Origin of the sequence: Caldicoprobacter algeriensis (assembly GCF_023838525.1) — a bacterium.
Taxonomy (GTDB): Bacteria; Bacillota; Clostridia; order Caldicoprobacterales; family Caldicoprobacteraceae; genus Caldicoprobacter; species Caldicoprobacter algeriensis.
Genome location: NZ_JAHUQD010000003.1, coordinates 1 through 115,343 on the forward strand (window position 1 = coordinate 1; position 115,343 = coordinate 115,343).

Sequence of the window (115,343 nt, forward strand, 5' to 3'; positions counted from 1 at the left end):
AAAATGATTCTTAATTCTTATGAACTCGAGAAAAAAATTTGTGTTCTTTTCTGCCTCTCTTTTTTCTTTTCTTGTTGCCAACCCCAATCCCCTCCCAAAAGTGCTATTTTGCTGACTTTTTATAGTATTATTATACCATATTTAGCACTTTTTTGAAAGAGATTGGCGTATTTTACCCTACAATTAGTCCGAAAAATTTTTACTCCTCAGCGCTGTACCTTGCTAAATTATGTCCCTTATGAGCATGGTTTCTTCTGGTGGGGGGGCTATGGAAAAAGTACAGAGCATACTGCCTATCTAAACCTCCGTAACGGTATCATGGCGCCACGCTCAGGATCGGTAGAGCAGAACGGTGCAGCCGTGGCTGAACAGATTGGTGGTCAGATTTTTATTGATGCTTGGGGGTTGGTAGTCCCTGGTAATCCGAAGTTGGCAGCCGAATATGCTAAGAAGGCGGCTAGTGTAACCCATGGAGGAAATGGGGTATATGGCGGAATGTTTATTGCAGCTTGCATTAGTGCTGCCTTCGTAGAACAGGACCTTGAGAAGATTATTGAGGCGGGACTATCCACCATTCCCCAAGATTGTGAATATGCTCGGATGAGTCGGGATGTCATGGCCTTTTACAAAAAACACCCTGACAACTGGAGGGATTGCTTCAAGTTCGTAAAGAGCAATTATGGATATGACCGTTACCCAGGAGTATGCCATATTATTCCTAATTCGGCTGTCATTGTTCTTTCACTGCTATACAGTGAAGGCGATTTCTCCAAAGCCATCAATATCTGCAATATGTGTGGTTGGGATACCGACTGCAATGTAGGCAATGTAGGAACGATTATGGGGGTACGGAATGGTTTGGAGGGAATAGACTATAATAAGTGGATAAAACCCATCAATGATTTTCTGGCCTGCTCCAGTGTTGTGGGTAGCTTAAACATTGTGGATATCCCTGGGGCTGCAGCCTATATCGCCAATTTAGCTTACAAGATTGCGGGGGAAAAATGCCCTGATGAGTGGCGGGATATTCTGGAAGGAAAGGCCGCAAAATTCCATTTTGAGTTTCCTGGTTCTACCCATGCCTTCCGGGTTGATGCAGATATTGATAGAAGTTTGGAATATGATCTGCACCATACTGTAGAAGAGGCTCACAGCGGGAAGGGTGCCCTAAAAGTTATTGCCAAACCTTTATCGGGTGGAAATGAGCTTCGAGTATTTCATAAGACCTATTACAGGCCTAGGGACTTTCATGACAGCCGATACGATCCCAGTTTTTCACCGATCCTGTATCCCGGCCAAACCCTGAAGGGTTGCGTTAAGGTTCCTAGAGAGATCGGGTTTGGGGTTCTGGCCTGCTTGTATGTCAAAGATGGTAATTCCGGACGTTATGTGGAAGGGCCCAAAGTAGAGCTGGTTCCGGGTGAATGGACTGAACTCAATTTTGATATTCCCAAGATGGAAGGGGCTTGTCTGGAAGAGGCGGGGGTTAAGTTGATTCCCAAGGATGGCTGGAATTCCACCCTAGTATTCTATCTGGACGATTTCGATTTTGTCGGTTCTCCGGAATATACGATTGACTTTGCCAAAGAAAGGATGGAGATTTGGAACGGGCTACATCAGGAAGTCAGCCAGTTTACTTATCTCAAGGGAATTTGGAAGCTTGAGGAAGGTGAGTTGAGCGGTAGTTGCTGTGATTTCGGCGAAGCCTATACTGGAGCTCGTGACTGGAAGGATTATACCTATGAGGTTACATTAATTCCTAAAGTAGGGGACTACCATCGGATCAATTTTAGGGTGCAGGGAGCTATTCGATCCTATGCAGTAGGATTGGCGCCTGACAATAAACTTGTTCTCTATAAGAACGAAAATGGATATAGGGTTTTAGTAGAGAAGGATTTCTTATGGGAACATGGAAAGGAATATACTTTGAAAGTGGAAGTGAAAGGCCCTGACATTAGGGTGTTTGTCAATGGAAAAGAGCTGATTGCCTTTACGGATAAAGAATCACCCTATCTGACAGGACAGGTAGGTATGTCTGTCTTCAAGGGTAGTCATTGTCATTTTAAGAATGTCATTATAGGGAGGGTAGTCTAAATTAATAATGGAAGGGCTTTTGAAATCTGTTAACTATTTGACAATATGAGATTTAGCACTATTAGAGGTATTGGTTCTAGGGAAATGGGGGAGTGCGAGGGGGCAGCAATCCCCCTCAATTTGTTGAGGGGAGAATATCACATAAGAGATGTTGAAATTGTTATGCTAAGCAGATTCTGGGCTATTGTATGAAGCATGGTAATTAACTAACTTTACCTACGAATGTAACATTAGGGGGAGATATGATGGATGTAACAAAAAAAGTGTTAATTCAAAACAATTATTTGTGTTTGCCTGTTAAAAATGGGGCACCAAAGCGGTTAGTAAGATGTACTATTGATTACGAAGATTTTAGAGAATTCGAAATAGAGTTGGCTGAAGGAGAACCAGATTTTTGGGTTTTTATTGATGTGAGAAAGTTCATAGGACGACAGCTTAGTATTACTATCTACAATACAGAGAACAAAAATATCCTGGATACTATTGAACATGGGAATGATATTAAGGGAGCGGATAATTTATACCAAGAGAAATATCGCCCTCAGTTCCATTATTCTGCCAAACGGGGATGGATAAATGACCCTAATGGCCTTGTATATTACAAAGGTGAATATCATCTCTTCTATCAACATAACCCATATGGGTGCAAATGGGGGAACATGCATTGGGGGCATGCTGTGAGTAGGGACCTGGTACACTGGAGCGAGCTAGAGGATGCATTGTATCCTGACGAGATGGGTACAATGTTTTCTGGCTCTGGAGTAGTTGATACCAATAATACCTCTGGACTCAAGTGTGGTACAGAAGATCCTATAATACTCTTTTACACAGCTGCCGGGGGAACATCTGTGCAATCAGAAGGACGGTACTTTACACAGTGTATTGCTTACAATAATGACAGGGGACGTACTTGGACTAAATACCAAGGGAATCCGGTTATTGGAACCATAACGAAATATAACCGTGATCCTAAGGTGATTTGGCATGAAGACTCCCAGCAGTGGATCATGGCTTTATACCTTGAAAATCAAGAATATGCATTATTTGCCTCTCGGAATCTTATAAATTGGAGCGAGGTCGGACGTTACCAGATTGAGGGAACGGGAGAGTGTCCTGATTTATTTGAACTGCCGGTGGATGGCAATCCAAAAAATAAAAAGTGGGTTTTTTGGAGTGCTAATGGAAGTTATTTGATTGGAACTTTTGATGGTCGCAATTTTACTGAGGAGTATAGAGTTATTACCGGCAGTTCAATTCAAACAGGATACAGCTATGCTGCTCAGACTTGGAACAACATCCCCAAAGATGATGGCCGAGTCATTCAAATAGCATGGGCTACCATTGATATACCAGATATGCCTTTCAATGGGTGTATGACCTTCCCCTGTGAGTTGACTCTCCGAACCACTGATGAAGGTATACGCCTTTTTACTAATCCTGTACGGGAGATTGAAAAGCTCTATGGGCATAGGTATTCATGGGAGCCTCAAATGCTTAAAGAGGATACCAGCCTATTCATTGATGTTGATAGCGAACTTTTGGATATATGCGGTGAATTTGATTTGGGTTCGGCCAAAAGAATAATCATCGATATACATGGTGTGCAATTGATTTATGACGTGAAAGAACAGAAGCTCTCATGTATGGGTAAATGTGCTTCTTTAAAACCGCAGCAGCGAAAAATTCGTTTACGTGTCTTGGTCGATCGTACAATTATCGAGATCTTTGGAAATGAAGGAATAGTATACATGCCTGTTGGAGCTATTACTCAAGATAAAAATAAACCCTTGGAATTCCTTGCTGAAGGTGGAGAGGCAATGCTTATTTCATTAAATATTTCAACAATAAATAGTATTTGGATATAATATGGTATACGTCATGGTAGGTTTACTAACATATGGTTAATCTCACGGCCAATGTGTCTTCGCTTATTAATTATGTTGCATATACAAATCCAAAATTTATTAAAAACTTAGAGTGGATTGATACGTTTATGACTTTGATTATTCCCTCTATTTTTAGTCTTTACGGAACATTCCTATTTAGATAATTTTTTATGACTATTCCTAGAGATCTAGAAAAGTCTGTTGAAGATTGATGGAGAGAGCTATTTTACCTATTTTTTATAAGAATCATTATCGCTTTGTGTAAGCCTGCTTTAACTACTCTAGGTACTTTTGTATTTCTATGAATTTAGAATAATTTTCTTTGGCCTTTGGTTGTCACAAATTCTGTAAGTATGAATACCTTGCCATGGGGAATTGCTTTCTTTCAAGGACAGTACACAGTTCAATGGAATTATTTAATGGCAGCAGGTACTATCACACTATTGCCTTTACTCATTGTATTTCTTTTTGCACAGAGGTTCTTCATTGGAGGAATTACGTTAACGGGTCTAAAAGGATAATAATATATTTTGAAAGAGGTGGTTATTATGTCAAAATGGTATCAAAAGAGTTACAGGCGAAGTCTTGTCGACATGCATATTGAGGCTTGGAATGATGAGTTTTTGTCCCAATTTGATCCGGAAACATACGTGGAACTTTTAAAGAAAGCTAATATTCAGTCTGCCATGCTTTATATAAATTCTCATGTTGGCTACTGTTATTGGCCAACTAAAACAGGATGTATGCATCCGGGTTTTAAGGGCGAGGACAAAATGAAAAAGCTCTTTGATTTATGCCATAAGGCGGGTATGGATGTTATTGTTTATTACAGTTTGATCTACAATAATTGGGCATATAATTTGAATCCAAGCTGGCGTATGTTGGACAGGAACGGAAAAGCCTCTCGAGAGAATGGAGGACGCTATGGACTTTGTTGTCCAAACAGTCAGGGATACAGGGAATTTGTTTTTGCTCAAATCAAGGAATTTTGCCAGCATTTTGATTTTGAAGGTGTTTTCTTTGACATGACATTCTGGCCAATGGTGTGTTTTTGTAATTCATGTAAAGAGAGATATGCCAAGGAAGTCGGAGGGGACATACCTACGGTAATAGATTGGAATAATCCAGTGTGGGTTAATTTTCAAAAGAAGAGAGAAGAGTGGATGAGTGAATTTGCTGAGATTACCACTCGAGAAATGAAAAAATATAAACCGTATGCAACGGTAGAACACCAATATTCAACCGCTACTCAGCCATGGATTAGAGGAGTTACAGAAGGAATTTCCCAGGCTAGTGACTATATTGGTGGAGATTTTTATGGGGGATTCATGCAGCAATCCTTTGTCTGTAAACTGTACTATGGGCTAACTCGTAATCAACCTTTTGAATATATGACCTCCAGGTGTTATCCGAATTTAAGAGATCATACCACCATGAAATCAAGAGAAATGATTGCACTTCATAACTATATAACCATGGCCCACCAAGGAGCCTTTCTAATTATCGATGCAATTGATCCGATAGGAACTATGAACCCAAAAGTATATGAGCTGATTGGAGATGTTTTTGAAGAATCTAAGAAGTACGAACCTTATCTTGGCGGTAAATTTTGCAAGGATGTAGGAATTTATTTCAGCTTGCGTGCAAAAATGAATCCTGATGTCAATGGTAATGATGCAATTGATCCTGATTATGGTGTGCCTCACCTGGATGCGGCTTTCGGAGCAGCATGTATCCTAAAGGAAAACCATATACCCTTTGGGGTGGTAAACAATTACAAGCTAGAAGATTTGTCAAAAATTAAAATTTTGATTCTACCTGATGTGGTGGTAATGGATGAAACAGAGAAACAAGCAGTAAAGGATTTTGTACAAAAAGGTGGCAGTTTGTATATTAGTGGTAGAACTGCACCTGATCTGGTGGCGGAGATGCTTGGACTCCAATATGAGGGTAGAACAGAGGAAGATATTACATATATAACATTTAACGATAATGGTAATTTTCTTATATCAAATACCAATGTAAATTATCCACTTACAATATTCGGGTATCAATTAAAAATGAGTGGGGCTTCTAAAGAACAGATATTAGCCACTATTACGCTTCCTTATACTAACCCATCGGAATCTGGGCAATTTGCTTCTATTCATTCCAATCCTCCGGGGATTAATACGGAATATCCTTCTGTAATATATGGTTCATATGGTAGAGGTAAGGTCATATGGGTGGCTGCACCTCTTGAAGCTGCTCAACAGGAGCCTCACCGACAGGTGTTTGTCAATATGATTCGTGAATTAGCTACAGAGCCTTTTGCCTTCCAAGCAGATGGACCGGGGGTTGCTGAAATTACTCTATTTCATAAGGAAGAAGAGAACAGGTTTTTAGTCTCTGTAGTCAATATACAGGAAGGGTTCCATATTCTGCCTGTATATAATATGACTGTAAGGATAAGGCTTGATAATAAAAAACCTGTGAGAGTGGTGATGCTGCCTTCTAAGAAAGAAATCAAATTTGATGTAAAGAATGGATATGTGGAATTTAAAATTGATAAGCTGGATATATTTAAAATGTTTGCAGTGGATTATGAAAATAAATAGATTGGGAAGCGTGAGCATGACAAGCAAAATGATTGCAGTAAAAGCTCTTAAAGAGAGAAAGAACATCCTAAGATTGGCACCTAACCTTAAGGAAAAAGTAACATTGGCGGAAGCTCTCGAACTTCTAGGACCGAACATTATCGGGGAGGCTTTGTGGTCTAAATGTGGGAAATGATCTATGTTTTCGAAATTTTTTGATAACTTAGGACTACTTCATAAGGAAACTCAACTTATAATATTGAAGTCAAGCATACAGAAATAGTTTACTCATTGCAATTACTGGTTGAAAATGTTATACTATCCATAGGGTAATGCCACCTCCCGATTAGTGTTTTGTAGTAAGTATTCGATAGGTATGGGTATGACCCTTTATGTATCTATTGGAATATTAGCTTAAGGAAATTTTATACATTTTTCTTCATTTGTTTGTACAAATGTACGAAATTTAGATAGTCGGTTTTTTGTTTGTACTTTTAATTCTAATCAGAGAACGAAAGGTGTCTTACTTTTTTAAGACCTCCTTTTTATACAGTTATATTGATTTAACTTTCTTTTTATGAAGTAATTATGTGAAAAATGTTTGTTAATATATTTTTCATAAAATTAAATGTATTTAAGCCAGTTTTAGATAAATATTGTATATTCAAAAAGGGGGTCATCATGCTGAGATTTATAAACCGTTTTTCAGTATTCAGGAAAGTATTATTGTTGTTTATATTATTGGTCTTTCCAATGTATATGTCTAGTTTTTATATAATTTTAAAAGGCCAGTCCAGCATTCGAAAGGAGATACTAAAATCCGCGGAAGCAAAGGCTAGTTTTTATATGTCCTATCTGGAAGCACAGCTTTATAATGTGATGCAGCTTCAGCTTGATATTTTGAACGATAAAAATATAAACATGCTACAAAGATCCGATACCGATATAAGTGAAGTTGACACTTATCAAATACTAAACGAAATAAGAAACACCCTGTGGGAAACAGCAAATATGAATCCATATATAAAAGAAATAACTGTATATTTACCAGTTGCGAAAAAAAAGATTACTACTCAATCCATACTTTCAATAGATAGTGAAGAATATTATATTTATCTTAGTCGTTCTAACGTTGAAAACTTGCCTTTCTGTTTAATAGGTGATGACTATTACATGAATATGACTCCTCAATTCTATGGCAAATCAGAACAATTATCAAAAACTGCCCGGGTGTTTGTTGTGAGTATATGCATTTCAAAAGAAGCGGTATTGACTACAATGAAGGACATTCCAGGGATTGAGGGTGGGAATGTACTTCTTATAAGCGATGGGAGAGGATTAGATCTATCTCTTGATAATGCGGAAAAATACAGAATGGGTGTGGAGAAGCTATTGGATGATTTATCATTGCAGGAAAAAATGCATGAAAAGATAAATATAGATGGAACAATATATTACGTATTTTTTAATCCCTCATCCTTTTTGCACAGTGTTTTAGTTGTGTTTATACCCGAAAGTAACTTTCTGAATACGTTAAAGATGTTTAGCTTGTGGATTTGGGCTATGTCGGCATTGGTATTGTTATTGGTGGGCATATTTAGTTTTTGGCTTAAGGGTATTATAGCTCAACCTTTGGAACGGTTGATGGATGCATTGGAGAAAGTGGAAGATGGGACGGTTGATATACAGGTTGAGTACTCAAAAAACGATGAATTTGGGCACATATATCGCCAGTTTAATTATTTGGTAAACAGGTTAAAACAATTAGTTTCAGATGTATACAGGAAGGAGTTGATGCTTAAGGAAGCTGAGTTTAAACAGCTTCAATATCAGATAAATCCTCATTTCCTTTATAACAGTCTTTTAATTGTGAGTGCTTTAGTACAATTGGGAGACACAGACTGTGCTCTCAAGTTGATAAGGCATCTAAGCAGCTATTATCAATATATAACCAAAGAAGTATCGAATGATGTTGAACTCATTAAAGAAATCAGTCATGCCAGGGATTATTGTGAGGTGCAAAATATTAGATTTCAAGGGCGAATAACGGCTGAGTTTGATGAATTGCCGGAGCATATGAGAGAATTTCGTGTTCCCAGGCTTATACTTCAACCCATAATAGAAAATGCATATAAGCATGGTTTAAAAAACAAGCTCAAAGATGGTATTCTAAAGATATCTTATGTTGATGATAGAGAATATTTCAGGATTGTTGTAGAAGATAATGGAGAAGAATTGACTGAAGAGGTGTTAGAAGGTCTACGTAATGTGATAAGTCGGGATGATGATAAAGAGTGGACAGGCACTGGCATAAAAAATGTGCACAACCGGCTTCGCATGAGGTTCAAAGGGAAAAGCGGGGTGCAGGTTGAAAGGAGTCCGATGGGAGGCCTGCGTGTCAGTCTGGTAATACGCAAGGAGATTTAAAAAATCACCTGCACATTAGCTAATAGTCATAAAAGTGAAAGAATCATGTTATAAAAGTTCATGGATTAAATCCTCTTTAAATATTACAATAAGCATAGCTATAAATGGGCAGTTATGGAGATGATGTACTTTTTAAAACCAAAATTCCTGGCACATAAATTTCCATTTTAATTCTATAATTGCCCATAAATTGACAAAAAGGGGGATTAAAAGTATGGTTAAAAGAATAACTTGGTTGGCGTTAAGTATGATACTTCTGGTGAGCTTTATTTTGGCTGGCTGTACTTCAGGAGCGCCTACTGGAGAGCAGACAGAACAGCCGTCTGAACAGAATGAAAACACTCCATCCGAATCTGAAGGTTCAGAGGGGGCTTCAGAGGAGGGCTCAGAGGAAAGTCCCGATCCTTTTGGGAAATATCCAGAACCTGTAGAGATTACCGCATGTCGCGTAAAGACATCATGGATGGGGTTTGATGAGGGTGAAGATGAAAATAACAACTGGTGGTCCAGGACTTATCTTGAACAACTCAATATCAAGTTGAATGTGGTATGGACTGCTCCTAACTGGGGAGAACCTTTGGAGACCAAGATAACCACGTGTATAGCCACTGACGATTTACCCGATCTTATGCCAGTATACGGTTCTATAGCCCAAAGATTGGCTATGGCTGACAAGATCATTGATGTAAAGGATATAATAGATAAGTATGCTTCGCCTAAAGTAAAAGAATATCTTGAGATAGCCGATGGCCGTGCACTGCAGAGTGCTATATATAACGGTAAAATGATTGGAATACCGAATCCAGGTCCCCTAGATCCCACTTACAGCGTGGTGTGGTACAGGAAAGACTGGCTGGATAAGCTTGGACTGCAGCCGCCCAAAACTCTGGAGGATATAGAGAATCTGGCCAGGGCTTTTATGGATAATGGATTAGCTGAATATGGAATAGCGGTCCTTCATAAAAACTTTGGTGGCGAGCTTATCCTTAATATGTTTGGTGCTTATCAAGGCTGGATAGAGAAAGACGGAAAACTAGAATACGGCCTTGTACAGCCGGAAGTCAAAGCAGCCCTTGCAAAATTGCACGAGTGGTATAAAGAGGGACTCTTAGCTAAAGATTTTGCGGTTAAAGACCGGGATAATGAGTTGCAGGCAGATATAGCATCCAATAAGGTAGGGATTATATTTGATGGTACCCATTTCCCAAATGGTGGAGCGGGTAGGGCTCTTAAGAAGAACAATCCAGAGGCTGAGGTGGATTGGGTCTTAATACCAACTCCCAGCGGTGAACCAGCCAAGCTGTATGCTTCCAGTAGGGCCGGTGATTTTAATTGTATTAGCAAGAAGTGTGAGCATCCTGAAGCTATAATGAAGATGATAAATCTTAAGGTTGCAATATTCGATCCAGTTGAGAAGCCTGATTTTCTCAAAGATCTGGAAACTAACGAGTATGACACAACAAAGGGCGGCAATATGAGTTTCTGGAATGCAGTAGTTACTTTTGACAATATAGGTAAAAATTATATAGTCGCTGACATGGTAAATGAGGAGATTAAAAAAGGCGGGGATGGTTCTAACCTTCCACTGGATGCCAGATCAACCTTTGCTATGTTTAATAGTTGGCTCAAAGAGGGGACAAAAGCTCCTAATTATGAAGTGAACTGGGCCATGTATAAGCTGTTTAATGCAGAAAATGGTGCTGACCTTATAACCCATAGGATGATTCAAGCCGAGCCAGATAAATATCTACACTACGATGCTTTTGCCGGTCTGGATACACCCGCTATGGCCAAATACGGGAGCGATATTGCTACAAAATCACACGAATATTTCATAAAAGCTGTCATGGAAGGAAATATAGATCAGGAATTTGAGGCATGGGTAAATTATTTCTATAATAACGGCGGAGACGAGATGACCAAGGAAGCCAATGAATGGTACCAAAGCGTGAAAAATCAATAATGGTTTGTAGGTAAAAAATCCGGATAAGGAAGAAACCCTTCCTTATCCGGGTGTCTTTAATATTTTTATAGGTGGTGAAATAATGGCTGAAGGATTTGCTGTTACTAAAAAACATCGCTACAATAAAGGAAACAGCTTAAGAATGGATACGCGTTCGTTGCATCTCATGCTTGTACCTGCACTTATAATTTTATTTATATACAGTTATCTTCCTATGATAGGAATAGTGATAGCCTTTCAAGACTTTAATGTGGGCTTGGGCATAAGAGCATTTTGGCAATCTGATTGGGTAGGATTAGCCCACTTTAGGAGGTTGTTTTCTAGCCCTGATTTTACCCGGGCTTTTACTAATACTTTAGTGATAGCTGTGGGCAAAATTATATTGAACTTCATAACACCTATAATTGTAGCTTTGCTGGTGAATGAAGTAAGGGTAAATTGGCTAAAACGAGGGATTCAAACGATAATATATTTCCCACATTTTTTATCATGGGTAATAATGGCTGGAGTAATAAAAGAGGTTTTAGCTCCGGATGGAATGCTAAATGGCATGTTAGGAGCTTTATTTGGAATAGAACCCATTTTTTGGCTTGGGGATAAGCGCCTTTTCCCTTGGTTGATGATTGTAACGGAAACCTTAAAAGAATTTGGTTTTGGAACAGTTATATATCTTGCAGCAATAACTGGAATAGACCCAACATTATATGAAGCAGCAATAGTTGATGGAGCTAATAGGTTTAAGCAGACCATTCATGTTACCATACCTGGTATGTTGCCGATAATAGTGTTGTCTTTGGTGTTGTCTTTGGGCAGCATTCTTAATGCAGGCTTTGATCAAATATTCAATTTGTATAGTGTTCCGGTTTATGAGACCGGGGATATAATAGACACGCTGGTATATCGTATAAGTATGCAAGGCGGACAATACGATTTTGGCACAGCCGTAGGCCTCTTTAAATCGGTTATATCAATGTTCCTGATATCGTTATCCTATTGGTTAGCATATAAATTTGCTAATTATGAGGTATTCTAGAAAGGAGTTTAGGAAGTGCAAAACTGGTATTTCAACAGTCGGGGTTATAGAATATTTACCGTTTTCAACTATATAATCCTGTTTATAGCTGCAGCCTTATGCTTAATTCCTCTTATTAATGTTTTTGCTGTGTCACTTAGTTCGCCATCTAGGGCTACCGCGGGAGAGGTTTGGTTATGGCCAAAGGATTTTACTATGGAAGCATACAAGTATGTGATGAGATCATCGGATTTCTGGAGAGCCATGTTTGTATCCATTGAAAGAGTGGTACTGGGTACAGCAATAGGTATGTTAATGACAATTATGTGTGCCTATCCTTTATCTAAGAAAAGCGATGTATTTAGGGCACGTAAAATATATGTGTGGATATTCTTTTTTACCATGTTGTTTAACGGAGGTTTGGTACCCACATTTTTGGTGGTATATTATACTGGGCTTTTAGATAGCATATGGGCTTTGGTTATACCGGGTGCGGTGAATACATGGCATATAATTCTTATGCTTAATTTTTTCCGCAGTATGCCGGTTGAGTTAGAAGAAGCTGCTTTTCTTGATGGAGCAAGCCACTGGAATATATTATGGCGAATTTTTGTTCCACTATCTAAACCGGCTATAGCGACAATTACTTTGTTTACTATAGTGGGACACTGGAATGCCTGGTTTGATGGACTATTGTATATGCGAAAATCATATAATTATCCATTGCAAACATATTTACAATCGTTACTTACTATTGATATATCTAAATTTCTGACACAAGAACAGCAAAATATTGTTGCCAAGCTTTCCCCTAAAACGATACGTTCAGCTCAGGTGTTTATCGCGGCTTTTCCTGTATTGTGTGTATATCCATTTTTGCAGAAGTACTTTACTAAAGGGCTTGTGTTGGGAAGTGTAAAAGGATGAAAAATCTTTTGTTTTAGGTTTGCTTCAAAAGGTTCTATTTTATCTCTTAAAAATGATGATACTCTGAATTATAGCTCATTTTTTAAAGGGTTAATAATGAGCAGGTTTTAGTCCAAAGATTTATACTAAAAGAATGTTATTTTTTTGACGTGTGGAATGTTGGGTATAAAATTTGTTAATAATCTAAATGAAAGAGAGGAAATGTAAAATATATGAAAAATAGCGAAGAAAAGTTGCTTATTATACATATGGATGATATAGGTATGAGTTATGCAGCTAATATGGCTGCTGTTCATCTTTTTGAAAAGGGTATTGTTAGCAGTGCAAGTGTTATGGTTCCTTGCTCATGGGCTTATGACTTTATACAATGGTGGAAAAAACATGATAATTACGATGTGGGCATACATATTACCCATACATGTGAGTGGGATATTTGCAGATGGCGTGGTCTTTTAGCATATCAAGATTATTCAAACGGTTTAAAAGACCCAGATGGTTTTATGTGGAAAAATGCTGGCGAAGTTGCTTTGTATGCTTCTAAAGAAGAAGTAGAAGCAGAAATGGAACTGCAAATAAAACAAGCCATTAGTTGGGGGCTTAAACCTACGCATATAGACAGCCATATGTGCGTAACTTTGTCTAAAGCCGATTTTTTTGAAAGTTACGTTAAAGTTGCACAAAAATATAATTTAATACCAAATATTCCGAGTTTTGTAAGAGATATTAAAGAATTGAATTCTCTAGTTGAGAAGTATAAGCTTAAAGTCATAGATTGGAATGTCAAAAGTGTGGAAGCATTAGATTATGAAACTAAAAAGTCATTGATGATTGAAGAAATAAAAAATGCAAAACCCGGACTTAATCTGTTAACAATCCATCCTGTTATTGATACTCCTGAAATACGAGCCATAATCCCATCTTGGTATAGTCGTTATTTAGAGTACAAATTGTTCATGGACAATGAAATAGGTAAATTTATACAAGATGCTGGCCTCAGGATTGTAACATGGTTTGAAGCCAAACAAATATTTGCAATAAATTAAACAAAGCTTAAAGCAACAGCAAGAAGTCACGGTTCGTGCGTTATAAAAGGGAAAAACGTCATGCGGAAAAGAACTTTTTATGGAATTCATCTTTGTTTTTATATTATTTCGTTGAGAATAAAAAAGTATCCTGATTGAAGATAGTGGTTGAATACAATATAATTTTATTGGGCGGGTATTTAAGCTTTTCAAAAGTCTTGTATATCTCTAATTAGTATGTTAAAAAATAGCAGAGAGTTGAAGCAACAATTTCTTAACATATCGTTTGTTTTTAACAAAGAATTTAGAAAAAATTTTGGCTTAAGAACCCTGAAATTACTGGAAGAAGAACTATATACAGAGGTGGCTAGTCTTGTATAATTTACTGGTAGTTGATGATGAGGTAATTATAGCTAGATATGTGGCTCAATTATTTAAAAATTTAGAAACTATAGACAATTGGCTATTAGATGTTAAGAGTGCTACTTCTGCATTTGAGGCTCTTGATGTATTGCAGAAGGAACATGTGGATATTGTATTGGCTGATGTAAATATGCCTGGAATGAGCGGTATAGCTTTGTTGGAGCAAATAAAAGACAAATGGCCGCATGTAAAAGTTATATTAATGTCAGGTTATGACGAATTTGAATATGTTCAGGCCGCGATACGTAACAAGGGAGTGGATTATGTACTTAAATCTGAAGGCGAAGAGCAGTTAGTTATATCTGTAAAAAAAGCTATTGAAGAGCTTGAACAGGAATTAAGAAGTGAAAAGATAATAAAGAAAGCTACTGAGAGTTTAAAAATGGCTAACGCTATTCTTAGAGAAAAAGCTATAATAGATATTCTAGATGGAGAAAAGTATGATCTTAGTAGCCTTGAACGCTATTTTTCTGAAATAGATATGCCGCTGGAAGTGTCTAAGCCGGTCTTTATGATAATAGGGAAGGTTGTAGTACCGAATACAAACATTGTAACTAATAGTCAGCTCTACAAGGTAAAAGTTTTTGTTGAAGAACATTTAAAGAAAGTCATGAAATGTATATCTGTCGTTTATAAGAAGAGAATATTATGGCTATTGCAAGCTGAAAGTGAAAAAGGTAAAAAGGCTATACTCATGGAGCGTGTTATTAATCAGCTTGATGGAATCCAGAGAATTTGTTATGAAATGTTGAATGTGCATATATCATTTTCTACAGATCGTGAACCTGTTTTATGGGAAAAATTGGACTCAAAGTTTGAATATCTCAACTTTAATCTTGGTTTAATTTCAGCTAGAAATACTAGCGTTATATTAGTAGGCAGTCAGCTACCAGACAGAGATACGGATTATGATTTGTGCGAAGAAGATAGTAATGTTGAAGAAGCCCGTTGTGCTATCAGACGGTTAGGTACACTGGTAAGCTGCTTTAGCGATCTGAGCAAGGAAAAATTCTTTGAAATTTTTGATTCTCTAATGCAAACGTTTAGGAAACTACCACCTCAACATAATGGTTTGCGATACGAAGCAGTATTTGTACTGGCGGCGCATTTTATTTCCATAATAAATAGAATACAAGATGGTAATAAAAAAAGCTTTATGCTTAATGATATAGTTTCAAATATAATGAATTTTAATGATTGGTCTGAAGTAGAGATATATTTTCGTAATATAGCAGATAAAATTTTTGTAGAACGGGATGAGGATGATTCCGCAAATATAAGCAGAATAGTTGATTTTATTAGTAAGTATGCTTCAGAACATCTGGATGAGGATCTGTCTCTCGCTCGATTTGCAAAGCTCTTGCATTATCATCCATCTTATTTATCAAGGGTATTCAAATCTGTAACCGGAGTAACATTCTCGGACTATATAGCAGAAATAAAAATAGCCAAAGCAAAGGAAATGTTGAATGATACAAGTATAAAAATCACTGACATTGCTTATGCGTTAGGTTTTGAAAATGCCTCATACTTTACACGATTTTTTAAAAAACGCACGGGATTATCACCTCAGGAATATAAAAGCAAAAATAGTTCTAGGTATTGCATGCAAAATCAGAATTTAATATTAAGCGATTTTATGCCAGGTGTGGATAATAACTGAACATATATCTTCATAATTATGAAAAGGTAGGAAGGAGTAAAGGTCTTGAATTTTTTAAAAGGATTGTAATTTAATAAACAGTGTGGAGGTGTTGCAAAGGTGAAAAAAGCAAAAATTGGACTTATAGGTTTGGTTGTTGAAGAGATGAAACAGGATGTTTGGGGTACCTGCAAGAAATTGGCGGATATTGGTTATAAGGGAATTGAAAGCACGGGTTTTTTGTTTGAGGGAGACGTAGAAGCAAACTTGGAAAGATTAAAGGCCATAGGTTTACAACCTATCACATATAGCACAACCAAGCAAGAACTTATTAACAATATTGATAAGGTTATTGAAAATGCAAAAAAAATTCAGGTTCCCCATGTATCGGTGTGGTATGGGCCAGTTGAATCAAGGGAACAGCTAATTGAAGATGCTAAAATTTACAACCAAGCAGGTGCCAAACTTTCTTCTGTAGGTTTAAAATTATGCTATCATAATCATGAGCATGAATTCAACACATTTTTTAATGGTGTAAGTGCTATTGACATTTTAGCAGAATATACAGATCCAAATAATCTATATTTTGAACTTGATTGTGCATGGATAACTTTTGCTGGTGCAGACCCTGTATATGTATTAAATAAAATGGCAGGTAGAGTCCCTGCAATTCATATAAAAGATCTTGTAAGCACTAATTATCCTAATAGGGAATCTGTTGTATTTACCTCTGTTGGCACGGGTGTTGTAAAAACCATAGAATCAGTAGAAGCCGCAATTAAAATAGGGGTGGAGTGGGTAGTTGTCGAGCAGGATAGGCTACGTAACCTTACTGCTATGGAAACAGCTTTAGTAAGCTATTTGAATTTAAAAGAGGCCGGTTTGACGTTGTAATCAGAGTTTGACGGTCCGAATGCCGAAAAAAGAGTATGAAAAAAGGAATACCAGTCTTATTTGGTGAGTATAACCATAAAGGTGTGTATAGTTTTATGTCCCTATCGTTCGAGCATGAGAAGAAATGACTGGGTGCTTATACTGGATGACACCTTCAAGGGCTATCAGGCACCGGATGGCGGGAAATTGGTTTAAACAAGCTTTAAATGTGCGAAATCATAGGTTGGGGGGATAACATATGCGTAGAATAAAAGTGGGTGTAATAGGTTGCGGACAGATCAGCAAGAGGGTATATTGACAACCTGGTGAATATGTTCTCATTTATTATTGATGTAAAGGCATGTGCTGATATAGTACCGGAAAATGCAAGAAAGAGAGATGATCAGTTCGGGATACCAAAAGCATGTTCGGTAGAAGAGCTTCTTGCCGACCCTGAAATAGAAATTGTGCTCAATCTAACAAACCCATGGGCTCATTATGAAGTCAATATGGCAGCCTTGAAAGCCGGAAAGCACGTTTATGTGGAAAAACCCCTGGCCATGACCCGGCAAGAGGCAAAAAACATGATTGACTTTGCCAAGTCCAGAGGTTTGCTTATTGGGTGCGCTCCTGATACCTTTCTGGGTGCCGGCCTTCAAACCTGTCGTAAGCTCATAGATGATGGATGGATAGGCAAGCCTATTGCTGCCAATGCCATGATCATGATGGCAGTATCCAGTGAAATATACCATAAAGCTGGTGTAGGCGGGGCACTGTTTGACATGGGGCCATATTTCATTACGGCTTTAGTATCGCTGCTGGGGCCTATGCGTAAAGTTAAGGGTTCTGCACAAATGCCGTTTCCCGAAAAGACGGTTTATGATGTAAATCATGCTGAGTATGGTAAAAAATTTAAGGTAGAAGTTGCTACAACGGTTTCAGGTGTATTGGAGTTTGATGGCAATGTAATTGCTAATTTTACTGCTACATGTGATGGCTTTAGATACTGGCCACGTCTGGAGATTATGGGTACAGAAGGCGTCTTGGTTGCTAATGATCCAAATATGTTTTCAGACCCAGTATATGTGCAAAGGCGTGGCGGTGAAATGAAGGAGATGCCTCTTATCAATAAATATGATAAAGACAGCAGAGGGTTAGGTCTTGTAGATATGGCGTATGCTATATTGAATAATAAGCGACACAGGGCAAATGAACAATTGGCTTATCATGTTCTTGATGTGTTGCATGGTTTATGCGATTCGTCAAGAAGTGAAAGATATTATAGAGTTGAAAGCGATTGTGTTCGCCCTGAGCCTTTTGTTGAAGGAAGCCCATTTTAACTTGACAACTATGTCATGTGGTATAATTGTTTAGCTTTTTTGTTTTTATAACTCTCTTAAAAATATGAGATGAATAGGTATTGTGTTATTATGGTTCCATAAACGTTAAGTTAATATATATGTTACATATACAAATATTAAATAGTAAGAGACAAATAAATCTTTGTTTATGACTTTAAATATGACATATATGTGTATTTTTTTATTAATGTTTTTTTAATAAGAGAAATAGAACTCAAATTTAAAACCGGGAGGTATTGTGCAATGGGTAAAATCATCAAACTTTTGGGACCAAAATCCATAGGCTTTGAAGAATATGAGGAAGAAGAATTGCGACCGGATGAAGTCCGTATAAAGACTCTTTTTTCTGGGATAAGTGCGGGAACTCAGCTAACTCTTTACAGGGGAAAAAATCCGTATCTAAGTGGGAAATGGGATCCTGACTTAAGAATATTTGATCATACAGGTGAAGCATCTGCAAAGTTTCCTGTAAAAGGTATGTGGGCATATGAAGAAGTGGGCATTGTGGTTGAAATTGGCACAGATGTCAGTAAGGCAAGTGTAGGTGATGTTATCTATGGTGCTTGGGGACATAAATCTACACATGTAGTTAAAGAAGAATTTGCGGTAGACCATAAACTGCCAAAGGAATTGGATCCAATATGTGGGATTTTTGCTCAAATGGGCGCAATTGCCCTTAATGCAATACTCGATGCAAATATACATGTAGGTGAAACTGTAGCTATATTTGGACAGGGTGTACCGGGACAAATGGTAACCCAGCTTGCAAAATTGAACGGCGCCAGAGTTATAGCTGTTGACCTAGATGATAGCAGGCTTGAGTATTCAAAAAAGTTTGGTGCTGACATTGTGCTAAATCCTAAAAAATGTGATGCAGCAAAGGAGATAAAGAAACTTACTGATGGCAGAGGAGCAGACGTATCTATTGAAATCTCAGGGTTTGCATCAGCACTTAATGAGGCTATAAGAGCAACTTGTTACAATGGTACTGTTGTTTGTTCAGGTTTTATTACAGGAGAAGCAAAAGGATTGTTTCTTGGAAAGGAGTTTCACCACAACAGGATAAAAATTGTATGCTCACAAATATCAGGTGTTTCATTAGATGTAAGCAACCGATGGGATAGACTGAGAATGGAAAAAACTATTATGCAACTGCAAGCTGAAGGAAAAGTGAATTTTAAAGGTCTTATAACTCATATTATCCCATTCGAAAAAGCACCAGAAGCCTACCGTATGTTAGATGAGGGTACAAAAGATTGTTTGCAGGTTGTATTGAAGTTTGATGAAGAATAAGTTATGTTCGTAATCATAAACAAGTTAAACAAAAGGGAGGACATGTAGAAAATGACAAAGACATTAAAAGCTGCTTTCTTGGGTGCCGGATATATTGCGAAGATACATAGTAAAAATCTTTTAAAACTTACAGGTATTGAAATCTCTTCTGTATGTGATATAGAAAGAGAACGCGCAGAGAATTTGGTTTCTTCAATTGGGTCTAACAGCATAAAAATATATACTGATTTTGAAAAAATGTTGAATGAATGCAATTTTGATATGTTGTTTATATGTTTGCCTCCTTTTGCCCATAGCGGCCAATTAGAAGCTGCTGTAGAAAAAGGTGTTCATGTCTTTATAGAAAAACCTATTGCATTGGATGTAAACAGAGCTAGAAATATGGTTGAGGCTGTTAAAAAGGCGGGTGTAGTTTCTCAGGTAGGTTACCACATGCGTTTTGGTGAAGCCGTAAAAAAGCTTAAAAATCTAATTGATTGCGGCATAGCAGGAATTCCTGTGTTATTTGATGGAAGATATGAATGTAATTCTTTACATTCTTCATGGTGGAGAGATTATACAAAATCTGGAGGACAAGTCTTCGAACAGGCTATACATTTATATGATTTGTCGATGTACTTTCTAAGTGAACCGGAAAGCATATGTGGCTTTACTACAAACTTATGTCATAAGGACGTATCTGACTATACTGTAGAAGATAATAGTGTATCGATAGTCAAATTTAAAACAGGAGCGCTGGGAAATATAGCTGCTACCAATTGCGCTGTTCCCATGGAATGGAATGGCATTTTCACGGTAGTATGCAAAAACATAACTGCACACTTTAAAGATGCCAACAATGCAGAGTTTATTTATACATCAAGGGATGATGTTGAACGAGAGAATGTAACTTCGTCAACAGACATGTATTTCGAAGAAGTAAAAGCTTTTGTTCAAGCTGTAAGAGGAGATGGGCCAGCGTTGTGTACTATTGAAGAAGGATATAAAAGCCTCTGTATGGTAGATGCTGTTGTAAAGTCTTCGGGACAGGGCGGGAAGGTTGTGAAACTCAGTTTTTAACTTTAAACTTTAATGTTTTAGTGCAACATATTTAAAGTAATTCGGTAATATGGCAAAGGGTGATTCAAAAAAGTTGAAAAATTTTTAGCAGTTTAGATCTAAAAAGGGCGTAGCAAATCTAACCATCACCCAGGTGTCATGGTAATAATTAACATAAATGTGAATTAAGAAATTGGTCTTAGTTTATGTTAACTCTTCCTTCCTGGCGGATGGATTGTAAAGTCTTTCATCGCGCAGCAGAGCGAATACTAACTTTACCACATTACGGGCTGTGAGTACCAAAGCCCTCTTGTGATGATGGTTCTTACTTTCCTTATACTTGCGAGAATAATAGTCAGCAAATTCAGGAAGGAACTTTCTGAGCTGATCTGCAGTCTGTATGAAGTAATATATTAGGTAGTGGTTTCCAGTCTTTTTGATGAATGTATCATCAGCTGTAAAGTCTCCAGACTGGTATTCAGACCAATACACACCTGTAAATTTGGCCAGGGCGTTGTCATTGTCAAACCGAGAAATGCCCCCTATTTCAGTTTGTTGAGCAGTCAAGCTACAAGGGGGGCAAAAACCTGTCACAGATATCTTTACAGGATAGTCATGCTATAGGTTATCTCAATTGTAAAGAGTTTTTTGCCGCCTATGGATGATGGCTATGACGCATAATTTTTATTAGTTGGTTCAAGGTTATAAAACTTGATGGTACTGAGCTGAAGAGAAAAAGGGTGGAGACTTTACTAAAGAAATGCTCCCGAATTAGGGGGGGACATTGGAGGGGATACGGATGGTAATTCCTCCGCTTACAAAGCTAGCTAGGTTACTTATAGAAAGCGTTATCAAAGTCAAAGCATGTTCAATTGAGTTTTCTTATTTATTTACCATTTGTTAAGGTTCTGTTTGCAAAAATTTAGGTAGCTAGAAATTTGAATGAAAAATCGAATAAAAAGTAGGGGTGAGACTAAAAAGCTGAGCCTTGAAAAATACAAAAATAAAGCTCTCGTAATTTTCGAGAGCGTACATATTTATGAAAAGGAGAGAGAATTGTGGTGAATCAAGCCCAAAACTTAAGTCCACAGCTTATGATGTACAGAGAATCGCTTAGCAATCTGCCGGATTTAAATATTCCACAGGGGTATGAGCTACGCTCGTTTTGTCCAGGGGATGAAAAGTGGTGGGAAAGGATTATTAATGTAACGTTTCAATATCAAAGTGACTTTAAGAAGGAAATCCTTATGCAACAGCAGTTCAAACCTGAACGTATAAAGTTTATATGCTGCAATAACATTCCTATTGCTACTGCAACAGCGTGGGAAAAAGATGATTATGGTAAAGAAATAGGATACTTACATATGGTAGGGGTCCTTCCTGAACATTCAGGGAAGAAGCTAGGTTATTATGTAAGTCTTGCGGCTTTGTACCAGATGGCAAAGGAAGGTAAAAAATCTGCAGTGCTGCATACTGATGATTTTCGGATACCTGCAATAAAGACCTACTGGAATCTTGGTTTCAAACCTGTATTGGTTCATGAAAATCAGATTGAGCGGTGGAAGAATATATCATTAATTCTAAATATGCCTGAAATATTTGAAAAACTAACAAAGAATATGGTAATGTAAGATAGAGGAGGAAGGTTGTGATGTGCATAAAAATAGGAATTGTGGGAGCCAGCAGAGGGCTAAGCACCATATTGGCTTTTCAGGATATACCTGAAGTAAAAGTGGAGGCTCTTTGTGATTTGAATGAGGACTTACTTAGGGAGCAGGCTAAGAAATATAATATACCCAAGACTTACAGGGTATTTGAGGATATGCTGGAGGCGGATATTGATGCTGTGGTGATTGCAACACCGATGCAATGCCATGTTCTTCAGGCTATACAGGCTTTAGAAGCAGGAAAACATGTATTAAGTGAAGTACCAGCTGGAGTTACTATGGACGAATTGTGGTGGCTTATAGAATGTGTAGAAAAATATAAAAAAGTATATATGATGGCTGAAAATTATTGTTACATACCGGAAAATCAGTTGATTTTAAATATGGTAAAACAGGGTCTTTTTGGGGAGGTATATTTTGGTGAAGGAGAGTATTTGCATGATATAAAAAGCCTGGCGGTATATCCCAATGGTAAAACATCGTGGAGAAGATTTTGGCAGCTTGGTAAGCGGGGGGCTTTTTACCCTACCCATAGTATTGGACCAGTTATGCAGTGGTTTCAGGGGGATAGAATAAAGTGGGTCATAAGTGTGGGTTGTGGTTGGCATACAGCTCCGGAGTTTAGGCAGGAGGATACCTCTATTACTCTTTGTCAGCTAGAGAGCGGTAAGCTTATTAAGATTAGAATAGATTGTTTGTCTGAAAGACCTCATAATATGGCTTATTATTCGCTTCAGGGAACAAAGGGGTGCTACGAAGCTGCACGAGGATTAGGAGATCAGCCTAAAATATGGCTTAAAGGAATGGATGAGAGTACCGATAAGGCAAAGTGGAGGCCTTTGATGAAGGAGTTTTATGATTATTTGCCAGAACGTTATAAAAATGTGACCGAAGCCCAAAAGAGTGCAGGACACTGGGGAGGGGACTACTTTATTGTTCAAGATTTTGTAGATTCGATATTAAATGGCACTAAACCTCCTATAGATGTATATGATGCCTGTGAGTGGACGGCGGTAGGATTGCTTTCTGAACTGTCTATTATGAATCGGGGTAAAGCCATAGAAATGCCGGATTTTCGCAAAAGCAAAAATATGGAAGACAAGATTATAAGAATATAGCTTTTTCATTTAAAGTATATTGGAATTTTGCTTTAAAAAGAGCATAAATACAAGTATAAAGTCGGTTTCATACATAAGCAACAACATTTAGGTTTACTCAGTATTTACGAGCAGGATGTTGATAGACGATGTTAAAATCGCAGGTACAAAAGATAGAGTCCATAACCCCTGAGGTAATGATAGTGTAGGTATTCATGCAGTCAAGAAGAAACACTGGGCACGTATATTTGACTACAGGGGTTTGGAGTTAACCAAAGGGTTCTCTTTCAAGAATAACATAGATGAATTTAATCGTTTAGTAGGGGAAGTAGGGGACAGCTCTGAGGGGGATGTAAAAATATATGAGCATGCGAAATAAATACAGAAGTTAACGGGTTATAATCCGGTTGAGAACAGCTCTGACTAGCACAAAGGGCAAACGATCATAAGTAAGAAATGAAAGACTATTAATGTTAAGAAAAAAGGAGAGGAATAGTATGATTACTCAGAAAGATAAAAAGATATTACGAGACCTTGCTAAACGGGTGGCAGATATAGCTAAGCTTCCAATTATGGAGCAACGCCGGTATATGTGGAAACAGCATAACCAGTTAAAACGTGTGCGTCCAATGATATTGGTGTTCCCTGAAGGTTCATGGCGCGAGCTACTGCCGCAATCTGTTCTTCAATGTGAAGATGAAACTGCTCGGCAGATGGAGTGGGAATTGCGGCGGCGTATATATCATTACGAACATATACATGATGACAGTGTTATAGAGAAAAAATGGGTGGTTCATAAGGCCATTAAAATTACTGATTGGGGATTGCAGCCAAAGCGTAGACCAAGTAGTCAGGAAACTGGTTCCTGGGGGTTTGAGCCAGTTATCAATGATTATAGCGATCTTAAAAAGCTCAGATTTCCTGAAGTGCAATATGACGAAAGAGAAAGTATGCGTAGGTTGGAGGAGGCTCAAGAACTATTTGGTGATATATTAGATGTCGAACTTAAAGGTATAAGCCATATATCATTTCATCTAATGGCTATATACTGCGAATTGCGAGGTTTAGAGCAGGTGATGTGGGATATGTATGATAATCCGAATATGCTACATGAAGCCATGGCTGTTTTAGAGGAAGGGCACCGTCGGCTGGTACAGCAATATGTTGAGCTAAATTTATTAAGTTTAAACAACGATGATACTTATCATTCCTCCGGAGGCGTGGGGTATACCGATGAACTCCCCAAACCTGATTTTAATCCCAAAAGAATCCGTCCTTGTGATATGTGGGCCTCAGCCGAGTCACAGGAAATGGCCCAAGTGTCGCCGGAGCAACATTATGAATTTGTGATGCAATATGAAAAACGTCTTCTGGAGCCTTTTGGTCTTAATGGTTATGGTTGTTGTGAGGATCTTACAAATAAGTTGGACTATGTACTTACTATACCCAATATAAGGCGTATTTCCATTTCGCCTTGGGCAGATGTGGAAAAGTGCGCAGAGAAACTCGGTAATAAATATATATTTTCGTGGAAACCTAATCCTTCCTATCTTGTAGGGAATTTTGATCCTGAATTAATAAGAAACTACATAAAACATACTCTTGAGGTAACTAAAAACTGTATTATAGAGATCATATTGAAGGATACACATACATGTGAAAACCATCCTGAACGTTTTACGCAATGGACTGATATAGCACAAGAATTGGTTAATCAATATTGATTATATAGAAAATGCTCTTTTGTAATTTTAGTTTATCTTCATGTTTGTCACAAAAGAGCATTTTCTTTTTACTTTACTTTTAAACCCCGATTTTGCATGTTAAAACTCGATGCTTACTTGATTGTGGACGATATTGGTCTCTATCCTTCAATGATTTCCGAAGCTGCTATTTTTACTATAATGTTACTTCTTCAATGAACACACCATTTCGTTTTTAAAAATATAGAGAATATTTCAGATTGTTGTAGGGGATAATGGAGAAGAATTAACTGAACAGGTATCAGAGGATCTGCATAATGTGATAGATCGAAATGATGATAAAGAGTGAGCGGGAACTAGCTTAAAAAATGTGTACAAACAACTTTGCATGAGATTTAAGGGGTGCAAGTTGATAGGAGTTCGATGGGGGACTTACGTGTTAATCTTGTAAAATACAAGTAGGTATTTTAAAATAATGTTTTGCTAATTAAATAGTCATAAAATTGAAAGAATGTCATAAAAGTGAAAGAATTAAGTTATAAAAGTTTATGGATTGAATTCTGCGAGAGGATTATACTGAATGTAAACTATAATGGACAGTTTATAGATATATCCTAAAAATGTGTCGTTTATAAAGCAGATTTACTTAAAATATGCATTTTTATACAAAGACGAAAAGCATCGAAAACGAATTATAATTTTATTATTTAAGAATAAACATCTTCAAAGACATAAAAGGCAACAAAAATGAAATTAAACAACACGTCAATCAAGTAAGCAGAGACAAACAGAAAAGTCGCAGTGCCTATCCAACAAGATTCTTATTTCTAGAGCGAATTTTATCTATAGACCCCATACGATGTGCCAGCAAAACAATAATAAGATGAGCAGTACCGGTCATAAAGAAATCTGCCTTGATAGTTTTGTGGTTTCTAGCCTTGATATACCGAGCTGTAGAGGAAATTTGAACCTTGAGATAACCTGCTCAATGATAGAGCAATAATCTCCTATCTTATTCCATAGTTTTGTATTTCTAGAGATGGGAGTATTAGTCCTGTAATTATGGGATATATATAAAACTTTCTCCAGAATAAGAAGATGTACGTTTATCTTTGAAAAAGCAGATGTATTTGCCACCAGGTAACTTTGTGGTTTTAGGGAAAATGAACTTATTTCTGAAAGCCCTGTTCTTACCTTTACAAGAGCCATCCTACTTTGTAGGAAGAAATGGGTCTTTGGGGCAGGTAGGTGTTATTCGGGAGTTTGAGCAATTTCCTGGCAAATAGGTTTAGTGATATAGACTAATTTGTGGAAAGAATTTTTGATATCATTGTGGTAATTCTGTTTAAACCTTGAATAGAAAGAGGCATTAGGGACAGTTTTAAGACCACAGAAGTTGCGAAGTTCTTTAGGAAAGGATGATAAAGGAATAATAAGTAAAGTAGGGGTTGGTAATTTTTGAAGGAGTAAAGTAGAAACGATAGTTGATGTACTATTCAAGAAGTTCAAGCAAGATAGTTTTTTGGATTACGATATATTAAGTTGTTTAGTTATCATGCAGGATTCCCATGTTTTTCTTTGTATTTCATGGGATTTGACAAAAGTGAAGGGAATTCCTGCTTGATATAAAAGTAAAACCCTAAGGAATAAAGGATTTTAGGGTTTTACAAAAGCCTAAAAATTATAATACAAAGGAGGGGGTTATTTTGAGTTCAAATCACAAGAAGTTTTTCAGCTGGATAACTTTGGCGGTATTTGTTTTCACTCTGTTTGTGTCGCACAATGTATCGGCTAATACTTCAACACAACAATCTGAACAAGAAGAATTATTGAATTCTTTAAGTTTTTTTGTAGGAAAGGTTACAAGGAGCTATACTGACCAGCAGGGAAGTATAACATCGACTGATTTTAGCCAGTACATTAATTTTGAGAACAAGACTATTCGTAGTTTCAACGAGCAGGTATACTGGGATTATGAGAGAGGAATTATTACAGTAAATACTACTAAGGCGCAAGGTGCTGTGGGTTTTCTTAATAAAGTTGAAAGAATTGAACTTGATGACGTTATTATAACTTCGAATAACGAGTATGCTACTATACTTATTGTTTCCCTTGATGGAAAGGATATAGCATCGTCAGGCAAGATACTCATTCAGGCTATGACAGAGGAAAAGTTTTATGGTGCCAAGACAGAGAACAATGTTATAACTGATCTTGGAGGGCCTCCTATAAATGTAAAAAATATTGATGCAACAGTGATATTCAAGAAATGGAAAAAACCAAGGAAAGTAATAGTACTTGATGAAAATGGATATGCGATGAAGGAGATACAAGGTACATCTGGACCAGAGGGGTACAGTATAACGTTGGATCCTAATTCATTATATACAGTAATCACTAAAAAAGAAGTAGTAATAAATAATCCATACTCTGATATTGACTATATATGGTGGGAAGCGGAGGACCCTATAGAAACTAATTATCCGCCAAAATCTCATTTTGATATAAGTACAGAAGGTAAGTGGGAGTACTTATCTGGTGGTAATTGGTTAACCAGTGATAATGAAAATGCGCCTCAAAATGAAAGGTTGTATGCTAAATATAGAATAGAAGTATCCGAGAGCGGGCAGTACAATTTGTGGGCAAGGAAATTCTGGTATCACGGACCATTTGAATGGAGATTTGATGAACATGACTGGCGCCTTTGTGGTAGGAATATAGGTCTTGTGGATAAAGTTAGTTTTAGGACATACATAGAAGCAAACTGGGTATATTTAGGAAAAGTTAATTTAAGTGCTGGAGAGCACATATTTGAGTTTAGGTTGCTTGAAGGTGAAAAGACATCTGGAATGGATTGTTTTATGCTTACGCGAGATGATAATTATGTTCCCAGAGGGCATTTAAAGCCAGGAGAGAGGTTAAATCTTGCTGAAGAAGGGTATTGGGCATATGAGCCTTTAATAGATCCGTATGATGAAGCTTTACTAGATTTGAGAGTGTTTAATGAAGCGGTGGCCGGTCAGTCTGGGTATGTAAGAAGAGAAGGAGATAGGTTGGTGTTAGGGGATGGTACGCCTGTTAGATTCTGGGCTGTAAATGCGACGATTGATATGGATAATAAGAAACTTATAGATTACATGGCTCGTAGGCTGGCCAAGTTTGGGGTTAATCTGGTGCGCGTTCATACTGCTTTCTTTGATAGTGACAGCAGTGATTTGTCTGATATTGATCCTGTAAAGCTTGACAGGTTACATTACTTTGTATATGCCATGAAGCAGCAAGGGATATACACGAACATAAGCTTTTATTTTCCGCTGTGGGTAGATATAAAACCGGAGTACGGCATACCTGGATATGATACAATAGAGAACAAGAAGCCTTTTGCACTGTTGCAGTTTGATGAGCAGTTTCAGGAGATATACAAAGAATGGGTAAGGAAAATATTTCTTACAACAAATCCTTATACAGGGGTTCCGCTTGCAAAAGAGCCGGCAGTAGCCATAATAGAGATCCAAAATGAGGACAGCTATTTATTCTGGACTTTTAGCAGAGGCAACATACCTGAAGTGCATATGAATAAGTTGGAGAAGATGTTTGGAGATTGGTTGATTGAGGAGTATGGGTCCCTAGAAGCAGCGCTTAAAGCATGGGGACCAGGCAGCGAGCAACCTCTGGATAACATAGAAGAAGGAAGGATGGAGCTTAAGGACGCATGGTTTATGACGAGGGATGGATGTGGCACTGGGTCGTTCAAGAAGAGGATGAGCGATCAGGTTAGATTCCTGGTAGAGCACCAAAAGAAGTTCTATGAGGATATGGTAGAGTTTTTCAGAAATGAGATAGGTATTTTGAGCTTAATAAGCTGTAGCAACTGGACAACGGCTGATCCACAAGCGTTACAGGCTTTGGAGAGATATACTTACACAGCTGGGGATATAATAGATCGACATGGGTATTTTGAGTGCAATCACAGGGGAGATGGAGCAGAATATTCAGTAAGAGAAGGACATAGCTATATAGATACTTCAGTTCTTACCAATCCGGGGGCTAATATAGCGCAGATGATACAAATAGTTGATTATCCGCACATGATATCCGAGACTGCATGGACAAATCCCAACAAGTATCACGGGGAATCGGTGCCGATGTGGTCGATATTTGGGGCTTTACAAGGCATGGATGCCATACATTTCTTTTCTGTGGGTACGCCACATTTAGAGCAGAGCACAGAAAAATGGCCGGTGATGGTTGCTGGAGTACTGGGTCAGTTCCCTGCCTTCTCTCTGATTTATAGGGAAGGATATGTAGAAGAAACCGAGCCAGTGCTTCACATGGAGGAATCGTTTGAGGATCTGTATTCATTTAAGGGCTCGGCGGTATTTGAGGGGCAGGCGCTGGATTTAATAAGAATAGTTGAGCCACCTAGTGGAGATCCTACTGAGCCCGAGCCGCCGGTGGTAGAAGGACCTGACACAGCGCTGTTTAACTTTGAGGATGGAAACACTCATGGATTTGGAAAGGCATGGGGAGATGGAGAAACGATAGTAGAGGTTGATACGCTGAGGAAGTATGCAGGAGAGAGTTCACTTAAAGTAACATTCAACGGTCCTGTGACAGTAGGGGTAATAGGAGACAGGACGGATATACCGCCTGGAGCCAAGGTTAAGTATAGGGTATACGTTCCCGCTACGCTGGATATAGATCTTCAGTTTGCGGTATTTGGAGCGAATTGGGCTTACAACGGTAATTATAAACCTTCACAGTGGATTGAGAGGAATAGATGGGTAGAGTATGAGGTAGAGTTTAATGAAGGTGGACTGCCGGTTGTAGCAGTGGTAGTAGAGATAATCCCTCAGAGTACACAGAGTGGTACCATATGGATAGACAGCATAACCTATGATGGATATGGTGAACCTGGAGAGCCTGGAGAACCTGGTGAATAACCAGGAGAGGTCTTGGAGAAGATCTGGCTGAAGAAAAGAATTGTAATGGTCTTGTATAAACGGGTTCTTGATTGGATACGAAAGTGGCTCTGATGGCAATTCTGTGGAAAAGATTTAAAGAAAACGTTTAACACATAGTAATAGTAATTAAAGATAACGGGACATTTCTACTGATTTGTAGAATGTCACGTTTCCTATGTGGAGAGGGGACAAATACAACCCCGTCCTGTGACAAATGTTTAGTTATATTCAATGAACACAGGGTTTATGAATGATGGTTAGGTCAGAGTTATAAAGAGATAAGCCCAATATTATATGGGGCTGTATGGTAAATCGCGCGCTAATCATCTCAATGGTCTCAAAATAATAGTTAACAGTGGAATAATATCTGGTAAGAACCAAAGGCCTACTGCTGGGACTTCAGAGATGGAAAAAGCCTTCTCAATTAAGGAGTATGATAATAAAGGGTGTGCATAGTTTTATGTCACCATCAAGCGGAAGGAGGAATTATTGAGTACTTATACTGGATTATGCTCCAAAAACCCTATACAACTACATAGATAGAGGTTTTCTTAAAGTACGCAATATTGATTTATGGCTTAAGTCAGGGTTGAAGCCCAGGAATAAAGCAAAACCCAGGAAGCATAAACGGATTATGGGTAAAAGTATAGATTTAAGGCCAAAAGAGGTAGAGACTCGAGAAGAATTTGGTTACAAGGAGATAGACGCAGTAGTAGGTAAACGTTCTAATGGTTCAGTACTTTTGACATTAACGGAAAAGAAAACCAGGTATGAGCTAATATTTCTGCTAAATTCAAAGGACAACTAATCGGTGAATAATGTACTTAGAGAGCTTAAGAACAGGTATGGAGATTTATTTCCAAAGATATTTTGCAGTATAATAGCTGACAATGGTTCAGAGTTTAGTAAATTGTCAAATATTTTAGAGGAGTATAAGAGTGAAGCATATTTTGCTCATTCTTATTCGTCATGGGAGAGAGCTAGCAACGAAAGACAAAATGGTATTATAAGGCGTTTTATACCTAAAAGTAGAGCAATAAGAGGTATACCGTTGTCAGAAGCTAAAGACATAGAGAAGTGGATGAATGAATACCCGAGGAAGATGTTGGGTTACAAAACTTCAAAGGAATGTTTTTATGAGAAAATATTAAGGATATGCGAGAATAGAGAGACGAAGTAGTAAGAGAATTCATTGTAGATTACGGCTTGATGCAGGAATGTGTTTAATTAGACTGAGTTGGAGTTATCAAAGTAATAAAGTAAAGATAATGATTTCTTATAGTTAAGGCCTTTCGGCTAGGTATGCCAAAAGGCCTGGCCATAATTATTCATATAGGTTATTGTCAAGGTCGGGTAGTATTTTCTCGCTTACGCTCGAAAATCTCCACTCTTCCCTTGGCAATGTAACATTGATACAAATTATAAAAGTAAAAATCTGAATATCTATATCATACTTTTTTCTCAAAAAGTGTTGTATTTAAAATTGCAATTTAGACTATGAAAATTATTATATATATGTAGACCAAGTAAGATGAGCATTAGGAAATTCTTTACTTATATTGTTGATCCACGCAATACCCATTGTCAGTGCCGTTTTGATAACTTTTTCGTTCATAAACACCAAATATATAGGCTATCTTAAAGCAGGCAAGCTGATAGTTAGACTGGATAATAGTTGTTATGATTTTGCTGATAACATTGAGAAACTTAAAAGCATTAAGGGACTTAATTTATAATCAAAGGTTATTCTCCTAAAATTGCTGCTAATATTGCAAAGGCTGTACCCTTTAGTGCTTACACACAAGTTCATGACAGTACCTGGATGTATGAACTTCCTCAACTGGCAAGGGGTCTGCGGGTTATACTGGTATAGATTCTTGGGAAATACTAAGATTTTGTTTGCATAAGTCTAGGTGCTACAATTTAATTTTAGAAAGGAAGTGAAAAACAATGAATGATACTAAACCTTTAAAAACTCTTCTTGTAGGATGCGGAAACATGGGTAGGCATCTTGGTAAGAAGGTATATGAAAATCCCAATTATAATTTAGTAGCGGTTTATGATGTTATACCGGAAAATGCTAAAGAGTTTGCTGAAAAAACAGGTGTAAAAGTGTATACGGACTATGATGAGGCACTGAAAAAGGAAAAACCTGAAGTAGTAGTTATAGCGACTCCCAATAGTGTTCATGCTCAGAATACCATACAAGCTGCTCTGTCAGGGGTAAAGGGGATATACTGTGAAAAGCCTATTGCTGTGAATATGGCTGAAGCGAAAGAGATGGCAAGGGTATGTAGGGATAACCAAGTAAAACTGATAATTGGTCACCAAAGGAGAATGTCTGACAAATATCGTAAGATGAAAGAACTAATTGACAATGGTGCCATAGGAGAGATAAAGCTTTTCAGGGGTAGTTGTGCAGGGGATTTTGTCAGTGATGGTACACATACGGTGGATAGCATTTTATACTTGAATGGAGATGTAGATGCTGAATGGGTTTCGGGACACGTTATTTATGAACGTCCGGGGACGATGCTTTATCCAGGCAAAGAATTTACTGGAGAGCGTTATGGTATGAATGTGGAAAGTGGTGCAATGGCTTTGATTCAGTTTAAAAATGGTGTCAGAGCTGAAATTTTTACAGGAACTCTTAGTCTGAAAACAGAACATATGTCCATACCTTTTAGTATGTTATATCAGAATATAGAAGCGATAGGCACCAAGGGCAGACTTTGGATTCCAGGGGATAGGAACAATCCTAATCTTTTAATTATGGACGAACAAGCAGGGGGTTGGAGAGCTGTAGAGTATAAAGAATATGATGTATGGGAGGTGGTATTCACTGAATTTGCGGCTACGGTTCGTGAAGGACGATACCATCCAATGTGTATTGAAAATGCAATGAGGGGTTTTGAGATTGTTATGGCTGTATATGAATCTGCCAGGTTAAGGGATAGACTGTATATGCCCCTCAAACAAGATAAATATCCCATGGATATAATACTTGAGGAAAACAGGATTCTAAAAAGGGAATGGTAAAAGAATTTACTTGAATCCATAAAAATATGTTATTGGAGGTTGAAATATATGAAAGAGATAAAGTTGTTAAGGAACGATAGAGGGATAACTTGGGGGTATGGTATGCCTTGGTATGAACAATTTATGAGTCTGGATAAAGACGATAGATTGATAGCAAAGCTTAAATTTCTGAAAAAATACGGTTTTAAGACGACAAATTTTATGTTTGGTGAGATTGTTTCGGTTTCACAGGAAAGACTGGATAAAATAGCACAGTATATTCATGATAATGATTTAAGTGTGAATATTCACGTAAGTTTTGATTACGTCCACTCAACTGAGGATGAAATAAAAGCTCATAATGATAAAGCAATAAAGGAGCTTTACAGACTTACACCTTTACTAAGGTCAGAAATAACGCATACAGGAGCGAATGCTGGGCACAGATTTGATGATGAGATGCCGGTAGAAGAGAAAATGCAGAGGCTCAGCAAAGGACTTGCTCCCGTCGCTGTAGAGTGTGCCAAAATGGGTGCTCACCTTTGTATTGAGAATCATGCTGACTTCTATGTTAGTGATTATATTGAACTCATAAAGAGCACTCCGAATCTTTACTTATTTCTGGATACCGGTAATACATATTTTATAGGAGAAAAACCTTTACCGGCTTTTATTGAGGCTGCTCCTTACACAATTGGTGTCCATTTTAAGGATCACAAGGTACGTCCGGTATATGATGCGCGTCCTATCCATTTTGAAATTGATGGGTCTCCTTTAGGGTATGGACATGTGCCTCTAAGGGAATGTTATAAAATTATGCTTCAAAATAGGCCTATGCTCGACAAATTGGTTATACAATTTGAAATGATAGTACCCTATGGGAGCAATGACCCGATTAATTGTCTTGAGAAATCCATAGAGTTTGTAAATTCTTTATAGTTTACTGTTAATTTGTGTAATTTGTTTTTTAAATTAATTTTGTAGTTCCGTAACTTTACCAAAATGCTATAGTAAGAGCACTATTTGTTAATTTATAATGAAAATCTTATGGCTTATAATAAGAGGTGGATTTGATGAGTGTAATATGTTCTACTTCTATTAGGTATAACCAGAGTTTAGAAAACGCATTGTCTATTATTCGCCGCCTAGGATTTAAAGAGGTAGACTTGCTCTTGATTACTGGATGGGCTCATATAGATATACCAGACTTGGTAAATGATTTTGACAGCTGTAATAGGAGAATAGAAGCTCTTTTGACAAAATATGATTTAAAGCCGGTTGCTGTTAATGCAAAATATAGTGTTGATACCTATGACAGGAGTGCGGAAGCTATTAAGCAACGGGAGCGAGAAACGTACAGTCTCATCCGTTTTATGAAGTATTATGGAATAGAGGTAGCTTCTATACAACCTACATTGAAGTTTAATGACGAGTTTTTGTCCGGAAAATTTAAAGATACCGTAGAGACTTTGAAAGAACAAAAAGAGATTGCTTATACTGAAGGAGTAAAAATTGCAATTGAACCCCATATTGGTAGTGGGTTTGATACCATTGAGAAAGTATACAATTTGATGAGAGAGATTCCCGATGTGCCTATTACATATGATCCTTCTCATTTTATTCAAAAAGGAGAGAATCTTTATGAGACTGAGTTTATGCTTAACAATACGGTGCATGTTCATTTGCGAGATGCTTCAAAAACCAGTATAATGAATCTATTTGGACAGGGAATCATTGATTTTGATTGGATAGTTCAAAAGCTTAAAGACAAAAAATATAAAGGGTATATTTCTATTGAGTATCTTCCTCAAAAAGATTTTACGGAGGAAGAACTTTTTGAGGATATAGTAAGGATAAGAGAATATCTTGAAAAGGCATTTTACTCTGAAAAATAATTTTAGTTGGCTGACAAAATTGTAATTTTTTATCGATTAGTTGCTTATTTTTAAAGATTAAATAGATATGAAACCTCTCAAAAAGTAACTGTAGACAGAGAAGTGAGTGTTGCAATGGGATTATATTAGCAAATATGTATAATATACGGAGGCTGGTTATAAGTATAATAAATTTATAGGGCAGCCCCGTATACTGTATTTTTTTATAAAAGAGAATAAAAGAGGAGGAGTAAAAAATGAGTGATTATAATGTTCGCAATTTTGGAGCTGTTGGTGACGGAAAAACGAATGATTCAGTAGCCATACAGAAAGCCATTGATTATTGTAATAAAGCAGGAGGAGGAAGGGTTATAATTCCTGCAGGGATGACCTGTTTATCCGGAACCCTAGTGATGAAATCAAATGTAGAATTCTATATTGAAAGAGGTGCTGTTCTGGTTGCCAGTCCTAATGTACAAGACTATTCCACTGTTCATACAAGCTCCCATATTGCGCTTTTTAAAGCTGATGATAATGTAGAGAATATTTCATTTACAGGTGGTGGAACCATTGATGGCGGAGGTCGATTCTTTATAGAATCTGAGACACCATTTATCTATGTAATGAAAAGCCCTCGACCATTTACTTTTTATTTAATAGGGTGCAAGAATGTTACTTATCGAGATATAACAATACGAGATGGTGCTTTGTGGACCATTAGGCTTACAGGATGCCAAGATGTTGTTATTCATGGTATTCGTATTCTTAACGATCTAAAACTTCCCAATAATGATGGTATTGACCTGGATCATTGTCAAAATGTGCGAATCAGTGATTGTTATATTGAATCGGGAGATGATTGTATATGTTTTAAGACATATAAAGGATATGAACGGTTTGGTCCATGTGAGAATATTACTGTAACGGGATGTACTATGGTATCGGCTTCCTTTGCCATAAATGCCGGTTGTGAAGTAAAAAATCCCATACGTAATATAGTGGTAGATTCTTGCATAATACGTTCGAGCCATAGAGGTGTAGGTGTGCACTTAAGCCAGGAAAGCAATGTAGAAAACATTTTATTTAATAACTTAATTATTGAGACGAGATACTATAATCCTTCTTGGTGGGGTGCTGCTGAGCCTATTTATATATCTGCTGCTCCATGGACTGAAGAAGATAATGTAGGATATGTACGCAATATTCGTTTTTCAAATATAATATGTCGTAGTGAAAATGGTGCCTTTGTTATGGGATGGAAGCAGGGTATTATTGAGGATATTATGTTTGAAAATGTAAAAATTTATTTAGAGAAATGGAGTGATGAGCCTGGAGGGCGACATGATATACGTCCTATTCCTGGAGAAAAGAATGGTTTTGCACAAGGGGTATATAGTTATCCTACTGCAGGATTTTATTTAAAGAATGCAAAGAATGTGACATTGAGGAACTGCGAAGTTGTGTGGGGTAAAACACGGCCTGAGTATTTTCGATATGCATTAGAAAGTCACAATGTTAAAAATTTAAGTCTTGATAATTTTAAAGGAGAAGCAGCACATCCTGACAAAAGTGAGGCAATTTTTATTGAGTAGTATTTCATGAACGTAATTTTAAAGAATATTTTTGATATGGAGTAAGTATTATATAGAACACTCTCGAAAAGTAGCTGTAAATGGTAACAAAAATTTGGGGGAAAGAGGTTAAAAAGTGAAACTGAAATGCAAGGGAAAAGAGGGAAAATGAGTAAAATGCTGGGATAGTAACTGGAAATTTGGATATAGAAATCGTGTAAAAAGTAGAGGTGAAGCTGAAAAGCTGAGTTTTGAAAAATACAGAAATAAAGCTCTCGGATTTTTCAAGAGCGTACGTAATTTAAAAGGAGGTTTTTAAATGAATAGAACTTTTAGGACAGCATTAATAGGTTGCGGACACAGAGGGCGAAAACATGCTGTAGGACTTAAGGAAGAACAACGATGTGAGATTGTAGCTCTTGTAGATGTAAACAGAAATGCTGCAGAAGCCCTGAATTCTGATTTTGGCTTTGGTGCAGCAATTTATGAAGATTATAAGGAAATGCTTTTGAAAGAAAAACCTGAAGTAGTAGTGGTATGTTTATGGACTCGGTTACACTTTCCTGTATTTAAGGATTGTGTAAATTCAGGAGTTAGGGCTGTACATTGTGAAAAACCTATGGCGCATACTTGGGGTGATTGTTTGGAAATGGCGCGTATTGCTGAAGAAAGTGGTTGTCAGTTAACATTTTCTCACCAGCGACGTTTTGCTAAAGGTAATATGCTTGTTAGAGAAATGATAAATAAAGGGCAGTTTGGTGAATTATTAAGAATGGACCTTTATTCGCCGCCCAATTTACTTGATTGTGGTACACACACAATTGACCAAGCGTTTAGTTTTAACAACGAAACACCGGTTAAATGGGTTCTTGGTGCGGTGGATGCCAGCGATACGTTGAATTGGTTTGATGTGAGGTCGGAAATTACAGCTGTAGGAACTTTTGTATTCGAAAACGGAGTACGGGCTAATATACAGGCAGGGGGGCCTGATCAGGATATGTGGGGTGGTGTAAGGGTAATAGGCAAAAAAGGTTTTATTGAGGTATTCTGGGATGGAAATTTTGGTCAGGCTGTAGTTTATGATGACCCTTCCTGGAAACCCGAACAATGTGATGAAAAACCAGATGTACAGACTGTGAGAATGGTTAAGGACATTTTTGATTGTTTGATTTCAGGCAAAGAACCTGAACTGTCATATAAGAAAGCATTACGTACAAGCGAGGTCATTTTTGCATTTTACGAATCAGTACGGCTTAATAAACGTATTGAGCTTCCACTTAAAGGAGTTACAGATAACCCTTTTATTACAATGTATGAAAGTGGAAAATTTACAATTAAAAAGTAAAAAGTTAAATATCTGAGTTTTGTACAAACAGATGAAAGGAAAATATACAGTTAAATCTATAATGTTAAGAGTTGTGGAAGCAGATAAAGATATCTGTGAATTGATAATGAGAGGAGGATATGGAAATGGGAATGGCTATATTTACAAATACAGAAAATTGTGTAGAAAAATCTGAACTCTATGAGGTATTTGTAAACGGGAAGGAATTGCATGTTTATAGAACACCGGTATCGCATTTTGTACTTCTGTCAGTAAATGGAGAGATAGAAATTGAGGTTAAAGTTTTAAAGAAATTTGATAACTTTAAAATTAGGCCATTGTCAGCGGGTATTAAAGGATATAGGAAAAATAATACGGTGAGTTTTAAAGTCAATATGCCTCATAAATTAAGTTTTGAAATTGATAATGATTTACCTAATCCGCTTTTTATTTTAATGAATCCAGTTGAAAATATAAAAGATGTAGATATATATAAAGAGGTAATAAGGTTTGAAGGTGGCAAGGTACACGAAATAGGATTATTGGAATTAAAGTCTGGTCAAATGGTTTACATAGAAGAAGGTGCTGTTGTTAAAGGAATAGTAAAAGCAAAGGAAGCTAATAATATAGCAATTATGGGGAGGGGCATACTTGATGCGATAGGTTGTCATAATTTTGATGAAACTGTTCATAATAAAAGGCGACCAAGAACGGTGGAATTGATTGGTTGTAAAAATGTTTTTCTGGAAGGTATAACTGTTATAAACGGGCCTTCTTGGCATATAGTGCCTGTTGGGTGTGAAGATGTGGTTATAAAGAATGTTAATATTATTACATTTACTGGTACTGGGGATGGGATTGACCTGGTTGGATGTAAGAATGTTTTAATAGAAAATTGTTTTATTAGATCTAAGGATGATTGTATAGCAATAAAAGCTATGGAATATGATGGTAATTATGGGACTCAAATAGTAAAAGATATTTGTGTAAAGGACTGTGTATTTTGGAATGCTGAGTGGGGGAATGCTCTTGAAATTGGATATGAAACTAGAACAGAAGAGATTTATAATATTACCTTTAAAAATTGTGACATAATACATTGCGAATTTGAAGGATATCAATCTGGAGCTACACTTTCAATACACAATGGAGATAGGGCATTTATTCATGATGTTTTATATCAAGACATAAGGGTAGAAGATTCTCAAGAAAAATTAATTGATTTAAAGATTTTGGTGGCACAGTATACAAGAGATCAAGAAAGAGGTCATATAAAAAATATTTATTTTAAAGATATTAATGTTGTTGATGGTAGTTTCCCGGTTTCTATAATAAGAGGATTTGATGCCGAACATATGGTAGAAAATGTAATAATTGATAATTTATGTGCATTTGGCAAAAGAATTAGTAATTCGATTGATGGAAAAATGGTTATAGAATTGTCGCGGAATGTAAAATTTATATAGAAAAATGGACGTTTTTACTAAAAAGTATTTCATTTTATAACCCAGTCTTCGCATGTGAAAAATAGGTAAATCAAATTATATTTATCACCAAAGGAGTTTTTCGATTTATGTCGAATATACACTTGCAAAAGGCATTGTGCAGGAGTGAATCAAAAATGAACATAAACGATGTTAAAAACATTATAGCATATAACGCATAAAGCATACCAGTATTGTTCGAGCTATACAGAATTGGAAAAATCGCTGAAACTATTAATGGCATGGTAAATTGGAAACCCAACAACTCCAAAATTTCATCACGATTTTTGATAGAGATTTTAATTATAACAATTCTCCGCGGGAAACGTCTTCTATGGAAGATAGACGAGTTCTGGAGAAAAGAAAAGAAAAACTAGACCTTATGCTTGAGAAAATGGTTTACGATAGAACAATTAAATGATGACGCATTTGAGCGTGCTCTCGATAAACTACAAACAGTAAACCTGAAGGAAATGGTGAGTAACATATGCATCACTATGTTAAAGGCACATGATATACCAATAGAAAGTTTACATTTTGATACTACCTCTGTTTCTGTAGAAGGTGTATTACAGGGTTAAGAAGGTGCTTAGGGGAAAAGAAAAATATTATATCCAACCTAATGGACAAAAGACACAACGGCCATCGGTAAAGACGATACTTGAAGTTTTAGAAACAGTGTTGGTCATAAGTTTCAATGGTAATTTATATTTGCCTAATGACACTTATCTCAAAGCTTGAAGATGCTAGAGTGGACAGGTTTCAGTACGGAGATTTATCCTAAAAAATAAATGTTATTTTTTGACATGCGGAACTTGGGTTTTAAATTTGCAAAGAATTACAAATAGTGTCAAGGAGGTAAAAAAGATATGCGTAAGATTATTGAAAAAGGGAATATAATCCGAACTATGTGGCCAGGAAAGAAGTCCCTTAAAGATGAGAAATATGTAAACCTGTATTTGGGGAACGGTAGATTTGGGGGATGTTTTGATGCTTGGGGTCTAATGAATCGTAAGTACACAAACTGGTGCCAAAATGAAAGAATGGCCAATACTGTATTTATGCATGCGGATCACTATTCCAGGGGTTCTTATGGTTTAGATTACCAGCTTCCTGTAGCCAGGCTGGCATGGTTAAAAAATTGCCCTGAAAATGTTGATAACTATAGACAAGAGTTGAATATATGTGATGGAAGACTTGAGACCAGCTATTTGCTTCCGGGAGTTTATATCAAAATGATTTCTTATTTTAACCCATATAATAGGGATATCTTTGCTATGGAGTTAGAGTATGAAGCGTATCAAAACTGTACTATGCCTGATATCATTCTACTTCCTCAGACAGAGGTCTGGACACAATACGGAAATCACTTTACAGGAGAATTTGAGTGCGTTAAGTTTGATAGACAAAAAAATTACTGGATAGGTAGGATTCGTATAGGTACTGCTGATTCATATATTTGTTTTAAAATACTGTCAACTCAGGGAATGGCTTGTATGAATCAACATACAGATGGAGTATCGGTCAGGTTTGAAGGAAAAAAAGGGTATCACTTACTTCTTATTGGAGTGGCGGGCTCACAAAGGAAGCATGAGCTTTTAAATGCGGTTGAAAATGTAATGGATGTCGAGACTTATTCCAAAGAGAGCATAGAAGCATGGCATAAGCGCTGGGGTAATTCGTGGATTGACATTCCTGCTAATGAATACCAGGCTTTTTGGTGTCGTTCTTTGTACTATATGCTGTGTAGTTATTCTCCCGATGTAATATGTGTAAGTCCACCTCATGGATGGACTGGGAACGGGTGGAATTTCCATTTTCCTCAAGATTTTTCATATATTGTTCCTGCTTTGTTGAGGCTGGGGCATTTGGATATTGTCAAAGCAAAGGTTGAGTTTTACAGAAGCAGGTTGGATGATACAATAAGAAATACAAAGAGAATTTATGGTGCTGAAGGAGCAATGTGGCCTTGGGAATTTCCTATAGGACCAAATTTTGAACTATTTAAAGAGAGCTTTAAAGATAGTAACCCAGAAGAAGTATGTGAATATCAATCCGATGGCAGCATTAGGTATGCAGCACCAAATTGGTATCAATTTGAAATTCATAATTCTGCCTATCCAGCAAGAATGGCTTATGAAACTTCTTTGTATTTAAATGATGATAAATGGACTAGGGAGGTAGCATGGCCAATTATAAAAGAATCTACTAAATTTTACGTTTCTATAATGCATAAAGAAGCCGATGGAACCTGGGGGATACATATAAAACCTTCTATGGGGCAAGATGAAGCGGGGGGACATAATGAAAAGAATTACCTGTGTGCCTTATTCAGTGCAAAGTACTGTTTAAAAAAAGCTTTGGAAATGGCTGATAAACTAGGGTATTACACTGAAGAAACCGTGACATGGAAGCGCATCTTAGATGAAGGACTCGCATTTAAACGATTATTTAGCAAAAAATATCGGATGTATTATACCTGTGAATCTTTAGTTAAATATGAACCTGAAATGAAGCAGAAACACCCCGTTCAATTAAATCCTTTGACTTTTCTGCCGTTAGAAGAACTTGAGCCACAGACGCTGAAGGCTTACCAAGAGAGATATGAGCTTTGTCCGAGTGTTAAAAAGGGTTTTATTCCAGGCTGGACACTGGGGGCATATTGGCTTGCGGCTTCTCATATGAGAGATGGAGAGGCTATGTTATATGAGTTTTCACAAATGCTTCCCAAAAACTATACGGATGAGGATATGATTCAAATATATGAAAGCTCTTGTTTGTACTGGTCCCAGTATTATACGACTACTCATGGTTTATTTCTTCAGGCCTTGAATGATGCTTTGGTTAGTGATTACTGGGGAGAAGTGGAAATAGGTGCAGCCTGTCCAAATCAATGGGAGGAAGTCCGGTTTAATAACCTTTATACTAAAAACGGCAAAGTGTGGTCAGGAGAGAAGGTCAATCATCGCTGGATAGTGGTACAAAAATAAAGGTTTTTATTGAAATCGGGGAATTTTTATATTTCTAAAGTTGAGGTTATAAAAGGGTCAGGCCCGTAATTAGTGATAATTCCTATGCTTGCAAAGTGACATAGTTCACCAGCCTTTATGAGTAAAAAAATTCCAGGAAAATTATATGATAAAATACGACAATGGATTTGGACTGGCAACCACGGGAGAAAAAGAGAAGCAGAACAACATTTTTAAGTTAAATAAGATACTTAGAAACATAAAAGACCGTAGGATCAGAGCTACATTATCTATGAACTGGATGTTATACTTTTTGTGGTAATACTACTAAAAATAAATAGGCTTTAACATCTATGAGAGAGATAACTGAGAAATTAAAATCAAATAAAATAAAAGAGAATGTATAGAGAATATTAAAAAGTTACTATTGCTTCAGAACTGGAAAGTTGATCATGTTGTACCTTTTTAGCTCCTTTTATGATAAAATGTACTTGTAAAGTTTTGGGATGGCTTTACCAAGCTTAAGGAGCTTGTTTCTTTACGTTTTAAAAGTATGGTAAAAGCCATTGTATAAGTTGTTGGTAATCTGAATGAAGTTGCCAATTTCGTAACATGTAAAAACTCCAAACAAAATAGCATTAATAAAAAACGTAATTCTTTTGAAGAAAGAAGGTAAAATGTTAAGCTTTAATATAGAGTTTAGGTGTGAAATTGAAAAGCTGAACCCTGAAATATACGAAAATAAAGCTCTTGGACCTTTGACAGCGTACTTTTCTAAAATTTATTCCTAAAATATGTGAGGTGTGCTCTAAATATTGTAATGGAGTTTTTGATGAGAACGATAAAGAAAGGATGGTAAAGTATGTTTAAATATGATGTTTTCAAGAACTGTTATGACGAATACCGATCTGCTCCATTCTGGGCATGGAATGACAAATTAGAGAGAGAAGAGCTTATTCATCAAATTCATGAAATGCACAAACAGGGTATAGGCGGTTTTTTTATGCATCCCAGAGGTGGATTGGTGGACAAATATCTTGGTGATAGCTTTATGGAAGCTGTCAAAATCTGTGTGGAGGAAGCCAAAAAATTAAATATGAAGGCATGGCTTTATGATGAGGACAGGTTCCCCAGCGGATTTGGCGGAGGTATGGTAGTTAAGAATAATCCTGAATATGCTGCCAGAGCAATACAGATGGTGAAACTGTCATGTGTTAACCTGGAAAAGGATGAAAATGTAGTAAAAGTATATTTATACCGAGGGGAACATGACATCCAAGATGTCACTGAAATGGATGAAATGGAAGTTCGAAAAGCTGGTGGTGATGTGCTGTTATTTAAGATTATAAAACTGCCCAAACAGCCGCAGTTTGATAACCAGCCCTATACAGATCTCTGCAATAAGGAGGCCGTGGATGCCTTTATACGAATAACCCATGAAGCTTATAAAAAAGCGGTAGTCGAATACTTTGGTGGTGTAATACCCGGCATATTTACAGATGAACCCAATTTCAATCCCAGAGAGCAGGGGAGAATTATCAGTCTGCCCTGGACTCCTGGGTTACCAGATGAATTCAAAAGGCAAAAGGGTTATGACATCATGGATTGCCTTCCTAGCTTATTTTTAAATATAGGTAATTTCAGAAAAGTAAGATTTGATTTCTGGGATGTTCTTTCTGGTATGTTTGTGAAAGCTTTTACTAAGAACATATATGACTGGTGTGAAAAAAACGGTATTAAATTTACTGGTCATTTTTGGGAACATGTTTTTCCCAATCCTTTATATACTGGAAGTGTAATGCCTAACTATGAATTTATGCAGATTCCAGGTATAGATATGTTGTTTAATACCAAGGAAGAAAGGGACCAGTTTGGTAATGTGTTTATAGTGAAGGAGGTTTCTAGTGTAGCCAATCAGTTAGGAAAAGAAAGGGTTTTATCTGAGACATATGGAGCATCAGGCTGGGAGCTCAATTTCGCTGATCAAAAAAGGGTGGCTGACTGGCAATTTGCTTTGGGGATCAATCTGATTTGTCAGCATCTTGTATTGTATTCCCTGAAAGGGTTTAGAAAGAGGGACTTTCCTTTATCTTTTATGTATCACCAACCGTGGTGGAATTATTACAAAATACTAGGTGATTATATTGGTAGGTTGTCTTACATAATGTCTCAGGGAGAGTTTGTCGGAGATGTGCTGGTGCTTCATCCTGCAAGTTCCACCTGGGCCGAATTTAATGCCGATGGGAAAAACGACTTACTTGAAGAAATTGGAAATTCCGTAAAGTCTTTAGTAAAAACATTGTGTGAAATCCAGTGTTCTTTTGATCTTGGTGATGATGTGATTATTGAACGCCATGGTAAAGTGGAAGGTGACCGTTTTATAGTAGGTAAGATGGCTTATCGTACAGTTATTGTACCTTCAATGACTGTTATGAGGATTTCAAACTACAAATTACTGAAGGAGTTTGCCGAGAATGGTGGTAATGTTATTGCCACTGGGATAACACCTTCATATTTGGATGGTCAAGAGAGCGAAGAGCTAAAGAAATTCTTTGAAAGTGACCTAGTAATAAAAGTTAATCCTGACAGGTCGTCACTCAGAGAAATATTAAACAAGCTAGGGAATATTGTTGTTTGCATAGATGAAATAAGTGGGAAGGGCGTTCATGATATATATTGCCATGTCAGAAAATATGGCACCATGAAAGCCGTTTTTCTATGTAATATAAATAAAGAAGAGACTTATAATGTGCGTTTTAAGTTAGATGAACCATATTATATAGAGGAGTGGGATCCTGTAACTGGGGATAAAATTATCCTTACACCTTATGTATATAATGAACAAGTTTATGTTGATCTAGAATTTGAACCAGTAGCTTCTCATTTGCTAATTTTAGATACTAATAAAAAGGTACAGCCTCTTATGTCGAAACGGTTGGACATTAAAAAAAATGTAAGATCTTTAAAACTTTTTGATTGGAAAGGCAAAAGGACTGACTATAATGCACTGACTCTCAACAAATGCAGCATATCTCTTGACGATGGAAACACCTGGGAGCCTGAGAACAATGTGCTGATTATAGATGACGCTTTAAAAGACAGGTTAGGTCTTGAAAGAACCCACATCTTTTCTCGTCAACCGTGGATGTATACCAATGAAGAGAAAAATAGAAGGTATTCGCTAAAGGTTAAGTATGTTTTCTATGTAGGGGAAAAGCTTAAAGGTGATGTCTACGCAGCAGTTGAGTCTCCAGAAGTATTCAATGTTTATGTAAACGGGAAAGCCGTCAGGTGTACAGGGAAGACATATAAGGACCGTGTATTTGTAATGTATGACATAAAGGAGGCTATAGTGCCTGGAAGGAATGAGGTTATTCTAAATACCGATCAATATGGGCAGCTTACTGGTCTTGAGAGTATATACATAGTAGGAGACTTTAAGCTACACAAAAGTACCCAAGGTTTTATTCTAGTAAATGAAGATGAATATATATCGCCGGGAGATTGGACCTTGCAGGGATATCCATATTATTCAGGTTCTGTAAAATATTCTGCTGAGTTTGAAATGAACATTGATAGCGATTGTAGCCAAGTTGAACTTGAGCTAGGAGATTTTTGGGGAGTTGTAGCTAGCGTGACGGTCAACGGATGCCAGGTTGCTATACTGGGATGGAAACCTTACAAAGTTGACATAACTAAATATATAAATAACGGTAAAAATAGCATTATTGTAGAAGTTATAAACTCGCTACAAAACCTTCTGGGGCCCCATCATTATTTGCCTGTGGAAGGTGTGGTAACACCGGGATCCTTTTATTGTAAGGAGGATGTGAAATTTGAAAAGAGTGGATTTAATGGAGAAGCTGTTATTAAAGTGTTTAAGTAACGTATGACTATGATTATAGTCCAAACCAAAATATGGTTCTAAAAGCATGAAAAAGATAGAGAGAAGTAAAAGTCTTCAATTTCCAAGGGGTGTAAATTATTAAAAACAGTGGGGAGGTGTTGTAAAAGGTGAAAAAGCCAAGATTGGGCTTATAGGTTTTTGCTTAAAGATAAGATGAAGCAAGATGTTTGTGATGTTTGTAAGAAATTTAATGAAAATTCATAAATACTTGTGGTAAAAAACAATTGAGAAGGAAAGGTGAGTATTATGGAGAATAAAAATATGCAATACTTAAAAATAAGCCAAAACCGCAGGTTTCTAGTAAAGGAGGACGGCACGCCGTTTTTCTGGCTTGCCGATACAGCATGGGAGCTCTTCCACAGGCTCAGCCGTGAAGACGCGGAATATTATCTATCAATCCGTGCGCAGCAAAAGTTTACAGTCATTCAAGCAGTTGCACTATCGGAGTTTGACGGTCTGACTGTGCCGAATGCTTACGGTAGAGTACCTTTATTGAAGAACAGCCGTGGAGAGTATGACCCTACGCTGCCCGATGTTTCGGCGGGGGATAACAGCTATAGTTATTGGGATCATGTGGATTATATAATTGATAAGGCTGCTTCGCTGGGACTATACATAGCGCTACTCCCTACATGGGGCGATAAGTACAATAAAGCCTGGGGCAAAGGGCCGGTCATATTCAACGAAAATAATGCCAGGGTGTATGGGCGCTGGTTAGGTCAGCGTTATAAGGATAAGCCGAATATTGTATGGGTGTTGGGTGGCGATCGCCCGCTGACCACCGCTAAACATTTTGCTGTTATCAGGGCGATGGCAGAGGGGCTCAAAGAAGGGGATGGTGGAAGCCATATAATGACGTTTCATCCAATGGGAGGCTATTCATCCTCGTATCACGTGCATGACGAGGAGTGGCTGGACTTTAATATGATCCAATCCAGCCATGGCGCACTGAATACTCCCAACTATAAAATGGTAAGCGCTGATTACGACTTGATGCCTGTCAAGCCCACATTGGACGGAGAGCCGTGCTATGAGGATCACCCCATAGGTTTCAAACCCGAGAATGGCTACTTTGATGCCGCTGATGTAAGGAAAGCCGCATACTGGGCTGTTTTTGCCGGGGCAGCAGGCCATACCTATGGACACCATTGTGTTTGGTCGATGTGTACCAATCCCGAACCCTATTTTATTATGCACTGGAAACAGGCTATTATGCGGCCCGGGGCAAGACAGATGCAATACTTGAGGGCGCTGATTGAGTCAAGGCCTTTCTTGGAACGCATTCCCGATCAAAGTCTGATTGCTGAAAACTATGAAGGTGCCAATCATTTAAGGGCAACGCGCGGAAATGACTATGTCTTTGTATACAGCCCAAATGGGCTTGAGATAAAAGTTAATATGGGGAAAATATCCGGCAAAAAGGTAAAGGCTTACTGGTACGACCCCAGAGAAGGAAATACTGCTTTTATTGGAGAATATGATAATGAAGGTGTGCATAGCTTTATACCGCCATCGAGCGGGAGAGGAAATGACTGGGTGCTTATACTGGATGATGCCTCCAAGGGCTATCAAGCGCCGGATGTGGAGAGATTGTCTTAAGCAGGCTTCAATTGCGAAATCATAAGTTGAGACGATAGCACATGCATAGAATAAAATGAAAAATAGCTCAGCCAAAAGCATTGAAGTCATCGGGGTGCGTTTGATTCGCATAATACAGCATATTTTTTCTGCTCTATGGTTGCGAAAGCTAGTGGAAAGTAGCTCTCATCCAATAACATGTCTTCAAGGGATAGTTAAGGCGAGTGAAGTAATAAGACGATTAAAACAAATAAAGAGGAAAGGATGAAATTGCTTATGGATTTTAGAACCGAACTAAAGCGCCGTTTGATTGTGTTTGATGGTGCTATGGGGACTATGATACAACGGTATGGGCTAAAACCCGGGCAGCCCCCTGAAACCTTTAATATCCTCCACCCTGAAATTATTGAAGAGATCCACAGGCAATACATAGAGGCGGGTGCCGATGTCATAACCACCAACACCTTTGGTGCCAACGAGCTCAAGCTTAAAGGCATAGGGTATACGGTGGAGCAGGTGATAACCCAGGCTGCGGCTTTGGCACGGCGCGCTGCAGGAAGCAGATGGGTGGCCCTGGATATGGGGCCTATAGGTCAGCTCATGGAGCCCATGGGGTCGCTATCCTTTGAGCAGGCTTATGAACTATATGCCAGGCAGGTCAAGGCAGGAGTACAGGCGGGGGTTGACCTCATTTTGATTGAGACCCTCGGTGACCTGTATGAGGCCAAAGCAGCTGTTCTGGCTGCTAAGGAGAACAGCTCTTTGCCTGTCATATGCACGCTGACGTTTGATCAAAGCGGGAGGACGCTTACAGGCGCTGACCCGTTAACTGCCGTGGTGGTGCTTGAGGGCCTAGGGGTTGATGCCCTGGGAGTGAACTGCTCATTGGGGCCGGAAGGGCTGTTGCCCATCGTCAAGGAGTTCCTCTCCTATTCAAGCATTCCGGTTTTGGTACAGCCCAATGCGGGACTCCCACAGATGGTGGATGGACGAGCGGTTTATCCCTTGACTCCTGAAGTTTTTCAGCGACACATCCTGACAATGGTACAGATGGGGGTAAGGCTGGTGGGAGGATGCTGTGGAACCACTCCCGATTTCATAAGGGCTATAAGGCAGGCGGTGGATGGCTTGACACCTGCAGCGGTGCCAGCAAAGAAGTTTACGGCCGTGGCTTCGGGTTCAAAGGCCGTCATTCTCGATCAGGGCGTTAAGCTCATCGGCGGCAGGATAAATGCGAGGTTCAATGAAAGCATTGCTAGGGCAATACAAAGCAACAACATGGGAGATGTAGTGTCAGAAGCCATCGCCCAGAGAAGCCAGGGAGCTGATATGTTGGCGATTGATGTGGCCATCCCAGAAATAGATGAGAAGGAAGCAATGCTCAACCTGGTACGCGAGATTCAGGCTGTTGTCAATCTTCCACTGGAGTTGAACAGCATAAGTGCCGACGTTTTGGAGGCTGCTATGAGGCTGTACAACGGTAAGCCGCTGGTGCGGGGGGTAAGCGCTGAGCAGGCCGTCATGGATTCGGTATTTCCAGCTGTTGCAAAGTACGGCGCCTGCGTTGTGGGATATACTAGAGATGAGAAGGGTACTCCAGTTGATGCCAAGGGTAGGTTGAAGATGGCCGAGAGGATTGTGCGCACCGCCGAGTCCTATGGCGTACCGAAAGAGAATGTGATCGTCGATTGTACGGTGGCAGACGTGGTTGCCCGTCCTTCGGAAGCCATGGAGATGCTGAAAGCTATTGAGCTGATTAAGAAAGAGCTGAGGCTTGTTACGACGATGGACATAAAGGGTGTGTGCAGTGTATGGCCTGGCAATGACAGCATCGGGAGCACCTATCTTGCCATGGCGTTGGCCTACGGTCTTGATGCTCCGGTAGTAGACCCGGGAGATGCCCGCACTGTGGAAATCGTTAAGGCGTTCCGTCTTCTGAGCGGACAACGGTAGGATTGAGCATACAGCAGTAGAATTGAACGGACTTAAGTTGTTAACTTTACACTAAAATTGAAATCAAGGTTAAAAAGGAAAAGCGGCTGCTGGTAACAATTTTGCAGCCGCTTTTTTCTATGCGGGAATGCAGGATAAGCGTGTTACCACCAGGTATGACAGGGATATTTTGGGGAAAAATCAAAGATGAGGTGAGGTGCGTTGAAAAAGACGCTTTTTTTACTCATGGCGTTCAGCGTTTTATCATGTTTTGTAGCCTTGAACTCTGGAATTACAGCGCTGGCTAATACCGTAGTATCAATCTGTCAGCTTGGGGCAGATGACGGATCTACTACTAAACCTATGGATGAACAGGCTGAGGAAAATACAGGAACGGCCAGCATTTCAATTGCGGATACTTCAAGTGCAGGTAGTATGTTTCCACCAAGTACCTGTAAGTATGCCGGATTGTTGCCCCAATTAAGTGGCAAGGTTGTGCAGAGCACCGCCTTGCCTGAGGCAGAGAAAGGCAAGGTAGTTCTGGTGGCTCTGGATCGCATAGGATGGAAGGACATAAAAGAGGCTTCGACGCCCAACATAGACAGATTGATGGAGATTGGAGCAATTGGGCTTATGACTACCAACACGGCAGGAAGCCGCTCATGCAACAACCTGTATGTCACCATGGGGGCAGGCGCCAGGATTACCGGCTCCTCTAATTCCCCTCTGGCTTTTTCGGCCGATGATGTATATCAGGGGCAAAAAGTTGCCCACCTCTATTATCAAATAACCGGTCGCAGGTTAGAGGCCGGTTCAATAGCCAGTATAGGAATTGCTGCTGTGTATCGCAACAATGCGAGCAGGCCCTATCCCGTTAAAGTGGGGGCATTGGGTACTGCGCTGGCGCAAAACGGATACAAGGTGGCCGTCATTGGAAACAGCGACACTCCCGAGAAGCAACAGCGGTATCTGGCATCCATGATGATGGATGACAAGGGCGTCGTTCCGCTGGGAGATGTGGGGGAATGGCTCAACGTAAAGGACGGTACCCGGCCTTTTGGGATAAGAGTGGATTTCGGCAGGATGGCTCAGGCGGTTGAAAGGATATGGGATGAGGCCGATGTCATAGCCGTTGAATGGGGTGATACCTACAGGGCAGAAGCCTACAGGCATATGGTGATGGATGATATGCTGGAGGAACACAGGCGTAAGGCGCTGGAGGATGGGGATGCCTTTATAGGATGGCTGATGGAGCGGCTTGATATGAACAGGGACCTTATTATAGTCTTTACAGCTTTGGGTCCGCTGCGTGATTTGCAGGTCAACAACCGCTTAACGCCCGTGATTATGGCAGGCAAAGGCGTGCGCAAGGGATGGCTGACCTCTGCTTCCACCCATCGAATGGGCGTAGTAACCAATCTGGATGTGGGGGTCACTGTACTCGATTTCTTTGGCATACCGCCTCTCCCCGAACAAGGCGGTGCCCCCATGAGGAGCGTCTATAACGATAGCGGCCTGGATGGCATTATGGCCTTTAATCAAAGATTGGTAGAGATTTTCAATCGACGCCCGTTCTTAATACGGGGTTTTGTGTTTTGCATCATAGCGGTAGTCGCAGGTTCTCTTGTGGTGCTGTTCTTTACGAAAAAATACCTGAAATTGATCAAGTTCTGCCTGCTGTTTGTAATGCTGGTACCCTTTACCTACCTCATTCTGCCCCTTGTGCATCAATCTTCTATGGTAGTGGCTGCTTTGATGGCGACGGCTTTTACCTTATTGCTTGCGGCTGGCATTTGGAAGCTTATTCCCAGCATGTTGGACAAGATTATGACGATATGCCTTATGATGACAGGGGCATTGCTGCTTGACCAGTGGACCGGTGCAAGGCTCATACAGGGGTCTCCGCTGGGATACGATGTGATAAGCGGGGCGCGGTTTTACGGAATAGGCAACGAATACATGGGTGCGCTGGTAGGAGCTGCATGCATAGGTACTGCGGCGGCTGTGGAGCGGTTGAGGCTGCAACGCGGCATAATCCTGGGCGGAGCAGCCGTGTTGCTGACCGTGATTCTGGCCGTGCTTGCATTGCCATGGTGGGGCACCAATGTGGGTGGGGCCATAACGGCATTTGTGGCGTTTGGAGTGTTTATCATGCTGATGGCAGGATTGAGGATTACATGGAAACGAATAGCAGTGCTTAGTGTGGCTTTGGTGATTGCGATTGTGGGGCTGTTTATTTTAGATAGCTTTAGGGCGGTTGAAAGCCAGTCGCATATAGGGCAGACGGTGAAGCTGATCAGGGAAAACGGCGTGCAGGAGCTGTTCAATATAGCTTATAGGAAGATATCCATCAACATCCGCCTCTTTAGATATACCATATGGACGCGGGTGTTTTTATCCTCACTGCTTTCCATGGTCATATTGTTTTATCGGCCCAAAGGGATTTTCAAGGACGTAAAGGAGCGGTATCCGTCACTGTATTACGGCTTTATCAGCGGAGTGGTGGGAAGCGCTGTAGCGTTTGCGGTCAACGATTCGGGCATAGTGGCTGCTGCCACCTGCATGATATATGTGGGTCTGTCGTTTATATTTGTAATTGCACAGCAAGTAGAGGATATTGAGGGGTCAAAGGGTATATATCGTGAGATGCAGTTAAAGAGAAGCTGAAGTATAGGCAAGAGGGGGTACGGCATGAGTTTCAATAGAAGGATTAGGGTTTTAGAACTTATACGAACGGCTTCGGGAGGCATGAGGCAACACTATGTTTCCCTGACAAAGGGATTGAAAGGTGCGGGATTTGATGTGTTGGCAGCGTGCAGCTTTGACAAAACCACAATGGAAGAGCTGCGAGATGAGGGTATAGAAGTTTATCCATTTCATCTCCCGGGAGAGGTACAGCCGCATCTGGACGCGATGAAAGCGGTGAAAATTGCGCACATCATAATGAAGCAAGGCGTGGATGTGCTGCACTGCCACGGATTTAAGGCTGGGGTGGTGGGCAGGGTCGGGGCGATTTTGGCCGGGTGCTCTAAAGTTTATACCGTTCACAACTTCGTGTTGCCCTTATCTCATAGGCTCAAGCGTGTAATGCTGTCCAAGACGGAAAAAGTCCTGGCAAAACGTACAGAAGGCATCATTGCTGTATCCCATGCGCTCAAGCTTGAACTGGAACGGGAGTGCGGCATCCCCGGCGACAAGGTCAGCGTTATATATAACGGCATATCATTGCCCCATGCTGGCAAGGGTGAGGATGTAAGATGGCGTCTCGGGATAGGGCTTGATGCAATCGTGATAGGAAGTGTGGCCAGGCTGATACCATCCAAGGGTATTCAACACCTCCTGGATGCCATCCCGCTGGTAAAGAGCTGCTGTGGAGATATTCGCTTTATGATAGTGGGAGATGGCCCGTATGAGGGGGCGCTTAAGATGAGAGCCAAGGACCTTGGCGTTGAAGGTGATGTCATATTCACGGGATACGTAACTACGGTATGGGATTATTTAGATGCCATGGATGTTTTCGTACTGCCCACCTTGTCCGAAGGTCTGGGCGTTTCCGTACTCGAAGCTATGGCCATGGGTAAACCCGTTGTAGCTTCGAATGTTGGCGGAATACCTGAGATAATTGAGCACGGGCAAAACGGGTATTTGGTACCGCCGGGAGATGCAGCAGCTTTGGCATCTGCCATAATTTATTTAATTAAGAATGCTCATCTGCGGAATACTTTTGGCCAGAAAGGGCGTGAGCGTGTGATGACGCACTTCTCGGCTGAAAGGATGGTTCAAACTACGGCCCAGTTGCTGGAAAGGTGTGCACGCGTGAAAACTCATGATTAAAACCTCTTGAAGTTTTGAAACATTAGAGGATATAATAACTTTGAAAGCTTGGCATCGAAGTAAATTTCAGGATAAAAGACTTGATGCTGAGTTTTGCAGCTGTAAAAATTTTAATAAACTGGCTCAAAAGCGGTTTGTAGACAGGCCCTTAAAAGTTGCTGGTGGTTGTAAAGTTTATTTTTGTGATTTTGCTGTTTGCCAATTTGGTGGCTTATTAAGTAAAAGCTAAGTAAAAGCGTTCACGTATTGCAGGGTATGAAAATAGGGTTCCCGTGTGGGGCAGACAATAAATGGCTTGAAAGGAGGGAACGGCGCGTTTCCTCGCTATACGGCGTAACAGGAGGAAAGGTGCCGGTACATAATGAACTGGAAACTGTTCTTATTGTCGTTCTTTATGCTGTTTATAGCCGAGCTGGGCGATAAGACTCAGCTGACTGTCTTTACCCTGGCAACTCAGCATAAAGAGCCTCTCCCGGTGTTTCTCGGTGCTTCTTTAGCTCTAGTTGTGGTTACTCTGCTGGGTTCTTTTTTGGGTGGAGTGGTAACCAGGTATGTTCCCACATCTTATCTGCAGCTTTTAGCTGGCCTCCTGTTTGTAGGAATTGGAATTTTTATTTTAAGAGAAGCTTTGCCCCAAGTATGGAATATGCTTATTATGAAGAAATAGACTTTCCCAGACCTGATTGTGGTCTGGTTTATTAAAAATTTTTAAGGGGGAGAGTGGCTGTATGAATCGGGTTATAAGCCTTGACGGGACATGGCGGTTCTGTTCAAAAAAGGACAGGCAATGGAAAGAAGGCAAGGTACCGGGCTGTGTTCAGCTGGATCTGATGGCATTGGGAGAGCTGGGGGATCCCTTTTACCGTTTAAACGAGGTAGAGTTTCACAAGCTGGAAGAGGAAGAGTGGATATACCGCAAGGAGTTTGAATGGAACGACGTTCTTCCTGTACCAGGAAAGGTATACCTGGTATTTGAGGGCATTGATACCCTGGCAGATGTGTATATGAACGGGCATCATCTCGGCAGAGCAGAAAACATGTTTATTCCTTACCGCTTTGATGTGGGGAATATCCTGAGGGCTGGATTAAATGAAGTGGAGATACATTTTGATTCCCCGATTAGGACAATTCGGGCAATGGAACGCAACAGTCCGGTTGCTCTGCGCGGCGGCAGCGAGATTGGCAGGCCCTATGTGAGAAAGGCGCAATATTCCTATGGTTGGGATTGGGGCCCAAGGATTGCGCAGGTAGGACTGTGGAGGCCGGTGTATCTGGAGGTCATTGAAACCGCCAAGATACGCTATCCTTTCTTTGAAACCCGACGTATCGATAAAGAAGGGGCTTTTGTAGCAACGGGCGCCGAGATTGAGATGGTTGTCCGTGATGATGGGAAGGCAGTTTCCTATGATGAAATGGAAGCATTTGTGGAGATACTCTACGATGGAAAAATCGTTGTCTCGGACAAGGCAAGTATTGACAGGTTCAGGGGTAAGCTGCAGATAAGCTGGCAGGGCGTGATCGAAAAGCCGGCGCTGTGGTATCCCAATGGTATGGGTCAGCAGCCGCTTTATGAGGTAAAGCTACGCCTTATGTATAATGGCAAAACCGTAGATGAGCACAGCTTTTGCACAGGTATTCGCACTGTGAGGCTTATACGGGAGCGGGATGAGGAAGGCGAAAGCTTTATCTTTGAAATAAATGGGGAAAAGGTTTTTGCAAAAGGAGCAAACTGGATACCTGCTGACAGCCTTCTGCCTAGGCTGACGGAAGACGATTATTACTATTACATAAAAGTCGCAAAGGACGCAAACATGAACATGCTTCGCATATGGGGTGGTGGCATATACGAGCATCCCGCGTTTTACGAGGCATGCGACAGGATGGGTATCATGGTATGGCAGGATTTCATGTATGCATGTGCTCAATATCCAGACCAGTTTGATTGGTTCCAAAGGTTGGCCGAGGTGGAGGCCGAGCACGTGGTAAAGAGCCTGAGGATACATCCATCCATAGTGTTGTGGTGCGGCAACAACGAAAACAATTGGGGATTCCATTCTTGGTGGGGCAATGGCGTTCCCAAATATTTAGGCAACTATATATACCAGGAAATACTGCCCAGGGTTTGTGCCGAGAATGACCCTTCACGTCCTTACTGGGTGTCCAGCCCATATGGAGGTGAGGACCCCAACTCGATGGCCGAGGGGGATCGCCATTCCTGGACGGTGTGGAGCGGCTGGGCAGACTATAAGGAGTATCTCAACGATACCGGCAGGTTCCTCAGCGAATTTGGATTCCAGGCCATGCCTTGTCTGAAGACCATATATTCTTTTACGCAGCCTGAGGATCGCCATCCACTCAGCCCGGTGATGCTGTCCCACAATAAGATGGTGTGCGGCACTGAGAGGCTGGTAAGGTTTATGATAGCCAAAGCGGGGTTCCCAAGGGATTTCAGAAGCTTCGTGTATCTCACGCAGTTTATCCAGGCCGAGGCCATAAAGACCGGTGTAGAGCACTGGCGCACCAGGAAATTTAAGACCGCCGGTACGCTTTACTGGCAGATCAACGATTGCTGGCCGGTGGCCAGCTGGTCGTGCATCGATTACCAGCGCAGGAAGAAAGGCCTGTACTATTATACCAAGAAATTTTTCCATAATATCTTGGTGGTACCCAAATACAAGGAGGGGCGCATATTCATTCATGCTGTAAATGACACGCTCAATGAACTGGATGCCCAAGTACGAGTAACGGCCTATGCACTCGATGGTACCAAGAAGGGCGAGATGTACATGAAGACGGTTTTGCTGCCCAACAGCGCTTCGGTAGTGGGCAGTATAAAGCCTGAAGAGCTGGGAATTGGGTACAGGCGCGTCGTTATGCCTGTGGATGCTGGTTCAACCACTTTCCCCGTTGAAGAGAACGGTGAACTTTTGGATACCGTGCTGTTTGTAGAGCTGGTGGCCGATGGCCAGAGTGCGAAAAATTACCTGGTGTTTGACGCCTTCAGAAACCTTGAACTCAAAGAGCCTAACGTAAGCTGCGCTGTAAAAGGAAGCAGAATAGAGCTTGTATCCGATAAACCGGCCTTTGGGGTGTTTTTGGAGACCCAGCAGGATGTTGAGCTGTCGGATAACTGCATTATTTTGGAGCCCGGCGTCCCCTGCGTGGTGGAGGCCTCGGGTGAGCCGGGAGATGTGAAAGTGATTGATATTACGCGTATGATCACCAAGCTGTATTGAGGATGAGCCATTCATCCTCTTTTTTTATGGGAAATTTTTGTTGCAGCGTGGAACGTAGAGATAGTAATGGGGAGTAATTCAGAGAAGCAAGATTATACCCTTTAAAACAACATTTTTGGGAGACAAAAGCTTATTACGTGCTGTATAATATTTTGGTAAATTAAATTCGACTAGATAGCCTTAAATTTTAATATAGGTATATCTTCGGTTCAAGGAGTGTTAGAAGGCGTTGATGTATTGTTTTAAGGTTACTTGAGTCGGGCTATCGCGTAGTGTTTTAAAGGGGGTAGTGTTGGGTTGTACCAGGTAGAGGTAAGACAGGGTAGCCGTTTAGAGAAATACTCGGTGCCGGCAGGCTATAGCCTGCTCAAGCTTTTAAAGGAAAAAGGGTTTTATATGGATTCGCCTTGCGGCGGCAGGGGATTTTGCGGCAAGTGTAAAGTGAGAATCGTCAAAGGAGACATGGCCGGAAGCCAGTGTTCGCCGGACGAGGTGGGGCACCTCTCGTTTATTGAGCGAAAGGGCGGCATACGCCTGGCCTGCAGGGTACAAGTAAATGAGGATTTGACTGTCGAGGTGCCAGAGAGCGGTCAGAGGGATGCTGCCATTCTTACAGACGGAAAAAGCGATGTTGCTTTAAATCCCATGGTTGTCAAGCGCTATGTTGAATTGCCTAAACCATCGCTGGATGATCAGGCTAGCGATGTCGACAGGATCGAGAAGGCCCTTAAAGCCCCTGGCAGGATTCATCCTGCTGTTATGAGGGATTTATCGGAAACGTTGAGGGCCCATGACTTTAAAGTAACGGCGGTGTTCTTTGATCAGGACATAATTGCGGTCGAAGGCGGGGATACTTCTGATGCCAAATACGGGGTGGCGGTTGATATAGGCACCACCACAATGGTGGGATTCCTGATGGATCTGGCCACAGGCCGGCAGGTGGATGTGTATTCAGCCATAAATCCCCAGCGCCAGTATGGCGCCGATGTTATAACCCGTACTGATTTTACCGTGGAAAACGAGAATGGACTTGCTGTCTTAAGCGGGTTGGTGAGGGACGAGATAAACAACATGCTGAGAACCTTTCAACAAAGATGGGGAATTGCTCCCGATAGAATTTACCATATGACGGTGGTGGGCAACACTATCATGATGCACCTGTTTGCGGGATTGCCAGTTAAGAACATAGCTGTTTCACCCTTTATCCCGGTCATAGCTCGGCGCCTCGAGCTTGAACCCTGGCAGGTGGGACTAAACATGTGTCCTTCTGGTAGAGTAACCATACTACCCATGGTGGCAGGGTATGTTGGCGCCGATACCATTGCCGCCATATTGGCATCCGGCATGGCCGAGAGGGACGAGCTGGCACTGCTCATTGATATAGGTACAAACGGCGAGATTGCGCTGGGGAATCGTGAAGGAATCATAACCTGCTCAACGGCGGCGGGGCCCGCCTTCGAGGGTGCCCATATCCGCTATGGCATGGGCGGTGTAAAAGGCGCCATAAGCAAGGTAAGAATAACCGAGAACAGGATAGAGTACGACACCATAGGCGGGGAGCCGGCCCGTGGCATATGTGGTTCCGGAATTGTAGATGCCATGGCACAAATGCTAAAAGCGGGCATTGTGGACGCTACTGGCAGGATGAAGAACGCCGAGGAGGCCAAAACTGAGTTACCTGCCGGTCTGGCCAGCAGGGTCAAGGAGCTGGATGGGAAGCCTGCCTTCCTCGTTGCTTCGAGAGAAGAGGGGGCGCTGGATGATATATACATCTGCCAAAAGGATGTACGTGAGGTACAATTGGCCAAGGCGGCCATTGCAAGCGGTATCCATATTTTGATGAGGGAGATGGGGGTACGGCATGAGGATATCCAGAAGGTGTATCTGGCAGGGGGATTTGGCAACTACATCGATTATGACCATGCGGCGGATATAGGGCTTATTCCAACTGAGCTGAGAAGCAAGATAGTTGCCATCGGTAATGCCGCTGGTGCAGGAGCCAAGATGGCGCTTCTGTCCAAGGAATACATGGAAATGGCCGAATTTATAAGGCACAGGACGAGCTATGTTGAACTCTCTTCACGCTTCGATTTCCAAAGCGTCTTTGTGGATTTTCTTTCATTTTAACCCAGTATATGATATCCTGCGTCCACGTGTATGACTTCTCCCGTGATGCCCCTGGACAGGTGGCTCAGCAGGAACAGGGCGGTATCGCCCACATCGGACTGGTCAACGTTTCTCCTCAATGGCACCTTTTCCTCGTATGTTTTGAGCATTTCGCTGAAGTTTTTGACTCCCCTTGCTGCAATGGTCTTGATGGGTCCGGCAGATATGGCGTTTACCCTGATGTTGTGCGGCCCCAGGTCCACTGCCAGATATTTTACCGAGCATTCCAGCGCCGCTTTGGCTACTCCCATCACGTTATAGTTGGGTACCGCCCTTTCACCACCAATGTATGTTAGAGTTACAATGCTGCCACCTTCGGTCATAAGGGGCAGGGCGTGCCTTGCCACCGCTACCAGCGAATACGCGCTTATGTTTTGAGCCAACAGATACCCCTCTCGAGAGGTGTTGTAATACGCTCCGGCCAGCTCCTCTTTCTTTGCAAAAGCCAAGCTGTGCACCACGCCGTGCAGGACTCCAACATTCCTTTTGAGGTTGTCAAACAGATCTATTATTTCTTGATCGCTGGTCACGTCGCAGGGATACAGCAGAGCTCCCGGGATGCCAGACACCAGTTCCTGTACCGCATCCCGTGTGCGCTCTCCCTGATATGTAAATATCAAATTGGCGCCTGCTTTCAGGCACGATTGGGCTATACCCCATGCGATGCTCCATTTATTGGCCACACCCATTATCAGTATGTTTTTGTTTTTAAGCAGATTTTCCATTACCATCATCCTTTCAAGTTGTTTTGATAGAGTTGAACCTGCCTTTATTGACTTACAGGCAAATTGTGTTTAATAGCAGGGCGTACGGTTTATAATATATGCGAAAAATTTCAGCGGCTGGATATTGCATCGAAACAGTGCTTGTGTTACTATAATATGAAAAATACCGAAATTGCTGTTTAATAGAATACCAAAAAATATTGGACTTGTCTACAGTTTGTGCTATAATTAAAATGTTGTGAAAAGAGCAGTATTTAACAAAGGAGGAACTTACGGGTGAAAGCTACAGCTGAAAAAATAGAAAATAATAAGGTTAAACTGAAAATTCAGGTTGATGCTCAGGATTTTGAAAAGGCTCTGGACAAATCCTACATGAAAAACAAGGGCAAATTTCTAATCCCGGGCTTCAGAAAGGGTAAAGCGCCTAGAAAGCTGATAGAAAGGTATTATGGGGAAGGCGTTTTCTATGAAGATGCCTTTAATGAGATATTTCACGAGGTTTACTGGAAGGCAGTTGAAGAGAACGGCCTTGAACCCGTTGACTATCCAACAGTAGAGGAAATCGAACAGATTGGGAGCGGCAAGGACCTGGTGTTTACTGCCAGCGTCGTTGTAAAGCCTGAGGTAGAACTTGGGCAGTACAAAGGAATAGAAGTGGAAAAAGTGGAGTATAATGTTACAGATAAAGACGTAGAGGATGCCCTAAAACGGATACAGGAAAGATATGCCAGATGGGTGGCTGTAGAGGGTAGGTCTATAAAGGAAGGCGACTTAGTCACCCTTGATTATCAGGGCTTTGTAGACGGTCAGCCTATAAAGGATGGCAGTGCGCAGAACTATGCCCTCGAGGTAGGCTCTAAATCTTTTATTCCTGGCTTTGAGGAACAGCTCATTGGCCTCAATGCGGGCGATGAAAAGGAGATCAAGGTGACCTTCCCCGAGGATTATGGAATAGAAGAGTTAAAGGGTAAAGAGGCCGTGTTCAAGGTAAAGATTCACGACATAAAGGAGAAAGAGCTGCCTGAGCTGGACGATGAGTTTGCTAAAGACGTAAGCAATTTTGAAACCTTTGAGGAATACAAGGCGCATCTTAGAGAGGACCTTGAAAGGGAAGCTCAAAATCAGGCGCGAGTACAGATGGAAGCACAGCTTTTATCGCGAGTGGTTGAAGGGGCCAAGGTTGATATTCCAGATGTCATGGTAGAACGAGAAATAGACGGGATGTTGAGCAATTTTGAGCTGGGGCTTTATTATAGGGGGTTGACCCTTAAGCGGTATTTAGAGCTTACTGGCACATCTATGGAGGATTTGAGGGCACAATATAGGCAAGAGGCATATACTAGAGTGAAAACTGGTTTGGTGCTTGAGAAGATAGCAAAAGTGGAAGACATTGAGGTTACCCAGGAGGACCTGGATAAGGAGCTTGAGGGGCTTGCCAATCAGTTCAATATAACTGTGGATGAAGCCAGAAAACGCTATGCTGAAGGCCTGGAGAGAAGAAAGGACGAGCTACTTACAAGAAAGACCATTGATTTCTTGATGGATAACGCCGTTATAGTGGATAAGGCACAGCAGCCAGAGCAGGATAAGCAGCAAGCTGATGGCAAGGCTGAGCATACCGGCGAGGGTGCAAATCAGCAGACAGTGGAGGGTACCGCTGCTGAATAAACTCAAGTTTATGATTGATTGAGGAGGAGATGATGGTATGAGCCTGGTCCCTATAGTGGTTGAGCAAACCAGCCGTGGTGAACGCGCATACGACATATATTCACGGCTTTTAGAGGATAGAATTATATTCCTTGGCGGGGAGATATACGATGAAACCGCCGATTTGGTGGTGGCTCAAATGCTGTATCTGGAAGCCAAGGACCCTGACAAGGATATACAGCTTTACATCAACAGCCCTGGTGGCTCGGTGACGGCTGGACTGGCTATCTACGATACCATCCAGTACATCAAGTGCGATGTGTCCACCATATGTATCGGGATGGCTGCTTCCATGGGCGCTTTCTTGCTGGCAGCCGGTACAAAGGGCAAGAGATTTGCTCTGCCCAACAGCGAGATCATGATTCATCAACCTATAGGTGGAGCACGGGGTTCTGCATCGGATATAAAGATACACGCCGAGCAGATCCTCAAGCTCAAGAGGCGCCTTAACGAGATTTTGGCCGAGAGGACAGGGCAACCTCTTGAAAAGATAGAGAGGGACACCGATCGCGATTTCTTCATGTCGGCCTATGAGGCCAAAGAATACGGCATCGTCGATGAAGTCATTGTATCGCGTAAATAGTGAATTAAGAGGTGAAAAAATTGGCAAGATATGATGATAGAAAGCAACTCAAGTGCTCCTTCTGTGGCAAGACCCAGGACCAGGTGCGGCGCTTGGTAGCCGGACCAGGGGTCTACATCTGTGATGAGTGCATAGAGCTGTGCCAGGAAATCATAGAGGAGGAGTTTGAGGAGTCGTCCAGCTTTGATATGCACGACATTCCAAAGCCACAGGAGATATACTCTATTCTCAACCAGTATGTTATAGGCCAAGACAGGGCCAAAAAGATACTGTCGGTGGCGGTATACAACCATTACAAGCGCATCAACAGCGATGCAAAGAGGGATGGCGTTGAGCTGCAGAAAAGCAACATCCTGATGCTGGGGCCCACGGGTTCCGGTAAGACTCTTCTTGCTCAGACGCTAGCCAAGATACTGAATGTTCCATTTACAATAGCCGATGCTACCACCCTGACTGAAGCGGGATACGTGGGCGAGGATGTGGAGAACATCCTTTTGAGGCTCATTCAAGCTGCAGATTATGACATCGAAAAGGCTGAGAAGGGTATAGTGTATATAGATGAGGTAGACAAGATAGCGAGAAAATCTGAAAATCCTTCCATAACTCGAGATGTGTCTGGCGAGGGCGTACAGCAGGCTTTGCTTAAAATACTGGAGGGTACCATAGCCAACGTTCCGCCGCAGGGTGGGCGCAAGCACCCGCATCAGGAGTTTATACAGATAGACACTACCAACATCCTTTTCATATGCGGTGGTGCTTTTGAAGGCATAGAGAAGATCATCCAGAACCGTATAGGTAAGAGTTCGTTGGGATTTGGAGCAGAAATCCGAAGCAAGGCCAATAGCGATCCAAGTGAACTTCTGAAACACATAATGCCCGAAGACCTGCTGAAGTTTGGTTTAATTCCCGAGTTCGTTGGGCGTCTCCCCATCATCGTTACTCTCCATGCTTTGGATGAGGAGGCGCTGGTGAAAATTTTGAAGGAGCCCAAGAATGCGCTGGTCAAGCAGTATCAAAAGCTGTTTGAGATTGATGGCGTAACATTAGAATTTGAAGATGAAGCCCTGCGGCTGATTGCCAAGCAGGCACTGGAACGCAAGACAGGGGCTCGTGGGCTCAGGGCCATAATGGAGGAATTGATGCTGGATGTGATGTTTGAGATTCCTTCGCGTGAAGATATAGAGAAGTGCATAATAACTAAAGACGTGGTGTTGAAGAAAAGCGAGCCCATAATAATAATTTCGGAGGGGCAGAGGTCGCGCAAAGGGCTTAAAAAGCAAAAAGAGAAGCGCGAATCGGTATCGTAATTATCGCAAGAAGGTGTAAACTCTAAAAGGGAGCGATGTAAGTCGCTCCCTTTTTTCATTGATGAATACGGCATGAGCGATAACTAGGCGACTATATTTAACACATACAAAAGGCCTGTTGAGAAATCGACAGGTCTTTTTTAGTCCGTTTTTATGAACCCAGAATTGCTGACAAAATATGTAATCAAATGAGAGTTGTAATAGCGGGTATACAATAAATAGCTCATGACAACAAAGATATCAAAATTGGATAAAAATCATCTGGCTACATATACTATCCAGAAGAACAGTTAAAAACCAGGTTATTAGTTTTTTTAAAGTTCATGGCCAATCTTTAGAAAGGGGGAATACCACTTGCTCGGGAGTGCCGTGATTATAATACAGCTCTTTTTTGCCATAATTATAGGGCTGTATTTTTTAAACCTGCTTAAGAGCCAGCAGGGAAATAAGATTGCAGTGGAGAAGGAGTCGAAGAAGGAGCTTGAGAACCTTCAAAGGCTTCGCGAGATTTCTTTGACCGAACCTTTGGCTGAAAAGACCCGCCCTACCAGCTTTGAAGAGATAATAGGGCAGGAGGAGGGGATAAAAGCACTCAGGGCTGCGCTGTGCGGACCTAATCCTCAGCATGTCATAATTTATGGGCCGCCTGGCGTGGGCAAAACCTGTGCCGCACGGCTGGTGCTGGAGGAGGCAAAGAAGAATCCAAGGTCACCCTTTCGCGCAGATGCCAAGTTCATCGAGATGGATGCCACCTCTATACGCTTTGATGAGCGCAGCATAGCCGATCCCCTCATAGGTTCGGTGCACGATCCGATATATCAAGGAGCCGGGCCTCTGGGTATTGCTGGCATTCCACAGCCAAAGCCGGGCGCCGTCACCAAAGCCCATGGAGGGGTGCTCTTCCTGGACGAAATCGGTGAGCTTCATCCCATACAGATGAACAAGCTGCTAAAAGTTCTGGAAGACAGAAAGGTATTTTTTGAGAGCGCCTATTACAGCTCCTATGACACCAATATCCCTCGCCATATACATGAGATATTTCAGAAAGGGTTGCCGGCCGATTTTCGTCTGATTGGAGCAACCACCAGGAGTCCCAGCGAGATACCGGCAGCCATAAGGTCTCGATGTCTAGAGATATTCTTTAGAGAGTTAAGGCCCGATGAGATCATGCAGATCGCTAAAAATGCGGCCAAGAAAGGTGGATTTTCCATTGCCGAGCGGGCGGTCGAACTGGTGGGCAAGTATGCTGGCAATGGTAGGGACGCGGTCAATATCATACAGCTGGCAGGAGGCCTTGCTCTGACCGAAGGAAGGACCGACATTACCGTAGAGGATATAGAATGGGTGATAAACAGTGGGCACTACAGCCCGAGGCCGGAGAAAAAGGTACAAGGCACGCCCAGGGTGGGTTGCGTAAATGGACTGGCCGTTTATGGAGCTTACCTGGGGACTGTCATGGAAGTAGAGGTTTCGGCCATGCCTGCTGGGAAAGGGAAAGGCATGGTTACGGTGACAGGTATAATAGATGAAGAGGAGATGGGCTCTGAAGGCAAGCGAATGCGCAGGAAGAGCACCGCCAGGGATTCGGTGGAGAATGTGCTGACAGCCGTAAGAAAATGGCTGGGAGTAAACCCTCGGGATTACGACATACACCTCAATTTTCCCGGCGGCATCCCTGTGGATGGTCCTTCAGCGGGAATCGCCATGGCGGTGGCAGTGTATTCCGCTATAACGGGACAGCCTGTGGACGGCAGGGTAGCCATGACGGGAGAGGTATCAATCCTGGGAGTGGTAAAGCCAGTGGGCGGCATAGCTGCTAAGATAGAAGCGGCCGTTCAGGCGGGGGTAAAGAAGGTGATAATCCCCATGGAGAACTGGCAGGAGACTTTCAAGAACTATAGTATATCGATTGTTCCTGTGGAGAGGATCGAGCAGGTTATAGAGCATGCTATGTATCATGGAGAAGATGATGCCAGTATTACAAATGTACCGCATCAGGCCGGGCTTTTAAGCGCATCGGCGAAATAGTCAGGGCCGGGACCATACATCCCGGCTTTTTATTGTGTGTTTTATGGGTTTTAAGGTTTTGTATACTATACAAGGTGGTATTTATGGAGTTGAACAGCTACAGCTTGATTTTTTATCCAGTTATTATATATAATTTAAAAGTCGAGAAGATGTGCAAAATATAGGTGCGGGATTTTTTTTATAGATGTGGAGGAGATAATGATATGGCCGAGAAAACGGCTGAAAAGAAAAAGGGCAGGCGAAGGAAGAAGGCCAATAATAAATTAAGGCGTATTCCTTGTCTGCCACTTAGGGGATTGACAGTTTTTCCGTATATGGTGCTGCATTTTGATGTAGGGCGACAGAAGTCCATCGCAGCACTGGAAGAGGCAATGGTAAACGACCAAGAGCTGCTTCTGGTTACGCAGAAAGACGCAAAGATGGATGATCCCGGCTTTGACGATATATACCACGTAGGTACCGTATCTAAAATAAAGCAGCTTCTCAAGTTGCCGGGAGATACTATACGCGTACTGGTGGAAGGGCTCAAACGTGGCCGTATTGTTGAGTGCATATCCACCGATCCATGTTTTGAGGTGGAGATTGAAGAGATTGAAGAAAATGACCCTGAACCAGGCAATCTCGAACAAGAAGCTTTGATGCGAAGCGTGCTGGACATATTTGAGGATTATGTAAAGCTTGGCAACCGGGTATCTCCTGATACACTGATATCGGTCAACGCGGTTGAAAAACCTGGCCAGCTGGCCGATATCATTGCTGCCAATGTGCTGGTCAAGATCGAGGACAAGCAGAGCATCCTGGAGGCATTTGACCCGCAGGATAGGCTGGAGAAGCTGTATGGCATATTGACCAGGGAAATTCAGATCCTGGAGATTGAGAGAAAGATCAATCAGCGGGTAAAGAAACAGATAGACAAGCTCCAGCGAGAGTACTATTTAAGGGAACAGCTCAAGGCCATACAGAAGGAGCTTGGTGAGAAGGACGGTATAGGCGAAGAGGTTGAGGAATATAGGCGAAAAATAGAAGAAGCACAGCTTCCTGAAGAGGCATATGAGAAGGCCATGAAAGAGCTGGACAGGCTGTACAGAATGCCTCCCGGTTCGCCCGAGATAGGGATCATAAGGACGTATTTGGACTGGCTTGTGGAGCTGCCGTGGAATGTTGAGACCGAGGACAATACGGACATTAAAAAGGCCGCCAAAATATTGGATGAGGACCACTATGGCCTGGAGAAGGTAAAGGAACGGGTGCTGGAGTATCTGGCGGTACACCAGCTGACCCAGCAGATGAAAGGCCCCATACTGTGCTTTGTAGGGCCGCCTGGTGTGGGCAAAACCTCCATTGCCAGGTCCATCGCACGGGCTCTCAACAGGAAATTCGTCAGGATGTCCCTGGGCGGTGTGAGGGACGAGGCTGAGATCCGCGGCCACCGAAGGACTTATGTAGGGGCCATACCTGGCCGAATTATAGCGTCGATAAGGCAGGCTGGCACAAAAAACCCGGTATTCCTTTTTGATGAAATAGACAAGATGAGCAGCGATTTCCGCGGTGATCCGGCTTCTGCCATGCTGGAGGTGCTGGACCCGGAGCAGAACTTCGCTTTTCGAGACCACTATTTGGAAGTGCCGTTTGACCTGTCCAAAGTGATGTTTTTAACCACCGCCAATACCCTTGAGACCATACCCAGGCCCTTGCTGGACCGGATGGAGGTCATTCACATTTCGGGCTACACCGAAGAGGAAAAGCTGCACATCGCTTCCCGTTACCTTATCCCTAAGCAGGTGAAGGAACACGGGCTTAAAGAGGGGAGCGTTCAGATACCCGAGCGAGTCATAAGGGATATCATCAATTATTATACCCGGGAGGCTGGGGTGCGCAATCTGGAGCGGCAGATTGCCACCATATGCAGAAAGGCTGCCAGGAAGATACTGGAGACTGGTCAGCAGTGCGTCCGAATAACCAGCGGCAACCTAAAGCGTTATCTGGGTGTTCCTATATATCGCTATGAGAAAGCGGGGCAGCATGATCAGGCCGGTATTGTCACAGGTTTGGCCTGGACGGCGGTGGGCGGTGAAACCCTGTTGGTGGAGGCCATCCATATGCCCGGTACCGGGAAGCTGGTGCTCACCGGTCAGCTGGGCGATGTCATGAAGGAATCGGCACAGGCCGGGTTCAGCTATATACGCGCCAAGGCGCGGGATTTCGGCATAGATCCCAATTTTTACAACAATACCGACATTCACGTGCACATCCCTGAAGGGGCAATACCCAAGGATGGCCCTTCGGCTGGTATTACCATGACCACGGCCATAATCTCGGCTCTGACGGGGATACCCGCCCGGAGCGATGTTGCAATGACGGGCGAAATAACCTTGAGGGGTAGGGTGCTGCCCATCGGTGGCTTAAAGGAAAAGGTATTGGCAGCCCATAGAGCAGGGATTACCAAGGTCATAATTCCTGCTGAAAACGAAAAGGACCTGAAGGAGATCCCCGAAAATGTTAAGCGAAAGGTAAAGATAGTATTGGTGGAACATATGGATCAGGTGCTTGAGCATGCCCTGGTGGAGGTTCCTAAGCCGAAACAATAGCTTTAGTCTTCTTCGTCTTGTGGGTTTATGATTATGTCCACGTTGCCCAATGTTATCCTGTTAGGGGCGTCTTTGGGCTGTACCGCGGTTGGAGTTTGGACGCTGTCTGTACCTTGAGAGCTATTTTCGGCTTCCTGCGGGGATTGTGCAGTGGCGTTGGACTGTGCTGCGGGCTGTTTACCCTCGCTGGAGGGTAGCACATTGCTGTCAGGACGTATAGGAGGCGAGGACGGCGATGTGCTGCGCGTGGCATTGTCGTCCATTGAAGACGGTGGAGTTGACGATGTTAGATAGGCCTGTTCTTTGTTGGGAACGGGCCTTTTTTCTTTTTGAGGCATGTCGGCGTAAGGGAAGGGTTGTTTGCTGTTTGTCCTGAGCTGTTCTACCTGGAAGTTGAGCTTTTTTATCATGGCTTCCAGAAAATACATGGCCTTGCCGTTTTGAAGCAATTGTTCTTGAAAAGCGTAAATGCTGGAGGTTATGTTTTCAAGCTGGTGTTCGATTGCAGCGATCCTTTTTTCCAGCTTGCTGTACGGTAATTGTTGGTCTTCTTTTTTTTGTGCGATTGTAGTGTTTGGGGTTGCCTGAGGAGCTGAAAGGTCCAGGACTTCTTTATAATTTATACCCCACAGCCTTAAAGTGGGGGGAAGGTCTGGCCTGTCAAACGAGGTGTAGTAGAAAAAGGTTACGCTGTCCGAGGGAGCGTGGGGAATCGCTCGAGGAATACTCCAGGTATTGCCGCCGTCCTGTGAGGCTGTGCAGTATATATCGCCTTTCATCTCCCACAGGCAATACAGCTGATTAGATAGCAGCAGCGTGGGATGGACGGGTTCGTCCTGGCCCATGTATATAACTTTTGCTTCCTGTGCATCGCTTTCTGGTTGAAGTACGCTTCTTACGGATAAATACCTTATGATATGGTTGGTACCTTCTTTTTCTTTCCATATGATGTGAATACGTTGGCGGGGGTCAGCGTACAGGTAACATTCTGCGTACTTGCGACCAGGCTTGTATATTGTTATTGGATTGGCCCAGGAGGAAAAAGAGGGACTAAAGCAAGAATACAGGAGTGAAGGTTGATTGTTGGATTGTTGGCTGAATAACAGATGCACGTTTCCTAGGTTGTCCACAAAGGTGTTCTCTATGGTCGTAAGGCTGTCAGAGGCAAAGGTCCACATTCTTTGCCTTGTCCATTTATTCCCATTACCTCGATAATGTATCAGGAATTCTGTTCCACGCCTTAATGAGCCCTTGATGTAATACAGTATGTGGATGATATCCCGGTATGCCATTATGGTGAAATAGGAAATGTTTTGTGCCGGAGATCGAATGTACTCCACTGTCTGGCGTTGCCATTTGAGGCCGTTCCACCGGTAATATACCAGCTGGTTTGTTACAGTATATGCCAATACATGGATGTTATCGCTGGAGTCGATTGTGGCCGCCAGGTCTTTAACCGGCTGGGAATCCAGCAAAACATTCTGAGTAGTTGTCCCGATTTCTGATTGGGAATCTGATTGAGAATACACTATGTTCTGTTCAGGCGAGAGGAAGAAATGCCATCGATTTCCCGAGGAGGTTTTGAGCACAAATGACTTATCGACACTCATTAACATGGTATCACCCGTTTCAACACAAGCGTTTTAGTAAATCTTTATGATATGATTCGAGAATTTATCACATGCGTTATCACACATAATTGGATTTTTACATATTATGCAGTGAGAGGAAATATAGATTTCCTCGGACATATACTGTGAGAAAAGGAGGTTTGAAAATGTCTTTCTATTCATATAAAAATCAGGGCAATGAACGGTGTCCTAGTCGGATCGGCTTTGATGCATGTAAAAAGATAATCGAAAAGGTGTGCATCCAAGTAAATAAAGTATATGATGCTTGTCTCCAGCAGGAAACTTTAAAGGATATAAGGATTACGGTAAAAGACATATGCGGTGATTGGAGGGACTTTACACCGCCATTTACCTTCATAGGTTGCAGAAGCACCAGCGTGAAAGGCAAATTGGTAGGAACCCAGATTACCAGGCTGCCGGATCGCCCAAATTTTGCAAGGATACAAACTAAAGTAGAGATTCCGGTGGAGGTAATTTTTGAGGATGCAAAAGGCAATAGGGGTATTGGTAACAGCACTATAGTTGTTCCAAAGGATGTAATACTCTTTGTACCGGATGAATCGGTAATTCCCTTCCAGTTGGAGAGTATTGTTAACGCTATGTGCGTATCAGGCAAGGCGCTGCACGGTGACGTTTTGAGGTTTGAGGTTGATGTATGCATCACCATCATTCTGAAGATTGTAGCCAAGGTTGACCTGCTGGTACCTTCGTTTGGGTTTTGCGAGATTCCTCCCTGTGAAGAATTTGCAGAGAATCTCTGCGAAGAATTCTTTAGGCTTCCGCTGTTTCCGCCACAACTTGAAGATGTACGCGATAACGCTCGATCTTCCAATCCGCGTTTGTACTCCCAGGAGGACGAGCAGGAGGAGTAGCCTTGTATAACAAAAAGACGGAAAGGACATTTATGTCCTTTCCGTCTTTTTGGGGGGTCATAATGGTATGCTTAGTATATCATCTTGAGGGTTAGCACTACCAAGAGGCAACATATTACAACAGAAAAGAATACTATTACGCTTTCACGCTCTTTAGGTGTCAACCTGTATTCATTTGGAGGAGCAAATTTTCTGTGCCTGCTAAACAGCTTTTTTAGGCCACATAAGAGTGCCATCATTTACACTCCTTTTTAGCTCCATATTTGTATAAAATTTTACATTGTATGTTTTTATTTTAAATTATTGTAGGTTTAAATACAATAGGGCTTTGGTATTATTTGTCGTATTTTGTAGGAGGATTTGCTTACGTAAAATGGGACTTAAGTTATGGGTTAACATGCTTATGCTCATTTTTCCCTTGTATTATTCATAGAAATGTATTACAATAACTAGTAAAGTAGGTCTAACATCATAGGTATTAAGTCCTAAATTGAGGCTGTAAGGGGTTTCTGGTGGGGAAGGAGTATTTACTATGGCTGATTCATCAGTCAGTTCTAAAAAGATGGAAATAACCTTGAGGTTGTCTGAGTTTGAAATGCCCCCAATGCAGGATGCGCTTATAATAGGTCGCAAGGCACCTATCGGTTTTGAGGCTGCCAAGAGGATGGTGGATATTATATCTCCCAACCAATATGAGGTTATAAAGGTACAACACCCTACTATAGAAGCAGTGGTGATTCGAAAGGCCCTTATGCAAATGGTGGCTTGCGATCGTCTTATTTCCCTTATATTGGAAGAAGGAGGGAAGGTGGCTAACGAAGCAACTATTTTTAAGGTTCAGCTGAGTATTGTGTTGTGTGTTAGCAAAACCGTTGAGCTATGATTACGACGGTGTCCTCCATAATGGAAAAAGACCTCATTACAATTGAATCGATGGACAGCGTGGATAATGCTCGGCAAGTAATGGCTCAGAAGAGGATTGGATGTTTGCCGGTAATGGAGAATGGGCGTTTGGTAGGCATTATAACCACCTGGGATATCATATCCTCTCATCCTAACCGGTTGGTGGCTGATGCCATGACTGCGCCTCCCATTTATGTTAAGCCTACGGCTTCATTATGGGAAGCAAAGGAAAAAATGGATAAATATTGTATAGAAAGATTGCTGGTAGTAGAGAAAGGACAGCTTATAGGTTTGGTTACAAAGACCAGGCTTTATTTTGAGATTGCCAAGCATTTTGATATGCTTACCCAGTTAAACAAAAAGGATTATATAATCTATGAAGGGGTTAAACTGCTCAGAAATGGCAAAGAAGTATCCATAATATTTATAGATATTGATGGTTTTGGCATCATTGACAAAGAATATGGCCATATATTTGGGGATCTGATACTGAAGGAAATAAGCGATTTGCTTAAAGCCAAAGTACCTGCTGATTGTTTTTTATGCCGCTACGGCGGTGATGAATTTGCCGTGTTGACCCCTTATAAAAAAGAGCGATGTATAGAATTGGCCAAGGAGCTTTTGAACGTCATATCGCAGCATGAGTACAGCATCAAAGTAAATATTACGGCTTCTGCCGGCATTTCAGGAGGCAGGCGAGAAAAAAGCCGCTTTTCTGGGGATTATGTAGACGATATGGAAAATCTTATCAATCTTGCCAGCCTGGCATCTACTAGCGCTAAAAGGAATAAAGTGCCTTTGGTGATTGCTGAGGGTTTCATACCTAGTAAAACGTAAAAAAATCTCGATTGCTCGGAATTTTTGTAAAATGAATTTAAAAAGCGTTTAAAAAAAGTAATGGAGTACTATTGCATTTATTCGGCGATATGATATAATTGCACTAGTGATTTTGTGGAGGGACCAGGATATGCAGCTTAAGGAGGGGGTATTGTCAAGCTTCATATACCGCTTGTATCTATACTGATGGGCATATCCGTCAGTTTTTCTATTTATAGCGGTAAAATCTTTCAAAATTACTGTGTTTTGCTGATTTTAACGGTATTGATGGGTAAGCTGAAGGGAGGCGATATGCGTCTTTTAACCGGTCGAAAGGCATAGATGTTCTCTGCTGAGTATTTTATGATGGTTTTATTTTTTGAGGTCAACATATACTAAAAATTTACAATTTAGTTTGATTTATGGAGGTAGATTATGGATAAGCTGTTTGTGGGGTTTGCTCATATAGGTTTACAACAGATAATCATGTATGCAATAGGCGGTTTCTTAATCTATCTTGCAATTAAGAAAGAATACGAGCCAATGCTGTTGCTGCCTATAGGCTTCAGCACTATATTGGTCAATCTGCCGCTTTCTGCGGTTTTAGAGTATGAAGGCACTCCAGGGGTGCTAAAGATATTGTTTGATGCCGGCATTCAGACTGAGCTTTTCCCGGTGTTGATCTTTATAGCCGTTGGGGCCATGATCGATTTTACCCCTCTCCTTGCTAATCCCAAGATGCTCTTCTTTGGCGCTGCAGCTCAGTTTGGGATATTTGCTACAACAGTCATCGCGCTGTTGGTTGGAGCTGACAGCCTTAAAGTTGCTTCGGCCATAGGGATTATAGGAGCTGCCGATGGTCCCACAGCCATCTTTGTGGCAAGCAAGTTTGCACAGAAATACCTTGGGCCTATAACGGTGGCGGCGTATTCCTACATGTCTCTTGTTCCCATCGTTCAACCGCCCGTAATCAGGCTTTTGACTACAAAAGAGGAACGTATGATCAGAATGGAATATAAGGATGTCAAGGTGCCCAAGCGTGTCAAGATTTTGTTTCCTATATTTGTTACAGTTATTGCAGGCATTATAGCGCCTATAAGCGTGCCGCTAGTGGGTCTCTTGATGTTCGGTAACCTGATAAGGGAATCCGGAGTGCTGGAGAGGCTTTCTAAGGCGGCTCAAAACGAGCTGGCAAATATTGTAACCATATTGCTGGGAATCACCATCGGTTCGACGATGGTTGCAGAGGACTTTCTGCAGCCCATGACGCTGGTCATCCTTCTGGGTGGACTGGGAGCTTTCATATTCGACACGGCGGGTGGCGTGCTGTTTGCTAAGTTCCTGAACCTTTTCCTCAAGAAGAAGGTCAATCCCATGGTGGGGGCAGCTGGTATATCGGCATTTCCAATGTCTGCAAGGGTTATTCAGAGGATGGCACAGAAGGAAGACCCTTCGAATTTCATACTTATGCATGCAGTCAGCGCCAATGTGGCGGGCCAGCTGGGCTCCATAATCGCAGGGGGATTGATCTTAGCACTGGTGCCGCTTTTGGCAGGTTAAGCTGGGAGGTGTGATGGTATGCTTGAAAGCATTGCACATGCGTCGGACCTTACTAAATCCCTTTTTCTCATGGTAGTTGGGGTAGCAGGCGTTTATACCACTTTGGCGCTTTTCTACCTGATGGTAAAGATATTGATGAGAGCCTTTAAAAACCATGATGCTTAAAAAGATCAAATTTTGCTGCAGGGCTTGCGTTTGTAAACGTGCGGTTGCTTGAGTGGCAGAAGCAGCTGTGCTTTGCAGGCGGGAGACCGTGCGGCATAAGCTTTTAAAAAATTTTTAAAGGAGAGGAGAATGGAAGGTGTTTTGGGTTTACGCAGCTATCGTAGTGTCAGTTGCCTCCTTTTTGCTTGCAGGATACCTGTACCAATGGGTAAAACGGCAACCAGGCGGCGACAAAGAGGCTGAAGAGATTGCACAGCTTATAAGGCGCGGAGCCAGTGCCTTCCTCCGGAGGGAGTACAAGATACTGGCTGTATTTGCATCAGTGCTGGCATTCTTAATTTTACTTTTCCTGCCCCATCCTATATGGAAGAGTAACTTTTGGACCAACTTTAGAATGGCTCTTACTTTCCTATTTGGTGCCTCGCTTTCGGCGACGGCAGGTAAGATCGGTATGGACATTGCTACCATTGCCAATTTGAAGTCGGCTGTGGCCTCCAAGAAGGGTATAGCCCCCGCTTTTGAAGTGGCCTTCAAGGGCGGAGCTGTTATGGGTATGGCTGTGGTGGGCTGCAGCTTGTTTGGAGCATCCATACTGTATCTCCTCACCAAGGATCCCAATACAGTATTGAGCTTTAGCTTTGGTGCAAGTACGCTGGCGCTTTTTGCTAAGGCGGGGGGTGGAATTTATACCAAAACCGCTGACGTGAGCGCTGACCTGGTGGGTAAAGTTGAGCTGGGGATCCCAGAGGACGACCCAAGGAACCCGGCGGTAATAGCAGATAACGTAGGTGATAATGTCGGTGACGTGGCCGGCATGGGCGCTGACCTGTTTGACTCCAACATAGCTTCCATCGCGGCTGCTATGGTTATAGGTTTGTCCCTCGGCCAGCAGCATATGGTGTTCTGTTATGCTACTTTAGGTTTGCTGGCCTCTATACTGGGCGTGTTGTTCATAGGCATGGGCAAGCACAAAGATCCTGGCAAGGCTTTGAACACAGGGACTTATATTACCACCGTATTGTTTGCGGTTTTGACGCTTGTGGTATCTTTGGCCTTCAAGTATGATTTGCGAATCTGGGGCGCTACCATGGTAGGGCTCATTGTTGCCGTTATCATTGGTATCACCTCGGACTATTTCACAGGGGACGGCAAAAAACCTGTTGAGAAAGTGGCTAAGGCATCCAGCATAGGGCCGGCTTTCACTATCCTCAGCGGTTTCTCCTATGGATTGTTGAGCTGCTTCCCAGCGCTGCTGGGTATCGGCTTTTCGGCGCTGGTAGCCTATAAGCTGTGCGAACCTCTGGGAGCAAGCTATGCCATGTTTGGTATAAGCATGGCAGCCATAGGCATGTTATCTGTTGTAGGAATGATCATTTCAAACGACGCCTTTGGTCCAATTGTGGACAATGCACGCGGTCTGGTTGAGATGGCCAAGATGGGAGATGATGCTCTGGTCATCAGCGATGAGCTAGATGCTGCTGGAAACACCGCCAAGGCTATAACCAAAGGGTTTGCCATTGGTGCAGCAGGGCTCACCGTCATCGCATTGCTTGGAGCTTATCGAGAGACGGTAATGAATGTGACGGGCTCCGACATAAGTTTCAATATAATGAATCCGCTGGTATTCTTTGGCATAATGGTAGGGCTGGCGGTACCGGCTGTCTTTGCTGCCATGTTGATGCTGGGTGTTGACCGAAACGCTGAACGAATGGTGGCCGAAATCCATCGCCAGTTCGAGACCATACCCGGCCTTAAGGAAGGCAAAGAGGGTGTCAGGCCCGAGTATGAGAAGTGCATCGATATCGCAACCATAGGTGCCATAAAAGAGTTGATTCCTGCCGGTTTGATGGCCATCGTGGTGACGCTGGTGGTAGGGTTTATTGGAGGAATCCATGCAATTGGCGGATTTCTAACCGGAAACATAGTATCTGGTCTGTTCCTGGCTCTGTTGATGGCTAACTCCGGTGGTCTGTGGGATAACTCCAAGAAATACATCGAGACAGGGGTTCACGGCGGTAAAGGGTCGGATGCCCACAAGGCTGCCGTTATCGGCGATACCGTCGGTGACCCATTCAAGGATACCGCTGGACCATCGCTTAATACTCAGGTGACCGTGGTTTCCTTGATATCCTCCCTGGCGGCAACCCTGTTTATAGCCTTCTCGCTGTTCTGATAAGCTAGAAGGTGGCTTTAAGCAGTGACTTGGTCGGTGTACAGCTTGGGCTGATGTAAAGTTTCCAAGGGGGATCCCGCCCGTCTCAATGATGGGCGGGATTTTTTATACCTGGTTAACCAGCGCGTTATGTGCTAAAATAAGCAAGGAAGGAGCGTGAAGTTATGGCAAGACCCGTCAAGTGGCGAAGGGTGGAATTTATACCCAACGTCAGGCATTTTATACCCGTCGACGTGCCGCAGAGTGAAGTTGAAGAGAACATACTTCAAATAGAGGAGCTGGAAGCGCTGCGCCTCAAGGACTTAGAGGGATTGGATCAGGAAGCCTGTGCTGAGAGAATGGGCATTTCACGCCAGACCTTCCAGCGCATCTTAAACAGCGCCCGTGAAAAGGTGGCCGATTCCCTGGTCAACGGCAAGGCTATAAGGATTGGAGGAGGGTACTTCACTCGAAATATATGCAGGGTTTATTGCCGTCAATGCATGGCCCAGTGGGATGAAAGCTATGAGAATTTTTCTAAGATTAAAGAAGGGGTTTATACATGCCCACATTGTGGTTCAAATGATGTGGTGTGCCATGTACCTCCAGGGCAGGGTATGGGGTTTTGCCGTGGCCATTGCTGGAGGCACGGGCACAGGGGATAGGCTTTGGCGTTCATGTAAATAGTGGAAGCCTTCAATCAGATGATTTGTCAGCTCCTATTCTATTCCTGTGATTACTCTACTCCGCGCGTAAGGCATGATTCCAGCAGTGGAGCTATCTCCGATATCGTTTCGGCGAAAACATGAGGGGGATAGGGAGTGCGGTAAAGCCGTATATCCTCTATCCTTTTCTGTTTTTGTGGTATTCTGAACTGCTGCAGTACATACCGCTTTGCGCCCCTTATCGTTCGGGCAATTTCCAGTATATCATCCTTATTCAGGTTGGGCACGAAGGTGGTGCGGAACTCGTAGTCGCACCCGGCGTTCATTATAATCTCTATGCTTTGCTGGATGCTGGTGATGTCAACTTCCACTCCGCAGATCTCGTTGTACTTCTCAAACGGGGCCTTTATATCCATGGCGATGTAGTCCACCAAATTCTTGTTTATCAGTTTTTCGAGCACAGAAGGGCGGGTGCCGTTGGTATCCAGCTTTACCAGGTATCCCAGCCCTTTTATTTTTACGATAAATTCTTCGAGGTCGGGCTGAAAGGTGGGCTCCCCGCCGCTTATTACCACCCCATCAAGGAATGAGCGGCGGGCGTCAAGAAACCGCATTACGTCGTTTATATCATATGTCACATCGATGTTTTCCGGATTGATTATATGGCGGTTGTGGCAGAAGTAGCAGTTCAGGTTACACCCGGGGGTAAACACCACTGCAGCGATATTGCCCGGATAATCCACGAATGAGTTCTTTTGTATGCCAGCTATCCTCATAACGCCTCTTCCCGTATTTTAAATTTCTTGCGGTCATAATACTCACGCTTTTTGCCGGGATTGTAGTTTTGTACCGGCCTTAAATAGCCCGTCACCCTTGACCACACCTCTGTCTCGGCTCCGCATTGAGGACACTTGAAATGCTCTCCCTTTATATACCCGTGCTGGTTGCATATGCTGAAGGTGGGAGTGATGGATATATAGGGTATTTTGGATTGGGTGAAGATCTTTTGGATGAGCTTTTTGGCCACGGCAGTATCCTCTATCTGCTCGCCTAGGTAAAGGTGCAGCACTGTTCCCCCGGTATACAGCGACTGCAGCTCATCCTGTAGAGCCACCACCTCGAATATGTCGTCGGTATAGCCCACCGGCAGCTGGGTGGAGTTGGTGTAGTAGGGCGTTTCATCGTCCCCTGCGGTTATTATGTCGGGATATCTGCTTTTATCTAGCCTGGCCAAGCGGTAGGCTGTGGCTTCAGCCGGCGTAGCTTCCAGGTTATAGAAGTGGCCTGTCTCCTTTTGCAGCTCTATGAGCAGGTCACGCAGATAGTGCATGATCTCTATAGCGAAGGCCTGCCCTTCTGGAGTGGTGATGTCCTTGCCCATGAAGTTGAGCAGCGCCTCGTTCATGCCCACAATGCCGATGGTGCTGAAGTGGTTATACCAGTACTGTCCTGTGCGCTCCTTTATATGGCGTAGGTAGTGGGTGGAATAAGGGTAAAGGCCTTTTTCGGACTGCTGTTCGATGACCTTTCTCTTGATCTCCAGGGCGGTCTTGGCAATCTGGACCTGCCTCCACAAGCGGGATTTGAACTCGCGCTCGGATGAGGACAGGTATCCTATTCTGGGGAGGTTTATGGTTACCACACCAATGGAGCCGGTCATGGGATTGCTGCCGAAAAGGCCACCACCGCGCTTCCTGAGCTCGGTTATATCCAGCCTCAAACGGCAGCACATGGATACAGCGTCTTCAGGGGACAGGTCGGAATTTATGTAGTTGGCAAAATACGGTATGCCATACTTGCAGGTGATCTTCATGAAATCTTCGACCACCGGGCTGTCCCAATCGAAGTTCGGGGTAACATTTATGGTGGGGATGGGGAAGGTGAATACCCTACCCTTTGCGTCGCCTTCCAGCATGACGTCGCAGAAGGCACGATTGAACATATCCATTTCTTCCTGGAACTCACCGTAGGTTTCGTTCATCATTTGGCCGCCTATTATGACGGGCTGATCGCGCAGGGTAGAGGGCACCTTGATATCAAAGGTCAGGTTGGAAAAGGGACACTGGAACCCCACCCGCGTGGGTACGTTGATGTTGAATATGAACTCCTGGATGCACTGGCGCACCTGGCTGTAGGTCATCTTGTCATAGCGGATGAAAGGAGCGCAGTAGGTGTCAATGCTAGACCAGGCTTGAGCTCCCGCAGTCTCGCCCTGGGTGGTAAAGGTGGAGTTCACAATCTGCCCCAAAAATGAGCGGAGGTGTTTGGCGGGTTTGCTCTCAACCTTGCCTGGTACTCCACCGAATCCCTCAAGCAAGAGCTGGCGAAGGTCCCACCCGGCACAGTAGGGGCCAAAGAAACCAAGGTCATGGATATGGCAATCGCCGCTTTCGTGTGCTTCCCTGACTTCCTGGGGATAGATTTCGTGCAGCCAGTAGTTTTTGGTAAACACCTCGCGCACGTAATTGTTGAGGCCATTTACGCTTTTGTGGGTGTTTGCGTTTTCCTTTATCTGCCAATCCTTATCGCCCAGATAATTTGAAAATATCTCGATGGTGGCACCGATCAAGGCGTTTAGATTTCTGGCATTTCTTCTCTTTTCACGATACAATATGTACGCCTTTGCCGTTTGAGCGTGGCCGTTTTCAATAAGCACCTTCTCTACGATGTCCTGTATTTCTTCCACATCGGGGATTTTGCTGCCGAACTTGAGGTTGGCTATGTCAACCACCTGACGGCACAGCTCTTCGGCACGATTAAAGTCATTACCTCCGCATGCCATAGCCGCTTTGAATATTGCCCAGGTAATCTTTTCGGGCTGAAATTTTTCAATCCTTCCATCTCGCTTGCGAATCTGCGTTATCATGGCATCCAATCTCCTTTCAAAAGCATAGATCGATTTTTTTATCTGACGTCAAACTCTTCAGCCAATTCCCCGGGGATCGATGGCTCTTGAATGACCATTGTTTGTCTCGCTTTTGTTCGCACCGTTTTATAAGCCTTATTATGCCTGTTTAGAGATTTATGATGAAATACTATATATTGGTGTCTTAATTTTAGCACACACAACTAATTGTGTACATGACCATTAGGGTTGGTTATAAGGTATCTTATGTCTATAGCTGTGAATAGCTCGGGTAAATTTGTTTTTTTTAAAAATAGCGTAAATTTTTATTGACACTGCCATGCGATTGTGATACCATGACAATTGAAGTGGGAACGTTACCAGAATGGGAGCTGGTTTACAGATGTCACCTACCATCATAGATATCGCCAAAATGGCCAACACCTCAAAAAGCACCGTTTCAAGGTATCTCAATGGAGGAAAGGTAAGGGCATCTACTGCCAAGAGGATAGAAGAGGCCATAAGGAAGCTTAAATATAAGCCAAACGTCAATGCAAGGCGATTGGTTCTCAATAAGACCAATGTGATAGGCGTTGTGGTAGATGACATCTCCAACATATACTATTCTGGAGTATTGGCTGGGATACAGGCCGTGGCCTCTCAGTATGGCTATGTCTGTACCTTTTATAGCCGTGCTGCTTACAAGAAGGATGAGAAGGATTATCTTGATCTGTTTAAGGAAGGCCAGGTGGATGGATTAATTTTGGGAACGTTCCAAATTAGAGATCCTGAAGAGATGGAACACATCGCTGAATCAGGATATCCCATTATTTTTATAGGTGACAACGCGTCGAATTCGGCGGTTAGCTCCATAGACATCGATAATGTTCAAGGAGTAATCGATATTATCAAATACCTGCATTCTTTGGGCCACAAGAGAATAGCCCATCTTAGAGGACCTTCCAATATGAGCGCTGCAAATTTGAGGCTGGAAGGTTTTGTAAAGGGCATGAAGAGTTGCGGCCTGGAACCTGATCCCGAATTGATCATAGAGTCGGATTGGACGGTTGAAGGAGGATATACAGCTACAAATAAGCTGTTGGATAGAGCAAAATTCACCGCTCTGGTATGTTCGAACGATTACTGTGCCAACGGTGCCATAAAGGCCATACAGAGCAGGGGATTGAGGGTGCCAGAGGATATCTCGGTTACAGGCTTTGACAATAGCATTTTGGCCGAATACACCTCTCCGCCTATAACGACGGTCAAACAGCCGTTTTATGATTTGGGCAAGATAGCGGTCAAGCACCTGGTGGACATCATGGAAGGCGATATACCCCTTAAGACTGCTATATTGCTGCAGCCTATAATGGTGATAAGGTCATCGTGTGGCAAGGCTCCATGGTAATAAAGGCTGATCGCGGATTTGCCTTCCTGGAGCGGAGAATGGGTCTCGGCGTGGAATGTAGGGTAAATTGTTGATACGGTGCATGCCGTCTTGGACTTTTTTACTGACGGAGAACATAGAGAGCATATACGAGCTGTCAAAGAGGGAGGATATGCCTGAGCTGGTATTCAGCACACCAGAAGAGTTCTTTGCTCAGATAGAAGATTCAGGCATTGATTTTCCTGTGGTACACGATGAACTTAGGCAGAATACCTTTGAGATTCCTTATGGGTGTATAACGAGGTGTGACGATGGCAGAGAGCAGCCGGGACAGTCATGGGTAGATGTAACCGGCATTATGCCCGGCACCTCCAATAGATACGGCGTAAGCATAATAAACGACGGGAAATACAGTTTTGATATATCCAACAATGTATTGGGAATGACCGTGCTCAGAAGCCCTGTGTATGCAAACCATGACCCGTACAAGCCCTATGCCGATGAAGACTATTCATTCATAGATCAGGGCCTGCAGCATTTCAGCTACAAGATACTCCCTCATGATGGCGGTTGGGAAGAGGCTGGCACGGTAAAGAAGGCGGCCCTTTTCAATCAAAAGCCGGTGGTAATAGTTGAAACCTATCATGAAGGCACGCTGGCGCAAAGGCATTCGTTCCTGACGGTGGACGTGGATAACGTCATCGTCGAGGTTGTGATTTGTTTTATTAACCGCGATGGCTGTAAAAACCAACCTCTTCACAGTTTGATGAACTTATGCTATTATAGGAAAGAAATAAGCGTCAGTTCAGGAGGTTGCATGCTATGGCTGGACATTCAAAATGGGCAAACATCAAGCACAAAAAGGAAAAGACTGATGCTCAAAAAGGCAAGTTGTTTACCAAGCTTGGCAGGGAGATTGCAGTGGCTGTCAAGGAGGGAGGAAGCAATCCTGAAACAAACCCCAGGTTGAGGGACGCCATCGCCAAAGCTAAAGCGGCCAACATGCCCAGTGAGAACATCATGAGGACCATTAAGAAGGCCGCCGGCGAGTTGGAGACGGTAAATTACGAAGAAGTCGTCTATGAAGGATATGGCCCCAATGGTGTGGCCATAATTGTTGAAGCCTTGACGGATAACAGGAACAGGACGGCCAGCGACATCCGCCACATATTTGAGCGCCACGGGGGAAACCTGGGAGCTGCTGGATGTGTGGCATGGATGTTTGACCGAAAGGGGCTGCTGGTCATAGAGAAGGATGAAAATACAGATGAAGAGGAGCTTATGCTGCAGGCTTTGGAGGCCGGCGCCGAGGATATATCCGATGAGGGGGACGTATTTGAGATCATTACAGCCCCGTCGGATTTTTCCAATGTAAGGGAGCAGCTTGAAAAGGCGGGATACTCGTTTGTGACCGCTGAGATAGCCATGATTCCCCAGAACTATGTGGAGGTCAATGAGGAGGCTAGCAATAAGGTGATGAACCTCATTGAAAAGCTGGAAGACCATGATGACGTACAAAACGTATTTACAAATCTGAAGATGGAATAATATATGGTCATTGCGATTTGTATATGTTGAACTGCTATCCGTTCAATGGAAGGTGGCGGGTGCGACAAGGCCCAGCGGCTTTGAGCGACGCCACCGCTACAGGCCCCAATCTCACGTGGCCTATGTATAACAAGTGTAAAAAATGGGAACACTATAATCCAAATCCATATTTTGGAGGGATTATAGTGTACATCGGCCGAAAGAGTGTTTTTGTGGGCGTGGTGGCGTTGATGATACTGGGAATGGTAATGGGCTATTCTTATACCCTTCTAACGGAGATGTTTCAGGAAGAAGAGCGCATTGGCAACGAGAAGCCACAAGTGAACAAGGCAGGCGCACTGTCGGACTCTTTTGAACATCTGGCAGCGGTCAAACCACCTCAGATCACATCCCAGGAGACTACCTTTATCTTTGAGAGGACGTATAAGAGTTGTGGCCACAATTCAATTTCTTATAGGTCCGCAACTGCAGAAGAAGCCGGGCTTTCAAAAGAACAGATTGAGAGCACGTATTCTTCGTGGGCTATAAAAGAGTTTTCGCCATCAATTGTGTGGCTGTGTGAGGAAGTCGACGGTTACTGTCCCAATCATTATATCATAAGGGAGAAGAATGGCCGCATAGCCATCTACCGGCCTCTTGAAGATGGCCAGGGCGTTTATCTGGTACACCAAACAAACATCGATACGGCGTTTTTGAATGCTGACATTCAAGAGCGCATAAAGGAAGGGTGGGTAGTGGATTCCTTGGAACAGGTGGAGCTGCTGATGGAGAGCTGGGACAGTTGAGCGCTCTTTTTTCGTGTAGCGGCAATAGCCTGCTGACATAATGATATTTTTGGAAGGGCTTTGTACGATACAGTTTGCCTATTTCTCAGTTGCTACCAGGTCAAGATGGCTTGATTTTTGCAGCTTAATCTATATCTTAACTTCAGGCAAATTTCGTTTTTAGCAGTAAAATGGATTTTTTTACAGTAGAACCAAATTAATTTAAAAGAAGGGGTAAGCAATATGGGGGATGTTGTAGAGGAGAAGAAGGATGAGGAAATAGCCGGGGAAACAGGCTGTGTGAGCAACAAAGTAAAGTCCAAGGATGCAAAGGGCGTCATAGAAAAGATAAAAAACGCTAAAACCGTTGTGGTAAAGGTGGGAACATCCACCATTACTCACCACAATGGCACTATAAACCTGCTGGTGGTTGAAAAGCTGGTCCGTGCCTTGTCGGACTTGAAAAACGAGAACAAGAATGTAGTGCTGGTCACCTCTGGTGCCATAGGCGTAGGGTGTTCCAGGATGGGGCTTAAAAAGAAGCCGGAATCGCTGCCGGAGAAGCAGGCCCTGGCTGCCATAGGCCAGGTTAATTTGATGCATGTGTATTCAAAGCTGTTTAGCGAGTACGGCCAAATAGCCTCTCAGATCCTGCTTACCAAGGATGTAATAGAGAATGAGGAGAGAAAGCTCAATGCCATTAACACTTTCAATACCCTGTTCAGGTACGGAAGCATTCCCATAGTAAATGAGAACGATACAGTAGCCACCGAGGAGATCGAGTTCGGGGACAACGATACGCTGTCGGCAGTGGTGGCAGTGCTTGTGAGGGCAGACCTTTTGATACTGCTTTCGGATATAGATGGATTGTATGACAAAAATCCCAAACGCCATCCCGACGCAAAGCTCATCCCGGTTGTCTACGGCATAACCCGCCAGATCGAGCAGAACTGTCAGAACACCGACAACAGCTTCGGCACCGGTGGAATGATAACAAAGCTGGCTGCTGCCAGGATATGCAACAGCCACGGCATACCCATGGTCATCGCAAACGGGGACAACCCCTACAACATATGCAGGATCATAAATGGAGAGCCTGTGGGGACCATTTTTGTCCCTAACGGAGAGGAGGATGAAGATGAGCGAAGTGCTGGAGAAGGCCAAAAAGGCCAAGGCAGCTGCTGCCCAGCTGGCCAAGCTATCATCCAGCGTTAAGGACAAGGCACTGGAGATGATGGCTCAGGCCCTTGAGGATCAAACCGATTTTCTCATCCAGGCCAATAAACCCGATGTGGAGGCAGCTGTACGAAACGGCAAACCCAAGGCTTTTGTTGATCGCTTGACCCTCAATGAAAAGCGCATAAAGGATATGGCCGATGGGCTCAGGGTGGTGAAATCACTCCCAGACCCGGTGGGAGAGGTAGTGGCCATGTGGCGGCGGCCAAACGGCTTGCTCATCGGGCAGCGCAGGGTGCCATTGGGCGTTATAGGAATCATATACGAGTCCAGGCCCAATGTGACGGCCGATGCAGCTGGATTGTGCCTTAAGACCGGCAATGCAGTCATACTCCGCGGGGGTTCTGAGGCCATTCAATCCAACAAGGCCATCGTGAAAGTCTTGGCCCAGGCAGCTTATGAAGCTGGCATTCCTGAAGGGGCCATTCAGCTCATCGAGGATACTGATCGGGCCAGTGCACGGCAGCTCATGCGTTTAAACGGATTGGTGGATGTGCTCATTCCCAGAGGCGGTGCCGGGCTTATAAAAGCCGTGGTTGAGGAAGCCACCGTACCCGTCATCGAAACGGGAGTGGGCAACTGCCACGTATATGTGGACGGCGAATGCGATCAGGACATGGCGGTGAAAATCATAGTAAATGCCAAGACGCAGAGGCCGGGGGTTTGCAACGCTGCTGAAACGCTGTTGGTGGATAAAAGGATTGCGGCCGAGTTTTTGCCCAAGGCGGTTAAAGCTTTGCGCGAGAAGGGTGTCGAGATTCGTGGATGTGAAAAGACACTGGAGATTATTCCCGATGCCGTGCCTGCTACTCCGGAGGATTGGGATACCGAATACCTGGACTATATACTGGCTGTCAAGGTGGTGGACGGGGTTGACGAGGCCATACGCCATATAGAGCTGCACGGAACGGGCCACTCTGAGGCTATCGTCACCTCTAACTATTTTAAGGCCCAAAAATTTTTGGATGAAGTGGATGCTGCTGCCGTTTATGTCAATGCGTCGACGCGCTTTACCGACGGATTCGAGTTTGGCTTTGGGGCGGAGATAGGCATAAGCACGCAGAAGCTGCACGCCCGGGGCCCCATGGGGCTTAAGGAGCTTACCACCATCAAGTATGTAATATACGGCAACGGACAGATAAGGGAATGATGATTAAAGGGCGCTTATTTGCGCCCTTTTATTTTTGCTGCTCAAACCATTTGCGAGCTTCTTCAATGGCCTGCGAGACGGCGGCGGGAGCAGGGCCGCCCGGCAGATTCCTGCGGCTTACGCAGTTTTTGAGCGATATTGCATCATAGATATCCTGGTCAAACTTGTCAGAAAACTGCCGGTATTCTTCTAATGTCAATTCCTCCAGAACTTTGCCGTTTTGTATGCAGTAAAGCACCACTCTTCCCACTATGTGGTGGGCATCGCGGAATGGAACGCCCTTGGTCACCAGGTAATCGGCTGCATCGGTGGCGTTGATGAATCCCCTTGCGGCTTGTTTGAGCATGTTTTCAGGATACACCTTTATGGTCTTGAGCATGCCGGTAAACACCGAAAGGCAGCTTTTGACGGTGTCTACGGCATCGAAGAGGGCCTCCTTGTCTTCCTGCATGTCCTTGTTATAGGCCAGCGGAAGTCCCTTCATAGTCGTAAGCAATGCCACCAAGTCGCCGTATACCCTGCCGGTTTTTCCGCGTATCAGCTCGGCCACGTCGGGGTTTTTCTTCTGCGGCATTATGCTGCTCCCCGTGCTGTAAGAGTCGTCCATCTCGATGAACTTGAATTCATCGGTGGACCACAGTATGAGCTCCTCGCAAAACCGGCTCAAATGCATCATTATTATGGACGCACAGCTTAAGAATTCCAGCACGAAATCCCTGTCGGCAACGGCATCCATACTGTTGCGCGATATGCTGGAAAAACCCAGCTGCTGTGCTACGTAATGCCTGTCAAGCGGGTAGGTGGTCCCGGCCAGGGCCCCCGAGCCCAGAGGCATTACATCCACTCTTTTCAACGCGTCTTTCAGCCGCTCTATATCGCGACGAAACATCTCAAAGTATGCCATTAGGTGGTGCCCCAGCGTAACCGGCTGAGCTTTTTGAAGGTGGGTATAACCCGGCATGATGGTCTCCCTGTGCCTATCCGCGAGGGTGAGTAGCTGTTCTTCAAGCGCCAGGAGGAGCTTTATTATCTCATCAATGGCTTCTTTGGTGTACATCCTGGTGTCCAGTGCCACTTGGTCATTGCGGCTTCTGGCCGTGTGCAGCTTTTTCCCAACCTCTCCTATCCTTTCGATGAGTAACGATTCTATATTCATGTGTATGTCTTCGCTGGTGATGCTGAAAGTCACCTTACCCTCTTCGATGTCTTTCAGTATCTGTCTCAGCCCATCGCAGATGGCTTTTGCCTCCTGGGGAGATATAATCCCCTGCTTGCCCAGCATTGTGGCATGGGCTATGCTGCCCAGTATGTCCTGCCTGTATAGGCGGTGGTCAAAGTGGATGGAGGAGTGAAAGTCGTCTACCTCCCTGCTGGTCTCCTTCTCAAAGCGTCCGCCCCATAGCTTCATGAATCAAGACCCTTTCTCTTTTCCCTTAAAAGTGCCTGAACTTTAAGCGGAAGCCCGAACAAATTGATAAAGCCTTCTGCGTCTTTCTGGTTGTATACGCTGTCTTCTCCGAAGGTGGCCAGCTCTTTATCATACAGGGAGTGTGGCGATTCAACCCCAGCGGGTATGCAATTTCCTTTATACAGCTTGAGCCGTACACGGCCGGTTACGTTTTCCTGTGTGCTGTCTACAAAGGCCGACAATGCCTTTCTAAGAGGCGTGTACCACTTTCCGTCGTATACCAGCTCTGCAAACTTGAGGGCTACATGCTGTTTGTAGTGTAGGGTATCGCGGTCCAGCGTGATGCTCTCGAGTATGCCGTGAGCTGTATAGAGTATAGTTCCACCGGGGGTCTCGTATACCCCTCTGGATTTTATGCCTACCAGGCGGTTTTCCACTATATCTACTATTCCAATTCCGTGCCTGGCGCCTATTTCGTTTAACCTCTGTATAAGCTCTACGCTGTCGTACCTGCTGCCGTTGACCTTTACGGGAGTGCCCTTTTCAAATTCTATCTCCACATATTCGGGCTCATCTGGGGCCTTATGAGGAGGTGTGCATATGAGATAAACATGATCCCCTGGTTCATTCCACGGGTCTTCCAGGTCGCCACCCTCATGGCTGAGGTGCCACAGATTTCGATCCATGCTGTAGGGATGCTCTTTGGTAACCGGTACAGGGATGTTTCGTGCACGGGCGTAATCTATCGCGTCCTCCCTTGATTTTATATTCCACATTCGCCAGGGGGCTATGATTTTAAGGTGTGGATTTAATGCTTTAATGGTCAGCTCGAACCTCACCTGGTCATTGCCCTTGCCGGTGGCTCCGTGGGCTACCGCCACTGCGCCTTCCTTTTCGGCTATCTCTACGAGGCGCTTGGCAATAACCGGTCGTGCAAAAGATGTGCCCAGCAGGTACTTGCCTTCGTATATCGCGCCTGCTTTCAGGGTGGGGAATATGAAGTCTTCTACGAATTCCTTTTTTAGGTCCTCTATATAGACCTTGCTGGCACCGCTCTTGATGGCCTTTTCCCTTAAAGGTTCCAGCTCTTCACCCTGTCCTACGTCGCCTACCATTGCTATCACTTCGTAGTCAAAATTCTCTTTGAGCCAGGGAATTATGATGGATGTATCCAGCCCTCCGGAGTAGGCCAGTACCACTTTCTGCTTTTCAGCCATGTGCTTCAACCTCCGTTTGTTTATTTTCAATAATTATACAGAAAATCGTATATTTATGCAATAACTCATTAGTGTAGGCGCTGCAATTCGAATTTTCCCTGTGGATTTGTACAGGGGAGGATTGCAATCCAACAGTTGTGGTTGACACAGAGCCGAAAAAATCATAATATTACTATAGCGCATTTGATAATGTGTGGCAATAGTGCGCTACAAATATTATTTTGGAGTGGATTTATGCTAGTGCTTGGAATAGATCCGGGGATGGCCATTCTGGGCTATGGGTTGGTCAAGCAGGATGGCAATTCCTTGAAGGTCATCGACTACGGAGTTGTGAATACGCCATCCGATATGGACACGCCTCATCGTCTTGTAGCCATCTTTGATTCGGTATGTGAGCTTATAGATCGCTATATCCCTCAAGCAGTGGCTGTGGAGGAGCTATTTTTCAACAAAAACGTCAAGACGGCCCTTGCCATAGGCCATGCCAGAGGGGTGGCCGTGCTGGCTGCCGCCCTCAAAGGGCTTGAAGTGTACGAGTATACTCCCTTGCAGGTCAAACAGGCGGTGGTGGGCTACGGCAGGGCCTCCAAACAGCAGGTGCAGCAGATGGTCAGGATGCTGCTTAATTTGCCGTGTGTACCAAAGCCGGATGATGCCGCCGATGCCCTGGCTGTGTCGATATGCCACATTCATTCGGCAGTCCTGAAAGACAAAATGGAAAGGGCTGGCTTTTCAATGTATGAAAAATAAATGTAAGGATTAAATCGCATATAAACATCTATATGCCTTGCAGTCTGTGAAAGAGGAGCACTGAAAAGTATGCTTTTGAGAGGAGAGTTTTCGATAGGAGAGATGGTATGTTTGCTTATTTGAACGGTACGCTTGTAGAAGTTGGGCCACAGCATGTGGTGCTGGATGTTCAGGGTATTGGGTTTCATATAATCGTTCCATCTTCTGTGGCGTCCAAACTGCCTTCCAGAGGAAATGAGGTTAGGCTGTATGTGCACCTCAACGTCCGGCAGGACAGCATGGAGCTGTATGGCTTTTTAAACCGCGAGGACAAACTGTTGTTTGAAAAGCTCATATCGGTATCGGGCATAGGGCCCAAAGCCGCGATTTCCATGCTCTCGGCTTTGTCGTCCACTCAGCTGGCTCTGGCAATTGCCACCGGAGATGTAAAGGCTTTGAGCGCTGCCCCGGGTATCGGTAAAAAGACGGCACAGAGAGTCATATTGGAATTGAGGGAAAAGATTGACAGGGAAGTGGTGGAGAGCTCTCCGATGGTGGACGATGAAGTGGTTGCTGCGCAAGGGATAGAAAAGGAGGCGCTGCAGGCGCTGATGGCGCTGGGATATCAAGCTGTTGAGGCTCAGCGCGCTGTGGATATGGTAAAGAGTCAGGCGCAGGATACCGCAACTCTGGTGAAGCTGGCGTTGAAAGCCCTGGATAGAAGGTAGGGGTGAATGCATTGGCCGAGCAGGAAAATAGGATCGTGACTTCCATGAAGCTTCATGAGGATAGCGAGGTTGAGCAGACCTTAAGGCCCAGGACCCTTGATGAATACATAGGTCAGGAAAAGGTAAAGGAGCAGCTCAGGATATTTATACAGGCTGCCTTGAAAAGGGGCGAGCCTTTAGACCATGTTTTGCTGTATGGACCCCCTGGATTAGGCAAGACCACGCTGGCTTCCATAATCGCCAACGAGATGGGGGTGGGCATCCGCATAACCTCCGGCCCGGCCATAGAAAGGCCGGGAGACCTGGCAGCCATACTCACCAACCTAAGCGACGGCGACGTGCTGTTCATAGATGAGATTCACAGGTTGAGCAGGAGCGTTGAGGAAATCCTCTATCCGGCCATGGAGGACTTTGCTCTGGACATCATAATAGGTAAAGGCCCCAGTGCCCGTTCGATACGCCTTGACCTTCCTAAGTTTACGCTGGTGGGGGCTACCACCAGGGCGGGGATGCTGACTTCTCCACTCAGGGATCGTTTCGGGGTGATACACCGCCTGGAGCTTTATACCACTGAAGAGCTGACCAGGATAGTCATTCGGTCGGCTGGTATCCTGGGGATTCCAATAGACCCCGAGGGAGCCCGGGAGATTGCTGCACGGTCCCGCGGTACGCCCCGGGTTGCAAATCGCCTGCTCAAGCGAGTGAGGGATTTTGCGCAGATCAAGGCCGATGGGGTAATCACCCAAGATGTTGCCAGGGAGGCTCTTGATCTGCTTGAAGTGGATTCGGTGGGCCTGGATGAGGTTGACCGAAAGATTTTAAGGACCATCATCGAAAAGTATAACGGTGGGCCGGTGGGGCTGGATACGCTGGCTGCCTCAACCGGCGAGGAAAGCACCACCATCGAGGACGTGTACGAGCCATTCCTGCTTCAGATGGGGTTTATTGCCCGTACCCCTCGCGGCAGGGTGGTCACACCCCTTGCCTACCGCCACTTAAAAATCCCTTATCAGGAGCAGCAAAGGATGATATGATGATATTGATGATATAATGTGTTATACAGGTATTGGCTGGTGCCGACAAGGAGTCTTAATCCTTTTGAGATATAATTATGAGTTTATTTTAGTGTAAAAAGTTTATTTTGCTGCTCAAAACGAAATTTGCGAAAGTGCAACCGCAAAAAAGTCGCTTGATACCGCAGCAATTTTGAATCAAAAATGACCAGTAAGCGAAAATTGTAAGGTGAAGCGTTACTTTATCAAGCGAACACTCCGCAGATTAAGTTTGCAACAAAGTCAATTATTAATTATTGAGGCTGGAAACAATAAATATACGAAATAGGAAGTGAAGGTGAGGTAGCAAGTTGAAGGTAGAAGATTTTGATTATTACCTCCCAGAGGAGCTGATAGCCCAATCGCCGGCAGAAAAACGGGATGAGTCACGCCTGCTGGTTTATCATCGCGATACCGGCAAAATCGAACACAGGATATTTAAGGATATAGTAGAGTATTTGTACAAAGGCGACTGCTTGGTCATCAACGATACGCGGGTAATTCCGGCACGGCTCCTGGGCAGGCGGGCCGATACCGGCGGTAAAATTGAGTTTGTGTTGCTCAATCAAATAGACGATAAACGATGGGAAGTTTTGGTGAAACCTGGCCGAAGGGCGCAAATAGGTTCTGTTTTCGTGTTTGGAGATGGGCTGCTTGAGGCTAGAGTCCTTGACAGGACTCCTGAAGGTGGCCGTATAGTGGAGTTTCAATATGAGGGCGTCTTCAACGAGATTCTAGACAAGGTGGGAATTGTGCCGCTTCCGCCCTACATTCGAAAGCAAATAGATGACCCTGAACGGTACCAGACCGTGTATGCTAAGCATCGCGGGTCAGTGGCAGCGCCCACTGCAGGACTTCATTTTACTATCCCGCTGCTTGAGAAAATCCAGGCTTCGAGGGTGAATATCGTCAGGATAACCCTTCATGTGGGTCTGGGGACTTTCCGTCCCGTGAAAGTGGACAATGTAGAGCAACACCGGATGCACGAGGAGTATTACAGGATCAGCGAGGAGGCCGCACGGATCATAAATGAGACTAAGGAAAGAGGTGGTCGCGTGATTGCAGTGGGGACCACTTCCACAAGGGCCCTTGAATCTTCGGCTGATGACAGCGGAAGGGTGCATCCAACCGAAAGGGGTTGTACTGACCTGTTCATCTACCCGGGCTATAAGTTCAAGGTGGTGGATGCGCTCATCACCAATTTCCATCTACCTAAGTCTACCCTGCTCATGCTGGTGAGCGCTATGTGCAGCCGTGAAGAGATACTCAGGGTGTATCAGGAGGCCATAAAGGAGAGATACCGCTTCTTCAGCTTTGGGGATGCCATGCTGATACTTTGAAAGTGTTTTATTAATATGCTTTGACATTTGATATGGTATAGCCCGTGTTTTTTGTAAAATTTAAGGATGTTGGAATTTTTGCAGTGTGAGGTGAAACATGAGCTTTAGGTTTGAGGTTATAAAGGAGTGTTCAAAAACCGGTGCAAGGCTGGGCAGAGTATATACCCCTCACGGTAGTTTCGAGACTCCCATATTTATGCCAGTAGGCACTCAGGCTACGGTGAAGGCTTTGACGCCCAGGGACCTCAAAGAGATAAATGCCCAGATAATACTGGCCAATACTTATCACCTGTATTTGCGGCCGGGACATGAGCTGATCAGACAGGCCGGTGGCTTGCATAAGTTCATGAACTGGGACAGGCCCATACTTACTGATAGTGGTGGCTTTCAGGTATTCAGCTTGGCCGATTTAAGGGAGATAACCGATGAGGGGGTATACTTTCGCTCGCACCTGGATGGTTCAAAGCATTTCATAAGCCCTGAAAAGGCCATAGAGATCGAAAATGCGCTGGGTGCAGACATCATAATGGCCTTTGACGAGTGCGTGCCCTATCCTTGCGATTATGAAACTGCGAAAGATGCCGTTGAGAGGACGACTAGGTGGGCTAAACGCTGCAAGGCCGCTCACCAGCGGGAGGATCAGGCGCTTTTTGGCATCATTCAAGGCAGCGTTTTTCGCGACCTTAGGCTTAGAAGCCTTGAACAGCTGCTGGAGCTGGATTTCCCCGGATACGGCATAGGCGGGCTTAGCGTGGGTGAGCCTAAGCCGGTGATGTACGAGATTCTGGAACACATAACGCCTGCCATGCCAAAGGATAAGCCCAGGTATTTGATGGGTGTGGGTTCGCCCGATTGCTTGATCGAAGGGGTTATAAGAGGAGTGGACATGTTTGACTGCGTGCTTCCCACCAGGACGGCCAGGACGGGTTTGGCCATGACCAGCCGCGGAAAGGTGATGCTGCGCAATGCGCCATATCAGTGGGACTTTGGCCCTCTTGATCCCGAATGCGATTGTTACACCTGTAAAAACTTTTCCCGCGCTTACTTGAGGCACCTTGTGAAAGCGCGGGAGATACTGGCTGCCATATTGATCAGCCTTCACAACGTGAGATTCTTGATACGGCTTATGGAGGAGATAAGGGAGGCAATAAGGAATGACCGCCTACTTGAGTACAGGGAAAGCTTTTTTGAAAAGTACGGGTATAATAATGAAGAATAAATATAGACGGCTTAAAGTAAGGCTGGTTCTTGGAAATTTTGTTTTTGGCAATGCTGAAAAAGATAAAAAGCAAATTGGCAGGATTTGATTTTTGTGTTATACTTATTCTGACAGCATGATGAATCTTTAACGGTTTAAGCGAATGAGTGAAAGCACATTTGGTGAATATGGTTTTTAGAAAATAGACGTAATATTCTAATTTTTAGAAAGGAAGGGAAGGATATGCCTCCACAGGAAGCGAGCACCACGGCACTTTTGATTCAATCCTTGCTCCCCTTTGTGATGCTGATAGTAATCTTTTATTTTATGATTATCAGGCCTCAAAGGAAACGGGAAAAAGAGACCAGGGAGATGTTGGCCTCTTTGAAAGTAGGGGACAATGTCACTACCATAGGTGGAATTTGCGGGAAGATAGTGCGCATCCGCGATGACATCATTACCATAGAGGTAGGGCCAGACAAGGTGAAGCTGGTACTCGAGAGATGGGCTATCCGCAGCGTAGACAGGCCTATTTCGGCGGATTGATTGAACTGTTCAGATAGGTATCTAGTTTTTCAGGCTTTATCTGTCGTTTGTGAATGGGTAAAGCCTTCTTATTTTTGTGCCCTTTTGCTTGTCATACTTTGCACCTGCACGGCATAAAAGTAAAGTGAGAAAGCAATGTGAAGGGATGGGGAGAGCAAGATGAGGAGCATCAAAAAGAATTCCGTGCAGGTCGATAGAAACAGCGTTATATACAGCGGCCTGATGATATTGAAGGCCTCGCTTCTAGCGGTTATAGTAACTCTTGTGGGTTTTCTGATATTTGCTGTAGTGATGAAGCTGGCAAATCTGCAGGAGACTATAATCCCGCCGGTAAATCAGGCCATTCGCATAATAAGCATTGCCTTAGGCGGTGCCGTTGCAGCCCGTAGCAGCCGCACAAGAGGCTGGCTCAAGGGTGCGCTGACAGGGTTTCTGTATATTGTATGGGCCATTGCGATAAGCGCCATATTCGGAGGCAAATACGCTTTTGATACCGTACTCTTATCGGATGCTTTGTTGGGCATCGTAGTGGGGGCCATTGGGGGAATCATAGGTATAAATCTTGAATAGGGTAAAAATGCGAAAACGCTTTGTGAAGATTGACAAATTAGAGGTGTATCTTATATACTTTAGGTGTGCTTTAGGTGTGAGTGCTGCATAGATACTGTCACGACGCAGAGAGTATTGAGATAGAGCTGTGATGCGTAGCCAGTAATTGCGAAGGAGTAGAAGAGAAAGAATGAAGAACTCGATATAGTCCATTATGATTCATTAAGAAATGATTCTTTAAAGAGTCATATTGATAAATATGGAAAGATTTTTTACTACCGTGAAAAAAATTATTCGAGTTCAAAAAACTAAAAATAGGTGAAAATTGTATAAATTTGCTGTAAAGGAGGCGTGTAAAATATGAAGCACATCAAGACGTTACATAAAGGAACGTTGAAGGACAGCCTGAAAAATGGCGGTTGCGGGGAATGCCAGGCATCTTGCCAGTCTGCCTGTAAGACTTCGTGCACTGTGGCCAATCAAGCATGCCAGAAGCAATAATTTTAGCCGTGTTGTGTCAAGACGCATGAACATTTGTAATAAATTATGGCGTAAGCGGGGAAACAGCAGTGGCGTTCGCTACTGCTGTTTTTTATTGGGCTGTACGCTGTTTCCGTTATTGACTAGTCTGGTGGCCAGGTATTATAATGGATGAGTAAGCTCGTTTTAAAGGGGGCCAGTGAATGAGAAAGAAAAGCGGTTTAAAGCTATTTTTGATAATCGCATGCATTGCCATACTGTGTTATATTGCATTGAACGGCCTTGAAATAGGGATATACAGGATTGTTCCCCTTGGGGAAAGGGTACAGCAGGGATTGGACCTGAAAGGCGGGCTCTATGTGGTGTATGAGGCCGATATCGCTCCTGGTGATCCAGACAGGGATAACAAAATAGCAGGCGCAATACGGGTGATGCGCAACCGGCTTGACAAAGCCAATCAGCACGAGGCCACCATTGCGCCTCAGGGGACCAACCGCATTGTAGTGGAGATACCGGGTGTGGACAATCCGCAGGAGCTGGCTGATATATTGATGAAGCCCGCTGTGCTGGAGTTTATCGGCCCAGAAGGGGATGTAATAATCACAGGCAAGGATGTCAAAACCGCAAAGCCGGGGTATATAACAGGTCAAAAGCCCGTTGTGCACTTTGAACTGCATCCAGAAGGTGCCAAAAAATTTGCCGAGGCTACCGAGAAATATCTTGGCAAGGTGATAAAGATCGTTCTGGACGGCAATCCCATATCCCAGCCTACAGTTAATGAGGTAATTCCGAATGGTCAAGGCGTAATCGAGGGCATGAAGGACATAGAAGAAGCTCAAAAGCTGGCTAATTTGATCGAAAGCGGTGCCCTTCCTGTTGAGCTCAAGCAGGTGGAAGTGAGGACCATTGGTGCAACGCTGGGAGCCAACGCACTTGAAAGGGGAATACTGGCAGGCATAGTGGGGCTTTCGCTGGTGTTCTTATTCATGCTCGTCTATTATAGGCTGCCTGGCCTGGTTGCCGATTTGGCCCTTGTGCTATATGCACTGCTGGTCATGCTGATTACGGTGCTGGCTCGCATTACCATTACGCTTCCGGGAATTGCAGGTATAGTGTTATCGATAGGAATGGCGGTGGACGCCAATGTGATAATATTCGAAAGGATTAAAGAGGAACTTAGGGCTGGCAAGACCATGAGGGCGGCTCTGGACTCGGGCTTTTCAAAGGCATTCAGTGCCATACTGGATTCCAACGTCACAACCCTTATTGCCGGCGTGGTGCTTTTGTATTTTGGGACAGGCCCCATCCAGGGATTTGCCAAGACGCTTATGCTGGGCGTAGTGGTGAGTATGTTTACGGCCATAGTCTTCACAAAGTATGTCTTGCGGCTCATCATAGACTTGAATGTGCAAAATAAGAAGTTGTATGGTGTATGAGAGGGGAATAACGGAGATGAACATAGATTTAGTTTCAAAGTACAAGATATTTGTTGCCATTTCGCTGGTCGTAATAATAGCCGGGCTGGCCGTCACGGTTTTCCAGGGCTTAAACCTGGGGATCGATTTCAAGGGTGGAACCGTGATATACGTAAACATCGGTAAACCCTATTCGCCCGATGATATTCGCAGCATATTGTCATCCCAGGGTATAGAGGCTACTGTGGTGCAGGTGGGCGACAACAAGCAGGATGCCATTATACGCATGAGGTATATGGAAAATCAAAAAGAGATACAGCAGAAATTGATAGAGGCCTTGAAGGAGAAATATGATTTAACCGACGAGAGGTTCAACGTTGATACGGTGGGGCCCACCATAGGAAAGGACCTTACGCGCAATGCCATCCTGTCCACCGTCATATCATGGGTGTTTATACTCATATACGTAGGGATACGCTTTGAGTTCAAGTCAGGGGTGGCAGCCATTGTCGCTTTGGTACACGACGTGCTTATAATGGTTTCAGCTGCTGCACTGTTGAGAACGCAGATAAACAGCCCGTTTGTGGCGGCTGTACTGACCATAATAGGTTATTCCATCAACGACACCATTGTAATTTTTGATAGGGTACGCGAGAACCAGAAGAGGTCTGGCAAAAGCTTGTCCAAGGCAGAAATAGTGAACAGAAGCATCAACGAATCGCTTACACGTACCATCAATACCGCTCTCACCACCTTCTTTACGGTGACGGCTTTGTATGTGTTCGGGGTTGAATCCATCAAGGAATTTTCCCTACCCATTTTGGTGGGTATCATATCGGGAACCTATTCTACCATATTTATTGCTGGACCCCTGTGGGTTGAATGGAACGAAAGGGCCGAGCGACGCAGGCTTGCTACTGCAAAATAATTGCAAAATAGTATGGTTTGAATCTTAAAGAGTTGAAACTAGGTTAATTACTGATTTGTAGACGGTCGGTATGAGTGGGCCAATAGTCATGTTACATTTTGACCAAGTTGTTATCTCTTGTACCGCCTCGTATACGAGACGGAGAAAGGTAGGGGACTGTTGATGGTAATATCATGCAATGGTTATAAATGGTTATGAATGAGCTTCCTTCGGGAAGCTCTTGTTGTTATTTTTATGGCTGATTTCTTGGTCGGTTATTGAGGGAGAACTCCCTTATTTTTTGCCGGGAGGAGCTGAAATGTCATGCCGCTTTATCTTCCGCTGGTAGAGGAGACGCCAGAATGGCAACGATGTATAGAGATAATCCAGGATGGCTTAGGGATCTCCAGGGTCGTGGCCAGATTGCTGGTAAACAGGGGCATCACCGATTTACAGCAGGCTGCCTCGTTTATCAACCCCACTCTGGATGGGTTGCATGACCCTTTTTTGCTGCCCGATATGGCAACAGCCGTAGGGCGAATCCGAAAGGCTATCAGCAGCGGACAACGTATTGCAATATACGGGGATTATGATGTTGATGGGATCACCGCGGCATCTGCTCTGTATTTGTTTTTAAAGGGTAAAGGCGCTGATGTTGAGGTATACATTCCTGATCGCTATTCAGAAGGGTACGGCATGAATTGCCAGGCCGTTGAGCAGCTTTATGCCCGCGGGACCAAGCTCATCATAACGGTAGATTGCGGCATAACCGCAGTTGAGGAGGTTGAGCTGGCCAGGCAACTGGGCATGGACGTCATAGTGACCGACCATCACCGGTGTCCGGGTAACCTCCCCCGTGCCTGTGCTGTTATCAACCCCTCCCGCAGCGACCACTCTTATCCCTTTTGCAGCCTGGCAGGGGTAGGCGTGGCCGCCAAACTGATTCAGGCCATGAGCGGAGCTGAAGCGCTGGAGGAGTATCTTGACCTAATAGCCCTGGGTACGGTGGCCGATGTGGTGCCTTTGCTGGGCGAAAATCGAATACTGGCGGCCAAAGGTATAGAGCGCATAAACACATCTCCCCGGTTGGGAGTTGAGGCTTTGATCAAAGCCGCTGGGCTGGCCCAGGGCAGTATTGATGCATACAGGATAGCTTTTATGCTGGCGCCCAGGCTCAACGCTGCTGGGAGGATGTCAACGGCCTATCTGGGCTTTTCGCTGCTTACAACCCAGGATGAAGAGGAGGCAGCACGCATTGCGCGGCAGCTTAATGAGGAGAACAGCAGGCGCCAGCAGATTGAAAATGCCCTGTTGGAGGAATGTATAGACAGGCTTATTAACAACGGTGACCTCAGCGCTGAATGGATAATCGTATTGGAAGGGGAGGAGGGGGAAGGCTGGCACCCCGGCGTCATAGGCATTGCGGCTTCCAAAATTAGCGAGCAGTTCTACCGGCCCTGTATATTGATTTCGCTACAGGGCGATACAGGTGTGGGCTCTGCGCGAAGCATTGAAGGCTTTAATATATACAACGCTTTAAAACACGTTGATGACCTCTTCATTCGGTTTGGAGGCCATGAAATGGCTGCGGGTTTTAGCATTCCCAGAGAAGCTATCCCGGAGTTAAAACAGCGCCTTTTAAACTATGCGCATCACAATATGGACGATTCGCTGTTCATTCCTCGCAATTATCATGATGGGCTGCTGATGCCACAGGATATTACGCTGTCGCTGGTGCAGGAGCTAAAGCAGCTGGAGCCCTTTGGCATGGGAAATCCGCCACCCAGATTCCTGTTTTGCAACGCTGAAGTGGAAAATTGCTGGACCGTTGGGAATGACGGCAAGCATCTTAAGATGTCGGTTTCCACCGGACAGCGGCTGTGGGATGCTATTGGATTTGGGCTGGGCGATAAAAAGGATTATCTGATGGGTGGGCGCAAAAAGGTGGATATCATTGCCGCGGTTGAGGAAAACGAGTGGGGTGGCGTGAAAAAAATTCAGTTCAATGTAAAATCCATGCAGGCCGTTTTAAATGATCGTGATGACGTTGAAGCTTTTCTGGAGCCGTTTTATTTTAAATTTTTTGATGCTTTTTTGCAAGAAATTATGTATAATAATGATTGCATAAATGGCAAACAATTGAGCAAAGCGGAATGGCCGGCGTTCCAGCAGGTGGGTTGTGAGGAGGCGGTGCGCTGCTTTAAGGCATCCAAAGTGGGCAACTTGATTTTGGCAAGCACCCTGGAAGGAGCACGGTGGGCATTAAACCTGATGGTTGAAGAGGAGATGTCACATACGGCGTTTGCATACGGATACTTCCACGAGATGTGGGAGACGGGGATGAACGGCATCCTCCTCGCCCCTGTGATCGACAGGGTCCTCTTCAGGCACTACAGGAGGATCTTTTTGCTTGAAGGGGAGCTTCCTCTGTACCCGCGATTGCACCTTGTGGAAGGTTTAAGGGAAAGGGTGTACGTCATAAAGGGCTGGAATAGCCAGGGGCTGCTGCTCAAAGATGTGATTGAGCGGCTGGACGTGGAGAGGCCACACTTTGTAGCACTATACAAATGGTTGCACTCACGGCGTCCGGGCCAAAACCTGTGGCCGGGGGTGTCCAAGATGGTGTGGCAGTTCAATCAGGCAACGGGCCAGGATATAAACGAGTTTCAGATGCGCTTGATGCTGGGCGTATTTAAAGAGCTGGACTTTGTAAGGATAGACAGCCAGCAGGCCTATGTCAAGGTCGAGTGCGTACAAAATCCACGCAGCCGCGAGCTTACAGAGAGCGTGCTTTATCAAAAATACAGGGCATGGATTGAAGGGTTGCAATCCCACTGCAAAAAGGAGGAGTAAGAATGGACTTGAAGTCAAAGATCAGGGTGGTGCCGGATTTTCCTAAGCCGGGCATAAGCTTTAAGGACATAACCACTTTGCTCAAGGATCGCGAAGCCTACGTCTACACGATAGATTCGCTGGTGGCTTTTTGCAAGGACAAGGGGGCTGAACTTATAGTCGGGCCCGAGGCCAGAGGTTTTGTGCTGGGAGCGCCGGTTGCGTACGCTCTAAAGGTGGGGTTTGTGCCGGTGCGTAAGCCGGGCAAGCTGCCAGCCGAGACTGTCAGATACGAGTACGGCCTGGAGTATGGTTCGGATGTACTGGAGATGCACAAGGACGCCATTCAGCCCGGGCAGAAGGTGGTAGTGGTGGATGACCTGCTGGCCACGGGTGGCACTGCTTTGGCGGCTGTCAAGCTTGTCGAAAAGCTAGGTGGGATGGTGACGGGCGTGGCGTTTGTCATAGAGCTGTCATACTTAAACGGTAGAAAGGCGCTGGAAGGGTATGACGTGTATTCCGTGATTACCTACGATGACTGAGCATAGAGATGAAGAAGTAAAGGGTGGTTGGTGCTTGCTGTACCAGCCATTCTTTGTATTTATCTTAATGGGCACTTCCATTTACGGTGGAAAGGGGGTGGAATAATGAATGGCAATGGAATAGAAGCCAAGGTGGCAGAGCTTGAGTCCAAAGCCGAGCAGGCGTATGGCAAGGAGGGACTGGAGAAGGTCCGCAAGGCCTATGCTTATGCCGCAAAAGCCCACGAGGGGCAAAAGCGGTCGTCTGGCGAGCCATTTATTATCCACCCCGTGGAAGTGGCCCTTATATTGATGGAGCTTGGTTTGGATGTCGATACGGTTGTGGCCGGCATACTGCACGATGTCATAGAGGATACCGGCGTGACCATACAGCAGCTTGAGGAGGAGTTTGGGGCCGATGTAGCAAAGCTGGTGGACGGGGTTACAAAGCTCAGCCGTATAGAGTACAAGAGCAAGGAGGAGCAGCAGCTGGAAAGCCTGCGAAAGATGTTTGTGGCCATGGCAAAGGACATAAGGGTTATAATCATCAAGCTTGCCGACCGGCTGCACAACTTAAGGACCCTTGAGTACGTCGATGAGGAAAAGCAGCGCGAAAAGGCCTATGAGACGCTGGAGATTTATGCTCCCCTCGCTCACCGGCTGGGGATATTCAAAATAAAGTGGGAGCTGGAGGATATATCGCTGCGCTATATCGATCCCAAGGGATATTATGACCTGGTGGAGAAGGTTGCCGCCAAGAGAAGAGAGAGAGAGGCATACATCCAGGACGTCATTCAAACGCTCAAGAAAAAGCTCAATGAGATGAACATCGAGGCCGAGATAGAGGGGCGCCCCAAGAATTTTTACAGCATTTACCGCAAGATGTACATGCAGCACAAGAGCTTTGAGGAGATTTATGATTTGCTGGCCATTCGCGTTATCGTAAATTCGGTGAAAGATTGCTATGCGGTTCTGGGGATAGTTCATACCCTTTGGAAGCCCATTCCCGGCCGATTTAAGGATTATATAGCTGTTCCCAAGCCCAACATGTATCAATCGCTTCATACCACCGTCATTGACTCAAGGGGCGAGCTGTTTGAGATACAGATAAGGACCTGGGATATGCACCGTACCGCCGAATACGGGATTGCAGCCCACTGGAAATACAAAGAGGGGCGCAAGGTTTCAACCGACCTTGACGAAAAGCTGTCATGGATACGTCAGCTTTTGGAATGGCAGAACGAGCTTAAGGATTTTAGGGAATTTGTTGAGACCCTGAAGATAGATCTGTTTAGCGATGAGGTGTTCGTCTTCACGCCCAAGGGCGATGTCATTGACCTGCCAAAGGGAGCAGTGCCGCTGGACTTTGCGTATGCCATCCACACCGAGATAGGCAACAAGTGCGTGGGCGCAAAGGTAAACGGCAAGCTGGTTCCTTTAGATTATCAGCTTCAAACCGGCGATATAGTGGAGATCATCACCTCTCCCAGCAGCCGTGGGCCCAGCCGTGACTGGCTTAAAATAGTCAAGACCACTCAGGCCAAGAACAAGATCAAACAGTGGTTCAAAAAGGAACGGCGTGAGGAAAACATAATAAAGGGCAAGGAAATGCTGGAGAAAGAGGCAAAGCGGCAGGGGTATGTCCTGTCGCAGCTCCTTAAAAATGAATGGATTGAACCAATACTTAAGAAATACGGGTTTCACTCGATTGACGATATATACGCTGCAATCGGTTATGGCGGGCTTACCACCAGCCAGGTGCTGGTAAGGCTCATCAACGAGTACAAGAAGTATCAAAAGGTGGCTGCCTCCGAGTCAGAGGAGGGGGCAGCTGCAAAGCAGGCAAAGGAAGACAGGCCCAAGAGGCGCGCCGACAATGGTATACATGTGAAGGGCGTCGACAATATACTGGTGAGGATTGCCAGGTGCTGTAATCCCGTGCCAGGCGATAAAATTATAGGGTATATTACAAGGGGCAGAGGGGTATCAGTGCACAGGGCTGATTGTGTGAACGTGGCCAGTATTGCCCCTGAAGAAAGGCACCGGCTGGTGGAGGTAGAGTGGACGGGTGAGGATAAAGCCTCTTACAACGCTGAGATACAGATAATAGCGCGGGACAGGCATTCGCTCCTGGCCGATATTACCAGCACGCTTGCCAATATGGATATAGCCTTGACGGCTGTTAACGCTAGGACCAACAGGGTGCGCCAGGCCCTCATAAATTTAAGCCTGGAGATAAAGAACACCCAGCAGCTTGAAAAAGTGATGAGGCAGCTTAAAAAGGTACCTGATATACTGGATGTGCACAGGGTGAACGCCTGAGAAGGATTGGTATCGTAACTTAGGAGCTTGAATTCTTGAATTAAAATTAGAGGCAAAATGGAGTGTGGTTTTGGATGAGAGCTGTTGTTCAACGAGTGAAGCACGCCAGCGTTAAGGTGGATGGAGAGGTAGTCGGCTCAATTGGGAATGGGCTGCTGGTCTTTTTGGGCGTGGAAAAGGACGATGGCGAAGATGACCTGGCATATATAGTGGACAAGGTGGCAGGCCTGAGGGTGTTTGAGGACGAGAATGGCAAGATGAACCTGTCGGTGCAGGATGTGGGCGGAGCCATACTGGCGGTGTCGCAGTTTACCCTGTACGGGGACTGCAGAAAAGGGCGCAGGCCCAGTTTTACGCAGGCGGCACCTCCCGATATGGCCAGGAGGTATTACGACTTATTTGTAGAAAGAATAGGTGAGCTGGGCATCCATGTAGCCACCGGCATATTTCAGGCGAAGATGGAGGTATTGCTGCTCAATGACGGGCCCGTGACGATACTGCTGGACAGTAAGAGGACTTTTTGATGTGGAAAGGAGAAGCAAACATGAAGGTTATAGCCATGCCGGTTGGAGAGCTGGCTGCCAACTGCTATATAGTGTATTGTGAGAATACCAGGAAGGCGGCCGTTATTGACCCCGGTGCAGATGGCCAGCGCATTTTAAATCGCATACAGTATGAAGGGCTTAATGTGGAGCATATACTGCTTACGCACGGCCATTTTGACCACATAGGGGCCGTAAAGTTCCTCAAGGAGCAATTGGGGGCCGCTGTGGCCATTCATTCCGGTGATGCCCAGGCCCTTACCGATGCCAGCCGGAACCTTTCGGCGCTCATGGGAGGGCATTTGGTGCAGGTGCCGCCGGATGTATTGCTCGAAGAGGGAGATATCATTGCCGTTGGTGATGTAAGGATGGAGGTACTCCATACGCCGGGGCATTCGGAGGGCAGTGCCTGTTTCGTGGTGAACAGCCCGGTAAAGGCGGTGTTCACAGGGGATACGCTGTTTCAGGGGGCGATAGGCAGGAGCGATTTTCCCGGGGGCAGTTATGGCCAGCTGATCAGCTCCATAAGGGATAAGCTGCTGGTACTCGATGATGATTACACCATTTATCCGGGCCATGGATTGAAGAGCACCATTGGTACTGAAAGGACTGCCAATCCGTTTATAAGGTATTATGTGAAATGATGGCTGATAAAAGGTATTGTTGAGAATCTGATAAAGTGCTGTTGAGAATTGTTTGCTATGTGAGAGGCCTTAACTTAACTCATTCTTCTGAATCAATCTTGTGTACGTCTATCTTATCGTGAAGCTCCGTCGAGAAACCTTGCTTCTTTTGAGGGGATGAAAGGCGTTTTAAAGGCCTTGGTTTGAGCCATGATCAGACTTGTAGGGCTTGACCTGTCCGATTTTAGAAGTAAGAGGATGTCGCATAAATCAGACAATGAGTGGAGGGCTGCTGTGATTTGAATGTATATATTCATGTTTCAAGTGGCGGTTTTGAGCACGAGGTATGGGAACTGACTCGTGTGTTTTTCCCTGGCTGGCCGGTCAAGGTGCTGGGCGATGTGCCGGCAGAAGGGGACAATTCAGGAGGAAAAGCCGATGGGCATAGGGGTTTGTTCATCGTTGTTGAATATACTTGCTCGGACTTTGAAGTTGTAGCTAAAAGCTACCTGAAAGACGGTAGCGGGAAGGTGCTGTTTGACAGCCAGCGAAGACAAAAATTGGATGAAAGCACTAGGAGGTCTTGTCTCAAACAGAAGAGGGAGATAAAGAAGGTTTTGTGCCAATGCGTGTATGACGTGCTGTCGGAGTTTACCGGCAAGCATCCGCACTGGGGAATACTCACCGGCGTGCGCCCGCTTAAGGTGGTGCACCACCTGATGGATGATGGATTGAGCGATGAAGAGGTTTTGGGCGTCTTGGAGTCTGAGTACTACGTAAGGGATGATAAGGCTCGGCTTCTGGTTGAGACGGCCAACAACCAGCGGGATGTGATAAAATCCGCCTCTGTCGACACCGTATCGCTGTATATACACATTCCCTTTTGCACCACCAGATGCCTTTATTGTTCCTTTCCATCGGCTGTGATGGACGGGTGCGGGGGGATGGTGGATGCCTATATAGACTTCCTTGTTGCCGAGCTAGAGAGGGTGGTCTCGGTTTTGCTCCAAAAAGGGGTTGTGATTCAAAGCCTTTATATAGGCGGCGGGACCCCAACTGCCCTTGCCTACCCCCAACTGGAGCGGTTGCTAAGCGCCGTGGACGTGTTGCTGGATGGCCGGGACATAGACGAGTATACGGTGGAATGCGGCAGGCCCGATACTCTGGACCTTGACAAGCTTTCGTTGCTCAAGGCTTTCGGGGTAAACCGCATAAGCATCAACCCCCAGACCATGAACCAGGAGACGCTTGACAGGATCGGCCGGAGGCATACGGTGGAGCAGGTCATGTCGAGGTTTCACATGGCTAGGTATATTGGGTTTGACTGCATAAACATGGACGTCATAGTGGGGCTGCCCGGCGAAGGCGTGCCGCACATGGAAAGGACCATGGAGGCCATTGCGGCTTTGCAGCCCGATAACCTCACCGTCCACACCCTTGCTATAAAGAGGGCATCCAGGCTCAAGGAATCGCTGGATAAGTACCCCTTAACTTCAGATGATATGGCTGAGAAAATGCTGGAGGTATGCCAGAGATGGGTCAAGAAGATGGGGCTGGTGCCGTATTATCTTTATCGCCAGAAATACATGGTGGGTAATCTTGAAAACGTTGGATATACTAAGCCTGGCAAGGCGTGCATATACAACATCCAGATGATGGGGGAAAAGCAGACCATATGGGCTTTTGGTGCCGGTGCGGTGAGCAAGGTATACTTTGCCGAAAATGACTGCATACAGCGAGTCCCCAACGTAAAGGACGTGAAGGAGTACATGGATAGGCTTGACGAGATGATAGAGCGAAAGATGAGGTTTATAGATGGGTATAAAGGAGGTGTTGAGGATGACCTATAAAAGGTTTGGGAATACTTACGTTGTAAGCATTGAAAAGGGGGAGGAGATCGTCGAGTCGCTGAAGCGCTTTTGTGAGGCGGAAAATATTAAGCTGGGCTATATCACTGGCATAGGGGCTTCAAACAAGCTGGTCATAGGAATCTTTGATACCACTGAGAAGGTGTATCGCTCAACAGCGATAACAGGTGAGCACGAGATAACTTCACTCACGGGCAATGTTACCACCATGAATGGCGAGACATATCTTCACATACACGCCACCCTTGCCAATTCTGAATTTGAGGCTATAGGGGGGCATTTGAATTCGGCCGTCGTAAGCGGCGTGTGCGAGGTTTTCGTCCAGAAAGTGGAAGGAGAAGTGGATAGGGAGTTTGACCAGGATGTGGGGCTTAACGTTCTGAAGCTGTAGAAAACCATAGTTGACAGTACCTTGTCCTTGGCTTTATAATACTTATAACATTATACCCCAATGGCTGTGAAGGGGAGAGTACCTGGATGGATGCATCAGAGAGGGGATGCCGCGTCCAAATGTTGGTCGTGGGTGGGAGCATCCCTTGCGGAAGTCCCGGGAAGGACGCCCTGGAGCCGGTCTGCTGAATGGAAGTAGGCAGATCCGCCCAATCCGGCGTTAAGGGAAGAGCGGGAGAAGCTTATTTCTCCAACAAGGGTGGTACCGCGGGCAGTTAAACCTCTCGTCCCTTAATCAATGAAGGGAATGAGAGGTTTTTTAAGTTAATGCAGAGGAGGGATAGGGAGATGCTGACTCAGGCACCTAAAGGCACGAAGGATGTCTTGCCCGACGAGTCATACAAGTGGCACTATGTCGAAGGGATGATACGGGAGGTTACCCGTCTGTTTGGCTATAAAGAGGTGCGTACCCCCACTTTTGAGCACACCGAGCTGTTTGAACGGGGGGTGGGTGATACCACCGACGTGGTTCAGAAGGAGATGTATACCTTTATCGATAAGGGTGGAAGGAGCATTACCCTAAAGCCGGAGGGTACGGCAGGAGCGGTGCGCGCTTACATAGAAGGTAGGCTTTATGCGCAGCCCCAGCCGGTCAAGATGTATTATATAACCCCGGTGTTTCGCTACGAGAAGCCTCAGGCAGGGCGGTTGAGGGAGCATCACCAGTTCGGCGTGGAGGTGTTTGGTGCTCCGGATGCGTCGATGGATGCCGAGGTCATAAGCTTGGCGGCGGCTTTGTTTGAAAGGCTCAACATAAAAAACCTGGAACTCAATATAAACAGCATTGGCTGTCCCGTCTGCCGGCCCAGGTATCACCGGGCGCTCAAAGAGTACTTATCGGAGCAGCTCAATGAACTGTGCCCTAACTGCAGGCAGCGCTTCGATCGAAATCCCTTGAGAATACTGGACTGCAAGGAAGAAAAGTGCAGGCAGGTGGTAGCGTCCGTTCCGGTAATACTCGATTTTCTATGCGATGAGTGCAGGGCGCATTTTGAGAGCCTTAAGCGCTATCTTGATGCCGCGGACATATCCTATAAGGTCAATCCCATGATTGTAAGAGGGCTGGATTACTACACCAAAACGGTGTTTGAGTTTATTTCCCGGGACATAGGGGCACAGGGAACGGTATGCGGTGGGGGGCGTTATGACGGATTGGTGGGGCTGTGCGGTGGCCCCGAAACGCCCGGCGCCGGCTTTGGCATGGGCATTGAGAGGTTGCTCTTAGTCATGGAAAATCAGGGAGTTGAAATACCGCAGCCATCAAATCTGGACGTCATGTTCATAACTGTTGGGGATGAGGCGCGCTTTAAGGCCTTTAAGCTGGTTAAGGATTTGCGCTTGAGGGGAATTTCGGCCGATATGGACCACGTGGGCAGGAGCATAAAAGCCCAGTTTAAATATGCAGACAAGCTGAAGGTACCCAGGGTATGTGTAATCGGCGAGGATGAGCTCAGACAGGGATGCGTTAAAATAAGGGATATGGCATCCGGGCAGGAAGAGACGGTGCCCGTGAATGAGATTATCCCTTACTTTGAGCGTTTAAGGAGGCTTGATTGAACAACAAGGATGGTTAACTTGATGCTGGTATTGTCGGGTTTTCCGCTGGCGTGTCACAGCGTGGCTGTCTGGCAGGGTGACCGGGGCAAACACCTGCAATGGGTTTAACTTGGACGATACAGGTAGTGACGGTGTGTGAGAATGGGCGCCTAACGTTCGCGTTAATGTAGTCAATGTCTATGAATGTACTAGATATACGCGAATGGTGTGGTTAGATTGGGTATATACTGGACGGGATATCCGGCTGACCTGTTGTAACATGTGGTTGACCTGTAATAAGATGATAAGTCACACTGTTGATAGATGGTGATGTCAAACGATATAGATTTCAGCCAAGTAACTCACAAAATATGAAGAAAAAAGGAGGAATGCGGTATGGTCGAGTTAATGGGAAACTGGAAGAGAACCCATATGTGCGGTGTTTTGAACCTTGAACACGTAGGGCAGGAGGTAACCATTATGGGATGGGCGCATAGGCGCCGTGACCTGGGCGGGTTGATATTTATCGATTTAAGAGACCGCACCGGCATAGTACAGGTGGTATTTAACGAGGAGCGATGCGGCGAAGAGGTATTCCAAAAAGCCGAAGCGGTGCGTTCGGAGTATGTCCTGGCCGTGAAGGGAGCGGTGGTAAAGCGCGATCCCGATACCGTCAATCCCAAGATTCCCACGGGCGAGATTGAGGTGGTGGCAAGCCAGCTCAAGATTTTATCGGTTTCGAACACGCCGCCGTTTAGCCTTGAGGATGACATAAACGTCTCCGAGACGGTGAGGTTGAAATACCGGTACCTGGATTTGAGGCGGGCGGAGATGCAGAGAAACATAATACTGCGCCACAGAATAACCAAGTGGGTGCGGGATTTTCTGGATTCCAAAGGTTTTTATGAGATAGAGACGCCCATGCTCACACGGAGCACGCCCGAGGGTGCCAGAGATTATTTAGTGCCCAGCAGGTTGCATCCTGGTAAGTTCTATGCACTGCCTCAGTCGCCTCAGCTCTTCAAACAGCTACTCATGCTGTCAGGGTTTGACAGGTATTTTCAGATCGTCAGGTGTTTTAGAGATGAAGACTTGAGGGCCGACAGACAACCCGAGTTTACGCAGATAGATATAGAGATGTCGTTTGTGGATGTAGACGATGTCATAGCCTTAAATGAGGAGATGCTGGCCGACATATTCAAAAAGGCCCTGGGGATTGAGATATTGTTGCCGTTGCCGCGCCTCACTTACAAGGAAGCCATGGAGAGGTACGGGACAGACAAGCCCGACACGAGATTTGGCCTGGAGCTCAAGGACGTAACTGACCTGGTAAGGGATTGCGAGTTCAAGGTGTTTTCGGGCGCTGTCGCGTCTGGCGGCAGCGTAAGGGCCATAAACGCCAAGGGCTGTGCTGCCAAGTTTTCAAGGCGTGAGGTAGACTCCCTTGTGGATTTCGTCAAAAACTACGGAGCAAAAGGGTTGGCATGGATTGCCGTTGAGCATGACGGCTTGAAGTCGCCCATCACCAAGTTTTTCACCGAGCAGCAGCTGAGCAGCATACTAAAGCACCTGGAAGCCGAGCCTGGTGACCTGCTGCTTTTTGTGGCCGACAAGGACGATGTGGTGTTCCAGGCCCTGGGGCAGCTACGCCTGGAGCTGGGTCGTCGCTTGAACCTTATTGACGAATCGAAATACAACCTGGTGTGGGTTACCGAATTCCCGCTGCTGGAGTATGATGAAGAGGAAAAGCGCTTCGTTGCCAAACACCATCCGTTTACTGCTCCTATGGATGAGGACATAGAATATCTGGATACTGATCCCGGAAGGGTAAGAGCTAAGGCTTATGACGTTGTATTAAATGGGGTAGAGCTCGCATCTGGCAGCATTAGGATCCACACTACTGAGATGCAAGAAAAGATGCTCAATGTACTTGGCTTCTCCAAGGAAAAGGCCTGGCAGAGGTTTGGTTTTTTGCTTGAGGCTTTCAAGTACGGTGCTCCGCCTCATGGAGGAATTGCCTATGGCCTGGATCGCTTAGTGATGATGCTGGCCGGTAGGGATACCATAAGGGACGTCATAGCTTTCCCCAAGATGCAGAACGCATCCGACCCTCTGACCGATGCTCCATCGGAAGTGGAGCCCAAACAGCTAAAAGAGGTTCATATCCGTGTGGATGCGTAAGTTTAAAAATTGTGGTTTAATATTGCGATAAATGGTTAAATATAATGATAACGCGGGTGATGATATGCTCCACGCTTTTATAAGGACCCAGTGGCTGATCGGTGAGCAGGCGCTAAAGAAACTCAATAGCAGCGCGGTGGCGGTGTTTGGAATTGGAGGGGTGGGCAGCTTTGCCGCTGAGGCTCTGGCAAGATGTGGGGTGGGAACGCTGATCTTGGTGGATTATGACAGGGTGTGCCCCACCAACATCAACCGCCAGATTCATGCTGACACCACAACCATTGGGCGACCCAAGGTTGATGTGATGAAGGAAAGGCTGCTCAGGATAAATCCGGGTTTGAATGTCATATGCCGCGCGGCATTTTACGGGCCCGATACGGCCGAGGAGTTCCTTGATACAGGTTGTGATTATGTGATCGATGCCATGGATACCGTAGGCTCCAAGATTGACCTTGTGGTGAGATGCAAGCAAAAGGGTATACCCATAATTTCTAGCATGGGGGCTGGAAACAAGATGGATCCCACTGCCTTCAGGGTGGGGGATATATATCAGACCTCGGTGGACCCCATAGCTAAAATGATGCGGCGCGAGCTGAAAAAGCGGGGCATAGACAGCCTGAAGGTGGTGTATTCCACCGAGCCACCAATAAAGCCGAAGTATACTTTTGCTAATGTTGATGGTTCCGATGATTCAAATAAAGAGAGCGCGACAGAAGGTGTCGCTACTCCGGCAGGCGGGCGCAAACACCCGCCGGGTAGCATATCCTTTGTTCCGCCGGTGGTGGGATTTATCCTGGCCGGCGAGGTGGTAAAGGACCTCATCGATTGGCCACAGGGTGCTAGATGATTTTGTTTCTATGAGAGTAGTTACCAGGATGGGTTTTGCCGCAGTATTTTTGATACGGGGATGATAGCTTATGACAGAAGTGGGAGAAGTGATTCGAACAAAAGGCGATATGGCGGTGGTGCGCATCCAGCGAAGCTCGGCATGCCGGCACTGCGGGGCCTGCGGGCTTGGCGCTGGGCCCGATGAGATGCTTCTCACCCTGCCCAATAATCTGAACGCCAAGCCAGGCGACGTGGTTGAGCTGAGCCTGGAATCTGGCCAGCTACTTAAAGCATCGCTCATAACTTATTTGATTCCATTGGTTGCGTTGATGATGGGGGTCATAGTAGGGTATGCACTCGGTGGGTATATAGGAGCTGACCGGCAGCTGGCAGGAGCGGGGCTGGGGCTTGCCTTCACCGCGGTGGCCTTTGTGGTTATACGCGCTTTGGACCCTGTCTTTAAAAGGAGCAATCATTTTACGCCGCGTATGATCTCAATACTAAATAATAAAAACATAAGTGATGGAAATAATTAAAAAATAGAAGGGAGAGTTGGATATGGCAAGTCAAAACGTTATTACATTGACCGCTGATAATTTCGATAAAGAGGTGCTGCAATCGGATGTACCTGTCTTGGTCGATTTCTGGGCTGCCTGGTGCGGTCCGTGCAGGATGATTGCACCAATCATTGACCAGCTGGCTGATGAATACGCTGGCAGGCTAAAGGTGGGCAAAGTGAATGTGGATGAAGAGGCCCAGCTGGCCCAGAGGTACGGGATTATGAGCATACCGACGCTGTATTTCTTCAAAAACGGAGAGGCTATTGGCCAGCTAGTGGGGGTAAGGCCAAAAGCTGAGCTTGAAAGGGTAATACAGACTGTTCTATAAAAAGATCGGAAGAAATCCGATCTTTTTTTTGTGAAAAAACTTGTCAATTTTGAAAGTTGTAATTATAATGGATATAAAATTCGAGCGGCTTTCAAGTTAAAAAGTATTTCCAAAATCCATATTAAAGGAAGGAGTCTTGTCTATGGTAGATTTGAGGGAGATATACAACGCTGACCCAGAGGTAGCAGAGGCTATAGAAAGAGAGCTCAAGAGGCAACAGGACCACATAGAGCTCATCGCTTCTGAGAATTTCGTGAGCCTGCCTGTGATGGCAGCTATGGGTACTCACCTTACCAACAAGTATGCCGAAGGGTATCCTGGTCGTCGTTATTATGGCGGTTGCGAATTTGTGGATGTGGTAGAAAACATAGCGATTGAAAGGGCGAAAAAGCTGTTTGGCGCTGAATATGCCAACGTCCAGCCGCACTCGGGCGCTCAGGCCAACATGGCGGTATATTTCGCAGTGCTGGAGCCGGGAGACACTATCATGGGCATGAACCTCGCCCACGGCGGACACTTGACCCATGGCAGTCCTGTGAACATCTCGGGGAAATATTTCAAGATTATTCCTTACGGTGTTGATCCCAATACCGGTTATATAGATTACGACGAGGTCAGGCGTTTGGCCAGGGAATTTAGGCCCAAGTTGATTGTCGCAGGTGCCAGCGCATATCCACGGGTGATTGATTTTGATAAGTTCCGCGAGATTGCAGATGAGGTCGGGGCTTATCTGATGGTGGATATGGCCCATATCGCAGGCTTAGTGGCGGCTGGGCTGCATCCAAGTCCGGTACCTTATGCCGACTTTGTGACCACTACTACCCACAAGACGCTGAGAGGGCCCAGAGGTGGTATGATACTTTGCAAAGAAAAATATGCCAAAATCATTGATAAGGCCATTTTTCCGGGGACCCAGGGGGGGCCGCTTATGCATGTAATAGCCGCCAAGGCGGTGTGTTTTGGGGAAGCTTTAAAGCCCGAGTTTAAGGAGTACCAGAAGCAGATCATAAAGAATGCGCAGGCTTTGGCCAATGGGCTTATCGAAGAAGGATTTAATCTTGTCTCGGGCGGTACAGATAACCACCTAATGCTGGTGGACCTGCGCAATCGCGGTATTACGGGTAAGGATGCCGAGAAGGCTCTGGACAAGGTGAGGATAACGGTTAACAAGAACACCATTCCAAACGACCCCGAAAGCCCGTTTGTGACCAGCGGTATCCGTTTAGGTACGCCGGCTGTAACCACCAGGGGCATGAAAGAGGAGGATATGCGCCAAATTGCACGGGCGATTTCACTGGCTCTGCCGGATTTTGAGAAAAACAGGGAAGAGGTGCTGGGGATAGTCGATGACCTGTGCAAACGCTATCCGCTATACAGCCATGGTATTTTGAAATAAAATCCAGTATAGGAACAAAAAAGATGGTCTTACACCAAGATCATCTTTTTTGTTCTATGTATATTTCACCAATTTGGCATTGTGCGCAATGGCCGCAAACCGGTCTGGCGAAAATGAAATAACCCGTCGATTGTTGAATTTTTACGGTTTTATATTACCAATTCTGTTTTTCAGATGAGAAAGTTAAACTATTATGTTAAAAGCGTTAGAAACCTCTTGTGAATTAACCGCCTTCCAGAAGGTTGGTGATTCATATTATCAAACGCTATTTTATAAAAATAAAAAAAGGGATTGAGGGAAGATGGATAAGAACATGCCTTTGGCAGCTAGGATGCGTCCTAACTCTCTAGAGGAATTCGTTGGACAACAGCATATAATAGGCAAGGGCAAGCTGCTTTACAGGGCCATAAAGAGCGACCGGATTACTTCGGCCATATTCTATGGGCCTCCAGGCACCGGAAAAACCACCCTCGCGTACATAATCTCCAAGGAGACCAAGTATCCCTTCAAGAAGTTGAATGCCGTAACTGCAGGGGTAAAGGAGATCCGTGAGATAGCTGACGAGGCAAGAAATTATCTGCTGAATCCAAAAGGGCGGGTTATACTGTTTTTTGACGAGATCCATCGTTTGAACAAGGCGCAGCAGGACGTACTGCTCCCCTTTGTGGAGGACGGCACCATCATCCTCATAGGTGCCACTACCGAAAACCCTTACTTTGAGGTGAACAAGGCGCTGCTGTCCCGTTCCACCATATTCAAATTTGAGCCACTATCCCCGCAGGAGATACGAATCATCATCGACAGGTGCCTGAAGGATAAGGAAAGAGGTCTGGGCGAGTATCCCATCGTTATCACTGAGGAAGCCATTGACCACATAGTGCGGTTGAGCGATGGCGATGCCCGCGTGGCTATGAACGCCCTCGAGCTTGCCGCTTTGACCACTCCGCCCCACGAGGATGGAAAAATATACATTGACCTGGAAATTGCACAGGAATGTATACAACAGAAGGCTATAAAGTACGATAAAGATGGGGATAATCATTATGACGTGGTAAGCGCTTTTATAAAGAGCATGCGGAACTACATGGAGCCAGATGCTGTGCTGCATTGGCTGGCTAGGCTGGTGGAGTCGGGAGAAAAGCCCGAGTTTATCGCTCGGCGCATCATAATCGCGGCAGCCGAGGATGTAGGGCTAGCAAATCCGACTGCCCTACAGGTGGCGGTGGCAGCGGCTCAAGCGGTGGAGCGCGTGGGATGGCCTGAAGGCAGGATAATACTGGCCATGGCGGCTTTGTACGTGGCCTGTTCACCCAAGTCAAATTCGGCCTATATGGGTATAGAAAAAGCTCTGGAGGACGTTCGTACGAAAAACGTTGGGAGCGTTCCGCTTCACCTGAGGGACGCCAGCTACCCGGGAGCAAAGGAGCTGGGGCACGGCAAGGGGTACAAGTACTCCCATGATTATCCCAATGCCCGTGCCAAGCAGCAGTACCTACCGCCTGAACTGGAAGGCGTCAGGTATTATTTCCCCAAAGATTCTGGGTGGGAGGCAAGTATCAAGAAAATACTGGAAAAGCTCAGATAAAATTTTTTGGCGTCAATCTTGACAAAATTACTAAGGTATGCTATTCTGTGTTAAGAACAAAACCGAGTAATTTACTTGGTTTTAAGGAGTGGTATAATGTGAGGCTTTCAACGAGGGGGCGATACGGGGTAAAGGCCATGTTTGACCTCGCGCTTAACTATTCAGGCGAGCCCGTTCCGTTAAAGAGCATCGCTGAGCGCCAGGGGCTTTCGGAGGCTTATCTGGAGCAGCTGATGGCGGGCTTGCGCAAGGCCGGCCTTGTAAAGAGCGTACGCGGTGCACAGGGTGGATATGTATTGAGCACTTCCCCTGATAAGATAACCGTGGGGGAGATAATAAGGAGCCTGGAGGGCTCTATGGCTCCCGTCGATTGCGTGATAGAGAACGAGGAGACTGACTGCGAAAAAGCCGAGTACTGCGTTACCCGCCTGGTTTGGGAAAGGATCAGGGACAGCATAAATCAGGTCGTGGATTCCATAACGCTGCAGGATATGATAGACGATTACAAGCGGCTCCATCAGCGCAATGCGGAAAAGGATGGTTGAAAAACGGATGCTGGAATAAGTGCCGTTACTATTATATGAGGCCACTGTGCAGAAACAAGGCTCGGAAGAATGTTATTTGAAGCTAGAACTGTAGGAGTGAAGAGGCAATTGTGCAAACTTTGTCCTTAAGGAGTGCAAAAATGGTAAACAGAAAATTATATGAG

The 115,343-nt window shown here is 44.1% G+C and carries 82 protein-coding genes, 3 pseudogenes and 1 other annotated feature; of the genes and pseudogenes, 78 read left to right on the forward strand and 7 right to left on the reverse strand.

Annotation, left to right across the window (positions count from 1 at the left end):
• The first annotated feature begins 219 nt into the window (after positions 1-219).
• The 15 genes from KVG29_RS02375 (at position 220) to KVG29_RS02440 (ending at position 20,558) form a co-directional block, all read left to right on the forward strand.
• Positions 220-2,094, forward strand: a complete 1,875-nt coding sequence (locus KVG29_RS02375) for an ADP-ribosylglycohydrolase family protein (RefSeq protein ID WP_252226217.1) — start codon at positions 220-222, stop codon at positions 2,092-2,094.
• 245 nt (positions 2,095-2,339) lie between these two features.
• Positions 2,340-3,959, forward strand: a complete 1,620-nt coding sequence (locus tag KVG29_RS02380; protein ID WP_252226218.1) for a glycoside hydrolase family 32 protein — start codon at positions 2,340-2,342, stop codon at positions 3,957-3,959.
• 569 nt (positions 3,960-4,528) lie between these two features.
• The gene (locus KVG29_RS02385; protein ID WP_252226219.1) at positions 4,529-6,577 is read left to right on the forward strand and encodes an alpha-amylase family protein; all 2,049 of its coding nucleotides are present in this window, start codon (positions 4,529-4,531) and stop codon (positions 6,575-6,577) included.
• 28 nt (positions 6,578-6,605) lie between these two features.
• Complete coding sequence (locus tag KVG29_RS02390) at positions 6,606-6,752, forward strand: hypothetical protein (RefSeq protein ID WP_252226221.1); 147 nt, start codon at positions 6,606-6,608, stop codon at positions 6,750-6,752.
• A gap of 485 nt (positions 6,753-7,237) precedes the next feature.
• Positions 7,238-8,983: a sensor histidine kinase gene (locus KVG29_RS02395; protein WP_252226222.1), complete on the forward strand. Its 1,746-nt coding sequence runs from the start codon at positions 7,238-7,240 to the stop codon at positions 8,981-8,983.
• 214 nt (positions 8,984-9,197) lie between these two features.
• Positions 9,198-10,946: an extracellular solute-binding protein gene (locus tag KVG29_RS02400; RefSeq protein ID WP_252226223.1), complete on the forward strand. Its 1,749-nt coding sequence runs from the start codon at positions 9,198-9,200 to the stop codon at positions 10,944-10,946.
• Positions 10,947-11,088: 142 nt separating this feature from the next.
• Positions 11,089-11,979, forward strand: coding sequence for an ABC transporter permease (locus KVG29_RS02405; protein WP_252226467.1), 891 nt, complete (start codon positions 11,089-11,091; stop codon positions 11,977-11,979).
• A 15-nt stretch (positions 11,980-11,994) separates the two neighbouring features.
• Positions 11,995-12,885, forward strand: coding sequence for a carbohydrate ABC transporter permease (locus tag KVG29_RS02410; protein ID WP_252226225.1), 891 nt, complete (start codon positions 11,995-11,997; stop codon positions 12,883-12,885).
• Positions 12,886-13,097: 212 nt separating this feature from the next.
• Entirely contained in the window at positions 13,098-13,928 is an 831-nt protein-coding gene (locus KVG29_RS02415) for a polysaccharide deacetylase family protein (protein WP_252226226.1), read from the forward strand.
• A 352-nt stretch (positions 13,929-14,280) separates the two neighbouring features.
• Positions 14,281-15,993 (forward strand): response regulator transcription factor, encoded by a 1,713-nt coding sequence (locus KVG29_RS02420; RefSeq protein WP_252226228.1) that lies wholly within the window; start codon positions 14,281-14,283, stop codon positions 15,991-15,993.
• Positions 15,994-16,092: 99 nt separating this feature from the next.
• Entirely contained in the window at positions 16,093-16,866 is a 774-nt protein-coding gene (locus tag KVG29_RS02425; protein ID WP_252226230.1) for a sugar phosphate isomerase/epimerase family protein, read from the forward strand.
• A gap of 60 nt (positions 16,867-16,926) precedes the next feature.
• Positions 16,927-17,061: a hypothetical protein gene (locus KVG29_RS12370; RefSeq protein ID WP_276576355.1), complete on the forward strand. Its 135-nt coding sequence runs from the start codon at positions 16,927-16,929 to the stop codon at positions 17,059-17,061.
• A 116-nt stretch (positions 17,062-17,177) separates the two neighbouring features.
• The gene (locus tag KVG29_RS02430; RefSeq protein WP_252226232.1) at positions 17,178-18,185 is read left to right on the forward strand and encodes a Gfo/Idh/MocA family protein; all 1,008 of its coding nucleotides are present in this window, start codon (positions 17,178-17,180) and stop codon (positions 18,183-18,185) included.
• A 264-nt stretch (positions 18,186-18,449) separates the two neighbouring features.
• On the forward strand, positions 18,450-19,499 hold the full coding sequence (locus tag KVG29_RS02435) for a zinc-dependent alcohol dehydrogenase (RefSeq protein WP_252226234.1): 1,050 nt from the start codon (positions 18,450-18,452) through the stop codon (positions 19,497-19,499).
• A gap of 51 nt (positions 19,500-19,550) precedes the next feature.
• Complete coding sequence (locus tag KVG29_RS02440) at positions 19,551-20,558, forward strand: Gfo/Idh/MocA family protein (RefSeq protein ID WP_252226235.1); 1,008 nt, start codon at positions 19,551-19,553, stop codon at positions 20,556-20,558.
• A gap of 183 nt (positions 20,559-20,741) precedes the next feature.
• Here KVG29_RS02440 and KVG29_RS02445 read toward each other — a convergent pair.
• Positions 20,742-21,089: pseudogene (locus KVG29_RS02445) on the reverse strand (transposase); the annotation flags it as partial.
• Between the two features lie 506 nt (positions 21,090-21,595).
• On the opposite strand from KVG29_RS02445, the gene KVG29_RS02450 reads away from it, so the two are divergent.
• The 20 genes and pseudogenes from KVG29_RS02450 (at position 21,596) to KVG29_RS02550 (ending at position 58,822) form a co-directional block, all read left to right on the forward strand.
• Positions 21,596-22,168: a GNAT family N-acetyltransferase gene (locus KVG29_RS02450; protein WP_252226237.1), complete on the forward strand. Its 573-nt coding sequence runs from the start codon at positions 21,596-21,598 to the stop codon at positions 22,166-22,168.
• 20 nt (positions 22,169-22,188) lie between these two features.
• Positions 22,189-23,322, forward strand: a complete 1,134-nt coding sequence (locus KVG29_RS02455; protein ID WP_252226469.1) for a Gfo/Idh/MocA family protein — start codon at positions 22,189-22,191, stop codon at positions 23,320-23,322.
• A gap of 476 nt (positions 23,323-23,798) precedes the next feature.
• A complete protein-coding gene (locus KVG29_RS02460) occupies positions 23,799-25,025 on the forward strand; it encodes a uroporphyrinogen decarboxylase/cobalamine-independent methonine synthase family protein (protein ID WP_252226238.1) in 1,227 nt (408 codons plus the stop codon).
• Between the two features lie 1,685 nt (positions 25,026-26,710).
• Positions 26,711-29,947, forward strand: a complete 3,237-nt coding sequence (locus tag KVG29_RS02465; RefSeq protein WP_252226239.1) for a hypothetical protein — start codon at positions 26,711-26,713, stop codon at positions 29,945-29,947.
• Between the two features lie 538 nt (positions 29,948-30,485).
• Positions 30,486-31,148: pseudogene (locus KVG29_RS12575) on the forward strand (IS30 family transposase); the annotation flags it as partial.
• Positions 31,149-31,918: 770 nt separating this feature from the next.
• Positions 31,919-33,007, forward strand: a complete 1,089-nt coding sequence (locus KVG29_RS02480; protein WP_252226242.1) for a Gfo/Idh/MocA family protein — start codon at positions 31,919-31,921, stop codon at positions 33,005-33,007.
• Between the two features lie 48 nt (positions 33,008-33,055).
• Complete coding sequence (locus tag KVG29_RS02485; RefSeq protein ID WP_252226244.1) at positions 33,056-33,925, forward strand: sugar phosphate isomerase/epimerase family protein; 870 nt, start codon at positions 33,056-33,058, stop codon at positions 33,923-33,925.
• A gap of 134 nt (positions 33,926-34,059) precedes the next feature.
• Entirely contained in the window at positions 34,060-34,881 is an 822-nt protein-coding gene (locus KVG29_RS02490; RefSeq protein ID WP_252226246.1) for a sugar phosphate isomerase/epimerase family protein, read from the forward strand.
• Positions 34,882-35,117: 236 nt separating this feature from the next.
• Positions 35,118-36,452, forward strand: a complete 1,335-nt coding sequence (locus tag KVG29_RS02495; protein ID WP_252226247.1) for a glycoside hydrolase family 28 protein — start codon at positions 35,118-35,120, stop codon at positions 36,450-36,452.
• A gap of 298 nt (positions 36,453-36,750) precedes the next feature.
• A complete protein-coding gene (locus tag KVG29_RS02500; protein WP_252226248.1) occupies positions 36,751-37,776 on the forward strand; it encodes a Gfo/Idh/MocA family protein in 1,026 nt (341 codons plus the stop codon).
• 125 nt (positions 37,777-37,901) lie between these two features.
• Entirely contained in the window at positions 37,902-39,221 is a 1,320-nt protein-coding gene (locus tag KVG29_RS02505) for a glycoside hydrolase family 28 protein (protein WP_252226250.1), read from the forward strand.
• A gap of 887 nt (positions 39,222-40,108) precedes the next feature.
• Positions 40,109-42,229 (forward strand): glycoside hydrolase family 65 protein, encoded by a 2,121-nt coding sequence (locus KVG29_RS02510; protein ID WP_252226252.1) that lies wholly within the window; start codon positions 40,109-40,111, stop codon positions 42,227-42,229.
• An 841-nt stretch (positions 42,230-43,070) separates the two neighbouring features.
• Entirely contained in the window at positions 43,071-46,094 is a 3,024-nt protein-coding gene (locus KVG29_RS02515) for a glycosyl hydrolase (RefSeq protein WP_252226253.1), read from the forward strand.
• A gap of 282 nt (positions 46,095-46,376) precedes the next feature.
• Complete coding sequence (locus tag KVG29_RS02520) at positions 46,377-47,714, forward strand: glycoside hydrolase family 140 protein (RefSeq protein WP_252226254.1); 1,338 nt, start codon at positions 46,377-46,379, stop codon at positions 47,712-47,714.
• Between the two features lie 255 nt (positions 47,715-47,969).
• Entirely contained in the window at positions 47,970-49,646 is a 1,677-nt protein-coding gene (locus KVG29_RS02525) for a homocysteine S-methyltransferase family protein (protein ID WP_252226255.1), read from the forward strand.
• 201 nt (positions 49,647-49,847) lie between these two features.
• On the forward strand, positions 49,848-52,292 hold the full coding sequence (locus KVG29_RS02530; protein WP_252226257.1) for a hypothetical protein: 2,445 nt from the start codon (positions 49,848-49,850) through the stop codon (positions 52,290-52,292).
• Between the two features lie 24 nt (positions 52,293-52,316).
• Entirely contained in the window at positions 52,317-53,459 is a 1,143-nt protein-coding gene (locus KVG29_RS02535) for a glycosyltransferase family 4 protein (protein WP_252226258.1), read from the forward strand.
• 361 nt (positions 53,460-53,820) lie between these two features.
• On the forward strand, positions 53,821-54,126 hold the full coding sequence (locus KVG29_RS02540) for a TMEM165/GDT1 family protein (RefSeq protein WP_252226260.1): 306 nt from the start codon (positions 53,821-53,823) through the stop codon (positions 54,124-54,126).
• A 61-nt stretch (positions 54,127-54,187) separates the two neighbouring features.
• Entirely contained in the window at positions 54,188-56,695 is a 2,508-nt protein-coding gene (locus KVG29_RS02545) for a glycoside hydrolase family 2 protein (protein ID WP_252226261.1), read from the forward strand.
• Positions 56,696-56,992: 297 nt separating this feature from the next.
• Positions 56,993-58,822 carry an ASKHA domain-containing protein gene (locus tag KVG29_RS02550; RefSeq protein WP_252226262.1) on the forward strand — a complete coding sequence of 610 codons (1,830 nt, stop codon included), beginning with the start codon at positions 56,993-56,995 and terminating at the stop codon, positions 58,820-58,822.
• Here the strand turns inward: KVG29_RS02550 and fabI are convergent.
• The gene (fabI, locus tag KVG29_RS02555) at positions 58,819-59,586 is read right to left on the reverse strand and encodes an enoyl-ACP reductase FabI (RefSeq protein WP_252226471.1); all 768 of its coding nucleotides are present in this window, start codon (positions 59,584-59,586) and stop codon (positions 58,819-58,821) included. The two genes, KVG29_RS02550 and fabI, sit on opposite strands and share 4 nt — an antisense overlap.
• A gap of 276 nt (positions 59,587-59,862) precedes the next feature.
• Here fabI and tig point away from each other — a divergent pair, with 276 nt between their 5' ends.
• The 5 genes from tig (at position 59,863) to lon (ending at position 67,799) form a co-directional block, all read left to right on the forward strand.
• Positions 59,863-61,254 carry a trigger factor gene (tig, locus tag KVG29_RS02560; protein ID WP_252226264.1) on the forward strand — a complete coding sequence of 464 codons (1,392 nt, stop codon included), beginning with the start codon at positions 59,863-59,865 and terminating at the stop codon, positions 61,252-61,254.
• A gap of 37 nt (positions 61,255-61,291) precedes the next feature.
• On the forward strand, positions 61,292-61,876 hold the full coding sequence (gene clpP, locus KVG29_RS02565) for an ATP-dependent Clp endopeptidase proteolytic subunit ClpP (protein ID WP_252226266.1): 585 nt from the start codon (positions 61,292-61,294) through the stop codon (positions 61,874-61,876).
• A 20-nt stretch (positions 61,877-61,896) separates the two neighbouring features.
• Positions 61,897-63,183, forward strand: a complete 1,287-nt coding sequence (gene clpX, locus KVG29_RS02570; RefSeq protein ID WP_252226268.1) for an ATP-dependent Clp protease ATP-binding subunit ClpX — start codon at positions 61,897-61,899, stop codon at positions 63,181-63,183.
• 354 nt (positions 63,184-63,537) lie between these two features.
• Positions 63,538-65,211, forward strand: a complete 1,674-nt coding sequence (lonB, locus tag KVG29_RS02575; protein ID WP_252226270.1) for an ATP-dependent protease LonB — start codon at positions 63,538-63,540, stop codon at positions 65,209-65,211.
• 203 nt (positions 65,212-65,414) lie between these two features.
• Positions 65,415-67,799: an endopeptidase La gene (gene lon / locus KVG29_RS02580; protein WP_252226271.1), complete on the forward strand. Its 2,385-nt coding sequence runs from the start codon at positions 65,415-65,417 to the stop codon at positions 67,797-67,799.
• 2 nt (positions 67,800-67,801) lie between these two features.
• On the opposite strand, the gene KVG29_RS02585 is transcribed toward lon, so the two are convergent.
• Positions 67,802-69,409, reverse strand: coding sequence for a superantigen-like protein SSL4 (locus KVG29_RS02585; protein ID WP_252226272.1), 1,608 nt, complete (start codon positions 69,407-69,409; stop codon positions 67,802-67,804).
• Between the two features lie 167 nt (positions 69,410-69,576).
• Between KVG29_RS02585 and KVG29_RS02590 the strand changes: the two genes are divergently transcribed.
• The 7 genes from KVG29_RS02590 to KVG29_RS02620 all read left to right on the forward strand — a co-directional run bounded on the left by KVG29_RS02590 (position 69,577) and on the right by KVG29_RS02620 (position 76,563).
• The gene (locus KVG29_RS02590) at positions 69,577-70,302 is read left to right on the forward strand and encodes a hypothetical protein (protein ID WP_252226274.1); all 726 of its coding nucleotides are present in this window, start codon (positions 69,577-69,579) and stop codon (positions 70,300-70,302) included.
• Between the two features lie 532 nt (positions 70,303-70,834).
• Positions 70,835-71,185: a hypothetical protein gene (locus tag KVG29_RS02595; protein ID WP_252226276.1), complete on the forward strand. Its 351-nt coding sequence runs from the start codon at positions 70,835-70,837 to the stop codon at positions 71,183-71,185.
• Positions 71,182-72,042: a CBS domain-containing protein gene (locus KVG29_RS02600; protein ID WP_252226278.1), complete on the forward strand. Its 861-nt coding sequence runs from the start codon at positions 71,182-71,184 to the stop codon at positions 72,040-72,042. Before KVG29_RS02595 ends, KVG29_RS02600 begins: the two co-directional genes overlap by 4 nt.
• A gap of 414 nt (positions 72,043-72,456) precedes the next feature.
• The gene (locus KVG29_RS02605; protein WP_252226279.1) at positions 72,457-73,581 is read left to right on the forward strand and encodes a sodium ion-translocating decarboxylase subunit beta; all 1,125 of its coding nucleotides are present in this window, start codon (positions 72,457-72,459) and stop codon (positions 73,579-73,581) included.
• 18 nt (positions 73,582-73,599) lie between these two features.
• Entirely contained in the window at positions 73,600-73,746 is a 147-nt protein-coding gene (locus KVG29_RS02610; RefSeq protein ID WP_252226281.1) for an OadG-related small transporter subunit, read from the forward strand.
• A gap of 136 nt (positions 73,747-73,882) precedes the next feature.
• Positions 73,883-75,919 (forward strand): sodium-translocating pyrophosphatase, encoded by a 2,037-nt coding sequence (locus tag KVG29_RS02615; protein WP_252226283.1) that lies wholly within the window; start codon positions 73,883-73,885, stop codon positions 75,917-75,919.
• A 164-nt stretch (positions 75,920-76,083) separates the two neighbouring features.
• Positions 76,084-76,563, forward strand: coding sequence for a DUF134 domain-containing protein (locus KVG29_RS02620; protein WP_252226285.1), 480 nt, complete (start codon positions 76,084-76,086; stop codon positions 76,561-76,563).
• 71 nt (positions 76,564-76,634) lie between these two features.
• Here KVG29_RS02620 and KVG29_RS02625 read toward each other — a convergent pair whose 3' ends face one another.
• Both KVG29_RS02625 and KVG29_RS02630 read right to left on the reverse strand, forming a co-directional pair.
• Entirely contained in the window at positions 76,635-77,339 is a 705-nt protein-coding gene (locus tag KVG29_RS02625; protein WP_252226287.1) for an anaerobic ribonucleoside-triphosphate reductase activating protein, read from the reverse strand.
• Positions 77,336-79,429 carry a ribonucleoside triphosphate reductase gene (locus tag KVG29_RS02630; protein ID WP_252226288.1) on the reverse strand — a complete coding sequence of 698 codons (2,094 nt, stop codon included), beginning with the start codon at positions 79,427-79,429 and terminating at the stop codon, positions 77,336-77,338. The genes KVG29_RS02625 and KVG29_RS02630 overlap by 4 nt, the downstream gene beginning before the upstream one ends.
• 382 nt (positions 79,430-79,811) lie before the next feature.
• Between KVG29_RS02630 and KVG29_RS02635 the strand changes: the two genes are divergently transcribed.
• From KVG29_RS02635 to KVG29_RS02660, 6 genes and pseudogenes are all read left to right on the forward strand, one after another.
• Entirely contained in the window at positions 79,812-80,816 is a 1,005-nt protein-coding gene (locus tag KVG29_RS02635; RefSeq protein WP_252226290.1) for a LacI family DNA-binding transcriptional regulator, read from the forward strand.
• A gap of 151 nt (positions 80,817-80,967) precedes the next feature.
• Positions 80,968-81,255: pseudogene (locus tag KVG29_RS02640) on the forward strand (glycoside hydrolase family 38 C-terminal domain-containing protein); the annotation flags it as partial.
• A gap of 362 nt (positions 81,256-81,617) precedes the next feature.
• On the forward strand, positions 81,618-82,343 hold the full coding sequence (locus KVG29_RS02645) for a YebC/PmpR family DNA-binding transcriptional regulator (protein WP_252226292.1): 726 nt from the start codon (positions 81,618-81,620) through the stop codon (positions 82,341-82,343).
• A 59-nt stretch (positions 82,344-82,402) separates the two neighbouring features.
• Positions 82,403-83,128, forward strand: coding sequence for a hypothetical protein (locus KVG29_RS02650; RefSeq protein WP_252226294.1), 726 nt, complete (start codon positions 82,403-82,405; stop codon positions 83,126-83,128).
• A 222-nt stretch (positions 83,129-83,350) separates the two neighbouring features.
• Complete coding sequence (gene proB / locus KVG29_RS02655) at positions 83,351-84,322, forward strand: glutamate 5-kinase (RefSeq protein WP_252226295.1); 972 nt, start codon at positions 83,351-83,353, stop codon at positions 84,320-84,322.
• Positions 84,246-85,493, forward strand: coding sequence for a glutamate-5-semialdehyde dehydrogenase (locus tag KVG29_RS02660; RefSeq protein WP_252226296.1), 1,248 nt, complete (start codon positions 84,246-84,248; stop codon positions 85,491-85,493). The genes proB and KVG29_RS02660 overlap by 77 nt, the downstream gene beginning before the upstream one ends.
• 28 nt (positions 85,494-85,521) lie before the next feature.
• Here KVG29_RS02660 and argH read toward each other — a convergent pair whose 3' ends face one another.
• Entirely contained in the window at positions 85,522-86,901 is a 1,380-nt protein-coding gene (gene argH / locus KVG29_RS02665; RefSeq protein ID WP_252226298.1) for an argininosuccinate lyase, read from the reverse strand.
• Positions 86,898-88,118 (reverse strand): argininosuccinate synthase, encoded by a 1,221-nt coding sequence (locus KVG29_RS02670; RefSeq protein WP_252226300.1) that lies wholly within the window; start codon positions 88,116-88,118, stop codon positions 86,898-86,900. The genes argH and KVG29_RS02670 overlap by 4 nt, the downstream gene beginning before the upstream one ends.
• 234 nt (positions 88,119-88,352) lie before the next feature.
• Between KVG29_RS02670 and ruvC the strand changes: the two genes are divergently transcribed.
• The 25 genes from ruvC to KVG29_RS02795 all read left to right on the forward strand — a co-directional run bounded on the left by ruvC (position 88,353) and on the right by KVG29_RS02795 (position 115,179).
• Positions 88,353-88,868 (forward strand): crossover junction endodeoxyribonuclease RuvC, encoded by a 516-nt coding sequence (gene ruvC, locus KVG29_RS02675; RefSeq protein ID WP_252226301.1) that lies wholly within the window; start codon positions 88,353-88,355, stop codon positions 88,866-88,868.
• 107 nt (positions 88,869-88,975) lie between these two features.
• Positions 88,976-89,575 carry a Holliday junction branch migration protein RuvA gene (gene ruvA / locus KVG29_RS02680; protein ID WP_252226302.1) on the forward strand — a complete coding sequence of 200 codons (600 nt, stop codon included), beginning with the start codon at positions 88,976-88,978 and terminating at the stop codon, positions 89,573-89,575.
• A 44-nt stretch (positions 89,576-89,619) separates the two neighbouring features.
• A complete protein-coding gene (ruvB, locus tag KVG29_RS02685) occupies positions 89,620-90,609 on the forward strand; it encodes a Holliday junction branch migration DNA helicase RuvB (RefSeq protein ID WP_252226472.1) in 990 nt (329 codons plus the stop codon).
• 329 nt (positions 90,610-90,938) lie between these two features.
• Positions 90,939-91,967 carry a tRNA preQ1(34) S-adenosylmethionine ribosyltransferase-isomerase QueA gene (gene queA / locus KVG29_RS02690; RefSeq protein WP_252226303.1) on the forward strand — a complete coding sequence of 343 codons (1,029 nt, stop codon included), beginning with the start codon at positions 90,939-90,941 and terminating at the stop codon, positions 91,965-91,967.
• Positions 91,968-92,064: 97 nt separating this feature from the next.
• Positions 92,065-93,186 carry a tRNA guanosine(34) transglycosylase Tgt gene (gene tgt, locus KVG29_RS02695; RefSeq protein WP_252226304.1) on the forward strand — a complete coding sequence of 374 codons (1,122 nt, stop codon included), beginning with the start codon at positions 92,065-92,067 and terminating at the stop codon, positions 93,184-93,186.
• A 222-nt stretch (positions 93,187-93,408) separates the two neighbouring features.
• A complete protein-coding gene (yajC, locus tag KVG29_RS02700) occupies positions 93,409-93,711 on the forward strand; it encodes a preprotein translocase subunit YajC (RefSeq protein ID WP_252226305.1) in 303 nt (100 codons plus the stop codon).
• A 159-nt stretch (positions 93,712-93,870) separates the two neighbouring features.
• Entirely contained in the window at positions 93,871-94,281 is a 411-nt protein-coding gene (locus KVG29_RS02705) for a TIGR04086 family membrane protein (protein ID WP_252226306.1), read from the forward strand.
• Positions 94,282-94,620: 339 nt separating this feature from the next.
• Positions 94,621-94,761, forward strand: a complete 141-nt coding sequence (gene scfA, locus KVG29_RS02710; protein ID WP_252226309.1) for a six-cysteine ranthipeptide SCIFF — start codon at positions 94,621-94,623, stop codon at positions 94,759-94,761.
• Positions 94,762-94,943: 182 nt separating this feature from the next.
• A complete protein-coding gene (gene secD / locus KVG29_RS02715; RefSeq protein ID WP_252226311.1) occupies positions 94,944-96,176 on the forward strand; it encodes a protein translocase subunit SecD in 1,233 nt (410 codons plus the stop codon).
• A 16-nt stretch (positions 96,177-96,192) separates the two neighbouring features.
• On the forward strand, positions 96,193-97,083 hold the full coding sequence (gene secF, locus KVG29_RS02720) for a protein translocase subunit SecF (RefSeq protein ID WP_252226312.1): 891 nt from the start codon (positions 96,193-96,195) through the stop codon (positions 97,081-97,083).
• A gap of 303 nt (positions 97,084-97,386) precedes the next feature.
• On the forward strand, positions 97,387-99,915 hold the full coding sequence (gene recJ / locus KVG29_RS02725; RefSeq protein WP_252226314.1) for a single-stranded-DNA-specific exonuclease RecJ: 2,529 nt from the start codon (positions 97,387-97,389) through the stop codon (positions 99,913-99,915).
• 2 nt (positions 99,916-99,917) lie between these two features.
• Positions 99,918-100,436 carry an adenine phosphoribosyltransferase gene (locus tag KVG29_RS02730; RefSeq protein WP_252226317.1) on the forward strand — a complete coding sequence of 173 codons (519 nt, stop codon included), beginning with the start codon at positions 99,918-99,920 and terminating at the stop codon, positions 100,434-100,436.
• Between the two features lie 105 nt (positions 100,437-100,541).
• Entirely contained in the window at positions 100,542-102,737 is a 2,196-nt protein-coding gene (locus KVG29_RS02735) for a RelA/SpoT family protein (RefSeq protein WP_252226319.1), read from the forward strand.
• Positions 102,738-102,811: 74 nt separating this feature from the next.
• Positions 102,812-103,261 (forward strand): D-aminoacyl-tRNA deacylase, encoded by a 450-nt coding sequence (gene dtd, locus KVG29_RS02740; protein ID WP_252226321.1) that lies wholly within the window; start codon positions 102,812-102,814, stop codon positions 103,259-103,261.
• On the forward strand, positions 103,261-103,923 hold the full coding sequence (locus tag KVG29_RS02745) for an MBL fold metallo-hydrolase (protein WP_252226323.1): 663 nt from the start codon (positions 103,261-103,263) through the stop codon (positions 103,921-103,923). Before dtd ends, KVG29_RS02745 begins: the two co-directional genes overlap by 1 nt.
• Positions 103,924-104,201: 278 nt before the next feature.
• Positions 104,202-105,752 carry a coproporphyrinogen dehydrogenase HemZ gene (hemZ, locus tag KVG29_RS02750; RefSeq protein WP_252226325.1) on the forward strand — a complete coding sequence of 517 codons (1,551 nt, stop codon included), beginning with the start codon at positions 104,202-104,204 and terminating at the stop codon, positions 105,750-105,752.
• Positions 105,742-106,161, forward strand: coding sequence for a PPC domain-containing DNA-binding protein (locus tag KVG29_RS02755; protein WP_252226326.1), 420 nt, complete (start codon positions 105,742-105,744; stop codon positions 106,159-106,161). Before hemZ ends, KVG29_RS02755 begins: the two co-directional genes overlap by 11 nt.
• A gap of 57 nt (positions 106,162-106,218) precedes the next feature.
• Positions 106,219-106,455, forward strand: a binding site (T-box leader).
• Between the two features lie 53 nt (positions 106,456-106,508).
• The gene (gene hisS / locus KVG29_RS02760) at positions 106,509-107,777 is read left to right on the forward strand and encodes a histidine--tRNA ligase (RefSeq protein WP_252226328.1); all 1,269 of its coding nucleotides are present in this window, start codon (positions 106,509-106,511) and stop codon (positions 107,775-107,777) included.
• Between the two features lie 375 nt (positions 107,778-108,152).
• Positions 108,153-109,937 carry an aspartate--tRNA ligase gene (aspS, locus tag KVG29_RS02765; protein WP_252226329.1) on the forward strand — a complete coding sequence of 595 codons (1,785 nt, stop codon included), beginning with the start codon at positions 108,153-108,155 and terminating at the stop codon, positions 109,935-109,937.
• A 64-nt stretch (positions 109,938-110,001) separates the two neighbouring features.
• Positions 110,002-110,784 (forward strand): tRNA threonylcarbamoyladenosine dehydratase, encoded by a 783-nt coding sequence (locus KVG29_RS02770; RefSeq protein WP_252226474.1) that lies wholly within the window; start codon positions 110,002-110,004, stop codon positions 110,782-110,784.
• Positions 110,785-110,854: 70 nt separating this feature from the next.
• Positions 110,855-111,301, forward strand: a complete 447-nt coding sequence (locus KVG29_RS02775; protein WP_252226331.1) for a SoxR reducing system RseC family protein — start codon at positions 110,855-110,857, stop codon at positions 111,299-111,301.
• Positions 111,302-111,323: 22 nt separating this feature from the next.
• On the forward strand, positions 111,324-111,653 hold the full coding sequence (gene trxA, locus KVG29_RS02780; protein WP_252226333.1) for a thioredoxin: 330 nt from the start codon (positions 111,324-111,326) through the stop codon (positions 111,651-111,653).
• A 142-nt stretch (positions 111,654-111,795) separates the two neighbouring features.
• The gene (locus tag KVG29_RS02785; protein WP_252226335.1) at positions 111,796-113,049 is read left to right on the forward strand and encodes a serine hydroxymethyltransferase; all 1,254 of its coding nucleotides are present in this window, start codon (positions 111,796-111,798) and stop codon (positions 113,047-113,049) included.
• A gap of 301 nt (positions 113,050-113,350) precedes the next feature.
• Positions 113,351-114,634 carry a replication-associated recombination protein A gene (locus KVG29_RS02790; protein ID WP_252226337.1) on the forward strand — a complete coding sequence of 428 codons (1,284 nt, stop codon included), beginning with the start codon at positions 113,351-113,353 and terminating at the stop codon, positions 114,632-114,634.
• 98 nt (positions 114,635-114,732) lie between these two features.
• The gene (locus tag KVG29_RS02795) at positions 114,733-115,179 is read left to right on the forward strand and encodes an RrF2 family transcriptional regulator (RefSeq protein WP_252226338.1); all 447 of its coding nucleotides are present in this window, start codon (positions 114,733-114,735) and stop codon (positions 115,177-115,179) included.
• The last annotated feature ends 164 nt before the right edge of the window (positions 115,180-115,343 follow it).

Bases quoted from the DNA above. Each gene is read 5' to 3' on its own strand.
- KVG29_RS02380 (WP_252226218.1), top strand. From the start codon at position 2,340: ATGGATGTAACAAAAAAAGTGTTAATTCAAAACAATTATTTGTGTTTG.
- KVG29_RS02385 (WP_252226219.1), top strand. From the start codon at position 4,529: ATGTCAAAATGGTATCAAAAGAGTTACAGGCGAAGTCTTGTCGACATG.
- KVG29_RS02390 (WP_252226221.1), top strand. From the start codon at position 6,606: ATGATTGCAGTAAAAGCTCTTAAAGAGAGAAAGAACATCCTAAGATTG.
- KVG29_RS02395 (WP_252226222.1), top strand. From the start codon at position 7,238: ATGCTGAGATTTATAAACCGTTTTTCAGTATTCAGGAAAGTATTATTG.
- KVG29_RS02400 (WP_252226223.1), top strand. From the start codon at position 9,198: ATGGTTAAAAGAATAACTTGGTTGGCGTTAAGTATGATACTTCTGGTG.
- KVG29_RS02405 (WP_252226467.1), top strand. From the start codon at position 11,089: ATGGATACGCGTTCGTTGCATCTCATGCTTGTACCTGCACTTATAATT.
- KVG29_RS02415 (WP_252226226.1), top strand. From the start codon at position 13,098: ATGAAAAATAGCGAAGAAAAGTTGCTTATTATACATATGGATGATATA.
- KVG29_RS02430 (WP_252226232.1), top strand. From the start codon at position 17,178: ATGTTCTCATTTATTATTGATGTAAAGGCATGTGCTGATATAGTACCG.
- KVG29_RS02435 (WP_252226234.1), top strand. From the start codon at position 18,450: ATGGGTAAAATCATCAAACTTTTGGGACCAAAATCCATAGGCTTTGAA.
- KVG29_RS02440 (WP_252226235.1), top strand. From the start codon at position 19,551: ATGACAAAGACATTAAAAGCTGCTTTCTTGGGTGCCGGATATATTGCG.
- KVG29_RS02455 (WP_252226469.1), top strand. From the start codon at position 22,189: ATGTGCATAAAAATAGGAATTGTGGGAGCCAGCAGAGGGCTAAGCACC.
- KVG29_RS02460 (WP_252226238.1), top strand. From the start codon at position 23,799: ATGATTACTCAGAAAGATAAAAAGATATTACGAGACCTTGCTAAACGG.
- KVG29_RS02480 (WP_252226242.1), top strand. From the start codon at position 31,919: ATGAATGATACTAAACCTTTAAAAACTCTTCTTGTAGGATGCGGAAAC.
- KVG29_RS02485 (WP_252226244.1), top strand. From the start codon at position 33,056: ATGAAAGAGATAAAGTTGTTAAGGAACGATAGAGGGATAACTTGGGGG.
- KVG29_RS02490 (WP_252226246.1), top strand. From the start codon at position 34,060: ATGAGTGTAATATGTTCTACTTCTATTAGGTATAACCAGAGTTTAGAA.
- KVG29_RS02495 (WP_252226247.1), top strand. From the start codon at position 35,118: ATGAGTGATTATAATGTTCGCAATTTTGGAGCTGTTGGTGACGGAAAA.
- KVG29_RS02500 (WP_252226248.1), top strand. From the start codon at position 36,751: ATGAATAGAACTTTTAGGACAGCATTAATAGGTTGCGGACACAGAGGG.
- KVG29_RS02505 (WP_252226250.1), top strand. From the start codon at position 37,902: ATGGGAATGGCTATATTTACAAATACAGAAAATTGTGTAGAAAAATCT.
- KVG29_RS02510 (WP_252226252.1), top strand. From the start codon at position 40,109: ATGCGTAAGATTATTGAAAAAGGGAATATAATCCGAACTATGTGGCCA.
- KVG29_RS02515 (WP_252226253.1), top strand. From the start codon at position 43,071: ATGTTTAAATATGATGTTTTCAAGAACTGTTATGACGAATACCGATCT.
- KVG29_RS02520 (WP_252226254.1), top strand. From the start codon at position 46,377: ATGCAATACTTAAAAATAAGCCAAAACCGCAGGTTTCTAGTAAAGGAG.
- KVG29_RS02525 (WP_252226255.1), top strand. From the start codon at position 47,970: ATGGATTTTAGAACCGAACTAAAGCGCCGTTTGATTGTGTTTGATGGT.
- KVG29_RS02535 (WP_252226258.1), top strand. From the start codon at position 52,317: ATGAGTTTCAATAGAAGGATTAGGGTTTTAGAACTTATACGAACGGCT.
- KVG29_RS02540 (WP_252226260.1), top strand. From the start codon at position 53,821: ATGAACTGGAAACTGTTCTTATTGTCGTTCTTTATGCTGTTTATAGCC.
- KVG29_RS02545 (WP_252226261.1), top strand. From the start codon at position 54,188: ATGAATCGGGTTATAAGCCTTGACGGGACATGGCGGTTCTGTTCAAAA.
- fabI (WP_252226471.1), bottom strand. From the start codon at position 59,586: ATGGAAAATCTGCTTAAAAACAAAAACATACTGATAATGGGTGTGGCC.
- clpP (WP_252226266.1), top strand. From the start codon at position 61,292: ATGAGCCTGGTCCCTATAGTGGTTGAGCAAACCAGCCGTGGTGAACGC.
- lon (WP_252226271.1), top strand. From the start codon at position 65,415: ATGGCCGAGAAAACGGCTGAAAAGAAAAAGGGCAGGCGAAGGAAGAAG.
- KVG29_RS02585 (WP_252226272.1), bottom strand. From the start codon at position 69,409: ATGAGTGTCGATAAGTCATTTGTGCTCAAAACCTCCTCGGGAAATCGA.
- KVG29_RS02590 (WP_252226274.1), top strand. From the start codon at position 69,577: ATGTCTTTCTATTCATATAAAAATCAGGGCAATGAACGGTGTCCTAGT.
- KVG29_RS02595 (WP_252226276.1), top strand. From the start codon at position 70,835: ATGGCTGATTCATCAGTCAGTTCTAAAAAGATGGAAATAACCTTGAGG.
- KVG29_RS02600 (WP_252226278.1), top strand. From the start codon at position 71,182: ATGATTACGACGGTGTCCTCCATAATGGAAAAAGACCTCATTACAATT.
- KVG29_RS02605 (WP_252226279.1), top strand. From the start codon at position 72,457: ATGGATAAGCTGTTTGTGGGGTTTGCTCATATAGGTTTACAACAGATA.
- KVG29_RS02610 (WP_252226281.1), top strand. From the start codon at position 73,600: ATGCTTGAAAGCATTGCACATGCGTCGGACCTTACTAAATCCCTTTTT.
- KVG29_RS02620 (WP_252226285.1), top strand. From the start codon at position 76,084: ATGGCAAGACCCGTCAAGTGGCGAAGGGTGGAATTTATACCCAACGTC.
- KVG29_RS02625 (WP_252226287.1), bottom strand. From the start codon at position 77,339: ATGAGGATAGCTGGCATACAAAAGAACTCATTCGTGGATTATCCGGGC.
- KVG29_RS02630 (WP_252226288.1), bottom strand. From the start codon at position 79,429: ATGATAACGCAGATTCGCAAGCGAGATGGAAGGATTGAAAAATTTCAG.
- KVG29_RS02635 (WP_252226290.1), top strand. From the start codon at position 79,812: ATGTCACCTACCATCATAGATATCGCCAAAATGGCCAACACCTCAAAA.
- KVG29_RS02645 (WP_252226292.1), top strand. From the start codon at position 81,618: ATGGCTGGACATTCAAAATGGGCAAACATCAAGCACAAAAAGGAAAAG.
- proB (WP_252226295.1), top strand. From the start codon at position 83,351: ATGGGGGATGTTGTAGAGGAGAAGAAGGATGAGGAAATAGCCGGGGAA.
- KVG29_RS02660 (WP_252226296.1), top strand. From the start codon at position 84,246: ATGAGCGAAGTGCTGGAGAAGGCCAAAAAGGCCAAGGCAGCTGCTGCC.
- argH (WP_252226298.1), bottom strand. From the start codon at position 86,901: ATGAAGCTATGGGGCGGACGCTTTGAGAAGGAGACCAGCAGGGAGGTA.
- KVG29_RS02670 (WP_252226300.1), bottom strand. From the start codon at position 88,118: ATGGCTGAAAAGCAGAAAGTGGTACTGGCCTACTCCGGAGGGCTGGAT.
- ruvC (WP_252226301.1), top strand. From the start codon at position 88,353: ATGCTAGTGCTTGGAATAGATCCGGGGATGGCCATTCTGGGCTATGGG.
- ruvA (WP_252226302.1), top strand. From the start codon at position 88,976: ATGTTTGCTTATTTGAACGGTACGCTTGTAGAAGTTGGGCCACAGCAT.
- ruvB (WP_252226472.1), top strand. From the start codon at position 89,620: ATGAAGCTTCATGAGGATAGCGAGGTTGAGCAGACCTTAAGGCCCAGG.
- tgt (WP_252226304.1), top strand. From the start codon at position 92,065: ATGAGCTTTAGGTTTGAGGTTATAAAGGAGTGTTCAAAAACCGGTGCA.
- yajC (WP_252226305.1), top strand. From the start codon at position 93,409: ATGCCTCCACAGGAAGCGAGCACCACGGCACTTTTGATTCAATCCTTG.
- KVG29_RS02705 (WP_252226306.1), top strand. From the start codon at position 93,871: ATGAGGAGCATCAAAAAGAATTCCGTGCAGGTCGATAGAAACAGCGTT.
- scfA (WP_252226309.1), top strand. From the start codon at position 94,621: ATGAAGCACATCAAGACGTTACATAAAGGAACGTTGAAGGACAGCCTG.
- secD (WP_252226311.1), top strand. From the start codon at position 94,944: ATGAGAAAGAAAAGCGGTTTAAAGCTATTTTTGATAATCGCATGCATT.
- secF (WP_252226312.1), top strand. From the start codon at position 96,193: ATGAACATAGATTTAGTTTCAAAGTACAAGATATTTGTTGCCATTTCG.
- recJ (WP_252226314.1), top strand. From the start codon at position 97,387: ATGCCGCTTTATCTTCCGCTGGTAGAGGAGACGCCAGAATGGCAACGA.
- KVG29_RS02730 (WP_252226317.1), top strand. From the start codon at position 99,918: ATGGACTTGAAGTCAAAGATCAGGGTGGTGCCGGATTTTCCTAAGCCG.
- KVG29_RS02735 (WP_252226319.1), top strand. From the start codon at position 100,542: ATGAATGGCAATGGAATAGAAGCCAAGGTGGCAGAGCTTGAGTCCAAA.
- dtd (WP_252226321.1), top strand. From the start codon at position 102,812: ATGAGAGCTGTTGTTCAACGAGTGAAGCACGCCAGCGTTAAGGTGGAT.
- KVG29_RS02745 (WP_252226323.1), top strand. From the start codon at position 103,261: ATGTGGAAAGGAGAAGCAAACATGAAGGTTATAGCCATGCCGGTTGGA.
- KVG29_RS02755 (WP_252226326.1), top strand. From the start codon at position 105,742: ATGACCTATAAAAGGTTTGGGAATACTTACGTTGTAAGCATTGAAAAG.
- hisS (WP_252226328.1), top strand. From the start codon at position 106,509: ATGCTGACTCAGGCACCTAAAGGCACGAAGGATGTCTTGCCCGACGAG.
- aspS (WP_252226329.1), top strand. From the start codon at position 108,153: ATGGTCGAGTTAATGGGAAACTGGAAGAGAACCCATATGTGCGGTGTT.
- KVG29_RS02770 (WP_252226474.1), top strand. From the start codon at position 110,002: ATGCTCCACGCTTTTATAAGGACCCAGTGGCTGATCGGTGAGCAGGCG.
- KVG29_RS02775 (WP_252226331.1), top strand. From the start codon at position 110,855: ATGACAGAAGTGGGAGAAGTGATTCGAACAAAAGGCGATATGGCGGTG.
- trxA (WP_252226333.1), top strand. From the start codon at position 111,324: ATGGCAAGTCAAAACGTTATTACATTGACCGCTGATAATTTCGATAAA.
- KVG29_RS02785 (WP_252226335.1), top strand. From the start codon at position 111,796: ATGGTAGATTTGAGGGAGATATACAACGCTGACCCAGAGGTAGCAGAG.
- KVG29_RS02790 (WP_252226337.1), top strand. From the start codon at position 113,351: ATGGATAAGAACATGCCTTTGGCAGCTAGGATGCGTCCTAACTCTCTA.